This is a genomic window from Pseudomonas putida group bacterium ESBL64 (assembly GCF_045277175.1).
Lineage (GTDB): Bacteria > Pseudomonadota > Gammaproteobacteria > Pseudomonadales > Pseudomonadaceae > Aquipseudomonas > Aquipseudomonas alloputida.
In genome coordinates this window covers 4,344,856-4,459,023 of record NZ_CP145799.1, presented here as the reverse complement: position 1 = coordinate 4,459,023, position 114,168 = coordinate 4,344,856, and the positions used below count along the sequence as shown (strand labels likewise).

Annotated in this window: 97 protein-coding genes, 4 pseudogenes and 1 riboswitch (1 of these 102 only partly in view); of the genes and pseudogenes, 58 read left to right on the top strand and 43 right to left on the bottom strand. The window is 62.8% G+C overall.

Annotated features, from left to right (window positions below; genetic code table 11):
• The 3 genes in view from V6093_RS20250 to V6093_RS20240 are tightly spaced (at most 58 nt apart) and all read left to right on the top strand, a layout consistent with a single transcriptional unit that may run on beyond the window.
• On the top strand, positions 1–544 hold the final stretch of the coding sequence (locus tag V6093_RS20250; protein ID WP_003249456.1) for an FAD-binding oxidoreductase. Its footprint begins 632 nt before the window's first position; 544 of the gene's 1,176 nt are visible here — the last part of the coding sequence; the start codon falls outside the window, past its left edge; the stop codon is at positions 542–544.
• Positions 541–1,353 (top strand): aldo/keto reductase, encoded by an 813-nt coding sequence (locus V6093_RS20245; RefSeq protein ID WP_003249454.1) that lies wholly within the window; start codon positions 541–543, stop codon positions 1,351–1,353. The genes V6093_RS20250 and V6093_RS20245 overlap by 4 nt, the downstream gene beginning before the upstream one ends.
• Before the next feature lie 58 nt (positions 1,354–1,411).
• Positions 1,412–2,380: a hypothetical protein gene (locus V6093_RS20240; protein ID WP_003249451.1), complete on the top strand. Its 969-nt coding sequence runs from the start codon at positions 1,412–1,414 to the stop codon at positions 2,378–2,380.
• A gap of 81 nt (positions 2,381–2,461) precedes the next feature.
• Here V6093_RS20240 and hldE read toward each other — a convergent pair whose 3' ends face one another.
• From hldE to V6093_RS20225, 3 genes are all read right to left on the bottom strand, one after another.
• Positions 2,462–3,883, bottom strand: coding sequence for a bifunctional D-glycero-beta-D-manno-heptose-7-phosphate kinase/D-glycero-beta-D-manno-heptose 1-phosphate adenylyltransferase HldE (gene hldE / locus V6093_RS20235; RefSeq protein ID WP_003249449.1), 1,422 nt, complete (start codon positions 3,881–3,883; stop codon positions 2,462–2,464).
• Between the two features lie 130 nt (positions 3,884–4,013).
• Positions 4,014–5,822, bottom strand: a complete 1,809-nt coding sequence (gene msbA, locus V6093_RS20230; RefSeq protein ID WP_003249447.1) for a lipid A export permease/ATP-binding protein MsbA — start codon at positions 5,820–5,822, stop codon at positions 4,014–4,016.
• Positions 5,823–5,837: 15 nt separating this feature from the next.
• On the bottom strand, positions 5,838–7,013 hold the full coding sequence (locus tag V6093_RS20225) for an O-antigen ligase (protein WP_004576601.1): 1,176 nt from the start codon (positions 7,011–7,013) through the stop codon (positions 5,838–5,840).
• Between the two features lie 100 nt (positions 7,014–7,113).
• Between V6093_RS20225 and V6093_RS20220 the strand changes: the two genes are divergently transcribed.
• A complete protein-coding gene (locus tag V6093_RS20220; RefSeq protein ID WP_003249444.1) occupies positions 7,114–7,719 on the top strand; it encodes a hypothetical protein in 606 nt (201 codons plus the stop codon).
• 3 nt (positions 7,720–7,722) lie between these two features.
• On the opposite strand, the gene V6093_RS20215 is transcribed toward V6093_RS20220, so the two are convergent.
• From V6093_RS20215 to putP, 9 genes are all read right to left on the bottom strand, one after another.
• Complete coding sequence (locus V6093_RS20215; RefSeq protein WP_265979343.1) at positions 7,723–8,814, bottom strand: glycosyltransferase; 1,092 nt, start codon at positions 8,812–8,814, stop codon at positions 7,723–7,725.
• 37 nt (positions 8,815–8,851) lie between these two features.
• Positions 8,852–9,625 carry a glycosyltransferase family 2 protein gene (locus V6093_RS20210; RefSeq protein ID WP_047604649.1) on the bottom strand — a complete coding sequence of 258 codons (774 nt, stop codon included), beginning with the start codon at positions 9,623–9,625 and terminating at the stop codon, positions 8,852–8,854.
• A gap of 65 nt (positions 9,626–9,690) precedes the next feature.
• Complete coding sequence (locus V6093_RS20205) at positions 9,691–10,647, bottom strand: glycosyltransferase (RefSeq protein WP_003249439.1); 957 nt, start codon at positions 10,645–10,647, stop codon at positions 9,691–9,693.
• Positions 10,648–10,695: 48 nt separating this feature from the next.
• Positions 10,696–12,099, bottom strand: coding sequence for a PIG-L deacetylase family protein (locus V6093_RS20200; RefSeq protein WP_179053244.1), 1,404 nt, complete (start codon positions 12,097–12,099; stop codon positions 10,696–10,698).
• Positions 12,096–12,992 carry an antimicrobial resistance protein Mig-14 gene (locus V6093_RS20195; protein WP_179053243.1) on the bottom strand — a complete coding sequence of 299 codons (897 nt, stop codon included), beginning with the start codon at positions 12,990–12,992 and terminating at the stop codon, positions 12,096–12,098. The genes V6093_RS20200 and V6093_RS20195 overlap by 4 nt, the downstream gene beginning before the upstream one ends.
• Positions 12,992–14,122: a glycosyltransferase gene (locus V6093_RS20190; RefSeq protein WP_047604647.1), complete on the bottom strand. Its 1,131-nt coding sequence runs from the start codon at positions 14,120–14,122 to the stop codon at positions 12,992–12,994. Before V6093_RS20190 ends, V6093_RS20195 begins: the two co-directional genes overlap by 1 nt.
• A complete protein-coding gene (locus V6093_RS20185; protein WP_003249431.1) occupies positions 14,106–15,863 on the bottom strand; it encodes a carbamoyltransferase in 1,758 nt (585 codons plus the stop codon). The genes V6093_RS20190 and V6093_RS20185 overlap by 17 nt, the downstream gene beginning before the upstream one ends.
• 192 nt (positions 15,864–16,055) lie before the next feature.
• Positions 16,056–16,892: a 23S rRNA (adenine(2030)-N(6))-methyltransferase RlmJ gene (locus tag V6093_RS20180; RefSeq protein ID WP_003249430.1), complete on the bottom strand. Its 837-nt coding sequence runs from the start codon at positions 16,890–16,892 to the stop codon at positions 16,056–16,058.
• A 106-nt stretch (positions 16,893–16,998) separates the two neighbouring features.
• The gene (gene putP / locus V6093_RS20175; RefSeq protein WP_003249420.1) at positions 16,999–18,477 is read right to left on the bottom strand and encodes a sodium/proline symporter PutP; all 1,479 of its coding nucleotides are present in this window, start codon (positions 18,475–18,477) and stop codon (positions 16,999–17,001) included.
• Positions 18,478–18,832: 355 nt separating this feature from the next.
• Between putP and putA the strand changes: the two genes are divergently transcribed.
• Positions 18,833–22,786, top strand: a complete 3,954-nt coding sequence (putA, locus tag V6093_RS20170; RefSeq protein ID WP_276216421.1) for a trifunctional transcriptional regulator/proline dehydrogenase/L-glutamate gamma-semialdehyde dehydrogenase — start codon at positions 18,833–18,835, stop codon at positions 22,784–22,786.
• A gap of 536 nt (positions 22,787–23,322) precedes the next feature.
• Here putA and V6093_RS20165 read toward each other — a convergent pair.
• On the bottom strand, positions 23,323–24,006 hold the full coding sequence (locus tag V6093_RS20165; RefSeq protein ID WP_406669593.1) for a hypothetical protein: 684 nt from the start codon (positions 24,004–24,006) through the stop codon (positions 23,323–23,325).
• A 142-nt stretch (positions 24,007–24,148) separates the two neighbouring features.
• On the opposite strand from V6093_RS20165, the gene V6093_RS20160 reads away from it, so the two are divergent.
• The gene (locus tag V6093_RS20160) at positions 24,149–25,951 is read left to right on the top strand and encodes an acyl-CoA dehydrogenase (RefSeq protein WP_108078316.1); all 1,803 of its coding nucleotides are present in this window, start codon (positions 24,149–24,151) and stop codon (positions 25,949–25,951) included.
• Here V6093_RS20160 and V6093_RS20155 read toward each other — a convergent pair.
• From V6093_RS20155 to V6093_RS20145, 3 genes are read right to left on the bottom strand one after another with little or no spacing between them, the layout of a single operon-like run.
• Positions 25,948–26,880 (bottom strand): DMT family transporter, encoded by a 933-nt coding sequence (locus V6093_RS20155; RefSeq protein WP_406669592.1) that lies wholly within the window; start codon positions 26,878–26,880, stop codon positions 25,948–25,950. The genes V6093_RS20160 and V6093_RS20155 overlap by 4 nt on opposite strands.
• Before the next feature lie 2 nt (positions 26,881–26,882).
• Positions 26,883–27,839 carry a 2OG-Fe(II) oxygenase gene (locus V6093_RS20150; protein ID WP_406669591.1) on the bottom strand — a complete coding sequence of 319 codons (957 nt, stop codon included), beginning with the start codon at positions 27,837–27,839 and terminating at the stop codon, positions 26,883–26,885.
• 24 nt (positions 27,840–27,863) lie between these two features.
• Positions 27,864–28,844, bottom strand: coding sequence for a hypothetical protein (locus V6093_RS20145; RefSeq protein WP_047604642.1), 981 nt, complete (start codon positions 28,842–28,844; stop codon positions 27,864–27,866).
• 125 nt (positions 28,845–28,969) lie between these two features.
• On the opposite strand from V6093_RS20145, the gene V6093_RS20140 reads away from it, so the two are divergent.
• From V6093_RS20140 to yccS, 8 genes and pseudogenes are all read left to right on the top strand, one after another.
• On the top strand, positions 28,970–29,827 hold the full coding sequence (locus V6093_RS20140) for a LysR family transcriptional regulator (protein ID WP_047604641.1): 858 nt from the start codon (positions 28,970–28,972) through the stop codon (positions 29,825–29,827).
• Positions 29,828–29,835: 8 nt separating this feature from the next.
• Positions 29,836–29,937: pseudogene (locus tag V6093_RS20135) on the top strand (hypothetical protein); the annotation flags it as partial.
• Positions 29,938–29,968: 31 nt separating this feature from the next.
• The gene (locus V6093_RS20130) at positions 29,969–31,411 is read left to right on the top strand and encodes a TldD/PmbA family protein (RefSeq protein ID WP_004576608.1); all 1,443 of its coding nucleotides are present in this window, start codon (positions 29,969–29,971) and stop codon (positions 31,409–31,411) included.
• Complete coding sequence (locus V6093_RS20125) at positions 31,411–32,730, top strand: TldD/PmbA family protein (RefSeq protein WP_265979347.1); 1,320 nt, start codon at positions 31,411–31,413, stop codon at positions 32,728–32,730. The genes V6093_RS20130 and V6093_RS20125 overlap by 1 nt, the downstream gene beginning before the upstream one ends.
• Before the next feature lie 109 nt (positions 32,731–32,839).
• Complete coding sequence (mdtD, locus tag V6093_RS20120; protein ID WP_003249408.1) at positions 32,840–34,267, top strand: multidrug transporter subunit MdtD; 1,428 nt, start codon at positions 32,840–32,842, stop codon at positions 34,265–34,267.
• Between the two features lie 112 nt (positions 34,268–34,379).
• Entirely contained in the window at positions 34,380–35,717 is a 1,338-nt protein-coding gene (gene dbpA / locus V6093_RS20115; RefSeq protein ID WP_230623076.1) for an ATP-dependent RNA helicase DbpA, read from the top strand.
• 121 nt (positions 35,718–35,838) lie between these two features.
• Positions 35,839–37,020: an NAD(P)/FAD-dependent oxidoreductase gene (locus tag V6093_RS20110; protein ID WP_014859625.1), complete on the top strand. Its 1,182-nt coding sequence runs from the start codon at positions 35,839–35,841 to the stop codon at positions 37,018–37,020.
• 211 nt (positions 37,021–37,231) lie between these two features.
• Positions 37,232–39,415: a YccS family putative transporter gene (yccS, locus tag V6093_RS20105; protein ID WP_047604700.1), complete on the top strand. Its 2,184-nt coding sequence runs from the start codon at positions 37,232–37,234 to the stop codon at positions 39,413–39,415.
• An 18-nt stretch (positions 39,416–39,433) separates the two neighbouring features.
• Here the strand turns inward: yccS and V6093_RS20100 are convergent, their stop codons facing one another.
• On the bottom strand, positions 39,434–40,171 hold the full coding sequence (locus V6093_RS20100) for an ABC transporter substrate-binding protein (protein ID WP_179053240.1): 738 nt from the start codon (positions 40,169–40,171) through the stop codon (positions 39,434–39,436).
• A gap of 153 nt (positions 40,172–40,324) precedes the next feature.
• Here V6093_RS20100 and V6093_RS20095 point away from each other — a divergent pair, with 153 nt between their 5' ends.
• Positions 40,325–40,777, top strand: a complete 453-nt coding sequence (locus V6093_RS20095) for a GNAT family N-acetyltransferase (RefSeq protein WP_017147991.1) — start codon at positions 40,325–40,327, stop codon at positions 40,775–40,777.
• 25 nt (positions 40,778–40,802) lie between these two features.
• Here the strand turns inward: V6093_RS20095 and V6093_RS20090 are convergent, their stop codons facing one another.
• From V6093_RS20090 to tkt, 9 genes are all read right to left on the bottom strand, one after another.
• Complete coding sequence (locus tag V6093_RS20090; RefSeq protein WP_003249396.1) at positions 40,803–41,099, bottom strand: helix-turn-helix domain-containing protein; 297 nt, start codon at positions 41,097–41,099, stop codon at positions 40,803–40,805.
• Between the two features lie 12 nt (positions 41,100–41,111).
• Positions 41,112–41,612, bottom strand: coding sequence for a M48 family metallopeptidase (locus tag V6093_RS20085; RefSeq protein ID WP_004576612.1), 501 nt, complete (start codon positions 41,610–41,612; stop codon positions 41,112–41,114).
• A 39-nt stretch (positions 41,613–41,651) separates the two neighbouring features.
• Positions 41,652–43,781 (bottom strand): bifunctional diguanylate cyclase/phosphodiesterase, encoded by a 2,130-nt coding sequence (locus V6093_RS20080; RefSeq protein WP_265980108.1) that lies wholly within the window; start codon positions 43,779–43,781, stop codon positions 41,652–41,654.
• A 212-nt stretch (positions 43,782–43,993) separates the two neighbouring features.
• A complete protein-coding gene (gene fba / locus V6093_RS20075; protein ID WP_406669590.1) occupies positions 43,994–45,058 on the bottom strand; it encodes a class II fructose-bisphosphate aldolase in 1,065 nt (354 codons plus the stop codon).
• Positions 45,059–45,158: 100 nt separating this feature from the next.
• On the bottom strand, positions 45,159–45,488 hold the full coding sequence (locus V6093_RS20070; protein ID WP_004576614.1) for an MliC family protein: 330 nt from the start codon (positions 45,486–45,488) through the stop codon (positions 45,159–45,161).
• A 78-nt stretch (positions 45,489–45,566) separates the two neighbouring features.
• Complete coding sequence (locus tag V6093_RS20065; RefSeq protein ID WP_003249384.1) at positions 45,567–45,818, bottom strand: hypothetical protein; 252 nt, start codon at positions 45,816–45,818, stop codon at positions 45,567–45,569.
• The gene (locus V6093_RS20060; protein WP_010955537.1) at positions 45,818–46,981 is read right to left on the bottom strand and encodes a phosphoglycerate kinase; all 1,164 of its coding nucleotides are present in this window, start codon (positions 46,979–46,981) and stop codon (positions 45,818–45,820) included. Before V6093_RS20060 ends, V6093_RS20065 begins: the two co-directional genes overlap by 1 nt.
• 12 nt (positions 46,982–46,993) lie before the next feature.
• Positions 46,994–48,055: an erythrose-4-phosphate dehydrogenase gene (gene epd, locus V6093_RS20055; RefSeq protein WP_003249381.1), complete on the bottom strand. Its 1,062-nt coding sequence runs from the start codon at positions 48,053–48,055 to the stop codon at positions 46,994–46,996.
• Positions 48,056–48,245: 190 nt separating this feature from the next.
• The gene (gene tkt / locus V6093_RS20050; RefSeq protein ID WP_047604637.1) at positions 48,246–50,243 is read right to left on the bottom strand and encodes a transketolase; all 1,998 of its coding nucleotides are present in this window, start codon (positions 50,241–50,243) and stop codon (positions 48,246–48,248) included.
• Positions 50,244–50,494: 251 nt separating this feature from the next.
• Between tkt and V6093_RS20045 the strand changes: the two genes are divergently transcribed.
• From V6093_RS20045 to V6093_RS20025, 5 genes are all read left to right on the top strand, one after another.
• Positions 50,495–51,487 (top strand): metalloregulator ArsR/SmtB family transcription factor, encoded by a 993-nt coding sequence (locus V6093_RS20045; RefSeq protein WP_047604636.1) that lies wholly within the window; start codon positions 50,495–50,497, stop codon positions 51,485–51,487.
• 18 nt (positions 51,488–51,505) lie between these two features.
• Positions 51,506–52,696: a methionine adenosyltransferase gene (metK, locus tag V6093_RS20040; protein WP_003249375.1), complete on the top strand. Its 1,191-nt coding sequence runs from the start codon at positions 51,506–51,508 to the stop codon at positions 52,694–52,696.
• Positions 52,697–53,004: 308 nt separating this feature from the next.
• Positions 53,005–53,280 (top strand): hypothetical protein, encoded by a 276-nt coding sequence (locus tag V6093_RS20035; protein WP_047604635.1) that lies wholly within the window; start codon positions 53,005–53,007, stop codon positions 53,278–53,280.
• A gap of 467 nt (positions 53,281–53,747) precedes the next feature.
• Positions 53,748–55,448 (top strand): NAD-dependent DNA ligase LigB, encoded by a 1,701-nt coding sequence (ligB, locus tag V6093_RS20030; RefSeq protein WP_047604634.1) that lies wholly within the window; start codon positions 53,748–53,750, stop codon positions 55,446–55,448.
• Between the two features lie 132 nt (positions 55,449–55,580).
• A complete protein-coding gene (locus V6093_RS20025; RefSeq protein ID WP_003249372.1) occupies positions 55,581–55,973 on the top strand; it encodes a DUF1090 domain-containing protein in 393 nt (130 codons plus the stop codon).
• 185 nt (positions 55,974–56,158) lie between these two features.
• Here the strand turns inward: V6093_RS20025 and V6093_RS20020 are convergent, their stop codons facing one another.
• A complete protein-coding gene (locus V6093_RS20020; protein WP_003249371.1) occupies positions 56,159–56,617 on the bottom strand; it encodes a cytochrome c in 459 nt (152 codons plus the stop codon).
• Between the two features lie 119 nt (positions 56,618–56,736).
• Between V6093_RS20020 and V6093_RS20015 the strand changes: the two genes are divergently transcribed.
• Positions 56,737–57,888 carry a murein transglycosylase A gene (locus V6093_RS20015; protein WP_004576621.1) on the top strand — a complete coding sequence of 384 codons (1,152 nt, stop codon included), beginning with the start codon at positions 56,737–56,739 and terminating at the stop codon, positions 57,886–57,888.
• 50 nt (positions 57,889–57,938) lie between these two features.
• On the opposite strand, the gene V6093_RS20010 is transcribed toward V6093_RS20015, so the two are convergent.
• The gene (locus V6093_RS20010; protein WP_003249368.1) at positions 57,939–58,325 is read right to left on the bottom strand and encodes an MAPEG family protein; all 387 of its coding nucleotides are present in this window, start codon (positions 58,323–58,325) and stop codon (positions 57,939–57,941) included.
• Between the two features lie 28 nt (positions 58,326–58,353).
• Entirely contained in the window at positions 58,354–59,187 is an 834-nt protein-coding gene (locus tag V6093_RS20005; protein ID WP_003249366.1) for an EamA family transporter, read from the bottom strand.
• Positions 59,188–59,469: 282 nt separating this feature from the next.
• Here V6093_RS20005 and V6093_RS20000 point away from each other — a divergent pair, with 282 nt between their 5' ends.
• Entirely contained in the window at positions 59,470–60,705 is a 1,236-nt protein-coding gene (locus V6093_RS20000; RefSeq protein WP_012053901.1) for a sodium:proton antiporter, read from the top strand.
• Positions 60,706–60,817: 112 nt separating this feature from the next.
• On the opposite strand, the gene V6093_RS19995 is transcribed toward V6093_RS20000, so the two are convergent.
• Positions 60,818–61,219, bottom strand: coding sequence for an acyl-CoA thioesterase (locus V6093_RS19995; RefSeq protein ID WP_003249362.1), 402 nt, complete (start codon positions 61,217–61,219; stop codon positions 60,818–60,820).
• A 178-nt stretch (positions 61,220–61,397) separates the two neighbouring features.
• Positions 61,398–61,494, top strand: a riboswitch (S-adenosyl-L-homocysteine riboswitch).
• Between the two features lie 20 nt (positions 61,495–61,514).
• Between V6093_RS19995 and ahcY the strand changes: the two genes are divergently transcribed.
• The 5 genes from ahcY (at position 61,515) to V6093_RS19970 (ending at position 68,172) form a co-directional block, all read left to right on the top strand.
• Positions 61,515–62,924 carry an adenosylhomocysteinase gene (gene ahcY, locus V6093_RS19990; RefSeq protein ID WP_003249358.1) on the top strand — a complete coding sequence of 470 codons (1,410 nt, stop codon included), beginning with the start codon at positions 61,515–61,517 and terminating at the stop codon, positions 62,922–62,924.
• 166 nt (positions 62,925–63,090) lie between these two features.
• Positions 63,091–63,936, top strand: coding sequence for a methylenetetrahydrofolate reductase [NAD(P)H] (gene metF / locus V6093_RS19985; RefSeq protein ID WP_003249357.1), 846 nt, complete (start codon positions 63,091–63,093; stop codon positions 63,934–63,936).
• Between the two features lie 93 nt (positions 63,937–64,029).
• On the top strand, positions 64,030–65,106 hold the full coding sequence (locus tag V6093_RS19980) for a hypothetical protein (RefSeq protein ID WP_004576716.1): 1,077 nt from the start codon (positions 64,030–64,032) through the stop codon (positions 65,104–65,106).
• A gap of 169 nt (positions 65,107–65,275) precedes the next feature.
• Positions 65,276–66,064 carry an ABC transporter substrate-binding protein gene (locus V6093_RS19975; protein ID WP_012053904.1) on the top strand — a complete coding sequence of 263 codons (789 nt, stop codon included), beginning with the start codon at positions 65,276–65,278 and terminating at the stop codon, positions 66,062–66,064.
• 218 nt (positions 66,065–66,282) lie between these two features.
• A complete protein-coding gene (locus V6093_RS19970; RefSeq protein ID WP_265980097.1) occupies positions 66,283–68,172 on the top strand; it encodes a DEAD/DEAH box helicase in 1,890 nt (629 codons plus the stop codon).
• Between the two features lie 140 nt (positions 68,173–68,312).
• On the opposite strand, the gene V6093_RS19965 is transcribed toward V6093_RS19970, so the two are convergent.
• From V6093_RS19965 to V6093_RS19955, 3 genes are all read right to left on the bottom strand, one after another.
• Entirely contained in the window at positions 68,313–68,891 is a 579-nt protein-coding gene (locus tag V6093_RS19965; protein WP_003249350.1) for a YceI family protein, read from the bottom strand.
• A 32-nt stretch (positions 68,892–68,923) separates the two neighbouring features.
• Complete coding sequence (locus tag V6093_RS19960; RefSeq protein ID WP_003249347.1) at positions 68,924–69,475, bottom strand: cytochrome b; 552 nt, start codon at positions 69,473–69,475, stop codon at positions 68,924–68,926.
• A 199-nt stretch (positions 69,476–69,674) separates the two neighbouring features.
• Positions 69,675–71,534, bottom strand: coding sequence for a flavin monoamine oxidase family protein (locus V6093_RS19955; protein ID WP_265980095.1), 1,860 nt, complete (start codon positions 71,532–71,534; stop codon positions 69,675–69,677).
• 209 nt (positions 71,535–71,743) lie between these two features.
• On the opposite strand from V6093_RS19955, the gene V6093_RS19950 reads away from it, so the two are divergent.
• The 3 genes from V6093_RS19950 (at position 71,744) to V6093_RS19940 (ending at position 74,589) form a co-directional block, all read left to right on the top strand.
• The gene (locus V6093_RS19950) at positions 71,744–72,235 is read left to right on the top strand and encodes a hypothetical protein (RefSeq protein ID WP_003249344.1); all 492 of its coding nucleotides are present in this window, start codon (positions 71,744–71,746) and stop codon (positions 72,233–72,235) included.
• Positions 72,236–72,314: 79 nt separating this feature from the next.
• On the top strand, positions 72,315–73,721 hold the full coding sequence (locus V6093_RS19945; RefSeq protein WP_003249342.1) for an adenosylmethionine--8-amino-7-oxononanoate transaminase: 1,407 nt from the start codon (positions 72,315–72,317) through the stop codon (positions 73,719–73,721).
• A gap of 148 nt (positions 73,722–73,869) precedes the next feature.
• Complete coding sequence (locus V6093_RS19940; RefSeq protein ID WP_108078307.1) at positions 73,870–74,589, top strand: 16S rRNA (uracil(1498)-N(3))-methyltransferase; 720 nt, start codon at positions 73,870–73,872, stop codon at positions 74,587–74,589.
• On the opposite strand, the gene V6093_RS19935 is transcribed toward V6093_RS19940, so the two are convergent.
• From V6093_RS19935 to V6093_RS19905, 7 genes are all read right to left on the bottom strand, one after another.
• On the bottom strand, positions 74,590–75,207 hold the full coding sequence (locus tag V6093_RS19935; RefSeq protein WP_003249338.1) for a hemolysin III family protein: 618 nt from the start codon (positions 75,205–75,207) through the stop codon (positions 74,590–74,592).
• Positions 75,208–75,347: 140 nt separating this feature from the next.
• On the bottom strand, positions 75,348–75,821 hold the full coding sequence (locus V6093_RS19930) for a chemotaxis protein CheW (RefSeq protein WP_003249336.1): 474 nt from the start codon (positions 75,819–75,821) through the stop codon (positions 75,348–75,350).
• Complete coding sequence (locus tag V6093_RS19925; protein WP_144000487.1) at positions 75,814–80,754, bottom strand: Hpt domain-containing protein; 4,941 nt, start codon at positions 80,752–80,754, stop codon at positions 75,814–75,816. The genes V6093_RS19930 and V6093_RS19925 overlap by 8 nt, the downstream gene beginning before the upstream one ends.
• Positions 80,755–80,766: 12 nt before the next feature.
• On the bottom strand, positions 80,767–82,791 hold the full coding sequence (locus V6093_RS19920; RefSeq protein WP_223817433.1) for a methyl-accepting chemotaxis protein: 2,025 nt from the start codon (positions 82,789–82,791) through the stop codon (positions 80,767–80,769).
• 47 nt (positions 82,792–82,838) lie between these two features.
• Positions 82,839–83,393: a chemotaxis protein CheW gene (locus V6093_RS19915; protein ID WP_003249330.1), complete on the bottom strand. Its 555-nt coding sequence runs from the start codon at positions 83,391–83,393 to the stop codon at positions 82,839–82,841.
• The gene (gene pilH / locus V6093_RS19910) at positions 83,390–83,755 is read right to left on the bottom strand and encodes a twitching motility response regulator PilH (RefSeq protein WP_003249327.1); all 366 of its coding nucleotides are present in this window, start codon (positions 83,753–83,755) and stop codon (positions 83,390–83,392) included. Before pilH ends, V6093_RS19915 begins: the two co-directional genes overlap by 4 nt.
• 47 nt (positions 83,756–83,802) lie before the next feature.
• Positions 83,803–84,204 (bottom strand): PleD family two-component system response regulator, encoded by a 402-nt coding sequence (locus V6093_RS19905; RefSeq protein WP_010955560.1) that lies wholly within the window; start codon positions 84,202–84,204, stop codon positions 83,803–83,805.
• Positions 84,205–84,442: 238 nt separating this feature from the next.
• Between V6093_RS19905 and gshB the strand changes: the two genes are divergently transcribed.
• The 16 genes and pseudogenes from gshB to V6093_RS19825 all read left to right on the top strand — a co-directional run bounded on the left by gshB (position 84,443) and on the right by V6093_RS19825 (position 98,825).
• Positions 84,443–85,396 (top strand): glutathione synthase, encoded by a 954-nt coding sequence (gene gshB, locus V6093_RS19900; RefSeq protein WP_003249322.1) that lies wholly within the window; start codon positions 84,443–84,445, stop codon positions 85,394–85,396.
• Positions 85,397–85,487: 91 nt separating this feature from the next.
• The gene (locus tag V6093_RS19895; RefSeq protein WP_108190285.1) at positions 85,488–86,393 is read left to right on the top strand and encodes an energy transducer TonB; all 906 of its coding nucleotides are present in this window, start codon (positions 85,488–85,490) and stop codon (positions 86,391–86,393) included.
• 164 nt (positions 86,394–86,557) lie between these two features.
• Entirely contained in the window at positions 86,558–87,127 is a 570-nt protein-coding gene (locus V6093_RS19890; RefSeq protein WP_003249318.1) for a YqgE/AlgH family protein, read from the top strand.
• Positions 87,127–87,552 (top strand): Holliday junction resolvase RuvX, encoded by a 426-nt coding sequence (ruvX, locus tag V6093_RS19885; RefSeq protein WP_265980091.1) that lies wholly within the window; start codon positions 87,127–87,129, stop codon positions 87,550–87,552. Before V6093_RS19890 ends, ruvX begins: the two co-directional genes overlap by 1 nt.
• Before the next feature lie 49 nt (positions 87,553–87,601).
• Positions 87,602–88,120, top strand: a complete 519-nt coding sequence (gene pyrR, locus V6093_RS19880) for a bifunctional pyr operon transcriptional regulator/uracil phosphoribosyltransferase PyrR (protein WP_003249313.1) — start codon at positions 87,602–87,604, stop codon at positions 88,118–88,120.
• A gap of 12 nt (positions 88,121–88,132) precedes the next feature.
• A complete protein-coding gene (locus V6093_RS19875; RefSeq protein WP_003249311.1) occupies positions 88,133–89,137 on the top strand; it encodes an aspartate carbamoyltransferase catalytic subunit in 1,005 nt (334 codons plus the stop codon).
• Positions 89,134–90,405, top strand: coding sequence for a dihydroorotase (locus V6093_RS19870; protein ID WP_012053915.1), 1,272 nt, complete (start codon positions 89,134–89,136; stop codon positions 90,403–90,405). The genes V6093_RS19875 and V6093_RS19870 overlap by 4 nt, the downstream gene beginning before the upstream one ends.
• Before the next feature lie 155 nt (positions 90,406–90,560).
• Positions 90,561–90,635 (top strand): annotated as a pseudogene (locus V6093_RS19865) (dihydroorotase); the annotation flags it as partial.
• A gap of 155 nt (positions 90,636–90,790) precedes the next feature.
• Positions 90,791–90,865: pseudogene (locus tag V6093_RS19860) on the top strand (dihydroorotase); the annotation flags it as partial.
• Between the two features lie 244 nt (positions 90,866–91,109).
• Positions 91,110–91,640 (top strand): ATP-dependent protease subunit HslV, encoded by a 531-nt coding sequence (hslV, locus tag V6093_RS19855; protein WP_003249309.1) that lies wholly within the window; start codon positions 91,110–91,112, stop codon positions 91,638–91,640.
• Positions 91,641–91,716: 76 nt separating this feature from the next.
• Entirely contained in the window at positions 91,717–93,060 is a 1,344-nt protein-coding gene (gene hslU / locus V6093_RS19850; protein WP_003249308.1) for an ATP-dependent protease ATPase subunit HslU, read from the top strand.
• 166 nt (positions 93,061–93,226) lie between these two features.
• Positions 93,227–93,604, top strand: coding sequence for a gamma-butyrobetaine hydroxylase-like domain-containing protein (locus V6093_RS19845; RefSeq protein ID WP_003249306.1), 378 nt, complete (start codon positions 93,227–93,229; stop codon positions 93,602–93,604).
• 268 nt (positions 93,605–93,872) lie between these two features.
• Positions 93,873–95,552, top strand: a complete 1,680-nt coding sequence (gene phaC / locus V6093_RS19840) for a class II poly(R)-hydroxyalkanoic acid synthase (RefSeq protein WP_004576724.1) — start codon at positions 93,873–93,875, stop codon at positions 95,550–95,552.
• Between the two features lie 62 nt (positions 95,553–95,614).
• Complete coding sequence (gene phaZ, locus V6093_RS19835; RefSeq protein WP_003249302.1) at positions 95,615–96,466, top strand: poly(3-hydroxyalkanoate) depolymerase; 852 nt, start codon at positions 95,615–95,617, stop codon at positions 96,464–96,466.
• 49 nt (positions 96,467–96,515) lie between these two features.
• Complete coding sequence (gene phaC / locus V6093_RS19830) at positions 96,516–98,198, top strand: class II poly(R)-hydroxyalkanoic acid synthase (protein ID WP_004576726.1); 1,683 nt, start codon at positions 96,516–96,518, stop codon at positions 98,196–98,198.
• Between the two features lie 12 nt (positions 98,199–98,210).
• Positions 98,211–98,825 carry a TetR/AcrR family transcriptional regulator gene (locus V6093_RS19825; RefSeq protein WP_003249297.1) on the top strand — a complete coding sequence of 205 codons (615 nt, stop codon included), beginning with the start codon at positions 98,211–98,213 and terminating at the stop codon, positions 98,823–98,825.
• 111 nt (positions 98,826–98,936) lie between these two features.
• Here the strand turns inward: V6093_RS19825 and V6093_RS19820 are convergent, their stop codons facing one another.
• Positions 98,937–99,725 carry a phasin family protein gene (locus tag V6093_RS19820; RefSeq protein WP_004576727.1) on the bottom strand — a complete coding sequence of 263 codons (789 nt, stop codon included), beginning with the start codon at positions 99,723–99,725 and terminating at the stop codon, positions 98,937–98,939.
• 10 nt (positions 99,726–99,735) lie between these two features.
• Positions 99,736–100,155 (bottom strand): phasin family protein, encoded by a 420-nt coding sequence (locus V6093_RS19815; RefSeq protein ID WP_003249293.1) that lies wholly within the window; start codon positions 100,153–100,155, stop codon positions 99,736–99,738.
• Positions 100,156–100,334: 179 nt separating this feature from the next.
• On the opposite strand from V6093_RS19815, the gene V6093_RS19810 reads away from it, so the two are divergent.
• Entirely contained in the window at positions 100,335–105,095 is a 4,761-nt protein-coding gene (locus tag V6093_RS19810) for a hypothetical protein (protein WP_406669589.1), read from the top strand.
• 18 nt (positions 105,096–105,113) lie between these two features.
• Here the strand turns inward: V6093_RS19810 and V6093_RS19805 are convergent, their stop codons facing one another.
• Positions 105,114–105,389 carry a polyhydroxyalkanoic acid system family protein gene (locus V6093_RS19805; RefSeq protein ID WP_003249289.1) on the bottom strand — a complete coding sequence of 92 codons (276 nt, stop codon included), beginning with the start codon at positions 105,387–105,389 and terminating at the stop codon, positions 105,114–105,116.
• 124 nt (positions 105,390–105,513) lie between these two features.
• Between V6093_RS19805 and ubiE the strand changes: the two genes are divergently transcribed.
• The 11 genes and pseudogenes from ubiE (at position 105,514) to V6093_RS19750 (ending at position 113,573) form a co-directional block, all read left to right on the top strand.
• Positions 105,514–106,284, top strand: coding sequence for a bifunctional demethylmenaquinone methyltransferase/2-methoxy-6-polyprenyl-1,4-benzoquinol methylase UbiE (ubiE, locus tag V6093_RS19800; RefSeq protein WP_004576729.1), 771 nt, complete (start codon positions 105,514–105,516; stop codon positions 106,282–106,284).
• The gene (locus V6093_RS19795; RefSeq protein WP_265980084.1) at positions 106,284–106,907 is read left to right on the top strand and encodes an SCP2 domain-containing protein; all 624 of its coding nucleotides are present in this window, start codon (positions 106,284–106,286) and stop codon (positions 106,905–106,907) included. Before ubiE ends, V6093_RS19795 begins: the two co-directional genes overlap by 1 nt.
• The gene (ubiB, locus tag V6093_RS19790; protein WP_004576731.1) at positions 106,904–108,526 is read left to right on the top strand and encodes a ubiquinone biosynthesis regulatory protein kinase UbiB; all 1,623 of its coding nucleotides are present in this window, start codon (positions 106,904–106,906) and stop codon (positions 108,524–108,526) included. The genes V6093_RS19795 and ubiB overlap by 4 nt, the downstream gene beginning before the upstream one ends.
• A 72-nt stretch (positions 108,527–108,598) precedes the next feature.
• Positions 108,599–108,991, top strand: coding sequence for a phosphoribosyl-AMP cyclohydrolase (hisI, locus tag V6093_RS19785; protein ID WP_003249284.1), 393 nt, complete (start codon positions 108,599–108,601; stop codon positions 108,989–108,991).
• 1 nt (position 108,992) lies between these two features.
• Complete coding sequence (locus tag V6093_RS19780) at positions 108,993–109,328, top strand: phosphoribosyl-ATP diphosphatase (protein ID WP_003249283.1); 336 nt, start codon at positions 108,993–108,995, stop codon at positions 109,326–109,328.
• Between the two features lie 81 nt (positions 109,329–109,409).
• Positions 109,410–109,682, top strand: coding sequence for a twin-arginine translocase TatA/TatE family subunit (locus tag V6093_RS19775; RefSeq protein ID WP_088512556.1), 273 nt, complete (start codon positions 109,410–109,412; stop codon positions 109,680–109,682).
• Positions 109,683–109,685: 3 nt separating this feature from the next.
• A complete protein-coding gene (tatB, locus tag V6093_RS19770; RefSeq protein ID WP_110745100.1) occupies positions 109,686–110,066 on the top strand; it encodes a Sec-independent protein translocase protein TatB in 381 nt (126 codons plus the stop codon).
• Entirely contained in the window at positions 110,063–110,851 is a 789-nt protein-coding gene (tatC, locus tag V6093_RS19765) for a twin-arginine translocase subunit TatC (protein WP_010955577.1), read from the top strand. Before tatB ends, tatC begins: the two co-directional genes overlap by 4 nt.
• A complete protein-coding gene (locus tag V6093_RS19760) occupies positions 110,848–111,555 on the top strand; it encodes a 16S rRNA (uracil(1498)-N(3))-methyltransferase (protein WP_014860360.1) in 708 nt (235 codons plus the stop codon). Before tatC ends, V6093_RS19760 begins: the two co-directional genes overlap by 4 nt.
• A 101-nt stretch (positions 111,556–111,656) precedes the next feature.
• A pseudogene (locus tag V6093_RS19755) lies at positions 111,657–112,718 on the top strand (methyl-accepting chemotaxis protein); the annotation flags it as partial.
• A complete protein-coding gene (locus V6093_RS19750; RefSeq protein ID WP_371920361.1) occupies positions 112,701–113,573 on the top strand; it encodes a methyl-accepting chemotaxis protein in 873 nt (290 codons plus the stop codon). The pseudogene V6093_RS19755 and the gene V6093_RS19750, both read left to right, overlap by 18 nt.
• Positions 113,574–114,168 lie beyond the last annotated feature (595 nt).

Below are 114,168 nucleotides of genomic sequence, written 5' to 3'. Positions count from 1 at the left end.
CTTGCTGCAGGCGCTGGGCCTGGATCAGCCGGCCATGCAAACCCGCCCGCTGCACATGGTCATGGCCAAGGGCCCGAACCTGAAACCTTTGTACGCCCACTGCCTCGGCGGCGGGCCCAAGCCGCGGGTAACGGTGACCACCCATCCGGCAGCCGATGGCCAGTGGGTCTGGTACCTCGGTGGGGACCTGGCCGAAGCCGATGGCGTGGCGCGCGAGCCTGCAGCGCAGATTGCCGCAGCGCAGAAGGAAATCGCCAACCTGCTGCCCTGGGTCGATCAGAGCCTGGTGCGCTGGGCCACACTGCGCGTCGACCGCGCTGAGCCTGCACAATCCGGCCTGGCACGCCCGGACAACGCCTTCCTTGCCGACCAGCAGCGCCTGCTGGTGGGCTGGCCAACCAAACTGGCACTGGCACCGGACTTCAGCGACCGGGTAATCAGCCACCTGGAGCGCGACGGCATTCGTCCACAAGCACAGGCCGACCTGGCCGACCTCCCACGCCCTCCACTGAGCGTACCGGCCTGGGAGCAGTTGCTGCCATGAGCCTGCCAACCCTGCACGCATTCCATCGCCCGCTGGGCAGCACCGGCCTCACGGTCTCTCCACTGGGCCTCGGCACGGTCAAGCTGGGCCGCGATCAGGGCGTGAAGTACCCCACTGGCTTCACGATCCCCGGCGATGAGGAAGCCCGCCTGTTACTGGCCCAGGCCCGCGAGCTTGGCATCAACCTGATCGACACCGCCCCGGCCTACGGCCGTAGCGAAGAACGCCTGGGCCCGCTGCTGCGCGGCCAACGTGATGAATGGGTAATCGTCAGCAAGGTTGGTGAAGAGTTCGAGGAAGGCCTGTCGCATTTCGACTTCAGCGCTGCCCACACCCGCCGCTCGGTGGAGCGCAGCCTGCGCCGGCTCGAAACCGACCGCATCGAACTGGTGCTGGTGCATTCCGACGGCAACGACCTGGCCATCCTCGAACAGCAGGAGGTCTACCAGACCCTGGCCGAACTCAAGCAGGAGGGCAAGATCCTCGGTTTCGGGCTGTCCGGCAAGACCGTCGCCGGCGGCCTGAAGGCACTGGAGCAAGGCGACTGCGCCATGGTCACCTACAACCTCAACGAACAGGCAGAACGCCCGGTGCTGGACTACGCTGCCGAACACGGCAAGGCCATCCTGGTAAAGAAGGCCTTGGCGAGCGGGCATATCTGCCTGGCCCCGGGCGTCGACCCGGTGCAGGCCAGCTTCGAGCTGCTGTTCGCCCACCCGGGCGTCAGCAGTGCTATTGTCGGCACCATCAACCCGTTGCACCTGGCCCACAACGTGGCCACCGTCGCCCGTATCCTGGGCCAGCATTGAGTTACCTCAGGCTCCCGATTCAGGGACTGGAGACTGACCCGACGCAAGGAGGAGCCTCGTGGCGCGAACGCTGATCCGCAAGAACCCGAGCAACTTCAAGACACTGCCACTGCATGTCGAGGCCACGCCCGAAGGCTTGATTTACCAAAGCATCGGCATGCCGCTGAACTTTGCCCAGACCCAGCAACGGCGCAAGGCCATCCAGTTACCCGATACACAACACTTCGTGGTCGAACTGGCCAACCTGGGCGTGTCAGTGCGCCTCACGCTGCATTGGCAGAACCGCGATTACTGGGTACTGGTGCGTCAGCGCCGACAAGACCGTGGCGATGTGGTACTGAAACTGATTTCCGGTTATGTACCGGCGCAGGAGCTGAACCTGCCGCTGCACACGGCCGTACAGGAAGTGGCCGAGGAGTGCCTGCTGGAAACCCCGGAAGGTTGGCTGGGCGGGCGCTTCAACGACACCTGGCTGCCCATCCCCTACGCCGCCGCCCTGCACTACCGCGAAACACCCCACTTCGTGCTGGCTCCGGAGTCCGGTGCCGCACGCCCGGTGCATTGCGGCAAGCTGATGCTCCTGGAGCGCCCACGGGCCTATGTGCACCTGCCCACCGCTTCGCTACAGCTGATCTATGACATGCGCCTGCAAGTGCCCCGGGACGCCAAGAAACTCAGCTTGTTCCACGTTGACGAGCGGCTGGAGGGCGACCAGCTGGTGGCGCGGCTCAACCGCAAACGCCCCGACCTGTACCTGATGCCATTGAAGGACGGCCAGCCACTGGCAGAGCTGTACACGCTGAAAAAGGATGAGCTGGTGCCGGCGAGTACGCGTGGGCTGTACCTGGCAGAAAGTTTTGCCCGGCAGGAAGGCTGGGTGGTGGCAGATGAACGGGTACGCTGGAAGGATTGGGTGAAGCAGCAGGGGTTGGTGGAAAGCAAGCCCGCAAGGGCGTCGCACTTGCAAAGGTTTGGCGACAAGGCGCGAGCGCTGCTGGAGCGGGCGCGGACCTCGCTGAACAAGTGACATCCCGGGAGCTTTCGCCTGCTTGCTGGGGCGGGTAAACCCGCCCCAGCCGAGGGCCGCCACAACGGCCCCAAGGTCAGATCAGTTCTTGCGAATTTTCTCGACAATCGCCGTGGTCGAGCTGTTCTCGACCAGCCCCAGCACCTTCACGGTGCCGCCATAGCCCTTGACGATATCAGCGCCAACCACCTGGTCGATGCCATAGTCTCCACCCTTGACCAACACATCCGGCTTGACCTGGCTCAGCAGGTTTTCCGGGGTGCCTTCCGGGAAACTGATCACCCAGTCCACCGCGCCCAAACCGGCCAGCACGGCCATACGCCGGTCAACGCTGTTGATCGGCCGGCCCGGCCCTTTCAGGCGGCTGACCGAGGCATCGTCGTTTACCGCAACGATCAGGCGATCACCCTGGGCCCGCGCCTGTTCCAGGTAGGTGACATGCCCGGCATGCAGGATGTCGAAGCAGCCATTGGTAAAGACAATCTTCTCGTTGTGCGCCCGCGCGTCATCAATGGCCAGCAGCAGTTGCTCAAGGCCCAGCACGCCGCGTTCGGAGCCTTCCTCACGCTGGATGGCCCGACGCAGCTCAGGGGCGCTGATGGCAGCCGTACCCAGCTTGCCGACCACAATGCCCGCCGCCAGATTGGCCAGGGCCACCGCATGGGGCAGGTCCTCACCCGCGGCAATGGCTGCGGCAAGGGTGGAGATGACAGTATCGCCGGCACCGGTCACATCGAACACCTCGCGTGCCCGTGCAGGCAGGTGCAACGCAGGCTGACCAACGCGCAGCAGGGTCATGCCATGCTCGCCGCGGGTGACCAGCAGGGCGCCCAGGTCCAGGTCCTGCAGCAACTGCAAGCCCTTGGCGACCAGTTCGGCCTCATCGACGCAACGGCCAACGATGGTCTCGAACTCGCTGAGGTTCGGGGTAATCAGGCTGGCGCCACGGTAGATGGAAAAGTCCTTGCCCTTGGGGTCGGCCAGCACCGGAATGCCCTTGGCCCGCGCCGCCTGGATCAGGTTTTGGTGGTTCTTCAATGCACCTTTGCCGTAGTCGGACAGGACCAGCACCTTGACGCCTTCGAGCAGGCTGTCGACCTCCGCGCCCAGCGACAGTGGGTCGGTGGCGAACGGCTCTTCGAAATCGATACGCAGCAGCTGCTGGTGACGGCTCATGACCCGCAGCTTGACGATAGTCGGCTGGTGCGCGATGCGCTGGAATACCGAACGGACACCGGCAGCCTGCAGGCTGTTGGCCAGGCTGTCAGCAGCCTCATCCTGGCCGGTGACGCCGATCAGCGAAGCCGGCGCGCCCAGCGCAGCAATGTTCAAGGCAACGTTGGCCGCGCCGCCGGGGCGATCCTCGATTTGATCGACCTTGACCACCGGGACTGGCGCTTCAGGCGAAATACGCGAAGTACCGCCATGCCAGTAGCGGTCGAGCATGACATCGCCGACCACCAGTACCGGGGCTTGATCGAAACGCGGCATGGACAACTTCATGGGCAACCCATATGGAAATAATGAACAGGGGCAGGATATTAGCACAGGGTAGTCAATGGCTTTATGGCCAGATCATCCCTGGAAAATTCCCGTGACAATCGGGGCCATAACGGCCCCGATCAAGGAGGGTTCAGGTGATATCGGCCTTGGCCGGCTCATCCAGCCCCATGGCATGCAGACGGGCATAATGGCCATTAGCCGCAAGTAACTCGGTGTGAGTACCGCGCTCGACCAGGCGGCCCTGGTCCATCACCAGGATCTGGTCGGCCTTCTCGATGGTCGACAGGCGATGGGCAATCACCAGCGTGGTACGGCCTTGCATCACGTGGTCCAGGGCGGCCTGGATATGCCGCTCGGACTCTGTATCCAACGCCGACGTCGCTTCGTCGAGGATCAGCAACGGCGCGTTTTTAAGCAGCGCACGGGCAATTGCCAGGCGCTGGCGCTGGCCCCCGGAAAGCAGTACACCGTTCTCACCCACTTCGGTATCGAAGCCCTTTGGCAGCCGGTCGACGAATTCCTTGGCATAGGCATCGGCCGCGGCGGCTTCGATGTCTGCGCGCGGCGCGCCGGCCAGATCGCCATACGCGATGTTGTTGGCCACGGTGTCGTTGAACAAGGTGACATGCTGGGTGACTTGCGAAACATGGCGACGCAGGTTGCGCAGGCGATAGTGCTCGATCTCCACGCCATCGAGCAGGATCTGCCCCTTGTCGTGGTGATAGAAGCGTGGAATCAGGGCCGCCAGGGTAGACTTGCCACTGCCGGAGCGGCCGACCAGGGCAATCATCTGCCCGGGCTCGGCGACAAAACTGATGTCGCTCAACACTTCACGCTCGGTACCCGGGTAAGTGAAGCTCAGGTTGCGCACTTCCAGGCGCCCTTCCACGCGCTCCTTCTCGACCGTACCAGTGTCCACTTCAGGCGCTTCGTCCAGCTGCTCGAAGATGCTTTCGGCACCTGCCAGGCCCTTCTGGATGGTCGAGCTGACTTCCGACAACTGACGAATCGGCTTGGGCAGCAGGCCGGCAGCGGTGATATAAGCCACCAGGTCACCGGCAGTGGACTCACCGCGCAGGAACAGTACCAGGAACATCAGCGCAGCCATGGCGCTGTAGATCACCAGCTGAAGCATCGGCGTGTACAGCGAGCCGGTCTTGGTCATGCGCAGTTGCTTGTCGGTGTTGCTCTGGCTGGCCTGGCCGAATCGCTGCTGTTCGTAGGCCTCGCCACCGAAGCTACGGACCACGCGGTAACCCTGGATGGTTTCCGAGGCAACGTGGGTGACGTCGCCCATGGCTACCTGGATCTTCTTGCTCTGCTTGCGGAATTTCTTGCTGGCGATGCTGACCATAACCGCGATCACCGGCAAGATGGCAACCATCACCAGGGTCAGGTGCCAGTTCATCCAAAGCAGGTAGGCAAACAGGAACACCACGGTCAGGCCTTCGCGGATTACCACCTTGATGGCGTCGGTAGCGGCGCCAGTGACCATGGTCACATTGAAGGTAATGCGCGAAATCAGGTGCCCGGAGTTGTGGTTGTCGAAGTAGCGGTTGGGCAACACCAACAGCTTGTTGAACAACGCCACCCGCAGGTCATGCACCAGGCTCAGAGAGACCTTGGCCAGGAAGTAGTTGCCGAGGAACGAGCCCAGGCCCTGCCACGCAGCGATCAGGATGATCAGCAGCGGCACCGCCTGCAGCAATTGCAGGTCACGCAGGTAGGGGACGTTGGGGAACAATACCGCTTCGGGGTTGCTCAGCCCATCGACGAAGTACTTGAGAATGCCGGCCAGCATTGGCTGGGTCGAGGCAAAGATCACGAAACCGACAATGCTCAGCAGGAAAATGCCGACATAGGGTTTCACATAGCTCAACAGCCGGAAGTAGATCTTCAGGCTGGAGGTGTGCTCCGCTGGTCGCGGTGTTTCGGCCATTATCGAGCTCGCTGTTCAGGTTGAACCGGCAATTTTACCACAGGCGTCATTTTCGGCACGCCCCCATGGCAGCAACATGGCAAGGCCCACCGGCAGCCAGCTGATGAACCATTCGGCACGTGGCGTACCGGTGAGGCTGGCGGCATCGAACTGCATGGCCAGGGTCGAATAGACCCAGAAGCCCAGCAGGACCTTGCCGAGCAGGGTGCCACGGGCGCGCACGATTTCGCCCAGCGTGAACAGCCACACCATTACCCACAGCAACATGCCGGGCAAGCCCATCTCAACGGCAACATGGGTGAACATGTTGTGGGTGTGATCGAAGTGCATGCCGACGGCGCTCACTTCGTAAGCAGCCCCCAGACCAAGACCAGTCCAAGGGTGCGCAGCTATCATCTGGACCACGGCATGGAAAATTTCCGGCCGGTAGGACGAGCCCCGTTGGGCGATAACGTCGTACACGGCCAAAAAGGCCAGGCCGGTGGCAAGCAGTGCCAGAACAGAGAACACCCGGCTGTGGCGGTCACGGAACCACAACGGCGCCATCACCACGGTAATCACCAGTGCCAGAACCGCACCACGGCTCTGGCTGAGCATGGCGAAGGCCCCCAGGCAAGCCAGTGCCGCCAGCCACAACACCTGCAAGCCACGCCGCCGAGGTGGCTCGTAGAGCATCAAGAGCACAGCCGAACCAATGACATAGGCCCCCAGGATGGGGTGGGATATTTCGCCGATACCCGCCAGCCTGAACAGCAGAGGCGCACGCTGCACCCCATAGAACTTGATGATGGAGACTAACGCAGCGATGGCCAGCAGCGCGCTGCCAAGCAGCAATAACTGACGAATGCGGGCTTGGCCAAGCTGGGCCAACAGCGGAAACGCCAGCAGGAACACCAGGATGTAGAGCAAGCGCTTGAGCTCGCGCATGGGCTCCTCGGCGGGCGACCATGCCAGGCTCAGGCCGCTCCAGGCCAACAGCAGCAGCACACTCCCCCACAGCGCCGGTTGCCGCCTCCAGGCTTGCACCAGCACACCTCGGGCCGACCAAGCCAATACCAGCGTTGGCAGCCACAAGAACAACACCAGACCTTGCTGATAAACCTTGTTGCTGGGTGCCAGGGCAATCGCCGCCAGGAACCAGACCAGGCCCAAACCTAACCACGCTTGTGCCCAGTTTTTTTGATACAACATCCTTTCCCCCGATGAATCAGAAACACCATCCATGGTGCTACAGCATTATTTTCGGCATTATTGCCGGTCATTTTGATCGCCAGACGACAAGGCTCTATTCATGCAATGCTCCCGGCTCACCCAGGTCGACTTCGATCAGCTGACACTCGGCGCACAGGTGCTTGAGGCAGACAGCCATGGCGCCAAAGTCTACCTGCTCACAGATGGAAATTTCCTCAAGGTTTTTCGTAGGAAGCGGCTGATTTCATCTGCACTGCTACGTCCTTACTCGCAGCGTTTCGTCGATAACGCCGCACGCCTGGCGCAACTGGGCATCCCTACCCTCGAAGTGATCAGCCAGCACAAGCTCGACCTGCCGGGCCGCACTGCGGTGCTGTATCGCCCGCTACCTGGGCGGACGCTGCTGCAGATGTCGCGCGATGACGGCTTCAGCTGGGACACTTACCTGCCACGCCTGATCGAACTGATCCGCCAGTTGCACCGCAGCGGCGTTTATTTCCGCTCGCTGCACTTGGGCAACGTGGTGGTCACCCCCGACCAGCGTCTGGGCTTGATCGACGTGGCCGACATGCGCTTTCTGCGCCCGCCACTGTCAGCCCGCATGATTCGACGCAATGTGCAGCACATGGTGCGCTATATCGAGCGGGAGAACCTGGGCGACCGGTTCCCCCTTGCCGCCTTCGAGGCAGCCTTGCTGACACGCTGAAGGTCAGCTGCGCAACAGGCTCTGCGAGCCGCTGCAGAACGCCTGCCAGGCCTGCTCCGGTGCCAGTGCCTGGCGCTGCTTCGCGGCGATCGTCGATGCACTGAGCGCCGCACAGCGCTCAATCGCCTCAGCCCAGGCGCTTTCGTCGGCAACCGGCAGGTAGCCACCCGTGTCGCGCAACTGCTCGCGAAACACTTCCAGGTCGCTGCACACCACCGGTACATCGGCCATCACCGCCTCTTGCACCACCAACCCCAGGCCTTCGGAACGCGAAGGTACCAATAGCCAGTCGAATGCCCGATACAGCTGCTGCAGGTCTTCGCGGTGACCGCGCAGATGAACGCGCTCGGCCAGGCCCAACGCGTCGATACGCTGCTGCAGCACGGCATGCTGCGGCCCCTCGCCAATGATCGCCAGCTGCAAGCCCGGTTGCCGTGCACTGGCCCTGGCGAATGCCTCGATCAGCATTTCGAAGCCTTTGCTCTCTACCAATCGCCCTACCGCACCCAGCATCACCTCGGCGCCCTGAGGCAACTTCAGCGCCTGCCTGGCCTGGTCCCGGTTCAGCAAAGGCTCGACGAATGCAAGCGGGTCGAGCGCCATGCGCAGCGTCTGCACCGGCCTGCCCAAGTCACGCTCCAGCGACTCGGCCAACGTCTGTGATACCGCCGCGATACTCAGACGCTCGGACGGAAACATCTGCAACAAGCGGATATCGCTGGCATGCAGACGCGTCTTGCCATGGAACAGTACCTTGGCACGCACGTGCGTGATGCGCTGCAACAACGGCAGCACCAACCGGGCGACACCAATACCGTCGAGCAGCACCACTTCTGCCCCGGCCTCGGCCAATGCCTTGCGCAAGCGCATGCGCAGCCACGGACGCAGCAAGCGCCACAAGTGCCGCCCTTTGAGCGCACGTGAGGGCATATGCCATTCCCGGGTCGAACCGAGCCCACAGCAGAGCCCGCTCCCCAGCAACAGCCAGTTACTGATCCGGGCATCGGCACCCGCATTCGACAAGACCTGCCGATGCACCTTGTGGATGGACATGTAAGGCGTTCCACCCGCCCACATCATATTGACGATGTTCATGGGCCCTCTCCCGCTCAAGTCAGGTGGGACAGCGACTTCATTGAACAAAAATGGTGATTCCCATGCCGATCAAGGCACCCGCAACCAGCGTCAATGCCAGCTTCATCCGATCACGTTGACGGCGCTTGGCCTTACGCTCCACCTCGATAGGCAAGGTCACGTGATTGCCAAAACCAGTGTGCAATACTGCATCACCCTCCAAGGTGACCGCTGTCAGATTTAACTCAGCGTAGCGGCGGGAAAGCGCCTTTTCTCCAGCATAGGCGGCAAATGGCGCACAGCGCTGGTAATCGCTCAATCGGCGCAGCCCAGGGTTGAGCGAGAACGCCTGCCACTCGGCCTTGTCGGACAGCAGCGGATAGCACGGCACCCCGGCGATCACCTGGCGATCGCCCAAGTGGATGTACGGGCTGTGGATGGCCAGGTCGTGGGCATGGCTGCGCAACCAGACCTGCAAGATGTTGGGACTGACATCCAGGATGGCCTGCGAGTCTTCGACAAAGCCTTGGCGATAGAATTGCCAGTCGTCTTCGCAGTGAAAAATGTACGGCGTCTTGACCTGGCTGTAGGCCAGGTCGATAGACGGCAACTGGCCAAGTTTGGGCCGGTTGACGAACACCTTGCAGTGCGGCTTCCAGTGCGCCGGCACAGCGGCATGCACAGCATCGTCGCCAGAGTCTTCGGTGATGAATACCTCGCGAATGGGCGCGGTGTTGTAGCGATCGAAACTCTCAAGGGTGTCTTTGAGCAGATCGAACCGCCCACAACTGGTCACGACAAGCGTGACGTCACTCTCATTTGAAAAGCGCACCGGATTCCCTCCGCATTACGACTATCGGCCTTCAACAACCCGCTCCTGGGCGTGAAAGCTCTTATTTAGATGCCCAGCTTCAGACGCAGCCGCTGCCATGCAGACAGTGGCGGATGGGGCCTGAGCGCAGGGCGCATGTGGTCGACGATGCTACGTCCAACTGCGCCGAAACTAAAACGGGAAACCGCCAGATGGCGGCCATTTTCTGCAATCTGCCGTGCTAGCTCGGGGTTGGCGCGCAAGCGACGGAGTTTTTCCTGAAGGGTCGGGATGTTGTCATAGAACACCACGTTGTGCATGTCTTGCAGGCCCAGCGCACGGTTCTCTTCCTCGCCCTGGTCGTATGCCAGCAACACACAGCCACAGGCCATGGCTTCGAAGTTCTTGATCATGTACTCGCCCATGCCGACATCGGCACTGACGAAGAAACGAATACGGTTGAGCGTGTTGCAGTAGTCCTCGCCCGACTTGGTACGGGTTACCAACAGGTTCTCGACCTGCCCCAACTCGTCCAGCAGTGCCTTGCGGCCGCTGTAGGCCACGCTGTTGACGCTGCCGACAAAGGCCAATTCGATATCACGCTCACGCCCTTGGTCAGCCAGCAACTGCTCGTCATAGCCCTTGGGCACGAACACCGCGTCGAAACCTTCCTGGCGCAAGCGCTCGCTGACCATGTAGCCGGAGCTGATCACCCGCGCCCATGGCAACTGGCGGTAATGAGCGCTGAACTTGCCGGTGTACTTGCACGGGATGTAGTTCTGGTAGGCGTCGTGCTCGAGAATCACCAGGTTCGGCACAGTGCGGATGAAGGCCACCTGACGGATCTCTTGCTTGAAACGCAGGAAGAACACGATGCGGTCATAACGCTCGACCTGCACTTCACGCTTGAAGTAACGGCGCAGGTTGCGCTGATCCTGGCTGGTCAGCCAGCGCAGGTCGCACTCGCAGTTGGCCGCGACGCCATCGTACAGGCGGTCAAGAATCGCCCGCTGTTCCTTCTGCACCAGAAATAGGACTTTCATTGCTTTCCTTGGGCGCTCTGCGCCTTCGCGGTCAACCATGGGGCGTGCTTACAGCTCACGCCGCCAGAACAGTTCGTGTCGGCGCACGGCCTTGCGGAAGAATTCGTTCTCCCCATAAGGCGATGGCTGTCGCCCGGCAAGCCAGCGTTGCAGCAGGCGGCGCAGGCGGCGCTTGAACGGTGCCGGCGGCTGCAGGTCGTGCATCATGCCCAGGGCCATGGCCTTGTCGCGCTGGGTCGCGCAGTCCAGCACCAGGCTGCAGGGTGCCCAGGCCTGGGCAGCGCTCAATTGCGGCGGCAAAGCCACGCCATCGCCACTGTCGCCCATCGGCCAGCGGTCGTTATCGTGCAGGTGGTTGGCGTAGCACAGCAAGGTTTGTGGCTGCCAGGCCATGCCTTGCAAGGCTTCCAGCACCGCCGCCTGAGCGCAGATATGGTCCGGATGGGGGTCTAGCTGCGGGTGCGGCATCACCAGCACCTCTGGCTTGGCCCGTTCCAGCAAGGCTCGCAGGTCGGCCAGCAGGTTGTGCCAGGTGGGTGCGCCATCGCGGTCGCCCGGTAACGGGAACGGGTTGAACTGGCGGAACACGCGGATATCGGCCAGGTCGGCTTCACGTGAGGCGGCCGGCTGGTCGGGGGCGGCCTGCATGGCAGGAAGCTGCAGGCAAAAGTAGCCCAGCTGTATGCAATGCGACTCCGGCACCCCGGCCCAACGCGGCACGGCGATGCTGTCCCAGGCACGCAGGCGCCCCTTCAGGCGCGCGGCCTCGGCCTTTGCCAGGCCCATCTGCTGGTAGTGCTCGGCCTCTATCTCACCGGCGGTCAGGGTCACCACCCAGCTTTCGTCGGCCTGGCTGTACAAACCATACGCGGCCAACTCGGCGTCGTCGGCATGTGGCGCGATCACCATCACTCGGCGCCGCTGCAGCTCGACCGAGGGGGTTATCCACAGACGCAGCTGACCCTGCAGCCGGCAATGCCGGCCGCGCAGTCGCAACGTTCCGGCCTGCAGTGGCGCAGCAAGGCCGGTCAGGTTAAGGAAGCGCACCCCATCGACGCCACGCTCGAACGTTTGCCGATCGGCCTGTTCGCCAGCCAGCAGCTCGACCCGAGGGTCGAGAAAGCGCCCCAACCAGCTGCTCTTTAGCCGCAGCTCAAGCACCAGGGTTTCGTCGCCCTGCAACGTGCAATCAGCCTTGAGCCAGCCATCGTGCAGGCTGGCAGGAACCTGCCGCACCTGATCGCCGAAGTCGTAGGCATAGTCCTCACCCGGTGCATAGAACAGGTGGTCGGCAAACCAGGCCTCATGGGCAGCCCAGAGCAGCGGCAACAACAGCAGTGGCAACCACCACCAACTGAATACACCGAGGGCGACCAGCGCAACCAGGCCCGCCAGCAGCCCCAGGCGTTTGTTGCGCCGGTGGCGCTTGAGCAACTGCTGCTTGCGGCTCACGCTTGATACACCGGCACAGGGTTGCACCAGCGGTCCTTGTACTCACGGTCAGCACGGCCGAATGAGAACCGCAGCGGCTTGTTGCGCGCCCGGGCGTCTTCCCAGGCGGCCTGGGTATTGAGGAAGCTCAGCACGCTGCCTGGGCTGAAGGCCTTGGTTTCAGGGTCGACACCGCCATTGATGTACTCGACGCTAATCCATTCCGGCGCTTCGACGCGGTACACCAGCTGGATGGCAATCGGTTTACCGTCCAGCAGCAGCACCGAGCCGATCAGCAGCTCGCGCAAGCGGCCCAGCACATCGGCCATACGCTCGGCACCGGTGGCAGGGAACCCCCAGCGGCGCAGGAACAGGTCGCAGTACATGCTGGCGATTTCCTGAGCACTGAAGTCGCTGATCGGGCGTACCACACCACCCGCTTCTTCCAGCAGGCGAAGTTCACGGCGCTGGTTGTAGCGGAACTTCTTCGACAGGTCTTCAGGCGCCCGGGCCATGGCCAACTGCTCCTTCTGCGCCTTCAGGCCGCTGAAGCGGCCCTGGTTCAGTTCGGACAGGTAACGCATTGTATGGCGCAACGGCGCAGCGGCATCAGACGCCGCCGGCAGAATGATCTCGGCATTACCGAGGTCGAACAGGGCCTTCTTGCCAGCACGCTTCAGCACGTCCTTGGACAGCGCCAGGTGACGCCCCCAGACCGGGATGGCGGCTTTCAGCTCGCCAGCCTGGTGCCAGCCCAGGTAACGCACCGGGATCTGTGCCAGGTCCGCCAGTTGCTCGACCACCAGCGGATGGGTGGCAACACTGCCGCCAAAGCGCGCCCATGCCTGGGCATAAGCCTTGGCATCGATAGCTTGCCAACCGTGTTCGCGGAAGGCCTGGATACGATTGAGCATCAGGCCTGCCCCACCAACGCGCGCACCTGCGGGAGTTGCCAGAAGGCCTCGCGCACCGCCTGGTCAGAGAAACGCTCGCGCAGGCGCTGCAGCATGTGCCTGGCACAGGCCTGGCGCTGCTCAGCGTCCAGTACGGCCATGTGCTTCAGGCCCTGAGCCAGCTGCGCGGCGTCGCCCAGCGGGAACAGCACGCCAACGCCCTCGACCACTTCGCGGGCACCGCCACAGGCCGTGGCCAACACCGGTACACCGGCAACCATCGCTTCGAGCAGGACCATGCCGAACGGCTCGTGATCGGAACTCAACGCGAACACGTCGAACGCCTGGAAATAACGGCGCGCATCCGGTACCTGGCCAAGAAAGTCGACTTGCCCGGCAATACCAAGTTCGGCGGCCAACGCCTTGAGCTTGGCCTCCAGGCGCCCCTTGCCGAGGATTGCCAGGCGGGCGCCAGCCGGCAGCCCCGGCAATGCCTGGGCAAAACCGCGCAACAGGGTGGCCTGGTCCTTGTCCGGGTGCAGGCGCCCGACATTGCCGACGATCCACGCCTGAGCATCCAGGCCCAAGGCCTGGCGTGCGTCAGCGCGCGGCACCAGGGCTGCTTGCAGGGCGTCGATGTCGATGCGGTTGTACAGGGTCTGGATGCGTTCGGCCGGCCACTGCGGCAAGCAACGGCGCATATCGTCACGTACCGCGTCCGAAACACCCAACAGGCTCAGACGCTTGCCGAACAGGTTCGCGAACAGGCGGCGGCCTTTGCGCTGGTAGTCGCCAAAGGCATGGTGCACACCAATCACCGGCAGGCCGGTCCCCAGCAGGGCAACGTAGATCGGCTTGAAGCGATGGGCGATGCAGAAAGCGAAATTGCGCTCGGCCGCAATGCGCCGCAATGCGCGGATGGCGCCGAGTTTCAGGCCACGCACGGCCTTGGAGCTGAACTCAAGGAACAGCACCTCGTCCGACGCACAGCCAGCCGCCACCTGCGCATCGGCGGCGCCAGTGAGGAACACCGTGGTCACCTGGTACCCACGCCCCTGAAACAGGCTGGCGTACTGACGGGCGCAGTCCAGGAACGGCCCGTCATAGCCATGGCAGAACTGCAGGATGCGCGGTTCAGAGCGGCTGGTCATACGGGGCCGCGCCGTCCTTCACAACCAGGATGTCTTCCATGATCAGGTACTGCAGGTCCGAGCCGAAGAACATGTTCAGGGCATCGGTCGGCGAGCAGATCATCGGTTCACCACGACGGTTCAGCGAGGTGTTCAGCGACACGCCGTTGCCCGTCAGGTCTTCCAGTGCCTTCATCATGTCGTAGTAGCGCGGGTTGTACTCGCGCTTGAGCACCTGGGCACGCGAAGTGCCGTCCTCGTGCACCACTTCCGGCACGCGGGTTTTCCACTCTTCAGCAACTTCGAAGGTGAAGGTCATGAACGGCGCGGGATGGTCGACCTTGATCATCTGCGGGGCGACAGTGTCGAGCATCGACGGGCAGAAAGGTCTCCAGCGTTCGCGGAACTTGATCTGGTGGTTGATGCGGTCAGCCACGCCTTCCACGCTTGGGCAGCCGATGATCGATCGGCCACCCAGGGCACGCGGCCCGAACTCCATGCGGCCCTGGAACCAGGCAACCGGGTTGCCATCGACCATGATCTGGGCGATCTGCTGCGGCATGTTCTCGAGTTTGCGCCACTTTGGCTGGTTCGGGTGACGGGCGCAGGCGGCGATCACGTCTTCGTTGGAGTACGACGGGCCGAGGTAGACGTGCTCCATCTTCTCGACCGGAACGCCACGGGCGTGGGACACATAGGCAGCGGCGCCAACGGCAGTCCCGGCGTCGCCGGAGGCCGGCTGAACGAACAGCTCTTTCACGTCCGGACGGGCGATGATCTTCTGGTTGAGCTTGACGTTCAGCGCACAGCCGCCGGCGAAGGCCAGCTTGCCGGTTTCACGCAGGGTGTCGCCCAGGTAATGGTCGATCATCTGCAGCGCCAGTTTCTCGAACAGCGCCTGCATGCTGGCGGCGTAATGGATGTACGGTTCGTCGGCGATGTCGCCTTCGCGCTTGGGGCCCAGCCATTCGATCAGCTTTGGCGAGAAGTAAAAGCCCTTGCCCTTCTCTTTGTAACGGCGCAGGCCGATAACGTTGGCGTACTCGGTGTTGATGACCAACTCGCCGTTTTCGAAGCTGGCCAGACGCGAGAAATCATACTTGCTGGCGTCGCCATACGGCGCCATGCCCATGACCTTGAACTCGCCATCGAGCATTTCGAAGCCCAGGAACTCGGTGATGGCACCGTAAAGGCCACCCAGCGAGTCCGGGTCGAAGAATTCCTTGATCTTGTGGATCTTGCCGTTTTCGCCGTAGCCAAAGAAGGTGGTGGCGTACTCGCCCTTGCCGTCAATGCCGAGGATTGCGGTTTTTTCCTTGAAGCCCGAGCAATGATAAGCACTGGAAGCGTGGGCCAGGTGGTGCTCGACCGGCTCGATCTTGACCTTTTTCGGGTCGAAGCCCAGTTGCTCCAGGCACCAGACGATCTTCTTGCGATAGCGCTTGTAGCGACGGTTGCCCATCAGGATGGCATCGAGTGCACGATCCGGGGCGTACCAATAGCGCTTGGCATAGTGCCACCGCGCCTTGCCGAACAGGCTGATCGGGGCGAACGGGATGGCTACCACGTCGACGTCGGACGGCTTGATGCCTGCCTGTTCCAGGCAGAACTTCGCCGACTCGTAGGGCATGCGGTTCTTCGCATGCTTGTCACGCACGAAGCGCTCTTCTTCGGCGGCGGCAATCAGCTTGCCGTCAATGTACAGGGCCGCGGAAGGGTCATGGCTAAGGGCGCCGGACAGGCCAAGAATCGTCAATGCCAAGGGATTAGCCTCTTCATTCGGTAAAAATGCGCCAGCGGCCTCTTGGGCGGATGGCGGCTAAAGGGCGGGATTATAACGCAAACATTGGAGGCACACCGCCCCCTTGTAGGAGCGGGTTCACCCGCGAAGCAGGCAACGCGGTGGATGGCACCGGCGTCGCCGGTGTTCGCGGGTAAACCCGCGCCTACAGGTTTACTCGGCGATCAGCCAGTCCATGCGATAACTGCCGGCGGTCTGTGCCAGCTCTTTGGCCAGCCATGGCAGCAGCTCCTTAAGTTCATCCTCCAGCCCCCACGGCGGGTTGGCGATGGCCAGGCCAGAGCCGTTCAGCCCCTGAGGGCTGTCCTGGTGATGCACATACAGCTCAACCCGCAACAGTTTCGGCGCGCCAGTGCTGGTCAGGTCCTGGTAATAGCGGGTCAGCGAACGCTGGTCTTTGATCGGGTACCAGATGGCCACAACCGTCTGGCGCATGCGGCCGATCGCCTCTTTCATGGCAGTGGTGCAGCGCTTGAGCTCATCGGCCTGCTCGAACGGCGGGTCAATCAGCATGATCGCGCGCTTTTCCTGCACCGGCAGCAAGGCCCGCGGCACATGCCAGCCTTCACCCAGGTGCACGGTCACGCGCGGGTCTTTTTTCATGTTTTCTTTAAGGAGCGGCCCGTCTTCGGGGTGCTTCTCGTTGAGCAGGGCGCGGTCCTGCTGGCGCATCAGGCGACGGGCCAGTTCGGGCGACCCCGGGTAGTAGCGCAGCTCGCCATCGGCATTCAGGCGCTTGATGATGCGCAGGTAGTCGTCGGCCATGGCCGGCAGGTCATCGCGATTCCACAGGCGGGCTACGCCTTCCAGGTACTCGCCGGTACGGCTTGCCTGATCGCCCTGCAGGTCGTACAGGCCGAGCCCTGCGTGGGTATCGATATAGGCGAACGGCTGCTCCTTGCGCGACATCAGGGCGATGAGGCGGGTCAGCACGATGTGTTTGAGGACGTCGGCGTGGTTGCCGGCGTGGAAGGCGTGACGATAGTTCATGGCAACTCCTGCGAAGGCGGCAAGTTTACCTTGCCTTGCAGGCGGAGTCAGGCCTGGCTGCTGATTGGCGGCACCCGCAAAGCAGGCACCGCCAATTCAACGGGTGTTACTTGTCGGCGTGATACGCCGCATCAGCTGCTTCGAAGCGCTTGACCATCGCCTGCGAAGGGCTGCCCAGCTTGCTCACCAGAACAATGGCGATGCTGGCGAACAGGAAGCCCGGGATGATTTCGTACAACCCGAGGGTGTCGAAGTTCTTCCACAGGATCACCGTCAGCGCACCCACCACGATACCGGCCAGCGCACCGTTACGGGTCATGCCTTTCCACAGCACCGAAATCAGCACCACCGGGCCGAAGGCGGCACCGAAGCCGGCCCAGGCATAGGCCACCAGGCCCAGCACGCGGTTTTCCGGGTTGGAGGCCATGGCGATGGCGATCAGGGCCACGGCCAGCACCATCAGACGGCCGACCCACACCAGTTCGACCTGCGAAGCATTCTTGCGCAGGAAGGCTTTGTAGAAGTCTTCGGTCAGGGCGCTGGAGCACACCAGCAGCTGGCAGCTCAGGGTACTCATGACTGCGGCCAGGATGGCCGACAGCAGGACACCCGCAATCCATGGGTTGAACAGGATCTTGGCCAGCTCGATGAACACACGTTCGTGGTTCTCGCTAACCGGGCCTGCCAGTTCAGGATGAGCCGAGAAGTAGGCGATGCCGAAGAAGCCAACGGCGCAGGTACCCGCCAGGCACAGGATCATCCAGGTCATGGAAATGCGGCGCGCCTTGGCGATGGACTTCACCGAATCAGCGGCCATGAAGCGCGCCAGGATATGCGGCTGGCCGAAGTAACCCAGGCCCCAGCCCATCAGCGAGATGATGCCGATGAAGGTGGCACCCTTGAGCATGTCGAAGTTCGCCGGGTTCACCGCCTCGATAGCGGCGAAGGTCTGGTCGAAGCCACCGGTGGAGATCAGCACGATTACCGGGGTCAGGATCAGCGCGAAGATCATCAGCGAAGCCTGTACGGTATCGGTCCAGCTCACCGCCAGGAAGCCACCAACGAAGGTGTAGGCGATGGTCGCCGCTGCACCAGCCCACAAAGCGGTTTCGTACGACATGCCGAAGGTGCTCTCGAACAGACGGGCACCGGCCACGATGCCGGAGGCACAGTAGATGGTGAAGAACACCAGGATGACGATGGCGGAAATGATACGCAACAGCCCGGTATTGTCTTCGAAACGGCTGGAGAAGTAGTCCGGCAGGGTCAGCGCGTCACCATTGTGCTCGGTCTGCACGCGCAGCCGGCCGGCCACGAACAGCCAGTTCAGGTAGGCACCCACCGTCAGACCGATGGCGATCCAGGCCTCGGACAGGCCCGCGAAGTAGATGGCACCGGGCAGGCCCATCAGCAGCCAGCCACTCATGTCGGAGGCACCGGCAGACAGCGCGGTAACCACGCTACCGAGGCTGCGACCGCCCAGAATGTAATCGGAAAGGTTGTTGGTAGCGCGATAGGCGGCGAAGCCGATCAGCACCATTGCTGCGATGTAGATCACGAAGGTGATCGTTAGTGGATTGCCCATGCGTGTGCCCTGGCGTTTGTTTTTATCATGCGCAACCACAGCGATGGCGGTTGCACCCAGGCGGCGAATGCTATGCAACAACGCAAAGAAGGTGCAACCATTTTTCTTTTGCAAGTTGCACCTGCCCGTGCATTTTCCGACAAAGCCCACTTCTTGCTCCTTTCGGGAGCAAAAAACCGCTTTTTCAGAATAAATCGCACCGAAAGCGCCCCTTTTCAGGGTATGGGAATAGCTGTCGGACGAGTTGCACCTTTCACACGAAAAAATCGGGTTGCACCTGGTTGCACCCGAATTGTCCTACAGATACTCTTGACGCCAGCTTAGGCCACAACCGTGGCAATAACGAGGATAAGAAATGGCGACTACCACCCTTGGGGTCAAACTCGACGACCCGACCCGTGAGCGACTCAAAGCAGCTGCGCAGTCCATTGACCGCACGCCGCACTGGTTGATCAAGCAAGCGATCTTCAACTACCTGGAGAAGCTCGAGGGTGGCGCCACCCTGACCGAACTCAACGGTCATGTCAGCAACCTGGCCGACGATGCCGGTGAAGTCCAGGCCGACCACAGCCACCAGTGCTTCCTCGAATTTGCCGAAAGCATCTTGCCGCAGTCGGTACTGCGCTCGGCGATCACCGCTGCCTACCGCCGACCGGAGCAGGAAGTGGTGCCGATGCTGCTGGAGCAGGCGCGCCTGAGCGCGCCACTGGCCGAGGCCACCAACAAGCTGGCCGCGGGCATTGCAGAAAAGCTGCGCAATCAGAAAAGCGCCGGCGGCCGTGCCGGTATCGTCCAGGGCCTGCTGCAGGAGTTCTCGCTGTCGTCTCAGGAAGGCGTGGCGCTGATGTGCCTGGCCGAAGCCCTGCTGCGTATCCCCGACAAAGGTACCCGTGATGCGCTGATCCGCGACAAGATCAGTACCGGCAACTGGCAGCCGCACCTGGGCAACAGCCCGTCACTGTTCGTCAACGCCGCCACCTGGGGGCTGCTGCTGACCGGCAAGCTGGTCAGCACCCATAACGAAACCGGCCTCACCTCCTCGCTCACCCGCATCATCGGCAAGAGCGGCGAACCGATGATCCGCAAGGGCGTCGACATGGCCATGCGCCTGATGGGTGAGCAGTTCGTCACCGGCGAGACCATTGCCGAAGCCCTGGCCAACGCCAGCCGTTTCGAGGCCAAAGGCTTCCGTTACTCCTACGACATGCTCGGCGAAGCCGCACTGACCGAGCACGACGCGCAGAAGTACCTGGCGTCCTACGAGCAAGCCATCCACTCGATCGGCAAGGCCTCGCATGGCCGTGGCATCTATGAAGGCCCAGGTATCTCGATCAAGCTGTCGGCACTGCACCCGCGCTACAGCCGCGCCCAGTACGAGCGCGTGATGGAAGAGCTGTACCCGCGCCTGCTGTCGCTGACCCTGCTGGCCAAGCAGTACGACATCGGCCTTAACATCGACGCCGAAGAAGCCGACCGCCTGGAGCTTTCGCTGGACCTGCTCGAACGCCTGTGCTTCGAGCCATCCCTGGCTGGCTGGAACGGCATCGGCTTCGTTATCCAGGCCTACCAGAAGCGCTGCCCGTACGTGATCGACTACGTCATCGATCTGGCCAAGCGCAGCCGCCACCGCCTGATGATCCGCCTGGTAAAAGGCGCCTACTGGGACAGCGAGATCAAGCGTGCCCAGGTCGAAGGCCTGGAAGGCTACCCGGTCTATACCCGCAAGGTGTACACCGACGTGTCCTACGTCGCCTGCGCCCGCAAGCTGCTGGCCGTGCCAGAAGCCATCTACCCGCAGTTCGCCACCCACAACGCCCACACCCTGTCGGCCATCTACCACATTGCCGGGCAGAACTATTACCCGGGCCAGTACGAGTTCCAGTGCCTGCACGGCATGGGCGAACCGCTGTACGAGCAAGTGGTCGGCAAGATTGCCGATGGCAAGCTGAACCGCCCGTGCCGCGTGTATGCACCGGTCGGCACCCATGAAACGCTGCTGGCCTACCTGGTGCGCCGCCTGCTGGAAAACGGCGCGAACACCTCGTTCGTCAACCGCATTGCCGACCACTCGATTTCCATCCAGGAACTGGTCGCCGACCCGGTGGCCAGCATCGAGCGCATGGGTACCCAGGAAGGCAGTATCGGCCTGCCGCACCCACGCATTCCCCTGCCGCGCGACCTGTATGGCACCGAACGGGCCAACTCGGCCGGTATCGACATGGCCAACGAACACCGCCTGGCATCGCTGTCCTGCGCCATGCTGGCCACCGCTCACAATGACTGGAAGGCTGTCCCGCTACTGGCCTGCGCCGCCAGCGAGAGCGCTGCCGCACCGGTGCTGAACCCGGCAGACCACCGCGACGTCGTCGGCCATGTGCAGGAGGCCACCGTTGCCGACGTGGACAACGCCATCCAGTGCGCACTGAACGCCGCGCCGATCTGGCAGGCCACCCCGCCAGCCGAGCGTGCTGCCATTCTGGAGCGCACCGCCGACCTGATGGAGGCCGAGATCCAGCCGCTGATGGGCCTGCTCATCCGCGAGGCCGGCAAGACCTTCGCCAACGCCATTGCCGAAGTGCGTGAAGCCGTGGACTTCCTGCGCTACTACGCGGTGCAGGCACGTAACGACTTCAGCAACGACGCCCACCGCCCACTGGGCCCTGTGGTGTGCATCAGCCCATGGAACTTCCCGCTGGCGATCTTCACCGGCCAGGTGGCCGCAGCCCTGGCTGCCGGCAACCCGGTACTGGCCAAGCCTGCCGAGCAAACCCCACTGATCGCCGCCCAGGCCGTGCGCCTGCTGCTGGAAGCTGGCATCCCAGAAGGCGTGCTGCAGCTGCTGCCTGGCCGCGGTGAAACCGTCGGAGCCGGCCTGGTCGGGGACGAACGCGTCAAAGGTGTGATGTTCACCGGCTCCACTGAAGTGGCCCGCCTGCTGCAGCGCAACGTCGCTGGCCGTCTGGACAACCAGGGCCGCCCGATCCCGCTGATCGCCGAAACCGGCGGCCAGAACGCGATGATCGTCGACTCCTCGGCACTGACCGAACAGGTCGTGATCGACGTGGTGTCCTCGGCCTTCGACAGTGCCGGCCAGCGTTGCTCGGCCCTGCGCGTACTGTGCTTGCAGGAAGACTCCGCCGACCGCGTAATCGAGATGCTCAAGGGCGCCATGGCTGAAAGCCGCCTGGGCTGCCCGGACCGCCTGGCCGTGGACATCGGCCCGGTGATCGATGCCGAAGCCAAGGCTGGCATCGAGAAGCACATCCAGGGCATGCGCGAGAAAGGCCGCCCGGTCTACCAAGTCGCTATTGCCGATGCTGCCGAGATCAAGCGTGGCACCTTCGTCATGCCAACCCTGATCGAGCTGGACAGCTTCGACGAGCTGAAGCGCGAAATCTTCGGCCCCGTGCTGCACGTGGTGCGCTACAACCGCCGCAATCTGGACCAGCTGATCGAGCAGATCAACAACTCCGGCTACGGCCTGACCCTCGGCGTGCACACCCGTATCGACGAGACCATCGCCAAGGTGGTGGAAACCGCCAACGCCGGCAACATGTACGTCAACCGCAACATTGTGGGTGCAGTGGTGGGCGTGCAGCCGTTCGGTGGTGAAGGCCTGTCGGGTACCGGCCCGAAAGCCGGCGGCCCGCTGTACCTCTACCGCCTGCTGTCGACCCGCCCGGCCGACGCCATCGGCCGCCACTTCCAGCAGCAGGACGGCGAAGGCAAGCCGGATCGCACCCTGCACGAACAGCTGGTCAAGCCACTGCACGGCCTGAAGGCCTGGGCCGAGAACAACCAGCTGGCCGACCTGGCCGCGCTGTGCAGCCAGTTCGCCAGCCAGTCGCAGAGCGGCATCGCCCGCCTGCTGCCTGGCCCGACCGGCGAGCGCAACAGCTACACCATTCTGCCGCGTGAGCACGTGCTGTGCCTGGCCGACAACGAAACCGACCTGCTGGCGCAGTTCGCCGCAGTACTGGCCGTTGGTAGCTCGGCGGTGTGGGTTGACGGTGAACCGGGCAAGGCCCTGCGCGCCCGCCTGCCACGTGAGCTGCAGGCCAAGGTGAAGCTGGTCGCGGACTGGAACAAGGATGAAGTGGCATTCGACGCCGTGATCCACCATGGCGACTCGGACCAGCTGCGCGGCGTATGCCAGCAGGTGGCCAAGCGTGCCGGGGCGATCGTTGGGGTGCACGGGCTGTCCAGCGGTGATCACCAGATTGCGCTGGAGCGCCTGGTCATCGAGCGCGCGGTGAGCGTGAACACTGCAGCGGCAGGCGGTAACGCCAGCCTGATGACCATTGGCTAATGGCTGAGGGTTGTTGAAGAAGAAGGAGAGCCTCGGCTCTCCTTTTTTATGCGTGCATGTCCTGAAGCAGGGGCTGGACTAACAGGCGCTCACCAGAACGTGGTCATGCCAACGGTGACTTGGGTGTCTTCTGTTGTTACCGTTTATCCCCTGGAAATTCTCGGCTGCCTGGGCCGGTCCTTTCGCGGGTAAACCCGCTCCTATACACATGCACAGGCCGTCGTGTAGGAGCGGGTTCACCCGCGAAGAGGCCGGACCTGCCGGCCAGTTTCTACCCGTCGTTCACCGTTGCCGCCACCACCGTATTCGCGGGTAAACCCGCGAATACACCGGATCAGTGCCGGACACAGGTCGGGGGTTGGACACAGGCCGCTGTAGGGTTTACCCGCGAAAGGACCCGTCCAGACAGACATATAAAATAGCCTTGCAGGAGGCTTCTACCCCAGCATCGTATTGTCTTCAAGGAAAGCGGAAGCGCGGTGTGGATCGGGGACTATCCGGAGCTCCCCTCCGACAGAGCTTCGGCCAAAAATTGCTCAAACCATTGGTGAAAGCGCAATCAAAGCAAACAGCTGTGCTGCCATAAGCGCAATACCCAGCAGCATCCAAAGCCAATTGGCCAGCGCGAACCGGCTGTTGGCCTTCCCTTCTTTGTCACCCGCACAGAAATTGATGCCCTTCTGCATGAACACCAGAATGATCAGCCAAGCTGCCTGAATGGCTAAGCCCGCAAAATAGGCCGGCCACAGCTGGCCTTCCAACACGACGCTGGCAACCACCCAGACAACGCAAAAACCGTAATAGCCCAGCGTGAGCCCCAGGATGGACCACGGATAGGTTTTACCTGAGTCGCGAATATGGTCATTTACCCTTCTCAATAATGGATAGATGAAGAACACTGCAAAAGCGCTTCGCCAGAACGGACTTACGCGCTCTCCCGTTTTCTCTCTATGCAGACTCCAACTTTGATAGAAGCAGTAAACCCAGTAGAAGCCCAAGGTAAAGAAATTCATTACACCAAATTTCATGGGTGAGACTACGAAGAAGGGAACCTGGTTGCCGTTGGCCTCAGCCAAGTCAGCGTGGTGGGCATCACTCATCTGAAACGTTTCCTTGTGAACACCAAAACGCACATTCAAGGCCAACTGATATTCGATCCGCAGCAGTCCATTTCCGATCTGGATTGTGGGAAACGTCTCCATATTCTCCCGAGCAGGCATTACACGACCTGACCTTGCGTTGGTTTCACCAATAACCGGCAGGCTTCCCGGCGTTCTCAACCCATATCACGCAAACCTATTAACCTGTCCCCAGTCTCACCACGCTCCTACACTCGCAGCATCCCGCCTCAGGACCGCCACCATGCCCGAGACCTTGCTCAGCCCCCGCAACCTCGCCTTCGAGCTCTACGAAGTCCTCGACGCCGAAGCCCTGACCCAGCGCCCGCGCTTCGCCGAGCACAGCCGTGAAACCTTCGATGCGGCACTGACCACCGCCCGCACCATCGCCGAAAAGTATTTCGCCCCGCACAACCGCAAGGCCGACGAAAACGAACCACGCTACGTGGACGGCCGCGCCGAGCTGATTCCCGAGGTGAAGCCCGCCGTCGATGCCTTCCTCGAAGCCGGCTTCCTCAACGCCAACCGGGACTTCGAGGTCGGCGGCATGCAGCTGCCCAGCCTGGTCTCGCAAGCCTGCTTCGCCCACTTCCAGGCCGCCAACGCCGGCACCACGGCCTACCCGTTTCTGACCATGGGCGCGGCCAACCTGATCGAGAGCTTCGGCTCCGATGAACAGAAGCGCCTGTTCCTGCAACCGATGATCGAGGGCCGCTACTTCGGCACCATGGCGCTGACCGAACCCCACGCCGGCTCGTCGCTGGCCGACATACGCACCCGCGCCGAACCAGCAGGCGACGGCAGCTACCGGCTCAAAGGCAACAAGATCTTCATTTCCGGCGGCGACCACGAACTGTCGGAAAACATCGTGCACATGGTGCTGGCCAAGCTTCCGGACGCCCCGCCCGGGGTCAAAGGCATCTCGCTGTTCATCGTGCCCAAGTACCACGTAAACCCGGACGGCAGCCGTGGCCCGCGCAACGATGTGCTGCTGGCCGGGCTGTTCCACAAGATGGGCTGGCGCGGCACCACCTCGACCGCGCTGAACTTCGGCGACAATGGCCAGTGCGTCGGCTATCTGGTCGGCCAGCCGCACCAAGGCCTGGCCTGCATGTTCCAGATGATGAACGAGGCGCGGATAGGCGTAGGCATGGGCGCGGTGATGCTGGGTTACGCCGGCTACCTTTACTCCCTGGAATACGCTCGCCAGCGGCCGCAGGGCCGGCTGCCAGACAACAAGGACCCACACAGCCCGGCGGTGCCGATCATCGAGCACACGGATGTGAAGCGCATGCTTCTGGCGCAGAAGGCCTACGTAGAAGGCGCCTTTGACCTGGGCCTGTACGCCGCGCGCCTGTTCGACGACACCCATACGGCCGCTGACGAAAACACCCGCAAACTGGCGCAGGACCTGCTCGACCTACTGACCCCGATCGTCAAATCCTGGCCCTCGGCGTTCTGCCTCAAGGCCAACGAATTGGCGATCCAGATTCTTGGCGGCCACGGCTACACCCGCGAATACCCGGTGGAGCAGTACTACCGTGACAACCGCTTGAACCCGATCCACGAAGGTACCGAGGGTATCCAGTCGCTCGATCTGCTCGGTCGCAAGCTGGCACAGCACAATGGTGCCGGCCTCAAGCAGCTGATCCGCCTGATCGCCACCACCTGCGAACGTGCCAGCCATCACCCGAACCTTGACCCACTGCGTCAGCCGCTGGAGCAACTGGCCAACCGCCTGCAGGGGGTCACCCTGGTCCTGCTCGGTGACCTCGCCCACGGCAAAGTCGCTGGTGCCTTGGCCAACTCTGCCTTGTACCTCAAGGCCTTCGGCCACTGCGTGATCGGCTGGCGCTGGTTGGAGCAGGCGGTTCACGCCGAACTTGGTCTGCTCAAGGGAACCGCTGCTGATCGCGACTTCTACCTCGGCAAGCTGCAAGCTGCGCGTTTTTTCCTGACCTGGGAAGTACCGGGCTGCCACCACGAACTGGCTCTGCTCGAGGCGCGCGACAACGCCTGCCTGATCATGCAAGAAGCGTGGTTCTAAGGGGTGTCTCCATGTTCGACGCCCGCTTCCTGCCCCGACCTGCGTGGGTTACGCGTAATAGCGAGGCCTGTCGCGACCACTGCGATGCCCACATAGGTCGTCCAGTGGATTGCGTCGCCGAACATCAGCGCGGCCCACAGCAGCGTGACCGGAGGCTCCAGATAAACCAGCGCCGACACGCGGGTCGCCGACAGTTTTGTCAGCAATATCCAAAGGCTCAAGTAGGCGATGAAAGTCGAGAACAACGTCAGCCAGGCAACTGCCGCCCACACCTGCGTACTGGCAGGCACTTCGATCAAGCCCAGCGGCAAGCCTGTGGCAGTGAGCAATACCAGCGTCGCAGTGGACTGCAGAAACAGCGGCATCAGCAAGCCATCCTTGCTGTGTTCTGTTGCCATGACCGATTGCCGCCGCTGATAGAGAGTGGCGATGGACAGCGTGATCGCGGCGACCAGCGGCAGCGCGTACTGCCAGAGGTCCAGCCGGGTGGTGGAGAGGTTGTACTCACCGAAAATGACCACGCTCACGCCAGCAAAGCCAACCCCAAGCCCCACCCACTCCTGGCGGCCGCTGCGTTCTTGCTGGCCCCTGTTGCTCATGGATGCCGTGATCAATGGCTGGAGCGCGCAGATGATGGCGGCTATTCCTGCCGGCAGCCCGCTCCGGATGGCGATATATACGCTGACCAGATAAGCGAACTGGGCTAAAAAGCCTATCACCGTGTTGTAGCGCACCTGCGCCCACGACAGCGTACGCAAGCGATGCACCACGAAAGGCAGCAGGCAGATGCTGACCAGCAGAAACCGCCAGAACAGCAGGTTTATTGCGCCAGCCTCCTCCGTGCCCAGGCGGGCACCAATGAAGCCTGAACTCCACGAAAGAACAAAGATGACTTGCAGCAGAATCAGGTATGGCGCACTGCTTGGCATGATCACGCCCCTGTGTTGTGCAGTTCCTCGAACGTGATCGGCTCGATACCGATACGTGCATATTGTCGGGCGGCCGACCGCCGCAAGGCCCAGTGCAACCCCAGCCAGTTGGGGATGGTCGTCGCAATGCCATCGTCGGAGGCCAGGTGCCAGAAGCGGTTGGAATCGTCACTGAAGCAGGGGCAGTGGAAGGACAGCACCAGCGACATGCGTCGGCCACTGAGGACAGGGCGAACACCGTGGAACAATCGACTGCCGTAGATGAACAAGGCATCACCCGGCTGGTCCAGCCGGGCGGTTTCAAAAGTTCGGTAATCCAGGGCGTCAAAGGTATCGACGGTACCGTTATGGAACAGAAACTCTCCCCCGCTGTAGTCGGAGCGATCCGATAGCACGATGTTCAATACATAGTTGGTGCCGTCTGTGTGCCACATACCCAGTTGCTGCTGTTGCTCGGCTGGCTTTGGATAGAAGTAGTTGATCTGCGAGCGGGCATTAAGCATGGGGTAAGGTACAAGCGGCACGCCCGCAATACGCGAGACCGCCAGCAGGAATGCGCGGCTGCACATCATGTCGTTGAGAAACGGCGACAGTGCGGTCACCCCTCGCGTACGCCGGGATATGATCCAGTCACTGTCCCCGGCCCCCTGCTCCAGACGAGAACAGATGTCTTGCAACACCGCGACACCCTCGGCAGTGAACAAGCGTTGGACCACTGCCACCCCGGTGATGGTATCCACCGCAATTTTTTTGTGCGGGCTGTGGGCATAGCCCAGCTGATCAAGTGTCCTGGTGCCGCTGACGTTGCAGCCTTGACTTAGCAGGTCGTCACGCCAGGCTGGCTGCTCGCCCAACCAGGTCAGTGAAGACCTTGGTGCGCGTTTCAACGTCGACTTGAGTGCCAGCTTCACGCGGCCAAAGCCGCGTTCGAACAGGGGTAAGCTGTCTGAGTGATTCATGATCTGTGTGTCCCCGTGAAGTTGCTACTGGAGGTACTTCGCGATCTGGTAGCGCACCGAGCCATCACCACTGGCGAACTCGTCCACCACACGGCAGTTGCAGTGCCGGGCTCGAATGCGACGAAACTGTTCGGGCGTGTATTTGAGGCAGATGTTGGTCAGCAGGTAACCCTGCTCCTGCAGGCGCTGCACAGGCTGGAGGGTCACGGCCACGTGAACCGACTCATCCAGAATGCGAAGGGGGACGAGGATCGCCTCGTGATCGCCCGAAGGTACGAACCCTTGTTGAAGCGCGACCATCCTGGAGAACTGGAGCATATTGCGGTTGGCATAGAACGCGAGAATGGCACCTTCCAGGCCTTGTTCGTATACCTGCATTTCCGAAAGGATGTAGGTCGAGTCACCCGCCAGGCTGCGTATCAGCCTGCCCGTGCTCACTGGCAGCTCGTTGCCTTCCTGGAAACCCAGCAGTGTGATCAGGGTGACCTCCTGATCGTGCCGCAAAGCCTCGTGAGTCACTGTGCGATAGTCGGCGGCGATGTAGTTGAAGCTGCCATCTGCTTGCACGATGGGCCGCAAGGCATCTCTCATGGCAGCTTCGGAAGTCTGGTTGATATCGATCGCGGTGTAGCGAATGGAGCTGGAGGTCTCTGCCATGCGCTTGAGCAAGCAGGTGCTTTTGATCGGCTCGGGGCCCAGCTCGACATAATGCACGCGGCGCCCGCTAGCTAGCGCCGCCAACCGCTCGGCAACGTTGGCGATGACGCTTTTGAGCGCTCCGTGCCCTCGCGTGTCGGCACATAACCCCTCCTCACCAATACCTTGCTCATTCAAGGCTCGCATGAGCAGAAATATCTCGTGATTGAAATGATGCTCACCGTCTGGCCCAGAGTCAGGCTGAAGCAGGGTCGAGTACTTCTCATGGTTCTCGACAGTCCAAAGCCGTGCGTTCTGGTAGCTGGGGGTGTGTACAAGTGCATCTACAACGAAGTCGTTCAGGCTCATCCGTATCATTCCATTGCATTTTCGAAGGGCAACCGTGCTGTAGCCACACAGTAGGAGGGGGTATAAAGCCTGTACAGTTGATTAAATCGAAGTGCTGGTTCGATCCGACCAAATCAGGTGGTTACATGGGTAAAGCCCTCGACATAGACGTATTGAGAACCTTCCAGGCAGTCGCCCGGCTTGGTCGCTTCAAGGATGCAGCCGACTACGTACACCGCAGCCCATCGGCAGTGACGACGCAGATCCAGAAGCTGGAGGAGAAGGTCGGCCAACAATTGTTTGCCCGCAGCAACCAGTCGGTGGAGCTGACCCCGGCAGGCCGGCACTTGCTGGGTGAGGCAACCCGCTTCTTGATGGCCCATGACCGGCTGCTGGCTACGCTGTCGTCGCAGCAGATCACTGGCAAGGTCCGCCTGGGTGTACCGGACGGTTATGCCGCCAACCTCATGAGCGATTTCTTACCGGTGTTCGTCGCCAGCAACCCGAAACTGGAACTGGAAGCGGTGGCATGCTCCAGCGCAGAACTCATCGACCTGTTTGCGCGACAACGACTGGACCTGGCAGTGGCGGTCAGCAGCGAACACTGGCAGCAAGGTGAATGGCTTCGCACCACCCAGCCGCGCTGGGCCGCTGCGCCTGGGTTCGAGTACGATGCCAGTCGCCCCTTGCCGCTGGCACTGCAGCTGAAGGGCTGCCCATATCGAGAAGCGGCCCTGCAGGCGTTGAAGGCTCACGGCATTGCCTACCGTATCCTGCTTGAAAGTGCCAACTGGCATGCGGTGCTGGCATGCATGCGCAGTGGCCTGGCCGTCGGCATTGTCGAAGGGCTGGAAAGCGGCGATACATCGCTCGCGTTCATGGAAGGGAGTGACCTGCCCGCCCTCCCCGAGCATCACCTTTACCTGCTGACGGATACCTCCCACCATGTCGCGTTGCAACTGAACGAAATGTTGAAAGCCGCCATTCAGAAAGATGGGCTGTGAGCAACCGGCGTTATTTCCTGACCTGGGAAGTACCGGGCTGCCATAATGAGCTGGCATTGCTCGAGGCACACGACGATACCTGCCTCGGCATGCAAGACGGGTGGTTCTAGGGGGAGCCACCGTGTACACGGAGGCATCCGCATGTTCGATTCCAGCGCCCTGCTGCGCCAGCGCTTTGCTGCGCTGCGCAGTACGGCCGAGTTGTTTTCCCTGCGCCATGTGAAACAGTCGCACCAGGCGCTTTCGGTTCGCCGCAACGTCGCCGAACCACCCTTCTTCAGCCAGGATGAGGGCGCCATGCTCACCGTGCGGGTCAATGGCGTGGAGGCCTACGCTGCCACCGCCGACCTGTCCCAGGCTGGCCTGCAGCGCGCCCTTGAGCAAGCCGAGGCGCTGGCGCGGCAGATCGCCCGGCACAGCCTGCTGGACCTGCGCGAACAAGCCGTGACCAGCGCACGCCACGACCATGTTTCGCCCAACTTCGACCAACCCGTGCCCAGCCTCGCCGACTGCCTTGGCCTGCTCGCCGCCGAATCGGCCAGCGTGCCCAAGGACAGCCGTTTGGTGGACTGGCAGGCCAGCCTGGGGCTGAGCCTGGTCGAGCAAACCTACCTGAACTCGGCCGGCGCCGAACTGCGCCATGCCCAGCGCTTCCTGTTCCCGGGCCTGGGGGTGACCGCCAGCGACGGCCAGGACAGCCAAAGCCGCAGCCTGGGCCGCGACAACTTCGGCCAACAGGGTGGTTTCGAGATCATCGAGCGCTGCGGCCTGGTCGGCGCGGCCAGCCGGGTGGCCGACGAAGCACTGCAACTGCTGCTGGCACCGAACACCCCCAGTGGCCCGCGTGACCTGCTGTTGATGCCGGACCAGATGATGCTGCAGATTCACGAATCCATCGGCCACCCGCTGGAGATGGACCGCATTCTCGGCGACGAGCGCAACTACGCCGGCACCAGCTTCGTCAAAACCAGCGACTTCGGCCACCTGCAGTACGGCTCCAGCCTGCTGAACGTGACCTTCGACCCGACCATTGGCGAAGAGCTGGCCAGCTACAGTCATGACGACGACGGCACCCCGGCCAGCAAAGCGTTCCTGATACGCGACGGCCTGCTGCTGCGCCCGCTGGGTGGCGCGCTGTCGCAGTTCCGCTCTGGCCTGGACGGCGTGGCCAACAGCCGTGCCTGCGGCTGGAACCGCGCGCCGATCGACCGCATGGCCAACCTCAACATCGAGCCGGGCGACCAGTCTTTCGAGCAACTGATCGGAGGCATCGAGCACGGCATCCTGATGCGTACCAACCGTTCCTGGTCCATCGACGATGCACGCAACAAGTTCCAGTTCGGCTGCGAATGGGGCCAGTTGATTGAAAATGGCGAGCTCAAGGGCATCGTCAAGAACCCCAACTACCGCGGCATCTCCGCGCAGTTCTGGCGCAACCTGTCGGCGGTTGGCGACCACAGTACCTTCCAGGTGCTGGGCACGCCCAACTGTGGCAAGGGCGAACCCAATCAGGTGGTGCGGGTCGGCCACGCCTCGCCGGCCTGTGTGTTCCGCCAGATCGATGTATTCGGAGGAGACGCCTGATGAAGCACGCGTTCGAAACCCTGGTCGGGGAGGTGCACGCCGCCCTTCAGGCGGGCGAGCAGTTCACCCTCGGTTACAGTGCCGAGCAATCGCAGTTCGTGCGTTTCAACCATGCCAAGGTGCGACAGGCCGGCGAAGTCAGCCAGGCCAGCGCGCAACTGCGGCTGGTGCGCGATGGGCGCCAGGCGGAGCAGCAGGTAACCTTGAGTGGCGACCTGCAACTGGATCGCCAGCGCCTGAACGTTGCGCTCGAGCAGCTGCGCCAGACCTTGCCGCTGCTGGCACTCGACCCTTACCTGCGCCTGGACGAAAATGCCTGGCACAGCCATAGCCTGCAGAAACACCCCCTGCCCGCACTGAACGAAGTACTGGCCCTGCTCGAGCGTGAAGCAGGCGACCTGGACCTGGTCGGCATCTACGCCGCCGGCCCGGTCTGCCGTGGTTTCGCCAGCTCGTTCGGCGCCTTCGGCTGGCACCAGGCCAACAGTTTCAACGTCGACTGGAGCCTATTCCACGATAATGGCCAGGCAGTGAAGGCCAACTATGCCGGCCAGGTCTGGAGTGCCGACGACTTCGCCGCACGCCTGCGCCAAGCACGAGAGCAGTTGGGTTTCCTCGGCCGCCCGGCAGTTACCCTCAAGCCCGGCACCTACCGCGCCTACCTTGCACCTGCGGCCATGGACGAAGTCGCCGGCATGTTGTGCTGGGGCGGCTTTTCCGCGCAGGCCCTGGCCACTGGCAACAGCGCTCTGCAGCGCCTGTACAACGGCGATGCACGGCTCAGCCCGCTGGTCAGTTTTACCGAGCAGGTCAGCGGCTCGCTTAGCCCGGCGTTTTCCGATGAAGGTGCGCCGCGCCTGGATGTGCCGCTGATCCAGCAAGGCGAGGCCCGGCAGCGGTTGATCAGTGCGCGCAGTGCGGCCGAGTTCGAGCTGCAGGCCAATGGCGCCGACGGCTACGAATCGCCCTGTGCGCTCAGCCTGGCGCCGGGCAGTCTGGCCAGTGCGCAGATCCTTGAGCGTCTAGGCACCGGGCTGTACATCAGCAACCTGTGGTACCTGAACTACTCAGACCTGCCAGCGGCGCGCATGACCGGGCTGACCCGCTTCGCCACTTTCTGGGTAGAAGACGGGCAGATCCAGGGGCCGGTGAGTACCATGCGCTTCGATGACAGCCTGTACAGCTTGCTGGGCAGCCAGCTGGAGGACCTGACCCAGGAGCGCGAGATGATTCTGTCGACCAGTACTTATGGACAGCGCAGTACCGGGTCGAGTCATTTGCCCGGAGCACTGGTCAAAGGCCTGACCCTGACATTGTGACTGGACTTGCCGGCCCTTTCGCGGCTAAAGCCGCACCTACAAGGAACGCGTAACCCTTGTAGGAGCGGCTTTAGCCGCGAAAGGGCCGGCACTGACAAACGAGGACGTCATGCCCGAACGCACCCCGCTGGACCCCGTCACCGCCCGCTGGATCCCTTGGGTGGTGGCCATCGCCTTCTTCATGCAGTCCCTGGACGGCACCATCCTCAACACGGCGCTGCCGGCCATGGCCCGCTCGTTGGCCGAAGACCCCTTGCGCATGCAAGGTGTGATCATTGCCTACATGCTCACCGTGGCCCTGCTGATCCCTGCCTCAGGCTGGATCGCCGACCGTTTCGGCACCAAGCGCATCTTCTTCAGCGCTATCTTGCTGTTCAGCTTTGGCTCGCTGCTGTGCGCCGCAGCCAACAGCCTTGGCTTCCTGATCTTCGCCCGCGTGGTGCAGGGGCTGGGCGGTGCGCTGATGCTGCCGGTCGGGCGGCTGGTGGTGCTGCGCGCCTACCCACGCAGCGAGCTGGTGCGGATCATGAGTTTCATCACCATCCCCGGCCTGCTCGGGCCATTGCTGGGCCCAACGGTCGGTGGCTGGCTGGTGGAAATCCTCAGCTGGCACTGGATCTTCCTGCTCAACCTGCCTGTCGGCCTGCTTGGCTGCATTGCCGTGTGGAAGTTCATCCCGGACTTGCGCGGCGCCGAGCGCACCACCTTCGACGGCCCTGGTTTCCTGCTGTTCGGCGCAGCGATGGTACTGATCACCATTGCCATGGAAGGCCTGGGCGAGCTGCACCTGCCGCACTTGCGGGTAATGTTGCTGCTGTTCGCTGGCATGGCCTGCCTGGCCGCGTACTGGCTGCGCGCCGGGCGCGACCCGGAGCCGCTGTTCTCGCCAAGCCTGTTCCGCGTGCGCACCTTCGCCATCGGCATCCTCGGCAACCTGTTCGCCCGCCTGGGCAGCGGCGCGCTGCCGTTCCTGGTGCCGTTGCTGCTGCAGGTTGCGCTGGGCTACTCACCCGCCCAGGCAGGCATGAGCATGATCCCGCTGGCGGCGGCGGCCATGCTGGCCAAATCCATTGCCCGACCGCTGATCGAACGGTTCGGCTATCGCATCATCCTCACCGGTAATACCTTGCTGCTGGGCATCCTGCTGGCAAGCCTGGGCCTGGTGGACGAGCAGACCCCTTATTGGCTGCTGTTGGTGCAACTTGGCCTTCTGGGGGCAGTGAACTCCATGCAGTTCACTGCGATGAACACAGTGACGCTCATCGATCTCGACGACGCCAGCGCCAGTAGCGGTAACAGCCTGCTGTCGGTGGTCGCGCAACTGTCGCTGAGCCTGGGTGTGGCCTGCGCCGGCGCACTGTTGGGCGGCTTTACTGCGGCAGGCAGCGCCGAGGGCGTGGAAACCACCCTGGGCGCGTTCCAGCTGACCTTCGTCACCATCGGCGTAATGGCCATGCTGGCAGCGGCGATCTTCCTGCAGCTGGCGCCGACGGACGGAAGGCGTGCCCGTCGTCCGGAACAACACATGGAGTCGTAGGGCGAATGGCCGCGAGGCTGGTAGACTATGCGGCATTTTTCGCTTCGCACCGCAGGCCCGCCTCGTGACCACCGAATCCACCGCCTTTGCCACCTTGCCGCTGTCCACTGCCATGCTGGCCAACCTGGAGGCCCTTGGCTATGCCTCGATGACGCCGATCCAGGCCCAGAGCCTGCCTGTCATCCTCAAAGGCCAGGACCTGATCGCCCAGGCCAAGACCGGTAGCGGCAAGACTGCCGCCTTCGGCATCGGCCTGCTCAACCCGATCAACCCGCGCTATTTCGGCTGCCAGGCGTTGGTGCTCTGCCCTACCCGCGAACTCGCCGACCAGGTGGCCAAGGAGCTGCGCCGCCTGGCCCGTGCCGAGGACAACATCAAGATCCTGACCCTGTGCGGCGGCGTTTCGCTGGGCCCACAGATCGCTTCGCTGGAGCACGGTGCGCACATCATCGTCGGCACCCCAGGGCGCATCCAGCAGCATCTGGACAAAGGCACCCTGGTCCTGGACGGGTTGAACACCCTGGTGCTGGACGAAGCCGACCGCATGCTCGACATGGGCTTCTTCGACGCCATCGCCAGCATCATCGGCAAGACCCCGTCGCGCCGCCAGACCCTGCTGTTCTCGGCCACCTACCCGGCCGGCATCAAGCAACTGGCCGCCGACTTCATGCGCAACCCGCAGCAGGTCAAGGTCGAAAGCCTGCACACCGACAACCAGATCGAGCAGCGTTTCATCGAGATTGACCCGCAGCAACGCCTGGAAGCCGTCACCCGCGTGCTCGGCCACTACCGCCCGCAGTCGTGCGTAGCGTTCTGCTTCACCAAGCAGCAATGCGAGGACGTGGTCGCCCACCTGACCGCAAAGGGCATCGTCGCCCAGGCCCTGCACGGCGACCTGGAGCAGCGCGACCGTGACCAGGTGCTGACCATGTTCGCCAACCGCAGCAGCTCGGTGCTGGTGGCTACCGACGTGGCCGCGCGCGGCCTGGACATCGATGGCCTGGACATGGTCATCAACGTGGAGCTGGCGCGTGATGCCGAAATCCACGTGCACCGCGTGGGCCGTACCGGCCGCGCCGGCGAGAAAGGCGTTGCGGTCAGCCTGGTGGCACCGGCCGAAGGCCACCGCGCCCAGGCCATCGAAGCGCTGCAGAAGAGCCCGCTGCGCTGGGACCAGCTGGACAGCCTGAAAAACAAGGGCGGCGAGCCCCTGCTGCCGGTGATGACCACACTGTGCATTGCCGCTGGCCGCAAGGACAAGCTGCGCCCTGGCGACATCCTGGGGGCCCTGACCGGTGATGCCGGCATCCCGGGCAAGCAAGTGGGCAAGATCGCCATCTTCGACTTCCAGGCGTTTGTGGCCGTGGAGCGGGCGTTGGCCAAGCAAGCCATGCAGCGACTGAACAGCGGCAAGATCAAGGGTCGCGCCCTGAAAGTCCGCATTCTCTAAAGCCAGGCAAAGCCCCCTGTAGGAGCGGGTTTACCCGCGAACGCGGCAGTAAATGCATCGTCGCATTCGCGGGTGATCCCACTCCCACAGGGTTCAGCATTTCAATCTGAAGGTTCATACCGTGCACTCCACCGACGTGATCATCCTTGGCGCCGGCGCCGCCGGCCTGATGTGCGCCCAGCTCAGTGCCCGTCGCGGCCGCCGGGTGCTGCTGCTCGACCACGCCAACAAGCCAGGCAAGAAAATCCTCATGTCCGGCGGCGGGCGCTGCAACTTCACCAACCTGTACACCGAGCCGGCCAACTTCCTTTCGCACAACGCGCACTTCTGCAAGTCGGCCCTGGCCCGCTACACCCAGTGGGACTTCATCGAGCTGGTGTGCAAGCACGGCGTGGCGTACCACGAGAAGAAGCTCGGCCAGCTGTTCTGTGACAACAAGGCCAGCGACATCCTCGACATGCTGCTGGCCGAGTGCGACGAGGCCGGTGCCGAGATCCGCATGCACACCAGCATCGAACAGATCGAGAAGACCGAAAGCGGCTACCTGCTGCAGACCAGCGGCGGCCAGTTCGCCTGCCAGTCGCTGGTCATCGCCACCGGCGGCCTGTCGATCCCGACCCTGGGCGCCACCGGTTTCGGCTACCAGGTGGCCCGCCAGTTCGGCCACACCCTGCTGCCAACCCGCGCCGGGCTGGTGCCATTCACCATCACCGAGCCCCAACTCAAGGCGATGTGCACCGAATTGTCCGGCACCTCACTGGACTGCACCGCCAGCTGCAATGGCACCAGCTTCCGCGAAAACCTGCTGTTCACGCACCGCGGCCTGAGCGGCCCGGCGATCTTGCAGATCTCGTCGTTCTGGGAAGCCGGTGACACGGTCGAGATCAACCTGCTGCCCGACCGGGATGCGCTGACCTGGCTGCAACAGATGCAGGCCGAGCGCGCCAATGCCGAACTGAAGACCGTGCTGGGCGAGGTGTTCACTCGCAAGCTGGCTAACTTGCTGGCCGAGCAGTGGTTCGAATCGAAGCCGATGAAGCAGTACACACCGGCGGAACTGGCGCACATCGCCGAAAAGCTGGCGAACTGGCAAGTGGTGCCAGCCGGCACCGAAGGCTACCGCACCGCCGAAGTGACCCTGGGCGGCGTGGATACCCGCGAGGTGTCGTCCAAGACCATGGAATCGCTGAAAAGCCCCGGCTTGTACTTCATCGGCGAAGTGCTGGATGTCACCGGCCACCTGGGTGGTTTCAACTTCCAGTGGGCTTGGGCATCGGCGAACGCCGCCGCGCAGTTCGTGTAGAGTAGAATCCTTTCAGCAGCACGGAACGCTTCTTGCTGGCCCGTGCTTGGCGCCGTTATTGGGGCCGCTGCGCGCCCCTTCGCGGGCGCGCCCGCTCCCACAGGGGCCTGTGTCGTACGTGTGGGAGCGGGCGTGCCCGCGAAGGGGCGCGCAGCGGCCCCAATAACCGGCCCTGAAAGGTATTCTTCTGATCACCGCCTGGCAGGCCATCATGTCATCGAGCTCGTTCCGTCAGTCACTGCGTCGCCTGTGGGGCCAAGACAAGTTCAGCTACAGCATCCGGGTCACCATTGCCCTCACCGGCAGCCTGGCCCTGTGCTGGTACCAGAACGAGATGGCCCTGCTGATTCCGCTGTTCCTCGGCATCATCGCCAGTGCCCTGGCCGAAACCGACGACAGCTGGCAGGGCCGCCTCAGCGCCCTGGCCGTTACCCTGGTGTGCTTCGCCATCGCTGCACTGGCAGTCGAGTTGCTGTTCCCCTACCCCTGGATCTTCGTCATTGCCCTGGCCCTGGCGGCCTTTGGCCTGACCATGCTCGGGGCGCTGGGCGAGCGCTACGGCGCCATCGCTTCGGCCACCTTGATCACTGCGGTCTACACCATGATCGGCGTGGACCAGCGCGGCGGCCAGGTCACCGACTTCTGGCACGAACCGCTGCTGCTGGTGGCAGGTGCGGCCTGGTACGGGCTGTTGTCGGTGCTGTGGCAGGCGCTGTTTTCCAACCAGCCGGTACAGCAGAGCCTGGCCAGACTGTTCTTCGAGCTGGGCAGCTACCTGAAGCTCAAGGCCAGCCTGTTTGAACCGGTCCGCACGCTCGACGTCGAGGCACGGCGCCTGGAACTGGCCCAGCAGAACGGCAAGGTGGTAGCCGCGCTGAACGCAGCCAAGGAGATCATCCTGCACCGGGTGGGCAACAGCCAACCAAACTCGAAGGTAAGCCGCTACCTCAAGCTGTACTTCCTGGCCCAGGACATCCACGAGCGTGTCAGTGCCTCGCACTACCCCTACAACGCACTGACCGAGGCGTTTTTCCACAGCGACGTCATGTTCCGCTGCCAGCGCCTGTTGCGTAAGCAGGGTTCATCCTGCCAGGAACTGGCCCGCTCGATCCGCCTGCGCCAACCGTTCGTGCTGGCCAGCGGTTATCCAGAAGCCCTCGAAGACCTCAACGCCTCGCTGGAGCACCTGCGCATCCAGAGCAACCCGGCCTGGCGCGGCCTGCTGCGCTCACTGCGGGCACTCGCCGCCAACCTGGCAACGCTGGACCGCCTGCTCAGTGCCGCCAGCAACCCGGATAGCCTGGCCGACGCCAGCGACAGCAGCCTGCTCGACCGCTCGCCACACTCGCTGAAGGACGTGTGGACGCGCCTGCGCACTCAGCTCACACCGACTTCGCTGTTGTTCCGCCATGCCTTGCGCCTGCCGCTGGCGCTGTCGATCGGCTATGGCATGGTGCACCTGATTCACCCGACCCAGGGCTACTGGATCATCCTCACCACGCTGTTCGTGTGCCAGCCCAACTATGGGGCCACGCGGCGCAAGCTGGTGCAGCGAATCTTCGGCACTGCCGTTGGCCTGACCGTGGGCTGGGCCTTGTTCGACCTGTTCCCCAACCCGGTCATCCAGTCGTTGTTCGCCGTGGTTGCCGGGGTGGTGTTCTTCGTCAACCGCACCACCCGCTACACCCTGGCCACTGCCGCGATCACCCTGATGGTGCTGTTCTGCTTCAACCAGATCGGCGATGGCTACGGCCTGTTCCTGCCACGCCTGTTCGATACGCTGGTGGGCAGTCTGATTGCCATTCTTGCAGTGTTCCTGTTCCTGCCTGACTGGCAGGGCCGACGGCTGAACAAGGCGCTGGCCAATACCCTGGCCTGCGCCAGCGTGTACCTGCGCCAGATCATGCAGCAGTACGCCCACGGCAAGCGCGACGACCTGGCCTACCGCCTGGCCCGGCGCAATGCCCACAACGCTGACGCGGCGCTGTCCACCACCTTGGCCAACATGCTGATGGAGCCGGGACATTTCCGTAAGGAGGCCGACGTTGGCTTTCGCTTCCTGGTGCTGTCGCACACGTTGCTCAGCTACCTCTCGGGGTTAGGCGCGCACCGCGACACGGCGTTGCCAGCGGAGGTGCAGGAGCAGTTGATCGAAGGCGCCGGGCAAAGCCTGGCCAGCAGCCTGGACGAGATTGCCAACGGCCTGGCCGCACGGCTGCCGGTGGCGATTCACAGTGATGCCGAAGAGGCGCTGGCCAATGCCCTGGAGCAGATGCCGGAAGATCTGGATGAGCATCAGCGGCTGGTGCAGACGCAGTTGGCGTTGATATGCCGGCAGCTGGGGCCATTGCGGACCCTGGCGGCACACCTGATCAAGGAAAATGCCCCGGCCTGATCGTTTTATTGCCTGTGCTCAAAAGCCATACTGACGCAGCAGCCGGGCATAGCTGCCATCGGCCTTCATCGCCGCTATCGCCTGCTCGAAGCGCTCGACGATCCGCTTGTGCTCCGGGTGCTTCAGGCTGACCAGGACATGCAGGGTGTTCTCCCCCAGCGGCGGATCCACCAGCATCACCCTGTCACGCACTTCCTGCGGTTCGCGCTGCAGGTTGTAGCGGGCCACGTACTCGTCTTCCACCGCCAGGCTTACCCGCCCTGCCGCCAACATGCGTACCGCAGAAGAAAAGTTGCGCACCGGCACTTTGTTCAGACGCGGATCCCCGTCGAATTCCGGTGAATAGGCGTAATCACGCACTACCGCAATGCTGTAGGCATAAAGGTCAGACAGACGCGTGTAGCTGAACGCCTCGCCCTTACGTTGCAGCAGGCGAATACGATTACTCAGGTAGGCGCTGGAGAATTGCCCGATATTGGCGCGCGAGTCGTTGTACCAGGCATTGATCAGCACGTCGTAGCGCCCTTCACCTACCCCCAGCAACGCCCGCGCCCACGGCACCTCTTCATAGCCGCTGGCGTAGCCGGCACGCGCCAGTGCCGTGGTAACGATGCTGGTCGCAAGGCCGCCGCCCGGCATCTTGGCATCGGTGAACGGTGGCCAGTTGTCGGCCACCAGGCGCAGCTTGGCGTGACCCGGGGAAGGTGTTGCCAGCATCGTTGCCAGTAAACCCAGAACACAAAGCAGTGGCCGCATGCTCACGTCCTTTCGCAATGGAGGGCAACACTGCCAGTGAGATTACACAAAGCGCTTGCCGAGGGCAGCGGCCAATAGTGTCATTTAGCCTCTATTTTGGCCGAAGCACGTGCAGCATGCGATGATCGAGCCTCATCCAAGGAGTTCGTGCCCATGTCAATCGACTGGCTCTGCAAGCACCACACCGACCTCGGCAAGGAGCAGCTCTATGCCATTTTGCAGCTACGCACTGAAGTACTCGTGGTGGAGCAGCGCCACACCTACCAGGAAGTCGATGGTCAGGACCTGACAGGTGATACCTTGCACCTCATGGCCTGGCAGGAAGACAAGCTGGTGGCCTACCTGCGCCTGCTGGATCCGCAGTCACAAGGTGGGGATGTGGTGATCGGACGAGTGGTGACATCACCGCAGGCGCGAGGTTTGCAGCTCGACGAAAGCTTGCTGCTCAAGGGGCTGGAAGCGGCGGAGCATTGTTGGCCGGGGGTGCCGGTTTATCTGTCGGCTCCGGCGCATTTACAGGCGTTTTATGCCCGCCATGGGTTTGCGGTGGTGGGCGAGGAGTCTTTGGAGAACGGCATCGCGTCCATTGGAATGCGCAAGGGATGAGCCCACCCTGTGCGGGCTTTGCACATCAGGGGTAACCCAGCACTTCGCGGATCTGCCGCAAGTGACGGATGATCCACTGCTTGTCGATCGCCCCCCAGTCATGAATGCGATAATGCCCGGCGTGGTTGCGTGCGCCTTCCTGCTGCTCGAACTCGCAGACGATGTCCAGGTCGGCCAGCGCGGCGATAGTGTCCTGAGCTGTGCGACGGGGCATGCCGGTGGCCTCCATCAGGGCGGGCACGCTGGTCGCGGTCTGGCTATCGATCAGCCAGGCCACGTACAGGCGGCGGTAGAAGCTGCTCTTGGTCTTGCTCACTTCCATGCTGCATGTTCCTTAGAGGTTGCCCGGCAGCTCCCGGTAGGTCAGGTAGACGCGCAGGTCGAATTCCAGTTGGTGATAGTCCGGCTCCATGTGCTGGCAGAGCTGGTAGAACGCTTTGTTGTGATCTCGCTCGCGCAGGTGCGCCAACTCGTGCACAACAATCATGCGCAAGAACTGTGGCGCGGCCTCCTTGAACAGCGAGGCAATGCGGATTTCCTTCTTCGCCTTGAGCTTGCCACCCTGCACCCGCGACACCGCCGTGTTCAAACCCAGGGCCCGATGCGTCAGATCGAGGCGGCTGTCGAACAATACCTTGTCCAGGTTTGGCGCACTTCGCAGGTACTGTTGGCGCAGATCCTGGGCATAGCCATACAGCGCCTTGTCGTTTTGCACGTCATGGCGGTCAGGGTAACGGCGCTGCAGGTATTCACCCAGGCGGTCGCTGTCGATCATCTGCCGCACCTGCGCCTGCAGGTGCGGGGGGTAGGCTTGCAAGTAACGTAGTACGGTCATGGCGCTGTATTCGGCGTAACGAATGCCGATTCTAGCCAATCACGGCCCTGGCCAGGAGAAAATTGCCGGGAAGCCGCTAGCGTCAGCAGCGGTCATCGGATAAGCCACCAGGAAACCCTGAACGTATTCGCAACCATTGGCCTTGAGCCAGGCTGCCTGCGCCGGGGTCTCCACCCCCTCGGCGATCACCGTGATACGGTAGTCGGCGCACAAGCCGATCACGCTGCGAACCAACGCAGCATCTACCGCCGAATCGGGCAGACGTGCCACCAGATGACGGTCGAGCTTGAGGGTGTCGATAGGCAGGTCGCGCAGCATGCGCAACGAACAGTCACCCGCACCAAAGTCATCCAGGGCCACCCTCACACCCAGCTCACGCAAGCGGTGTATCTGTTTGACGGCCGCGTCGATGTTATACATCAGCGACGTTTCCGCCACTTCCACCTCCAACTGCGTCGGGACAAGCTGGTAAAGCTGGATGACCCGTTGCAGTTCTTCGACCAGGCCAGGCATGACGAACTGCGCGCGGCTCAGGCTGATGCCGAGCACAAGGTCAGCCGGAAACCTGTCGTACCAGGCCTGCCGCTGGGCGGCCCCCTGGCGGTAGATCCAGCTGGCCAGGCGGTTGATCAGACGCGCTTCTTCCAGCAACGGGATGAACAGCCCCGGCGGCACATCGCCAACGCTGGGGTGCTGCCAGCGCAGCAAGGCCTCGAAACCACGCAGGCGGCCATCGTGGAAGGCGACCTGTGGCTGGTACACCAAGGTAAAGTCCTGCTGCTCGATGGCCATGCGCACGCTATCCTCGAGCATCAATCGCGAGCGCGCCCGTCCGTTGAGTTCCTGGTCGTAGAAGCGGTATTGCTGACGCCCCGCTTGCTTGGCTGCGTACATCGCTGCATCGGCCGAACGCAGCAGGCCTTCAACATTGGCGCCGCAGTCCGGGTAGGTGGCAATGCCGATGCTGACCCCAAGGCATACATCGAGCCCGTCGACCTCATGGCTGATGGAAACACGCTCGAGCAACCGTTCGGCATAACGCCCGGCCTGCTCCGGGTAGGGCAAGCTGTCGAACAGTGCAGTGAACTCATCCCCGCCCATACGCGCCAGCAAGGCCTCACTGCCCAGGCAGTCCTTGAGCTGCTCGGCCACCCAGCGCAACACCCGGTCGCCCGCGTCGTGGCCGAGCGAGTCGTTGATGCGCTTGAAGCCATCCAGGTCCATGTACATCAGCGCCTGCGCCTTGTCCGAGCGCTCGTTGCGCAACAGAGCACCTTCAGCAGCCTGGTAAAAACCACGGCGGTTGAGCAGGCCGGTGAGCGGGTCGGTAATGGCCTGGTATTCCAGCTGCTGGTGCAAGTTACGCACCACCGACATGTCCAGCACGGTCACCACCATGGCGTGTTGGTCGGCCGGCAACGGCGCACAGGACAGCGCCACCGGCACAAGCTCCCCCCCTTGGGTCCGCAGTTGGGCATCATGTACGCGGAAGATCTGCCGCCCCTGGTAGGCCTTGTAGAAGTCCGACTCGCGCCACAGGCTGGTACTGGTCAGTTGCACAACGTCGAGCAATTGGGTGCCCTGCAATTGTTGCACCGGTGCCGCCAGCAAACGGGAAATGGCCGGATTGGCAAAACTGATGATGCCATGGGCATCAACCACCAGAATGCCTTCGGCGGCATTTTCCAGGATGGACGCATTGAATGCCCTGGCCGTCTCCAGCTCGCGACTCAGCTGCTGCAGCATGCGCCGGTTGCGCTGCTGGTCGAGCAGCGCCTGGACCTTGGGCTTGAGTATTTGCGGGTCGAACGGTTTGAACATGTAGTCCACGGCGCCGCTGGCGTAGCCTTTGAGCACGGCCGCGTCGGACTGTTCGTTGGCGGTGAGGAAAATGATCGGGGTCAGTCGGGTACGCTGATTGCCGCGCATCAGCCGGGCGACTTCAAAGCCGTCCATTTCCGGCATCTGTACATCCATCAACACCAGGTCGACTTCGTACTCAAGCAACGCGCTCAAGGCTTCTATCCCAGAGCTTGCCGTCAATACTTGCCAATCCTGCCGGGCTAGCAAGGCCCGCATGCTGATGAGGTTCTCGGGGTAGTCGTCTACCACCAGAAGAACTGAGCTGCCATCCAGTGGCTGCTGCTGTTGAGGGTGAGCGCCATCCATGCTGCTTCTCTGTTATGTGACCGACTTCAAAATACGGTTGGATCCATTAGTACTCTAGACCTGAGGCTGCAACACGCAATGCAATCAGAACGCTATCAATGGTCAAACTGTACGGTAGCCGACTAACGGTCGGTCTGCCGGAATTATGTACAGGTTTCCATCGCCCATAAAAAAACCCGCATCGCTGCGGGTTTTTCAGGGTTACCTGTCGATCAGTTGACCTTGGCGGCCAGATCACCTTTCAGGTAGCGCTGGTACATACCGTCCAAAGAGATCGGCTTGATCTTCGAAGCATTGCCCGCGGTGCCGAAGGCTTCATAACGTGCGATGCACACGTCGCGCATGGCCTTGATGGTTTCACCGAAGAACTTGCGTGGGTCGAACTCGCTCGGGTTCTGCGCCATCAGACGGCGCATGGCACCGGTAGAGGCCAGACGCAGGTCGGTATCGATGTTGACCTTGCGCACGCCGTGCTTGATGCCCTCAACGATTTCTTCGACCGGTACACCGTAGGTTTCTTTGATGTCGCCGCCGTACTGGTTGATGATCGCCAGCCACTCTTGCGGTACCGAGGACGAACCGTGCATCACCAGGTGGGTGTTGGGGATGCGCTTGTGGATTTCCTTGATGCGATCGATGGCCAGCACGTCACCGGTTGGTGGCTTGGTGAACTTGTAGGCACCGTGGCTGGTACCGATGGCGATCGCCAGGGCGTCGACCTGGGTCTTCTTGACGAAGTCGGCGGCTTCTTCCGGGTCGGTCAGCATCTGGCTGTGATCCAGCACGCCTTCGGCGCCGATCCCGTCTTCTTCACCGGCCATGCCGGTTTCCAGCGAACCCAGGCAGCCCAGTTCGCCTTCAACCGAAACGCCGCAGGCGTGAGCCATGGCAACGGTCTGCTGGGTAACGCGGACGTTGTACTCGTAGTCGGTCGGGGTCTTGCCGTCTTCACCCAGCGAACCGTCCATCATGACCGAGCTGAAGCCCAGCTGGATCGAGCGCTGGCAGACGTCAGGGCTGGTACCGTGGTCCTGGTGCATGCACACCGGGATGTGCGGGAACTCTTCGATGGCAGCCAGGATCAGGTGGCGCAGGAATGGCGCACCCGCGTATTTGCGGGCACCGGCCGAAGCCTGAACGATCACCGGGGAGTCGGTCTTGTCGGCCGCTTCCATGATGGCGCGCATCTGCTCGAGGTTGTTGACGTTGAAAGCTGGTACGCCGTAGCCGAACTCGGCGGCGTGGTCCAGCATCTGGCGCATGCTAATGAGTGCCATTGTGTATCTCTCTCCCGACAAGCGTCGTTTGTTTCGTGCAAGCCTGCCGCAGGGGCGGTTGCTGTTCAAGTAGTGTGGGCCACCCTCGCGGCCCGGCCAGTCACGGTGCCTTGCAGCCCCGCCCAATCAGATCGTTGGTTGCCACCCAGTACACCAGGCCTTCTTCGCCCTTGGTGTGGAAGGCCAGCATGCCATCGCTGTACAGCGCACCCGAGGCACCCGGTTCAGCCTTGAGCCGGTACACCTGGTCGCCGCCGCCAAGGCGCACGTCAACCTGGTCACGTTGCGCATCGGCGAAGCGCCAAAGCACCTCAGCCTGGGTGTCGCAGACCCAACGGGTCCAGTTGTCTGCCGGGGCCGGTTGCGCCGGCTGCAGCAGTGAGCATCCTGCCAGTGTCGCCAGGGCCGTCACGGCCAAAAGCGCTTTCATTCAGTTTCCTCGATTTGGGGCTGCTGTGCAGCCCTTCCTCAAGACCACAAATCAACGTTCAGGTTGCCTATTACCCGATCAAGGGCAACCCGGCGCCTTGCGCTGGTGGTCTTCGTCGTACTTTTCCAGGCCTTCCGGGCCCACGCGCTTGCCGATGACCGGCACAGTCTCGGCCTGCCAGTCGGACTGATAGCAACCGCCCTTGTGCGACTGCGCCGGGTCGGCATCCGAGGCCGGGCTGCCCGCGCAAGCGCTCAGCAGACCGGCCAGCATCATCACAGGCAATTGTTTGACCACCAGGCCACTCCCTTTGCCAAGCGCCGACGTCATCAGGCCTTGGCCCGCTCTTCCAGGATTGCCACAGCTGGCAGGACCTTGCCCTCGACGAACTCGAGGAAGGCGCCACCACCGGTAGAAATGTAGGAGATTTCCTTGCTGACGCCATATTTGTCGATGGCGGCCAGGGTGTCACCGCCACCGGCGATGGAGAATGCGGCGCTGTCGGCGATGGCCTTGGCCAGTACCTTGGTGCCGTTGCCGAACTGATCGAATTCGAATACGCCCACCGGGCCGTTCCACAGAATGGTTTTCGACGATTTCAGCAGCTCGGCGAAGTTGGCCGCGGTTTGCGGGCCGATGTCCAGGATCATGTCGTCGGCAGCTACGTCGGCAATGGCTTTGACGGTAGCTTCGGCGCTCTCGGCAAACTCCTTGGCAACCACCACATCGACTGGCAGCGGCACGCTGACCTTGGCGGCAATGGCCTTGGCGGTGTCGACCAGGTCAGGCTCGTACAGCGACTTGCCCACCGGGTGGCCAGCAGCGGCCAGGAAGGTGTTGGCAATACCGCCGCCGACGATCAGCTGGTCGCAAACACTGCTCAGGCTGTTCAGCACGTCCAGTTTGGTGGAAACCTTGGAGCCGGCAACGATGGCCGCCATTGGTTTGGCCGGGGCCTTCAGGGCCTTGCCCAGGGCGTCCAGTTCGGCAGCCAGCAGCGGGCCTGCAGCAGCGACTTTGGCAAACTTGGCTACACCGTGAGTGGAACCCTCGGCGCGGTGGGCGGTGCCGAAGGCGTCCATGACGAACACGTCACACAGGGCAGCGTACTTCTGCGCCAGCTCGTCGGCGTTCTTTTTCTCGCCCTTGTTGAAGCGCACGTTCTCGAACAGCACCAGTTCACCGGCCTGTACCGCGACACCGTCCAGATAGTCGGCAACCAGCGGCACGTCACGGCCCAGGGCCTTGCTCAGGTAATCGGCGACCGGCTTGAGGCTGTTCTCGGCAGAGAATTCGCCTTCGGTCGGGCGGCCCAGGTGCGAGCAGACCATTACCGCTGCGCCCTTCTCCAGGGCCAGCTTGATGGTCGGCAGCGCTGCCAGGATACGCGCGTCGCTGGCTACCACACCGTCCTTCACAGGCACGTTGAGGTCTTCGCGGATCAGTACGCGTTTACCTTGCAGGTCGAGGTCGGTCATCTTCAACACGGTCATGAATGCAGTCCTTCAGGGCTGTTTGTTGCGGGTTGGGTGAACGACGTGCAGAAAGTGTTCGGCAACGTCGAGCATACGGTTGGCAAAACCCCATTCGTTGTCGAACCAGGCCAGCAGGTTTACCAGGCGGGGCCCGGAAACACGCGTCTGGCTGGCATCGACGATCGCCGAATGTGGGTCATGGTTGAAATCACAGCTGGCGTGCGGCAGCTCGGTGTAAGCCAGCAAGCCTTTAAGCGGACCTTCCAGCGCAGCCTCGCGCAGCACTCGGTTGACTTCGGCCGCACTGGTGTCGCGGGCAGTCTGCAGGGTGATGTCCAGGCACGAGACGTTGACGGTCGGTACACGTACCGCTTTGGCCTGGATTCGCCCGGCAAGTTCCGGAAGCAGGCGCTCGATGCCACGCGCCAGGCCAGTGGACACGGGAATCACCGACTGGAAGGCCGAACGCGTGCGGCGCAGGTCTTCGTGGTGATAGGCATCGATCACCGGCTGGTCGTTCATCGCCGAGTGGATGGTGGTGATCTGTACATATTCGATGCCGAACGCCTGGTCCAGCACACGCAGCAGCGGCACGCCGCAGTTGGTGGTGCAAGAGGCGTTGGACACCAGGCGCTCGCTGCCGGTAAGGCAGGCCTGGTTGATGCCGTAGACCACCGTGGCGTCAACGTCGGCCTCGCTGGCCATGGGCTGCGAGAACAGCACCCTTGGCGCACCGGCGTCGAGGAAACGCTGGCCATCGGCACGGGTGTTATAGGCACCGGAACACTCCAGCACCAGGTCGATGCCCAGCGCAGCCCAGTCGATGCCTTCGGGGGTGGCACTGCGCATTACCTTCACGCAATCGCCATTGATGTGCAGACAGTCGCCGTCGACCTTGACCTCGCCGGGAAAACGCCCGTGGGTGGAGTCGAAGCGTGTCAGGTATTCCAGGCTGGCCTGATCGGCCAGATCGTTCAGGGCGACGATCTCGAAACCGGCCTTTGCCCCCCGCTCGAACAGCGCGCGCAGGACACAGCGGCCGATACGGCCATAACCGTTGAGTGCAACTTTGTAGGGACGCGGGTGGGGCATTGGTTGGCTCGCTAACGCATGATGGCTTTGGGGCCGCGTTGCGGCCCATCGCGACGCAAGGCCGCTCCCACAGGGACCGCGCCATCCGGAGGACAGCACCGTTTCTGTGGGAGCGGCCTTGCGTCGCGATGGAGGGCAAAGCCCTCCCCTTGCACGACCTGGAGGGCGTCACTGCCCTCCATTTGTTACATCAGTCTTCCAGCAGCTCTTCGGCAGTACCGAGGATGTTCTCCAGGGTGAAGCCGAACGCTTCGAACAATGCCGAAGCCGGCGCCGACTCACCGTAGGTGGTCATGCCGATGATACGACCTTCCAGGCCGACGTACTTGTACCAGAAGTCAGCGTGGGCAGCTTCGATGGCGATGCGTGCACCGACTTCCAGCGGCAGCACGGACTGCTTGTAGGCAGCGTCCTGGGCATCGAACACGCTGGTGCACGGCATGGAAACCACGCGCACCTTGCGGCCTTGCTCGGTCAGCTTGTCGAAGGCCTGAACAGCCAGGCCCACTTCGGAACCGGTGGCGATCAGAATCAGTTCAGGCTCGCCAGCGCAATCCTTGAGCACATAGCCGCCGCGGCTGATGTCGGCGATCTGCTGGGCATCGCGCGCCTGGTGCTGCAGGTTCTGACGCGAGAAGATCAGTGCCGAAGGGCCGTCCTTGCGCTCCAGGGCGTTTTTCCAGGACACGGCGGATTCCACCGCGTCGGCCGGGCGCCAGGTGTCCAGGTTCGGGGTGCTGCGCAGGCTGGTCAGCTGCTCGATCGGCTGGTGCGTCGGGCCGTCTTCGCCCAGACCGATGGAGTCGTGGGTGTACACGTGGATCACGCGCTGCTTCATCAGGGCCGACATGCGCACGGCGTTGCGGGCGTATTCCATGAACATCAGGAAGGTCGCGCCGTAAGGCACCAGGCCACCGTGCAAGGCAACGCCGTTCATGATGGCGGTCATGCCGAACTCGCGCACGCCGTAGAACACGTAGTTGCCGCTGGCGTCACCGGCTTCGACGCCCTTGCAACCTTTCCACAGGGTCAGGTTGGAGCCGGCCAGGTCAGCCGAACCGCCGAGGAACTCGGGCAGCAGCGGGCCGAAGGCGTTCAGGGCGTTCTGGCTGGCCTTGCGGCTGGCGATGGTTTCGCCTTTGGCAGCCACTTCGTTGATGTAGGCCTGGGCCTTTTCGCTGAAGTCGGCCGGCAGCTCGCCGCTGGCACGGCGCTTGAACTCGGCAGCCAGCTCCGGGTAGGCCTTGGCGTAGGCGTCGAAGCGCTGATTCCACTCGGCTTCAGCCTTGGCACCGGCGGCCTTGGCATCCCACTCGGCGTAGATGTCGGCCGGGATTTCGAACGGGCCGTGGTTCCAGTTCAGGGCCTGGCGGGTCAGGGCGATTTCGTCGTTGCCCAGCGGGGCACCGTGGCAGTCTTCCTTGCCCTGCTTGTTCGGCGAACCGAAACCGATGGTGGTCTTGCAGCAGATCAGGGTCGGGCGATCGCTCTTGCGGGCGGTCTCGATGGCCATCTTGATTTCTTCGGCATCGTGGCCGTCGACGTTGCGGATCACCTGCCAGTTGTAGGCCTCGAAGCGCGCGGGGGTGTTGTCGGTGAACCAGCCGTGCACTTCGCCATCGATGGAGATGCCGTTGTCGTCATAGAAGGCGATCAGCTTGTTCAGGCCCAGGGTGCCGGCCAGCGAGGCGACTTCATGGGAGATACCTTCCATCATGCAGCCGTCGCCGAGGAACACGTAGGTGTTGTGGTCGACGATGGTGTGGCCGTCACGGTTGAACTGGGCAGCCAGTACTTTTTCGGCCAGGGCGAAGCCCACGGCGTTGGCGATACCCTGGCCGAGCGGGCCGGTGGTGGTTTCAACGCCTGGGGTGTAGCCGTACTCCGGGTGGCCCGGGGTGCGGCTGTGCAGCTGGCGGAAGCCTTTGATGTCATCGATGGTGACGTCGTAGCCGGTCAGGTGCAGCAGCGAGTAGATCAGCATCGAACCGTGGCCGTTGGACAGCACGAAGCGGTCACGGTCGGCGAACTTCGGGTTGCTCGGGTTGTGCTTCAGGTAGTCGCGCCAAAGCACTTCGGCGATATCCGCCATGCCCATGGGGGCACCTGGGTGGCCGCTGTTGGCCTTTTGCACGGCATCCATGCTGAGGGCACGAATGGCGTTGGCACGTTCACGACGGCTGGGCATCGCTGATCTCCTAGGGGGCTTGAATAGGTGGTGTCACGAAAAAGGCGGCCATTTTCGCCCACTGGGGGCGCTTGGGGCAAACATTTAAGCGCCAAGCGCCAGCTTTAAGCCGCAACTGAAGAAGCAGAGCGCGACTCGGGGCGCCCCAAAGCGTGTCACTTGAGGCTTTCGGCTTGCAGCTCATCGCCAATATCAAAACTTTTTGATATTGGCCTTGCTAGGGCATCGATGCCTGTCTAGACTGCCGCCCCATGAACCTGCGTGCGCAATCGATCCCCGAGCAACGCGAAACATTGGCCGCCCTGTGCAAAGCCAGTGGCGATGCGTTGCGCCTGAACGTATTGCGCGCCCTGGCCAACGACTCGTTCGGCGTGCTGGAGCTGGCGCAGATCTTCGACATCGGCCAGTCGGGCATGAGCCATCATCTCAAGGTGCTGGCTCAGGCCGACCTCGTGGCAACCCGCCGCGAAGGCAACGCCATCTTCTACCGTCGTGCCCTGCCCGATGGCCTGCGCCTGGGGGGGCGGCTGCACGCGGCGCTGCTCGAAGAAGTCGACGAGCTGGCCCTGCCGCCCGATGTGCAGGCGCGCATAGCCCATGTCCAGCAGCGCCGGGCCGCCACCAGCCAGGACTTCTTCCTGCGCGTGGAAGAGAAGTTCCGTGCCCAGCAGGACCTGATCGCCGGCCTTCCGCAGTACCGCGACAGCCTGCTGGCGCTGCTCGACAAACTGCATTTCGACCCGGCCGCCAGCGCGCTGGAAGTCGGCCCCGGCGACGGTGGCTTCCTGCCCGACCTGGCCCGGCGCTTCGCCCAGGTCACCGCCCTGGACAACAGCCCTACCATGCTCGAGCTTGCGCGCCAGGTGTGCCAGCGCGAAGGGCTCGACAACGTGAACCTGCAGTTGGCCGATGCACTGGGTGCAACGGATGTGGCCGCCGACTGCGTTGTGCTGAACATGGTGCTGCACCATTTCAGCGACCCGGCCTTGGCCTTGCGCCAGCTGGCCAAACGGGTGAAGGCAGGCGGCAGCCTGCTGGTCACCGAACTGTGCAGCCATGACCAGGGGTGGGCGCGCGAAGCCTGCGGCGACCTCTGGCTGGGCTTCGAACAGGACGACCTGGCGCGCTGGGCCAACGCTGCCGGGCTGGCCCATGCGGACAGCCTGTACGTGGGCTTGCGTAACGGTTTCCAGATCCAGGTCCGCCATTTTCAGCGGACGGCTGGCGACATACACCATCGGTAAATTTCAGGAACCTTCGAGATGAGCGAATACTCCCTTTTCACCTCCGAGTCCGTGTCCGAAGGGCATCCGGACAAGATCGCCGACCAGATTTCGGACGCTGTCCTTGATGCCATCATCGCCCAGGACAAATACGCCCGCGTAGCCTGCGAAACCTTGGTCAAGACCGGTGTCGCCATCATCGCCGGCGAAGTCACCACTTCGGCCTGGGTCGACCTGGAAGACCTGGTGCGCAAAGTCATCATCGACATCGGCTACAACAGTTCCGACGTCGGCTTCGACGGCGCCACCTGCGCCGTGATGAACATCATCGGCAAACAGTCGGTAGACATCGCCCAGGGCGTGGACCGCTCCAAGCCGGAAGACCAGGGTGCCGGTGACCAGGGCCTGATGTTCGGCTACGCCAGCAACGAAACCGAAGTCCTGATGCCTGCACCGATCTGCTTCTCGCACCGTCTGGTAGAACGCCAGGCCGAGGCGCGCAAGTCCGGCCTGCTGCCATGGCTGCGCCCGGATGCCAAGTCGCAGGTCACCTGCCGCTACGAGAACGGCAAAGTGGTCGGTATCGACGCCGTGGTGCTGTCGACCCAGCACAACCCGGAGGTTTCGCAGAAAGACCTGCAAGAAGCCGTGATGGAGCTGATCGTCAAGCACACCCTGCCGGCCGAACTGCTGCACAAGGGCACCCAGTACCACATCAACCCGACCGGCAACTTCATCATCGGTGGCCCGGTGGGTGACTGTGGCCTGACCGGCCGCAAGATCATCGTCGACTCCTACGGCGGCATGGCCCGCCACGGTGGTGGTGCGTTCTCCGGCAAGGACCCGTCCAAGGTCGACCGCTCCGCCGCCTACGCCGGCCGCTACGTGGCCAAGAACATCGTCGCCGCCGGCCTGGCCGAGCGTTGCGAGATCCAGGTGTCGTACGCCATCGGCGTGGCCCAGCCGACCTCCATCTCGATCAACACCTTCGGCACCGGCAAGGTCTCCGACGACAAGATCATCCAGCTGGTGCGTGAGTGCTTCGACCTGCGTCCATACGCCATCACCACCATGCTCGACCTGCTGCACCCGATGTATCAGGAAACCGCTGCCTACGGCCACTTCGGCCGCACCCCGCAGCAGAAGACTGTCGGCGACGACACCTTCACCACCTTCACCTGGGAGCGCACCGACCGCGCCCAGTCGCTGCGTGACGCTGCCGGCCTGTAAGTCTCCTACAGCGCCAGACGAAAGCCCCTGCCGAGCAATCGGCAGGGGCTTTTTTATATTGCGCGCAGCAATCTGACCCCAAATGCTGGATTAAATCCTGAATGGGGTCGAGCGCTGCTTTTCAACGCTGAGCGAGAAATACGACAAGCGACAGGCACATGCAAGTATCAAAGATCAGGGAGACGTGTTGGCGAGACGAGCCTTATAAGTGTGCGTAGCGGCACCTGATAAAAATGCTAGTTGTGGTGAATTTTTTCGGTGTGTAGAGTCAAAAAGCTTCTGCAGTTCTTCTACTTCTGGAGGTTACCATGAACAAACACGAGCTGATTTTGCCTAATGAATGGCTGGTACATGCTGTCGAAATTAACCTTTTAGCTTACAACTCCTCCCGGGAGGGCTATCAAGATCTTCTGTTCCTTTTCGCAACCGACAAAGATGGCACAGCACATGAATTCACCGTGACGGCGCCAGCGATGCGGTACGTGGCAATGGAGGCATACAATGCTCTTAAAACCGGCTCGGTAGATGAAGTCGTGTTACGCATTACGGATATCGATAACCATCTGTACGCGCTATATATTTGATAGTTAAAGTTTTGCAGATCGCGCCCTAGAATGTGGCGTAACAGAACCAGCCAAATGTACCCTGCGGACGAAAGACGATGGTCATCGTGGTCCTTGGCTAATATTGAGTTTGCGGCCTTAAACTTAACGGAGAAAACCACGATGACCAGGCCCACTATCGCATTGAATGAGTGGGTTTTATAAAGCGGCAGACGCTGGCCTTTCTCACGCATTGACGTGGTCGTCGAAAACAACTTCCATCACTTCACCTGTATCACTCAGTCACGCCCAAATAAAAAATGGGCGTATGTTTTGAAAATTGGGTGGCTGCCAGGAGTTCGCCACAGCAGTCCCAGCGCCTGTGAGATCGAGCGCCACCTCAATCCTCAAGACAGCCCCTCGGACATATCACCTGACAACCTCGCACTTCACCCACCGCACTACCTGCCTACGCTGAGGACTCACCCCGCCAAGCAAGGATGCTGGCCATGCCGCTGATGCTGTTACTAACTCTGATGCTGTTGCTAAACGCCCCCCAGGCCTGGGCCACCTCATGCCCCGACTGGACCCCGCAACAGGCCAAGGCCGAAGTTGCGCAACTGCGCGCCACGCTTGCCCGATGGGACGAGCACTACCATCGCCAGGGTGTTGCCCTGGTCGCCGATGAACTGTACGACCAAAGCCGCGAGCGCCTGAACCACCTGCAGCAGTGCTTCGCGGTTGGCACCAGCCCCTCCCCCCTGGCCAGCGCTCGCGGCCCGGTCCCCCACCCCGTGCCGCATACCGGCGTTGACAAGCTGGCAGACCGCCAGGCCGTGGCGCGATGGATGGCTGGCAAGAGCGGCGTGTGGGTACAGCCCAAGGTCGACGGCGTAGCCGTTTCCCTCACCTACCAACAGGGCCGATTGGTGCAGCTGACCAGCCGGGGGGACGGTGTACACGGCCATGACTGGAGCCGACACATCCCACAGCTCGGCGCTGTCACCCGGCAGTTGCCCGAGGCGGTCGACCTGCACTTGCAAGGTGAGCTGTATCTGCGCCTGGACGACCATGTGCAAGCCAAGGCAGGCAGCGCCAACGCCCGGGGTACCGTGGCAGGGCTGCTCGCACGCAAGCAACTGACCGGCGCACAAGGCAACGCTATCGGCCTGTTCGTGTGGGGCTGGCCGCACGGCCCCGAGCAACAGGCCGAACGCCTCGCCCAGCTGGCACGGCTGGGGTTTCCGGACAGCCAGCTTTACAGCATCGCCATCGACACGCTGGAGGATGCAGCACACTGGCGCGAGCACTGGTATCGCTCTGCTCTGCCCTTCGCCACCGACGGTGTAATCCTGCGCCAGGGCAGCCGACCACCTGCCGAGCGCTGGCAGGCCAAGGCGCCCTACTGGATCGCGGCCTGGAAGTATCCCTATGCACAAGCCTTGGCCGAAGTACGCGACGTGCGCTTTCGGGTTGGCCGCACCGGCAGGGTCACGCCCGTGTTGCACTTGCTGCCGGTAACCCTGGACGACCGACGGATTACCCAGGTAAGCCTGGGTTCGCTGGCGCGCTGGCACACCCTCGACATCCGCCCCGGCGACCAGGTGGCCATCACCCTGGCCGGGCTGACCATTCCACGCCTGGAGCAAGTGGTGCATCGCACGGTCGAACGCCAGGCGATCATCGCGCCTGCGCCCGACCGCTATCATGCCCACAGCTGCTGGCAAGCCAGCGAGGGCTGTGATGAGCAGTTCATTGCCCGCCTCACCTGGCTTGGCGGTAAACAGGGCCTGGCTTTGCCCCGCACCGGGCCCGGCACATGGCGTCGGCTGGTCGAAGCTGGCTTGGTAACGTCCATGACCGATTGGCTGCAGCTCGATGCCGAGCGCCTGCAGCAGGCCCCCGGCATCAGCAGACTCACCGCGGCACACCTGCTGGGCAGTTTCGACGAAGCCCGCTCACGCCCCTTCGATCAATGGCTGCGCGCCCTTGGCGTGCCCATTGGCAAGCATTTGCCACTGGCTGGCGACTGGCAGGCGCTGGCTTCACGCAGCGCCGGGCAATGGCAAACCGTGCCCGGCATCGGCGCAAAACGCTCGCGCCAACTTGTGGAATTTTTCGCAGCCTCCGAGGTGCAAGCCATTGCCGCACAGTTGGCCGAAGCCGGCATAGAAGGTTTCCGGACCCCACCCCAGCGCATTGAGCAATGATTTTTTACCAAATAGTGCGTAGGAAAAACCCGAGACTCCGGCAGAAAACCTCATCAAGGGTTTCTAAATGGGCAAAACCAAGGCAGGATTTCCCCCAACTTTTGCTGCCCCGCCCCGTTAGGGAGGCTTTTCATGAAACGTATTTCGACTCTTTTCCTGCTCGCAACACTGGGCCTGGCCGCGGGTACTGCTCAGGCTGCCCAGCCGGATGCCGGCCTGACCGGTTGTGCCGCCAAGCGCAGCGCCATCGAAAACCAGCTGAAAATTGCCCGTGACCACGGTAACAGCGACCAGGTTGCAGGGCTGGAGGAAGCCCTGCGCGGTGTGGACAACTGCACCGACGCCAGCCTGCGCAAGGAACGTGAGCAGAAGGTGCTCGATGCGCGTCACGAAGTGGCGCAGCGGGAAAAGGACTTGAAGAAGGCAGAGAAGAAAGGCGACGCCGAGAAGATCAACAAGCGCAAGGACAAGCTGGCCGAGTCGCGTAAAGAGCTGCAGGAAGCGGTCGACGATCTCGACCGCTAAGGCATCTGGCCGGCAAGCCTGGTCTTTGTGGGAGCGGCCTTGTGTCGCGATAGGGCCGCGCGACGCCTCCAGCTATGCATGCATTCTTGCTGAAATCCTGGGGCCGCTGAGCGGCCCTATCGCGACACAAGGCCGCTCCCACAGGAATTTGTACAAGCCCCGAAGGTTTGCGCAAGCACAGCCATTCAATGATTACGAAATTCGCTATGACAGGCCTTGCACGCAGCCTCGACCTTGTCCATCGGTGCCTTCAGTTGCGCAGCATCCAGTGGCTGATTGCGGGTGGCATCAACCAGTTCGCCGGTGACGCCTTCAAGCTGCCGAGCCAGGTCATGAAACCGCGCCTGGCGCTCCCACACGTCGGCGCGGGCGGCGCTGTCACCACCATCGCGCGCCTGTGGAAAATGCTGCCACGGCTGATGCGACAGGCTGTCCAGCTTCAGCGCACCGTCGGCAAACTTTACCCCGTCGAACGGCAACCGGCCACGCAGCATGCCCCCCAGGTCTTCGCTTGTCTTGAGCATGTCCTTGAAGATCACCTTGCGTTTACCCAGCGGCGAGTTCGGGTCAACCCGGTCACACCCCGTCAAAGCCCCTACCAGGGCAAGTGCAGCCAGCAGAACAACGGTCAATCGCTTCAACATCACGCTCACTTCGGCCTACGCAAATGGGCGGCCAGTATCGCTGCCACTGGGCCAAACACCAATAGCCACATAAAAGACAGGGGCGAACCTTCATGTTCGCTCATGACAGGAATGCACACATGAAATCTGCCCTGCGCCACCTGGCCTGGACACTGCCGGTGCTGGCTTTGCTGGCCGGCTGCAACGGCGGCGAGAGCGCCAAGCCCGAGCCCCACGCTGTCGCCACCTATGCCCCGGCCACTTGGAAAGACTTGCCGGCGGTCAGCGATGAAGACCTGCTGGCCGGCTTTTATGCATGGCGCAACGGCTGCGAAAAACTCAAGCGCGACCCGGTGTGGGCCGCCACCTGCGAAGCGGCCGGCAGCGCCACAGCCAGCGCCGCCCAAGTGCGTACCTTCCTTGAACAGAACCTGCAGGTGTACGGCCTGCGCTCTGCAGAGAACAATGCCAACGGCCTGATTACCGGCTACTACGAGCCGGTCTACCCAGGCAGCCTGAGCCAATCGGCAACCAACCATGTGGCGGTCTACGGCATCCCTGATGACATGATCGTGGTCGACCTGGCCAGCGTGTACCCCGAACTGAAGGGCAAACGCCTGCGCGGCCGTCTGGAGGGTCGGGTGCTCAAGCCCTATGACACGGCCGAGGTCATCAACCGTAACGGCGTCCAGGCACCGGTGCTGGCCTGGCTGACCGACCCGATGGATCTGCAGTTCCTGCAGATCCAGGGTTCTGGCCGGGTGCAACTGGAAGACGGTCGTCAACTGCGCCTGGGCTACGCCGACCAGAACGGCCACCCCTATCGGCCGATCGGCCGCTGGCTGGTGGAGCAGGGTCAGCTGAAAAAAGAAGACGTGAGCATGGGCGCCATTCATGCCTGGGCCCAGGCCAACCCGCAGCGCGTACCAGAGCTGCTGGCCAGCAACCCCAGCTACGTATTCTTCAGCACCCGCCCGGACAGCAACGAAGGCCCGCGCGGCTCGCTGAACGTACCGCTTACCGCCGGCTACAGCGTGGCCATCGACCGCAAGGTGATTCCCCTGGGCAGCTTGTTGTGGCTGTCTACCACACGCCCGGACGGCTCGCCGGTGGTACGACCGGTTGGCGCGCAAGACACCGGCGGGGCGATTACCGGCGAAGTGCGTGCCGACCTGTTCTGGGGCACTGGGCCGGAAGCCGGCGAGCTGGCCGGGAACATGAAGCAGCAAGGGCAGATCTGGATGCTGTGGCCCAAGGGCCAGCCACTGCCTGAGGTGCCCAAGGTACCTTGATCGTTGTGGCCATCTTCGCGGGGGCTGCCCGCGAAGATGGCCAGCCGGTTTCAGATGGAAACCACGAAGAACGACACGATCAGTGCCAAGCCGGCAAGCCACACCAGCGACCGCAAGGCAGCCCAGTCGGCCAGGTAGCAGATGATGTAAAGCAAGCGGCTGGTGATATACATCACCCCCAGTACATCCTGGGTCACCTGCTCGGCATTGCCGACGATATCCGCCACAAGCACCGCCGCAGCAAATGCCGGAAACGCTTCGTAGCCATTCTGCTGCGCAGCATGGGCACGCCGTGGCAGGCCCGACAAGGTATCGAGGAAGGCTCGCGGATCGTGATTGTCCTTGAGGCCGAAGCGGCCGCTGCTCGCCTTGGCGATCAAGGCACAAAGCGGGTTCAACAGCAGGGCAATCAGGATGCACCACAGGGCAACAGTCATGGACAGGACTCCTTGTTCAGTCTTCAGGTCAAAGCTTCATTACCAGCATGCCGGCCAATACCAGCCCGCAAGCTAGGAGTCTCGGCCCGCCAAAAGGTTCTTTGAGGTAGCGCATACCCAGCAGCACCACCAGGATCACGCTCAATTCCCGCAGTGCCGCCGCTTCGGCCACAGACCCCAGGTGCATGGCCCACAGCACCAGGGCATAGCTGAACAATACGCAGAACCCTACCGCCAACCCAAGGCGCCATTGGGTTCGCCAGAACAGTACGAATGGCGCCCGCCGCGCTACGCTCGCCAACAACGGGAATTGCCAGGCGCTGAGCAGGGTCAGCCAGACCAGGTAATCCCACGGTTTGCCCCACAGGCGCACGGCCTGGCCGTCGAACCAGGTGTAGCAACCAATGCACAGGCCAATCAAGGCAACCACCGGCAGCATCGACCATGGTAGCCGGTCACCGCCGCCGCCCTGCCACAACAGACAGGCCATGCCACAGGGGATCAACAGGATACCGATGATCTGCTGCTGGCTCAGCGATTCCCCGGCAAAGGCCAGGGTCAGCCCCAGCACCACCAACGGCGACAGCCCGCGCATCAGAGGATAGACCAGCCCCAGGTCGCCCACGCGGTAGGCCTGGATCAGCAAATAACGGTACAACTGCTCAGCCAGTGCCGAAGCAACCAACCAAGGCCAGATTTCAGCAGGCGGAACATCCACGAAGGGCACCGCCAGCACCGCGAAGGCCAGCGCTACCGTGTCCATGCTGGCAATGACCAGCAAGCGCTCGCCGCTGAATTTGATCAGGGTATTCCAGGTTGCATGCAGCAGGGCGGCAACCAGCACCAGAGATGTTGCCAACACGCCTTCTTGTCCTTATGGCTTTTCATGGCTGTGAATATATAGCGTTCAGGGGGGCTTTGTGGGAGCGGGCATGCCCGCGAAGAATGCAACTCGGTGTATGGCACCGGCTTTGCCGGTGTTCGCGGGCACGCCCGCTCCCACAGGGTAACCAGTGCAGACTGTCACGGGAACGATTTGGACTAATTCGGTCAAACCCTGTGCCCCGAACCCCGTGCCAGGTCATCAAAGAACTGCCCGAGTCACTCGGGTAACGACTTGGAAGCCACTGTTACAGGATTCGGGATGCTTGAATTAGTTGCCGCGTTTATCTGCCTCACCACACTTCTGACCTATGTGAACTACCGTTTCATCGGCCTGCCCCCCGCCATCGGCGTGATGGTTACGGCGCTGCTGTTTTCCCTGATGTTGCAGGGCCTGAGCCTTATCGGCTTCCCTGGCCTGGAAGAACGCGTCGAAGGGCTGATGAACCAGATCGACTTCAACGACCTGCTCATGCACTGGATGCTGGCGTTCCTGCTGTTTGCCGGCGCCCTGCACGTCAACCTCAGCGACCTGCGCAGCTACCGCTGGCCGATCGGCCTGCTGGCCACCTTGGGCGTGCTGATCGCCACCGTGGTCATCGGCTACCTGGCGCATTGGGTGTTTGCCCTGTTCGGCTGGCAGGTCCCCCTGATCTACTGCCTGCTGTTCGGTGCACTGATCTCACCAACCGACCCGATTGCCGTGCTTGGCGCGCTGCGTACTGCCAATGCGCCCAAACCGCTTAAAACCACCATCGTCGGCGAGTCACTGTTCAACGACGGCACGGCAGTCGTGGTATTCACCGTGTTGCTGGGCATCATCCAGCTGGGTGAAACACCGAGCATGACCGACACGGCGATCCTGTTCGCCCGCGAGGCCATTGGCGGCGTGGTGTTCGGTGGCCTGATCGGCTACGCCACCTACCGGATGATCAAGAGTGTCGAGCAGTACCAGGTGGAAGTCATGCTGACCCTGGCGTTGGTAATCGGTGGTTCGGCGATGTGCTACGAACTGCATGTGTCGGCACCGATCGCCATGGTGGTGGCTGGCCTGATCATCGGCAACCTGGGGCGCAACCTGGCGATGAATGACATGACCCGCCGTTACATGGACGGTTTCTGGGAACTGATCGACGACATGCTCAATGCGCTGCTGTTCGCATTGATCGGCCTGGAGCTGTTGCTGCTGCCGTTCAACTGGATGCACCTGGCGGCCGGCGGCGTGCTGGCGCTGGCAGTGCTGCTGTCGCGCCTGCTGACGGTGGCCCCGGCGATCGTGCTGCTGCGGCGCTGGCGCCCGGTGCCCAAAGGCACGGTGCGGGTGCTGACCTGGGGTGGCCTGCGCGGTGGCGTGTCGGTGGCACTTGCACTGTCGCTACCGCTGGGCGAGGAACGGGACCTGCTGCTGTCGATCACCTACATCGTGGTGTTGTCGTCGATTCTGGTGCAGGGGTTGAGCATTGGGCGCGTGGTGCGCAAGGTCAGCGCCCAGCCTTGAGAATGCCGGGGCCGCTTTGCGGCCCATTCGCGGGTAAACCCGCTCCTACAGGTTTGCGTAACCCTGGAGGAGCGGGTTCACCCGCGAAGAGGCCGGCACAGGCAACCAGAATCTATTCGACTGCCGAATCCGGGAACTGGTCCTGCACATACTTGATCTCGGTGCGCCCATGGGCTGCCGGCAAGCCATCCTCACCCAGGTTGACGAACACCATCTTGTCGACAGTCAGAATGCTCTTGCGGGTGATCTTGTTACGCACTTCGCACTTGAGGGTGATCGAGGTGCGGCCGAACGCGGTAGCGGTGATGCCCAGCTCGATGATGTCACCCTGACGCGAAGCACTGACGAAGTTGATTTCCGACATGTACTTGGTCACCACACGCTGGTTGCCCAGCTGGACGATGGCGTAGATCGCAGCCTCTTCATCGATCCAGCGCAACAGGCTGCCACCGAACAGGGTGCCATTGGGGTTGAGGTCTTCGGGTTTAACCCACTTGCGGGTGTGAAAGTTCATCTGTACTCCTGACCTGCTTGGCTAACGTGTAGCAATGATGGCAGAGCGGCTGCCTTCGCTCCATTGAACATCGACTATCGTCGCGATTAATCGACGGAAAACCTTGGGCAAGCCGGCGGGGGCAGCTATAATCTGCGCCGTTTTACATGGTTGCCCACAGCGGTGCCATGCCCGCCACCTGTCCGAGGGGCGCTGCAGCAGGCTAGGCCTGTCAGGCTCGGATGGGGCGTTGCTCGCTCCCGCGAGCGCTTAACGCACAACGGCGCCCATTCGCACATTACGAATGGAGGCTCTCATGAGCGCTGCAAACATGCCTGCTGGTTTTACCGATTACAAAGTCGCTGACATCTCCCTGGCCGCCTGGGGCCGTCGCGAAACCATCATTGCCGAATCGGAAATGCCTGCGCTGATGGGCCTGCGTCGCAAGTACCTGGCCGAGCAACCGCTCAAGGGTGCGAAGATCCTGGGCTGCATCCACATGACCATCCAGACTGCCGTGCTGATCGAAACCCTGGTTGCCCTGGGTGCCGAAGTGCGCTGGTCGTCCTGCAACATCTTCTCGACTCAAGACCAGGCCGCCGCCTCGATCGCCGCCGCCGGTATCCCGGTGTTCGCCTGGAAAGGTGAAACCGAAGAAGAGTACGAGTGGTGCCTGGAGCAGACCATCCTGAAAGATGGCCAGCCATGGGACGCCAACATGATCCTCGACGACGGTGGTGACCTGACCGAACTGCTGCACAAGAAGTACCCGCAGGTACTGGACCGCGTGCACGGCGTGACCGAAGAGACCACCACCGGTGTACACCGCCTGCTGGACATGCTGGCCAAGGGCGAGCTGAAAGTCCCGGCGATCAACGTCAACGACTCGGTCACCAAGAGCAAGAACGACAACAAGTACGGCTGCCGTCACAGCCTGAACGATGCCATCAAGCGTGGTACCGACCACCTGCTGTCGGGCAAGCAGGCCCTGGTGATCGGCTACGGTGACGTGGGCAAGGGCTCGGCCCAGTCCCTGCGTCAGGAAGGCATGATCGTCAAGGTCTCCGAAGTTGACCCAATCTGCGCCATGCAGGCCTGCATGGACGGCTTCGAGCTGGTCTCGCCGTTCATCGACGGTATCAACGACGGCACCGAAGCCAGCATCGACAAGGCTCTGCTGGGCAAGATCGACCTGATCGTGACCACCACCGGTAACGTCAACGTCTGCGACGCCAACATGCTCAAGGCCCTGAAAAAGCGTGCCGTAGTCTGCAACATCGGCCACTTCGACAACGAGATCGACACCGCCTTCATGCGCAAGAACTGGGCCTGGGAAGAGGTCAAGCCGCAGGTTCACAAGATCCACCGTACCGGCGCTGGCAGCTTCGACCCGCAGAACGACGACTACCTGATCCTGCTGGCCGAAGGCCGCCTGGTCAACCTGGGCAACGCCACTGGCCACCCAAGCCGCATCATGGACGGCTCGTTCGCCAACCAGGTTCTGGCACAGATCTTCTTGTTCGAGCAGAAGTTCGCTGACCTGTCGGCCGAAAAGAAAGCCGAGCGCCTGACCGTGGAAGTGCTGCCGAAGAAACTCGACGAAGAAGTGGCCCTGGAAATGGTCCGCGGCTTCGGCGGCGTGGTCACCCAGCTGACCAAGCAGCAAGCCGACTACATCGGCGTGACCGTCGAAGGCCCGTTCAAGCCGCACGCCTACCGCTACTAAGCGGCAAGCTTGAAGCTGCAAGTGGCAAGCAAAGGCATACCGTGCCATTGCCACTTGCAGCTCCAGAAACACAGATCTTGAACGACGCCCAAGCCAGACCGGCCATCACCGATCTGGCTTTTACTTGCAGCTTGCCGCTAGACGCTTGTTGCCAGAGGAACGCCTGATGTCACAAGAACGCCGCTACAGTTTCGAGTTCTTCCCGACCAAGACCGACGCCGGTCACGAAAAGCTGATGGGCGTCGCCCGCCAGCTGGCCACCTATAACCCGGACTTCTTCTCCTGCACCTACGGTGCCGGTGGCTCGACCCGCGACCGCACGCTCAATACCGTGCTGCAGCTGGAAAGCGAAGTGAAGATACCTGCCGCGCCGCACCTGTCGTGCGTGGGCGACACCAAGGCCGAATTGCGCGCCCTGCTGGCCGAGTACAAGGCCGCCGGCATCAAACGCATCGTCGCCCTGCGCGGCGACCTGCCGTCGGGCATGGGCATGGCCAGTGGTGAACTGCGCTATGCCAGTGACCTGGTCGAGTTCATTCGCCAGGAAACCGCTGATCACTTCCACCTGGAAGTGGCTGCCTACCCGGAAATGCACCCGCAGGCGCGCAACTTCGAGGCGGACCTGGCCAACTTTGTGCACAAGGTCAAGGCCGGTGCCGACAGCGCCATCACCCAGTACTTCTTCAACGCCGACAGCTACTTCTACTTCGTCGAGCGTGCACAGAAGCTGGGCGTGGACATTCCGGTGGTGCCGGGCATCATGCCGATCACCAACTACAGCAAGCTGGCCCGCTTCTCCGATGCCTGTGGTGCCGAGATCCCGCGCTGGATCCGCAAGCAGCTGGAAGCCTATGCCGACGACACTGCCAGCATCCAGGCGTTCGGCGAAGAAGTGATTACCCGCATGTGCGAACAGCTGTTGCAAGGCGGCGCGCCGGGCCTGCACTTCTATACCTTGAACCAGGCTGAACCGAGCCTGGCGATCTGGAACAACCTGAAGCTGCCGCGCTGAAATCTTTTGGCAAAGTCTGTTTAAGAAATGATTAAGGCTTTGGTCATAGACTAAAGCCTTATTCAATTTCGGGTTAAACAGGTCTCGCCTGCCATGCAGCACCCCCAACCTTCGCGCCCACAGCTTGTTTACCTGGCTTTTGGCTCGGCAACCTACCATCAGGAAGCCTGCTTCAGCATCGTCAGCGCCCTCGCCCAGTTGGGCAGCGCAGCCGGCGAGGCCATGGACATCCAGGTTTACACCGACAATGCGCAGCCCTACGCCAAGCTGCCCGTCACCGTCCACCTGCTGGACGAGGCCACGCGCCAGGCATGGAATGCCCCGCACGGTTATCACTTTCGCAGCAAGCATGTGCTGTTGCGCCAGGTACTGCAGCAACACCCGCTGGCAGTACTGATCGATACAGACACCTTCTTCCGCACTTCACCGTTGCACCTGTTCGCCCGTGTGGCGCCCAACCGCCTGCTGTGCAACGCCATCGGCACACGCTACGGCGCTGACCAGAAGTGCCTGTTGTACAAAAACCTGCTGACCCTTCTCGAGTCCCGGGGACTGGCCGACTGCCAGATGCCGCTCGTCAATTCCGGCGTTATCGGCCTCACTGCCGAGGACTGCGGCACCCTGGACCGCTCCATCGCCATGATGGACGAATTCTACCCCTTGGCTCGCGAGGCCTATACCCTTGAGGAGTTCTGCCTGGCAGTGGCGGCCTACCGCAACCTGGAGCTGGCCGAGTGTACCGATGTCATCCATCACTACTGGAGCCGGAAGGCGCAGTTCCGCGCCAAGATTCAGGCCTGGCTGCGCAAGCACGACCACGACCCACTCAGCCCCTCGGCCCTGGCCGACGTTGCGCGGGTCAACGACCAACTGCCGCGACCACCCACCCTGCACCGTCTGGGTTACAAAGCGCTGAGCCTGACCCTGCCCAGCCACGAGCGCCAGTTCGCCCGCGAATTGCTCTATGGCTGCTACCCCTACCCCAATGAGTTCGACCGCGCCTGCGCGTCCGCCTGGTGGGACAAGGCCCTGGAAAACCTCAATGACCGCTACGGCTACATGGAGCCCGAGCGGCTGCGTCAGTGCCTGCGCCATCCGGGGCTACGGCTATCGCTGGGCGAGCGGCGCAAGGATATCGAGGCGCATCTGCTGCGAACCACTCAAGCCTGATGTGCCCGCAAAATTCATTGTCTTGCGCGGCTTTGTGGGAGCGGGCGTGCCCGCGAAGAGAGTAACCCGATCGTTGGCACCGGCTTCGCCGGTGTTCGCGGGCACGCCCGCTCCCACATCGATCGTGCATGCCTTTACCGTACACCGGCCGAGCGCGTAATCTCCGGCCATGCCACATATCGCCCGTCTGTTCTGGATCCTCCTGCTCGTTTGCCTGAGCCCGTTGGCTCTGGGCGAACGCTTGCGCCTGGTAACCGACGACTGGGCACCTTATGTGTTTCAGCACAACGGCCAACCGCGCGGCATCGACTACGAAGTCGCCAGCCAGGTCTTCGCACGCCTCGGCGTCGAAGTGGAGTGGCAATTCCTGCCTTGGAAGCGCTGCTTGGCGATGGCTGAGCAGGGCCTGGCCGATGGCATTCTCGACATCTTCCAGACGGACGCGCGCCAACCCTACATGGTGTATGGCTCCGAACCTATGTCGGAGGTCGAATTCGTCCTGTTCCAAAGCCGCTCGCGCCGCCATGCCGTCACCCACCTGGACGACCTCGCCGGCCTCACCGTCGGCACCTCGCCCGGCTACGCCTACGGTAAAGCGTTCACCGAGGCCCCGCACTTCAAGCGCGAAGCCGCACCCACCCACGAAGCCAACTTCGGCAAGCTGGTGCTGGGCCGTATCGACCTGGCGATCACCGACCGCAGGGTCGGGCATTACCTGCTCCGCCAGCTCGGCCTGCAACAGCAAGTCGAAGAACTGCCGCTGGTAGTCAGCCGCCAGGCGCAGTATTTGGGCCTGGTGCGCAAGCCTGGGCGCGAGGCACTGGCCGTGGCCTTTGCCGAAGAGCTGCAGCGGTTCAAGCAGGAACCGGCCTATGCAGCGATCAGCAACCGCTATACAAGCGACACTGGAAACATTCTCAACGCCGTTGAGCAGCAGGAAAGCAGCACAGCGCGATAGCTCTGTTATACTCGGGCCTTCCCGCCCGGCTCACGCCCGGACGCTCGGCCTCGCAACAGGCATCCCGATCGGCACCGACGCCCCTTCGCGTCCAGCCTCCGTTTCCCGGATGTGCAGTGAAAGCCCAGCTGGACCGGACGCGATCGCATTTCACCGATGCCCGTCGCGCCAGGCAGAACATCCCAACGGGCCCAGCCCACACGAGAACAGGATCGCCCATGTCCTTTGCTTCCCTCGGTCTCTCCGAGGCTCTTGTCCGCGCTATCGAGGCTGCGGGCTACACCCAGCCGACCCCCGTGCAACAGCGGGCCATTCCCGCCGTGTTGCAAGGCCGCGACCTGATGGTTGCCGCACAGACAGGTACGGGTAAAACCGGCGGCTTCGCCCTGCCGATTCTCGAGCGCCTGTTCCCGGCCGGCCATCCCGACAAATCGCAGCGCCACGGCCCACGCCAGCCTCGCGTACTGGTCCTGACACCGACCCGCGAACTGGCAGCCCAGGTGCATGACAGTTTCAAGGTCTATGCCCGTGACCTGCCACTGGTCAGCGCCTGCATCTTCGGCGGCGTTGGCATGAACCCGCAGATCCAGGCCATTGCCAAAGGCGTTGATGTGCTGGTCGCCTGCCCAGGCCGCCTGCTGGATCTGGCCGGCCAAGGCAAGGTCGACCTGGCCCACGTGGAAATCCTGGTACTTGATGAAGCCGATCGCATGCTCGACATGGGCTTCATCCACGACGTCAAGAAGGTGCTCGCCCGCCTGCCGGCCAAGCGGCAGAACCTGCTGTTCTCGGCCACCTTCTCCAAGGACATCACCGACCTCGCCGACAAGCTCCTGCACAACCCGGAGCGTATCGAGGTCACCCCACCGAACACCACCGTCGAGCGTATCGAGCAGCGGGTGTACCGGCTGCCTGCCAGCCACAAGCGTGCCCTGCTGGCGCACCTGATCACCCTGGGCGCCTGGGAACAGGTGTTGGTGTTCACCCGAACCAAGCACGGTGCCAACCGCCTGGCCGAGTACCTGGAAAAGCAAGGCCTGACCGCTGCCGCGATCCACGGCAACAAGAGCCAGAACGCTCGCACCAAGGCTTTGGCCGACTTCAAGGCCAACAGCGTGCGCGTACTGGTCGCCACCGACATCGCTGCCCGCGGCCTGGACATCGACCAGTTGCCCCACGTTGTCAACTTCGAGCTGCCGAATGTCGAGGAGGACTACGTCCACCGCATTGGCCGTACCGGCCGTGCCGGTCGTTCGGGCGAAGCTATTTCCCTGGTCGCGCCAGATGAAGAAAAGCTGCTCAAGAGCATCGAGCGGGTGACCAAGCAACGCATCGCGGATGGCGACCTGATGGGCTTCGACGCCAGCCAGGTCGAAGCCGAGAAGCCTGAAGCACGCGAGCGCCCGCAAAACAACGGCCGCGGTGGCCGCAACCAGCAAGCCCGTGGCGAAGGTGCTAAAGACAGCAACGGCGGCCGCAAGGACAAAGGCAAGGACAAAGGCAAAGCCAGGCAGCCAGCTGCGGCCAAGCCGGACGAAAAGGAAAAGAGTGGCGACAAGCAGCAGCCGCGCAAGCCGCGCGACAAGAAGCCACGCCCACAGCAGGCCAGCAATAACGGCGTGCCGAAACCGCCAGCAGACCGCGACCCGGAAGAGTTCCTGGACGACGAGGTCGATAACTTCGGTAACCGCGCCGACTATGTCAGTCCGTACCAGGGCAAGAACCAGGGCCGCAACCGTCGCCCAGGTGGAGCTGGCCAAGGTCAGGGGCAAGGCAATGGTCAACGCAGCAACGCTGGCGGCCAAGGCCAAGCCCGCAATGGCGGCCAGCCACGCAGTGGTGGCAGTGCCGGCGGAGAGAAACGCCCGCCCCGCGCCAACAACGGTGGCGGTGCCCGTCGTGATGGCGGCGGTGGCCGTGGTCGCCCTGCGCGTGACGATGCTGCCCGGCAAGAGCCGGCCGTGCGCAACCCGCGTCAGCCGGAAAAACAGCCAGTGATCATTCGCAAGGAGTCCAAACTGGACCGCTTCCCGACGCCTGAGCAACTGGATGACCTGCCAAGCCGCCCACGCGGTGAGCGCCCGGCGCTGCTGACCCGCAAGGGCTGATAGAAGTACCGAGGGGGCTGCTTGGCAGCCCTATCACGACACAAGGCCGCTCCTGCAGAGAATTTCTTGATCTCTGCAGGAGCGGCCTTGTGTCGTGATAGGGCCGCAAAGCGGCCCCCTCGGTCTTCAGCCAGCAGAAATTACTTCTGCTTCACACCTTCGACACTGATATCCAGGTCCAGGGTCTGCGAAGTAGCGCCTGGGCCTTTGATGCCGAAGTCGTTCAGGTTCAGCGTGGTGGTGGCGTTGAAGCCAGCGCGCTCGCCACCCCATGGGTCCTTGCCTTCACCGTTGAAGGTAGCCTTGAACGTCACCGGTTTGGTGACACCGTGCATGGTCAGGTCGCCGGTCACGTCAGCCGTCTTGTCGCCAGTCGACTTGACGCTGGTGGAGACGAATTTGGCGTCCGGGTACTTCTTCACGTCGAGGAAGTCGGCGCTGGCGATGTGCTTGTCACGCTCGGCGTGGTTCGACCACAGGCTGGCAGTTTTCAAGTCGACGCTAATCTTGCTGGCTTCAGGCTTGGCACTGTCCCAGCTGAAGTTGCCGTCGAAATCCTTGAAAGTACCGTGGATGAAGCTGTAGCCCAGGTGGCTGATTTTCCAGTCAACGAACGCGTGCTGGCCTTCCTTGTCGATCTTGTACTCGGCAGCCATGGCCTGGCCAGCAGAGAGCAGAGCGGTACCGAGCGCCAGAGCGGCAAAAGTCTTTTTCAACATCCTGTTCCTTCCTGTGTAATTGAGGTTGAGAGTCAAGCTTTGCGGCCCAGCATGCGAGTCAGGGTCGCGTCACGGTCGATGAAATGATGCTTGAGCGCGGCAAGGGCATGCAGCACGGCAAAAATCACCAGCCCCCAAGCCAGCCACAAATGAACCACACCCGCCACATCTGCCTGGTCAGGCAGGTCGCTGATCAGTGCCGGCACTTCGAACAGGCCGAACACCGGAATGCCGACGCCGTCGGCGGTGGAAATCAGGTAACCGGCAGCCATCACCGCAAACAGACCAAGGTACAGGGCCAGGTGGCCCAGCTTGGCCGCCAGGCGTGTGATTGCGCCGTGGTTGGTGGGTGCCGGTGGTGGCGGGCTGATGAAACGCCAGACTACCCGCAGCAGCATCACCGCCAGCAGCACCAGGCCGATGCTCTTGTGCAGGTCCGGGCCAGCTTTGCGCCATGGGCTGTAGTAGTCGAGGCCGACCATCCACAGGCCCAGGCCGAACAGGCCGAAGACTGCGAGTGCTACGCCCCAGTGCAGGATGATGCTGACCACGCCGTAGCGAGAAGGTGAATTGCGCAGTTGCATGTTGCGTGTTTCCCCGTGAAAGCTATGCACAGACTAACGCGTAACGTATCGAAGAAAAGCGGAAAAAATTGCTTTGGATTATCGAGGAATCCGATATTTATTCTGTTAGCTGACCATTAAGAAAACATTAACGATAGTCGGAGAGTTGGGGTTGCAGTGCCGGCCCTCAGGCTGCGAACAGGCCGGCACTGTCGATCGATCAGCCCGCCTTGGCCTGGGTATTGGTTACAGCCTTCTTCGCAGGCTCCGACTTGGCTGTCGCCTTCTTCGTCTCGGCAGCCTTGTGGGCTGGCTTGTGCGCGGGCGCATGCTTGGCGGGAGCGGCTTTGGTTGCCGCAGGCTTGGCAGCCGTTTCCTTGGCCAAAGGCGCAGGCGCTGTAGGAGCCGGAGCTGCCTGTGGAGCGGGCGCAGGTGCAGGCGCCACTTCCTCAGCCTTGGCAATTGGCTCAGCCTTCGCCTCTGGCGTTTGCGCCCCGCCAAACAGGCGCTTGAAGAAGCCTGGCTTGTCCTGCTTGGCCTCTTCGGCCTGCTTAGGCTCAGCTTTGGCCGGCGCCTTGTCAGCCTTGTCGCCCTTGTCGGACGAACCGCCGAACATATTGGAGAAGAATCCGCCCTTGCTCTCCTTGGCGGCCACCGCACCTGCCGCCGCCGCAACCGGCAGCGCCTTGGCCGGGTCGAACGACTTGCCGGCCAACAGGTCCTGTGCCTGGCTAGCCGCACGCTGGCCACTGCGCAGGGCGCCTTCCAGAGTGCCCGGATACAGGGCATCCGTGTGCTCACCGGCAAAGGTCATGCGCTGCACCGGACGTTCCCACAGGCGCCAGTATTTGCTGATCTGCCCCGGACCGTAGGCCAGGTAGGCACCACCCGTGCCAGCGTCCGCGCTGTATCGCTTGACCTCGTAACCGGTGAAAGCACCACGGGCCTGTGGGTAGAACGCATGCAGACGGATCAACACCTGGTCGACCATCTGCTTTTCACCAAACGCCTGCAGCAGGCGAGCGTTATCGCCGGACAGGTTGATCACCACATTGGCACCACCCTTGAGCGCCGGTTCGACCCACAGCATGCCGAGGCCGGCGTTACTGAAGATTTCGCCCGACATGCGTGCGCGGCTTTCCCATACGGGTTTCTTGAACTTGAGCATGATCTGGTCGCGCCAACCATAGTTGGTGCCCTTGAGCGCCGCCAGGTGTTGGCTGTCCAGGCCAGGGGTCATCTGAATCTTGGCCAGCGCGCGCAGGGGCACAGCCATGACCAGATAATCCGCCTTATAGCCGACGCTGCCGACTTTTACCGTGACACCATCCTTGTCCTGGACAATGGCGGTAACCGGCGAGCTGGTCTTGATGGTTTTCAACTGCTTGACGAAAGCCTGGGCCAGCACCGGGCTGCCACCGGGCAGGCGCGCGGCGCGCAGGTCGCGGTCGCTGACGCCGCGGTACACGCGGTTCTGCTGGGCGAAGTACAGCAGCGACAGGCGCGACGGTTCATCGTAGCGGGTGCGGATCTGCTGATTGATCAACTGACGGGCGGTGGCCGGCAGTTGCAGTTTGTCCAGCCAGGTGGAGACGTTGATCTGGTCAAGGGCGAACAGCGTGCTGGTTGCCTGCGGGTTCAGCGGATCATCGATCGAACGGGCCAGGTCATCAAGGGTTTTCTCGTAACGCTTGAGCGCCTCAGCAGTGGCCGGTTGCTTGGTGGCCAGGTCGCTGGCGCTGAAGTATTCGCCGTCAATCAAGTAACCCGGGGTACGCACGAACTCGGGCGCCGGCAGTGTTTCAAGCTTGAAACGGTCGAGGTACTGGTTGAGCACCGGCTGTGCCTTGGCGTTGCCGATCCACTCGCTGGTGGCCAGGCCCGAACGCCCGCCCATGCCCGCCTTGGCCTCCAGCAGGGTCACCTGCCAGCCTTTGTTCTGCAGCTCGTAGGCTGCCGTCAGGCCTGCCAGGCCACCCCCCACGACAATCGCCGTGGGCGTCTTGTCTTTTGCCAGCGCAGCGCCGCTGGACACACCAATCAATACCAACGCGCACAGGCGCACCCAAGCAGCAGCCATGTCGGCGAACTCCGAGTCAGAGGTTACAGAAACGGGGAGAGGCAGGAATGCCCCGGGAAGATGCGTTAAGAATACGTCAGGTCCGGTCACCCTGCCAGCGCAGTGACATCAAGTCCTTTTGGCAACTGACATTTTTGCCAGTAGCCACGTCACAGGGTGGTAGGCGAAGCTGGCGAAGATGGCCAAAAGCCCGCCAGGGGGTGCTGCGCATGATCTTCGAGGAGCGTTTCAACCAAGTGGAGCGGCAGCTTCTGTTACACAGGCAGACACTTCGCACAGCCTCAGGCCTGAGCTTCCACGCCAGCAGCACGTCCTGGATCGGCTTTCACGAAGCCTTCAAGGGCGAGGACGGTACCGAGCTGGTCATTGGTGAACACAGCGAAATTTCGATTGCGTTCGCTCAAGAGGTCGAGTCCCTGCGGCTGGAATACTACGTAGTCAGCGACTTTCTGAGCGAAGACCTGCACATGTTGTTCGATGCCGAGAACATCGACTATGACCTGGTTGCGCCATCCCCTCGCATTTTTTACTGGCTCACCCTCGAAGGTAGCGGCTTCCGGGACGCTCGCCCGGGCCCGATCGCTACACACCCCTACTACCAGGTGATTGACGGCCCCTTTCGGCGCCTGACCATCTCCACCTCGCACGCCGGCACCGTGCATATCCGCAAGCTCGAATGGACCGGCACCCACCGCCATTGAACGGCAGCGGTTGTCCTGCCCTGCGGCATTGCTTAGGCTTACGCGGTCGAACCACGCCGCAAAGCCAGGAGAAGTGCCCATGGGCCTCAATGATCAGTGGATGCAACGCGACCTCAAGGTCCTGTGGCACCCCTGTACCCAGATGAAAGACCACGAGCAGCTGCCGCTGATCCCGATCAAGCGCGGCGAAGGCGTGTGGCTGGAAGACTTCGAGGGCAAACGCTATCTGGATGCGGTGAGCAGTTGGTGGGTCAACGTCTTCGGCCATGCCAACCCGCGCATCAACCAGCGCATCAAGGACCAGGTCGACCAGCTCGAGCACGTGATCCTGGCCGGTTTCAGTCATCAGCCAGTGATCGAGCTGTCCGAGCGCCTGGTCGCCATGACCCCGGCCGGTCTCGACCGGGTGTTCTATGCCGACAATGGCTCGTCGTGCATCGAGGTGGCGCTGAAGATGAGCTTCCACTACTGGCAGAACATCGGCAAACCGGACAAGAAGCGCTTCGTCACCCTGACCAACAGCTATCACGGCGAAACCATTGCCGCCATGTCGGTGGGTGATGTGCCGCTGTTCACCGAAACCTACAAGGCGCTGCTGCTCGACACCCTCAAGGTGCCAAGCCCTGACTGCTACCTGCGCCCCGAGGGCATGAGCTGGGAAGAGCACTCGCGCAACATGTTCCAGGCCATGGAGCAGACCCTGGCCGAACACCACGCCTCGATCAGCGCCGTGATCGTCGAGCCGCTGATACAGGGTGCCGGTGGCATGCGCATGTACCACCCGGTGTACCTCAAGTTGTTGCGCGAGGCCTGTGACCGCTACGACGTGCATCTGATCCATGACGAGATCGCCGTGGGCTTCGGCCGCACCGGCACGATGTTCGCCTGCGAGCAAGCCGGCATCCGCCCGGATTTCCTGTGCCTGTCCAAGGCCCTGACCGGCGGCTACCTGCCGCTGGCCGCCTGCCTGACCACCGACAAGGTGTACCAGGCGTTCTACGACGACTACCCGACACTGCGCGCGTTCCTGCACTCGCACAGCTACACCGGCAACCCGCTGGCGTGCGCTGCAGCGCTGGCGACCCTGGATATCTTCGAGCAGGACAACGTGATCGAGGCCAACAAGGCCCTGGCCACGCGCATGGCCACAGCCACTGCACATTTGGCCGATCATGCTCATGTTGCCGAAATACGCCAGACTGGCATGGCCCTGGCCATCGAAATGGTTCAAGACAAGGCAGGCAAGGTTGCCTACCCCTGGCAGGAGCGCCGTGGCCTGAAGGTGTTCGAGCACGCCCTGACCCGCGGCGCCCTGCTGCGACCGCTGGGCAGCGTGGTGTATTTCCTGCCGCCGTACGTGATCACCCCCGAGCAGATCGACTTCCTTGCCGAAGTGGCCAGCGAAGGCATCGATATCGCCACCCGCGACAGCGTCAGTGTCGCAGTACCGGCCAACTTCCATCCCGACTTCCGCGACCCGGGCTAGGCCCGGCAATTCGCCACACCACTTTTCCTGTGGGAGCGGGCGAGCCCGCGAACAAGGGCGAAGCCCTTGCCAGGCACCGCGGCGCCTGATTCGCGGGCACGCCCGCTCCCACAGGGGATCTGCGTCTCTCTATTTACCGAGCAAACCCATGAGACTGTCCCGCTTCTTCATCGACGCCCCCCTGAGCCTTGGCGAGCACGACCTGCCCGAGGCCCAGGCCCATTACATTGGCCGCGTGCTGCGCATGGCACCCGGCGACGCCGTGCAGCTGTTCGATGGCAGCGGCCAGGAATTCCGTGGTCAGTTGCTCGAGGTGGGCAAGAAAACTGTCCGCGTCAGCCTTGACCAGGCCTTTGCCGGCCAGGCCGATTCACCGCTGCATGTGCACCTGGGCCAGGGCCTCTCCCGTGGCGAGCGCATGGACTGGGCGATCCAGAAGGCCACCGAACTTGGCGCCAACGAAATCACCCCGATCGTCAGCGAACGCTGCGAAGTGCGCCTGAAAGACGAACGCGCCGACAAGCGCCTGGTCCACTGGCGCCAAGTGGCGATCAGCGCCTGTGAACAATGCGGGCGTTCTACCTTGCCAGTCATTCACCCACCCGTGCCTCTGGCGGAATGGTTGAGCAGCACCAAGGCTGACCTGAAGCTGGTCCTGCACCCGGTGGCCGAGCCGCTCACCAGCCATGCAAAGCCCGCAACCCTGGCCTTCGTGATCGGCCCCGAAGGCGGCCTGAGCGAAGCCGAAGTCGAGCAGGCCAAAGCCGCCGGCTTCCACGCAGCACGCCTTGGCCCGCGCGTGCTGCGCACCGAGACCGCGCCGGTGGTGGCGCTGTCGGTGGCACAGCAGTTGTGGGGCGATTTTTAACTAGCGCACGTAGAACGACACCGCCACGAAGTGCATCAGGCTGCCAGCGATCACGAACAGGTGCCAGATGCCATGCCAGTGGCGGAAACGGCTGTCGAAGGCGAAGAAAATGATGCCGACGGTGTAGAACACGCCGCCGGCAGCCAGCCAGGCGAAGCCGGCAGTGCCCAGCGAGTTCAGCAGTGGTTTGACTGCAACCAGCACGATCCAGCCCATCACTGCGTAGATGATGATCGACAGGATACGCGCCTCGGAGCGCGGCTTGATCTCTTGCAACATGCCGATGATCGCCAGCCCCCAGACCACGCCGAACAGGCTCCATCCCCAAGGGCCGCGCAGGCTGACCAGGCAAAACGGCGTGTAGCTGCCGGCAATCAGCAGATAGATCGACAGGTGGTCGAGCTTGCGCATGATCACTTTCGCCCGCCCACGGGTGCTGTGGTACAGGGTGGAGATGCTGTACAGCAACAGCAGCGTGCCGCCGTAGATGGAGAAGCTGACGATCTTCCACGGGTCGCCTTGCAGGCCCGCGACCACGATCAGCCAGATGGCACCAATAGCAGCGAGGACGGCACCGACCAGGTGGGTCCAGGCGTTGAAGCGTTCACCGTAATACATGCAAACACAGACCTCCTGAGGTGGGCTGGGTTCCTGTTGTGATGATGATGACCCCTTCGCGGGTAAACCCGCTCCTACAACTGAGCGCGCAGCCATTGTAGGAGCGGGTTTACCCGCGAAGAGGCCCTGCGCCTCACATCCTAACCAAGGTCAGGTTGCAGATCCGCGTCACGCACCAGCCTTTCCAAGGCGACCAGGTCCGGTACCCGCGCCACCTGCTCACCCACCTGCACCGCCGCCAGCTCCAACCTGCCCAGCGCCACATCCACGTAGTTCAGCTGGCTGTCGAGCTTGCACGAGCGCGGAATGTCCTGCAGCAACAGCGCCAGGTACCGCAAGCCGGTATCGCCCAAAGCATTGAGCACCACCACGCGAGCCCGCTCCCCGCACGGCGTCTCACCACCGCACGCGGCCTCGAAACCGATCAACGGCAGGCGTTGCTGACGCCAGTCAATCCACCCCAGGTGCCAGGCGGGGTCGCCATGCTGGCACACCAGGTTACGCTGCCCGCTCAACTCGGCCACCGCCACGTTGGGCAACACCAGCGTGCGGTCCCCCAACGGTAGCAACAGCCCGGTCAGGCTGCTGCGCTGGCCGGAAATCAGTTCAAGCATGGGCCTGGCTCCAATGGGCGATGCTCTGCAACAGCAGCGACTCCTGGTACGGCTTGCCCAGGTATTCGTTGACGCCGATGGCCATGGCGCGGTCCCGGTGCTTCTGCCCAGTACGCGAGGTGATCATGATGATCGGCAAGTCTTTCAACCGTGCGTCACGGCGGATGCGTGTGGCCACCTCGAAGCCGTCCATGCGCGGCATTTCGATGTCCAGCAACAACACGTCGGGCCGGTGCTCTTCCAGCAGGGCCATGGCATCGACGCCATCCTTGGCCGTGAGCACGCTCATGCCGTGGCGCTCCAGCAGGCGGCTGGTAACCTTGCGTACGGTTACCGAATCGTCCACCACCATCACCAGCAAGGCACGGCGCGGTGCCGGGCCAAGCAACTGGCGTTGGCTACCGCCTCCGGGCAGGCGGGCCAGCCGTCGCTGCTGGCCGCGCAGCTGGCCCAGCAGGTCAAGAATCAGTACCACCCGGCCATCGCCCAGCAGTGTCGCCCCCGATAACCCGGCAACCGCGGCAAACTGCGGCCCCAGGCTTTTCACCACGATCTCACGGCTGGGCGACAGGTTGTCGGCCTGGATGGCGAACGACTGCTCCTTGGAATGCACCAGCAGCACCGGCAACGGCACACTTTGCCCCAGCAGCGCCGGGCGCGGCAGGCCTTGCAGCAACTCGCCCAGGTAGCGCAGCTCGTATTCGTGGCCGGCATAGACATAGCGCGGCGAGTCCAGCTGGTAGCACGCCGCAAGCTCGGCAGGTGGCACGCGGACGATGCCCTCGATGGTATTGAGCGGAATGGCGTATTGCTCTTCGCCCAGGTGCACCATCAGCGCACGGTTGATCGACACGGTGAACGGCAGGCGGATCAGGAAACGCGCCCCCTTGCCCTGCGCCGACTCGATACTCATCGAGCCACCCAGTTGCTTGACCTCCTCGTGCACCACATCCATGCCCAGCCCACGCCCGGAAATCTGTGTAATCTTTTCGGCGGTGGAAAAGCCTGGCCGCAGGATGAACTGCAGGATCTCGTGGTCACTCAACTGCGCCTGCGGGTCCAGCAGGCCGCGCTTGATGGCCTTGCGCCGCACCGCTTCCAGTGGCACGCCAGCACCATCATCCGTCATTTCGATGACGATATCGGCGCCCTCATGCAGCAAATTCAAGTGAATGGTACCCTGCTCCGGCTTGCCGGCGGCCAGGCGCATTGCGCGGCTTTCCAGGCCGTGGTCAACGGCGTTGCGCAGCATATGCTCCAGCGGCGCCACCATACGTTCCAGCACGCTGCGGTCCAGTTCGCCCTCGGCATTGCCAACCACCAGTTCCACCTGCTTGCCCAGCTCGCTGGCCACCTGCCGCACCACGCGCTGCAAGCGCGGCACCAGGCGCTCGAACGGCACCATCAGGGTGGCAGTCAGGCCCTCCTGCAACTGGCTGTTCACCCGCGCCTGCTGTTGCAGCAGGCTGTAGGCCTCCTGAGCACGCTGAGCCAGGGTTTCCTTCAGGTCCAGCAGGTCCGAGGCAGACTCGAAGAGGGCCCGTGACAGCTGCTGCAGCTGGGAGTGGCGGTCCATTTCCAGCGGGTCAAAGTCGTCATAGGCATCGCCTTCGAACTGCTGCCGGCTGGAGATTCGCCCCTGGGTCTCGACATCCAGACGCAGCAACTGATCACGCATGCGCTCGAGTGTGGTTTCCATCTCGTTGAGGGCGAACTGCGCGTCGTTGACCTGCTGCTCGATGCGCCCCCGGATGATCGAGTGCTCGCCGGCCAGGTTACCCAGGTCGTCGAGCAGCTCGGCGTCGACCTTGACCATGTCACCCGGTGCCCGCTCTGGTGCTGCTGCCGGAACTTCGGCGGTTGCAGCTTCTGGCGGCCCCTGGCCTGCGGCAGTGTCTGTCAGTGCGGCGCTGCTGAAGTTGCGAATGTAGTCGATCAGCGCCGTGGCGGCATGCAGCGGCTGCCCCAGGCGCACAGCGTCAAGCATATGCGCCAGCCGGTCGTGGCAGTTCTGCAGCAGTGCGAACAGTGGCGCGCTTGGCGGCAATCTACCCGCAGCCAACAGCTCGTAGAGGAACTCCAGTTCGTGGGCCAGGTCGCCGATCGGGGTGATTTCGACCATGCGCGCCACGCCTTTGAGGGTGTGCAGGTCGCGCATCAGGTTGTCCACCTCGACGCTGCTGCGCGGGTCGGCCTGCCAGCGCGCCAGGGCCGCTGCGGCGCTCTCGACGATGTCCGAGCTTTCTTCCAGGAACACTTCCAGCAGCTCTTCGCCGGGGCTTTCCGGCGCCTCGGCAAGCGGCTCTGCCACCTGCGGCTGCAACGGCGGGTGTGGCAGCCCCAAGGTATCGGCCAGGTCCATGTCCGGGTGCAGCGGTGTGACCGTGTCGATGCCCACCAGGCCGGTGGCATCCGGCGCCAGGGCCTGGTCCAGCAGGTTGCGCAGGCTGTCGACCAGCTCCGGGCGCGGTGGAATATCCTGCCCGGCCGCCACTTCGTCCAGCATGTCCAGCAAGGCCTCATGGGCCCGCTGGGCCTGGCTGAAGAAGCGGGAATCGGCAGGCAGGCTGCCCTCCTCCACCGCGCCATACAGGTCCAGCAACGCCTCGCACACCTCATCCATCTGCCACAGGTCGGCCAGGTGCGCAGCGTGCCCCAGGGTGGTCATCTGGTCGAGCAGGTTATCCAGTGCGTCACGCTGGCCGGGCTGTTGCTGCCAGCGCGACAACAACGTCTCTGCATCGAGCAGAATGTCCATGGCCTGCGCCAGGAAGCTGGCGACCAACTGCGGATCACGCTTGCTGCGGCCGGCAGGGTGCGAGTCTTCATGCAGACTGGCCAGGCGGCCGTCCACGGCCTGGCCCACCTGCTCGATCAGTTCCGCGGCGCCGGGAATGGCGGCCAGCGGTGTGCTATCGAGTTGCGCCAAGCCCAGATGGAACAACGACCGCGCAGCTTCCAGCCACTCCATCTCGGCCATTTGCAGTGGCAGTTGATGACCCTTGTATTCACGGGCCAGGCGGTCGAAGGCGGTGGCCAGTTCGGCGACCGGCATCACCCCGGCCATGGCGGCACTGCCTTTGAGCGTGTGCAAGGCACGCTGCAAGTCATCGCTGACCGGCGTGTCGTGGCCACCGGCGCTTTGCAGATAAACCTCAAGGCTGGCCAGATGGCCCTGCGCCTCGGTACGAAAAATGCCCAGCAACTGCGGATCGAGGCCATCGACACCGGCAGCCGCCGGGGCATCGTTTTCGGCCAGGCTGTGCAGGTGCCCGGCCAATTGCTCGATTTCAGTCAGTTGCGGCAACTGGCCGGCGGCAAAGTCGGCCAGCAAGTCAGGCAGGTGAACGAACACCTGCTGCAGCGCTACAACCCCTTCCGGGGTGAGCACGCTGCGGCCCTCGAGCACCCGGTTCAGCAGGTGCTCGGCGCCCCAGGCCAGTTCAGCCACCGCCTCGGCATGCACCATGCGGCCACTGCCTTTGAGTGTATGCAGCGCGCGACGCACTTCGCCCAGCGCCTCGCGCTGTTGGTTGTCGGCACGCCAGCGCAGCCAGTGGCGCTCGATTTCCGGCAGCAGCTCGCCCGCTTCATCAAGGAACACCTCGCGAAGCTCGTCATCGATGCCGTCGCCACTGCCGTCCAGGTCTGCGCTGACCCCAACCACCGCGCACTGCACACCCAGCGCCGCCAAGCTGGCCCGCGCCATCTCGATAAAGGGTTGGCCATCGGCCAGCGGGTCGGCCGCCCGCCATTGCAGGTAGCATTCGGCAGCGCTCAGCGCCTCAGCCAAGTGCGTCAGCTCATCAACCGGCGGCTCTTCCTCCAGGTGCTGCAACCAACGCTGCACATAGCTTGCGCAGCCGACAAACAGCTCGGCCACGGCGGGCAGCATCAACATGGCCAGTGCCCCGCGGATCTGCTGCAACAGCCCCGGCAAGGGTTGCAGGCGTTGCCGGGGCCAGTCGGACTCCAGGTAATCGCCGATCAGATCCTTGGCCTGCTGCAACACGTTCAGCGCTTCATGCAGCACCAGCTGGCGTATCTCCGCCAGGTCCGAGCCTGGCAGGCTGCCTTGGCCGCTTTCCTCCAAAGGGCCGACCATGCCGTTCAAGGAGGCCTCCACGTACAGCAGGGCCCCCGCCACGTCCATCAACACCGCGTCGTCCACCGCCCGCTCGCCCTGAGCCAATGCCTGCAACGCCAACACCTGGTCGATGATCACCCGCCGCGGTTGCTGAAAGCCCAGTACCGCCAGGGTGTCAGCCACGTGGCGCAACGGTGCCAGCAGCGCATCGAGCTGCTCGCTGTGCTGACGGTCGCCGCGGCCGTACTGGTCCAGGCGCTCCTTGATGCGCATCAAGTCGTCGCACAGTGCAGTCACCACCGAACGCAGCGCATCGCGCCCTGACCCGGCCTGCAACTGGTCACGCCAGTTGCCCAGCGACAGGTCGAGGTTGGCAAGGTCATCGTCACCCGCAAAGCGTTGGGCGGCACCGGTCATCAGGCTGGCCTGGGCCAGCGGTTCCTCCCCACGGCAGGCACGCAGCTGGTTGAGCAACGGCAGCATGACCAGTGGCAGGTCGTGGCGGGCACCGCGCAACCGCTCCAGGTACGAGGGCAACTGCTCCAGGCCGCGGAACAATGCGCCCAGGCAATCACCCCGGGGGCTGACCTGGCCGTCGGCCAATGCCTTGGCGAACAGCTCCAGCTCCTCGGCCAGGCGCGTGGCGCCGCGCAGTTCGAGCATGCGCAGGCAGCCGTGCACCTGGTGCAGGTTGTCGACCACAAAAGCCATCATCGACAGGTCACCCGTCTCGCCGGCAAAGCGCTCCAGCGCCTGCCGTGCCTGGCCCAGGCAATCGAGGATGGCGGCCTTGGTCCAGGCCAGCGCCACTGTTTCGTGACGCTCGGGGCTTACTGCAGAAGCCATGGTCACTATTCCTTAACGCGGCTCGGTCGGTGGTGGCAGGGTGAAACCGGACACCGAACGGCGCATCTCGCTGGCCATGCGGGCCAAGTGGCGGATGCTGTCGGCGGTGGCACCGGAGCCGGCAGAGGTTTGCGCGGTAATCTGCTGGATCACCGCCATGGTGTGGGAGATCTGCCCGGCCGACGAGGTCTGCAACTGGGCAGCGTCGGAGATGCTGTGGATAAGGTCGGCGAGGTTCTGCGATACCCCTTCGATCTCGGCCAGCGCCACCCCGGCATCCTGGGCCAGGCGTGCGCCACGCACCACTTCGGCGGTGGTCTGCTCCATGGAGATCACCGCTTCGTTGGTATCGGCCTGGATGGTACGCACCAGCGCCTCGATCTGGCGGGTGGCAGACGATGAGCGCTCGGCCAGGCGCTGCACCTCGTCGGCAACCACGGCAAATCCGCGGCCGGCCTCACCGGCCAGCGAGGCCTGGATAGCGGCGTTCAGGGCAAGAATGTTGGTCTGGTCGGCAATGTCGTCGATCAGGCTGACGATATCGCCGATTTCCTGTGAGGACTCGCCCAGGCGCTTGATCCGCTTGGCGGTGTCCTGGATCTGCTCGCGAATGTTGTCCATGCCGTTGATGGTGTTGTGCACCACCTCGTTGCCCTTGTTGGCGATGGCCACCGAACGCTCGGCCACCTTGGCCGATTCGTAAGCATGCGCCGAAACCCGATCGATCGACTCGACCATGTCACCCACCGCCTCGGACGCCTCGCTGATCTGTGCAGCCTGGTGCTCGGAGGCCTTGGCCAGCTGCCGCGCAGTGTTCTGCGTGTCCTGCACGGCGGCAGCGACCTGCATTGCACTGTGGTTGATGGTGGCGACCAGGTCGCGCAACTGGTCCACGGAATAGTTGATCGAGTCGGCAATGGCGCCGGTAAAGTCTTCAGTCACCGATACGGTCACCGTCAGGTCGCCATCTGCCAGCTCTTCGATTTCGTCGAGCAGGCGCATGATGGCCTGCTGGTTGCGTTCGTTCTTTTCTGCGGTCTCGCGCAGTTGGCGGTTGGTGGTGCGCACCATGACCAGGCCGATGAGGATGATCGAGGCCAGCGCCAGCAGCCCCAGGGCATAGCCGCCAACGGTGTCGAGGGTGCGCCCGCCAGCCAGGTTCTCGAAACCGTTCGCCAGGTGCGACGCTTCGTCGAGCAGGGTTTGCGAAAGGCTGAAGATGTTGCCCGCAGCCTCCCGCACACGGAACAGTTCGGGCGAGGTTTCGAGGATTTCATCCACCGAACCGGCAACGAACTGGAACAACTCGGCGATTTCGGCCAGCCGCGCACGCGCGTCGGCGTCCTCGACGCGGGTTATCTGGATTGTCGCATTGCCATTGAGCATGCCCTCCAGCACCTGGCCAAAGCGCCCGGCGTCACGACCGAAGGCATCGGCCGCCTGGGCGGCGCTGTCGTCACCGGCCAGCACGGTGTTGACCGAGCCAAGGATACGTTCGGCCAGCAACAGCTGGCGCTGGGCCACCGCAACCTGATTGGCCGGGGCACCGCTCTGCAGCAGGATCTCGACCACTTTTTCGTATTCCACCTGCAACTGCGGCACGGTCTCGGCCAGGGTCGCTGCCACCTGGTGCAGCGACAGCACGGTCTGCTCGCTGGCCAGGATGATGTCGGTGTTCTTGCGCAGGTTTTCCCAGTCGCGGCGTACCGATTCCATCTCGTCACGCACCGAAGGTGGCGCAGGCGGCAGGCCAGTGGACTTGTCACCCTGGCGCAGGTAGCCCCAGCGTCGTTCGAAATCATTGCGTGCATCCGACAGCAGCTTGAAAGCCAGGGCCTTGCCGGTGGCCGCCTCGGTGGCGTTCTTGGCGATACGCTGCGACAGCACGCGCAGCTCGCCGGCATGGCCGATGTACTGCTTGTCGTAGTTGGATTGGGTATTCAGGTAAGCAAAGTTGGCGAACAGCAAGATGATCGAAAGGATCAGGATCAGGAACAGCACGGTGATCTGCGCGATGCTGCGGGTACGTGGGCTCACGGTGGTGGCAGTGACGGGGGTGGCAGGCTTGTTCACGTTCGCAGGTCCTATAACGCCACATCGAGAAAGCCTGGCGCCTGGGCCAAGGCAAAGGGGCTGAAGATCGCCCAGTTACGTTCACGCGGAAAATACCCCTGCACAAAGCGCGCAGCGGCAAGGATCAGAGGCTGCGGCGGCGACAGCTGCAGGCTGTCGAGGGCAAAGTGCTGAAGGCCCAGCACCTCGTCGACCAGCAAGCCGACGAACAGGTCGTCGTGATCCAGCACCAGCACTCGCCGCTGCTTGCCCGGTGCGGCGTGGCCCAGGCCGAAGAAGCAGCTCAGGTCCATCACCGGCAACAGCCGGCCACGCAGGTTGGCCACCCCGCACACCCACGGCTGCACGCCGGGGACGCGGCTACTGCGCGGTTCGCGCAGCACCTCGGCCACTTCGCCCATGGGCGCGACGAACCACTGCCCGGCAATGCGAAAGCCAATGCCGCTCCACTGCTGCACGCGGTTGTCCTGCGGCGGCTGGTCGGCAACCAGCAGGCGACAGCGCCGGTCGATGTCCAGCAACAACTCAAAGGCGGTCAGCGACGCGCCTTGCGGGCGGGTGGTCAAGCCCCCAGCACTTCTTTGAGCTTGGCGATCAGCGCCTCCTCTTCCACCGGTTTGGTCAGGAAGTCACGGGCACCCTGGCGCGTGGCCCAGATACGGTCGGTTTCCTGGTCCTTGGTGGTTACCACGATCACTGGAATAGCGCTGGTGTCCGGGTCCTTGCTGAGCTGGCGGGTGGCCTGGAAACCGTTCATGCCAGGCATGACGATGTCCATCAGCACCGCGTCAGGCTTGTCCTGCCGGGCCAGGGCCACGCCGTCGGCACCGTTGCTGGCCTTGAGCACCTGGTAGCCGTGCTTTTCCAGCCATTCGGTCAATCTGTACATCTCTGTCGGCGAGTCGTCGACAATCAGAACTCGGGCCATGCTGTTTCCCCATCAGGAAAGTAGGACCGCGCCATGGCGGGGCTCGGTCAGGGTGCGTGTTGTTGAGGTGCGGCAAACCCGGGCACATGGGCGCGGATCGCGTCGAGCAGTTCTTCCTTGCTGAACGGTTTGGTCAGGAACTGATCGGAACCGACCACCCGGCCGCGGGCCTTGTCGAACAGGCCATCGCGGGACGACAGCAGGATAACCGGGGTGTCCTTGAAGGCACTGTTGTGCTTGATTACCGCGCAGGTCTGGTAGCCGTCCAGGCGTGGCATCAGCACATCGACGAAAATGATACTGGGCTGATGGTCGACGATCTTGGCCAGGGCATCGAAGCCATCGCTGGCGGTGATCACCTCGCAGCCCGCTTCACCGAGCAACATCTGCGCGGTGCGGCGGATCGTGCGGGAATCGTCGATCACCATCACCTTCAGGGGTTGTTCCATAGACGCCTACCAGTAGGATTGAAGCCGCAAGTTGCAAGCGGCAAGCTGCAAGAAAGCAGCTCGGCGCATGGATGCTCTTTTCTTGAGGCTTGTAGCTCAAGGCTTGCAGCTGCATTTTTAGCATACTCCGGATGGCCATTCCATCTGCCGCGCCCCTTGACCGTCGGCGTTCGCGGCGCCACCCTGAGCCACTTTTCTTTCGATCCACCGCGGCCACCTGCCGCCAAGAGGACCCCCCATGAGCGTTCGCCTCGGCATTGTGATGGACCCCATCGCGTCCATCTCCTACAAGAAGGACAGCTCGCTGGCCATGCTGCTGGCCGCCCAGGCACGCGGCTGGAGCCTGTTCTACATGGAACAGCAAGACCTGTATCAGGGCGAAGGCAAGGCCCGCGCCCGCATGCGCCCGCTGACGGTGTTTGCCGACCCTGCACGCTGGTTCGAACTGGGCGAGGAGCAGGACAGCCCGCTGGCCGAGCTGGACGTGATCCTGATGCGCAAGGACCCGCCCTTCGACATGGAGTTCGTCTACAGCACTTACCTGCTGGAACAAGCCGAGAACGACGGCGTACTGGTGGTAAACCGCCCGCAAAGCCTGCGCGACTGCAACGAGAAGATGTTCGCCACGCTGTTCCCGCAATGCACCACCCCGACCCTGGTCAGCCGCCGCCCGGACATCCTTCGCGAATTCACCGCCAAGCATGCCGACGTGATCCTCAAGCCACTGGATGGCATGGGCGGTACGTCGATCTTCCGTCACCGGGCGGGCGACCCCAACCTGTCGGTGATCCTGGAAACCCTGACCGCACTGGGCACCCAGCAGATCATGGCCCAAGCCTACCTGCCGGCAATCAAGGACGGCGACAAGCGCATCCTGATGATCGATGGCGAGCCAGTGGACTATTGCCTGGCACGCATTCCGGCCAGCGGCGAAACCCGTGGCAACCTGGCCGCGGGCGGGCGTGGCGAAGCCCGCCCACTGACCGAGCGCGACCGCTGGATCGCCGCCCAGGTCGGCCCGACGCTGCGCGAGAAGGGCCTGCTGTTCGTTGGCCTGGACGTGATCGGCGACTACCTCACCGAAATCAACGTCACCAGCCCCACCTGTATCCGCGAGATCGATGCCGCCTACAACACCGATATCGGTGGCAAGCTGATGGATGCCATTGATCGCAAGCTCAAAGCACGCTGACAGCCAACGCGAAGTAAAGCCGTAGAGTGGGGTATGATGCCGGTCCTATTCGACTGAGCTGCTGCCCCGCCCTGCGGTTGCTGGATACCTGATGACGCTGCCCGCTGACGTCCCTGCCGACCTGCTGCCTCCCCGTGTTCGCCCTGCGGACCGGCTTGGCTTCACCCTGTTCCTGGCTGCGCTGGTGCACCTGGCGCTGATCCTTGGCGTCGGCTTCACCGTGGTCAAGCCTGCCGAAATCCGCCACACCATGGACATCACCCTGGCCACCTTCAAGAGCGAGAAACCGCCCGAGAAGGCTGACTTCCAGGCCCAGGACAACCAGCAAGGCAGCGGCACCCTGGACAAGAAAGCGGTGCCCAAGACCACCGAGCTGGCGCCGTTCCAGGACAGCAAGATCAACAAAATCACCCCACCGCCTGCGGCCAGGCCCGAGGTGGTCCCACCCCCTCCCCCGAAAAAGTCGGCGGTGGTGACTACTGCGCCCAAGCCGCACAAGGTCGAACCCAAACCCAAGGAAAGCAAAGCACAGCCCAAGCCAGCCACACCGGCGCCGGACTTCGACAGTTCGCAATTGTCCAGCCAGATCGCCAGCCTGGAGGCGGAGCTGTCCAACGAGCAGCAGATGTACGCCAAGCGCCCGCGCATCCATCGCCTGAACGCCGCGTCGACCATGCGCGACAAGGGTGCCTGGTACAAGGAAGAGTGGCGCAAGAAGGTCGAGCGCGTGGGTAACCTCAACTACCCCGATGAAGCACGCCGACAGCAAATCTACGGCAACTTGCGCATGATGGTGTCGATCAACCGCGATGGCTCGCTGTACGAGGTGCTGGTGCTGGAATCGTCCGGGCAGCCCGTGCTGGATCAGGCGGCGCAGCGCATCGTGCGGCTGGCCGCGCCTTTTGCACCGTTTACCGGTGATCTGGCCGAGTTCGACCGGCTGGAGATCATCCGCACCTGGCGCTTTGCCCGTGGGGACCGTTTGTCCAGTAATTGAGTTCAGCCTTGGTGTAGGGCTTTCGGTGCGTGCTAGCGCGGATATCGAGCGCCGCGCGGGCGGCGCTCGATCTCAAAAGCGCCAAAAACCTCAAGCCAAGCGCCAACCTGACGACACAAATCCGCACCTTGTCAGTCTCGCCACCTGGCGCCACACTATCCCCCATGAAAACCCTCGCACCCAGCTACCTCAAGCACCAGTTCCTGATCGCCATGCCGCACATGGCCGATCCGAACTTCGCCCAGACCCTCACGTATATCGTCGAGCACAATGAGCATGGCGCCATGGGCCTGGTGGTCAACCGACCACAGGAACTGAGCCTGGCCGACATCCTCGAGCAGCTGCGCCCGGACGAAACGCCGCCGGCCAGCACCTTGCAGGTGCCGATCTACCAGGGTGGCCCGGTACAAACCGACCGCGGCTTCGTGCTGCACAGCAGCGAGTGCAGTTTCCAGGCCAGCGTAGCGCTGGAAGGGCTGTCGCTGACCACGTCACAGGACATATTGCTGGCGATCGCCGCCGGTGTGGGGCCGAAACAGAGCCTGATCACCTTGGGCTATGCCGGTTGGGAAGCGGGCCAACTGGAAGCGGAACTGGCCGACAACGCCTGGCTGAACTGCCCGTTCGACCCGGAAATCGTCTTCGGCATGGCCAGCGACCTGCGCCTTGAGGCTGCGGCCGCCAGCCTGGGGATCAACCTGCACCTGCTGACCAGCCAGGCGGGCCACGCCTGATGGCTGAACTACGCCTGCTGCTGGGCTTCGACTATGGCAGCAAACAGATCGGCGTGGCCGTCGGCCAGGTGATTACCGGCCAGGCCCGCGAACTGTGCACCCTGAAGGCGCAGAACGGCGTACCGGACTGGGCCCAGGTGGAAAAGCTGATTGCCGAATGGAAGCCAGATGCCATTGTCGTCGGCCTGCCGCTGAACATGGACGGTACGCCCAGCGAGATGAGCGCCCGCGCCGAAAAGTTCGCCCGCCGCCTGAACGGCCGCTTCAACCTGCCCGTGCACACGCACGACGAGCGCCTGACCACCTTCGAGGCCAAAGGCGAGCGCATGGCCCGTGGCGGCCAGCGTGACAGCTACCGCGACAATCCGGTCGATGCCATTGCCGCTGCCTTGCTGCTGCAAGGCTGGCTGGAGGCCAATACCTGATCATCTTTGCCGCCGGGTCCACCCGGCGCACCCTTCCAAGGAGCCCGCAATGAGCCTACCCAATCCCGCCGAGCTGATCCGGCAGATGGCTGTCGACCTTCGTGCCCACCTGGCGCGCCGGGCAATCACCGAGCCCCGTTATATCGGTATCCGCACCGGCGGCGTCTGGGTTGCCCAGGCCCTGCAGGATGCCATGGGCGACACCAGCCCAATGGGCACCCTGGACGTGTCGTTCTACCGCGACGACTTCAGCCAGAACGGCCTGCACCCACAAGTGCGCCCGTCCGAGTTGCCGTTCGAAGTCGAAGGCCAGCACCTGGTGCTGGTGGATGACGTGCTGATGAGCGGTCGTACCATCCGCGCGGCGCTCAACGAACTGTTCGATTACGGCCGCCCGGCCAGCGTCACCCTGGTCTGCCTGCTGGATCTGGATGCCGGCGAACTGCCGATTCGCCCGAACGTGCTCGGCGCCACCCTGTCGCTGGGCGCCCATGAACGGGTAAAATTGACCGGACCCGCACCGCTCGCCCTCGAGCGCCAGGACCTCGCCTCCGCTTCCGCCCTTTAAGAGTCCCCCGCGATGACGCCAATCGACGCCAAGCGCCCGCTGCAGCTCAATGATCAGGGCCAGCTGCGCCACTTCCTCTCGCTTGACGGTTTGCCTCGCGAACTGCTCACCGAGATCCTCGACACCGCCGACTCCTTCCTGGAAGTCGGTGCCCGGGCTGTGAAAAAAGTCCCGTTGCTGCGCGGCAAGACTGTGTGCAACGTGTTCTTCGAGAACTCGACCCGTACCCGTACCACCTTCGAACTGGCAGCCCAGCGCCTGTCGGCCGACGTGATCAGCCTGAACGTGTCGACCTCCTCGACCAGCAAGGGCGAAACCCTGTTCGACACCCTGCGCAACCTCGAAGCCATGGCCGCCGACATGTTCGTCGTACGCCACTCCGACTCCGGCGCCGCGCACTTCATCGCCGAGCACGTGTGCCCGGAAGTGGCCGTGATCAACGGCGGTGACGGCCGCCACGCGCACCCTACCCAGGGCATGCTCGACATGCTCACCATCCGCCGTCACAAAGGCAGCTTCGAAAACCTGTCCGTGGCGATCGTCGGCGACATCCTGCACTCGCGTGTGGCCCGTTCCGACATGCTCGCGCTCAAAGCGCTGGGTTGCCCGGACATCCGTGTGATCGGGCCGAAAACCCTGATCCCGATCGGTATCGAGCAGTACGGCGTAAAGGTCTACACCGACCTCGCCGAAGGCCTGAAAGACGTCGACGTGGTGATCATGCTGCGCCTGCAGCGTGAGCGCATGGCCGGTGGCCTGCTGCCCAGTGAAGGCGAGTTCTACCGCCTGTTCGGCCTGACGACCGCACGCCTGGCCGGGGCCAAGCCTGACGCCATCGTCATGCACCCGGGCCCGATCAACCGTGGCGTAGAAATCGAGTCGGCGGTTGCCGATGGCAAGCACTCGGTGATCCTCAACCAGGTCACCTACGGTATCGCCGTGCGCATGGCCGTGCTGTCCATGGCCATGAGCGGGCAGAACGCGCAACGTCAATTGGACCAGGAGAACGCCCAGTGACCATCAGTATTCTTGGCGCCCGGGTGATCGACCCCAACAGCGGCCTGGACCAGGTCACCGACCTGCACCTGGACGGCGGCCGCATTGTCGCCATCGGCGCCGCACCGGCCGGTTTCAGCGCCAGTCGCACGATCCAGGCTGATGGCCTGGTCGCTGCGCCCGGCCTGGTCGACCTGGGCGTGTCCCTGCGCGAGCCGGGTTACAGCCGCAAAGGCAACATCGCCAGTGAAACCCGCGCTGCCGTTGCCGGCGGTGTCACCAGCCTGTGCTGCCCTCCACAGACCAAGCCGGTGCTGGACACCTCGGCGGTAGCCGAACTTATCCTTGACCGCGCCCGCGAAGCCGCCAACAGCAAGGTCTACCCGGTCGGCGCCCTGACCAAGGGCCTGGAGGGCGAGCAACTGGCCGAACTGGTGGCCCTGCGTGACACCGGTTGCGTAGCGTTTGGCAACGGCCTGAAGGAAATCCCCAACAACCGTACCCTGGCCCGCGCCCTGGAGTATGCCGCCACCTTCGACCTGACGGTGGTGTTCCACTCCCAGGACCGCGACCTGGCCCAGGGCGGCCTGGCCCACGAAGGTGCCATGGCCAGCTTCCTCGGCCTGCCGGGCATCCCGGAAAGCGCCGAAACCGTGGCCCTGGCGCGCAACCTGCTGCTGGTGGAACAGAGCGGCGTGCGTGCGCACTTCAGCCAGATCACCAGCGCCCGTGGCGCGCGGCTGATCGCCCAGGCCCAGGCCTTGGGCCTGCCTGTGACCGCCGATGTAGCGCTGTACCAGCTGATCCTCACGGACGAGTCGCTGCGCGAGTTCTCCAGCCTGTATCACGTGCAGCCGCCGCTGCGCACCGCTGCCGACCGTGACGGATTGCGTGAGGCGGTGAAGTCGGGGGTGATCCAGGCCATCTCCAGCCACCACCAGCCGCACGAGCGCGACGCCAAGCTGGCCCCGTTCGGCGCCACCGAGCCGGGTATCAGCAGCGTCGAGTTGCTGCTGCCACTGGCCATGACCCTGGTGCAAGACGGCCTGCTCGACCTGCCAACCTTGCTGGCCCGCCTGAGCAGCGGCCCGGCTGCCGCCCTGCGCCTGCCGGCTGGGGAACTGAAAGTGGGTGGCGCGGCCGACCTGGTGCTGTTCGACCCGCAAGCGTCCACCGTTGCTGGCGAACAATGGTTCTCCCGTGGCGAGAACTGCCCGTTCATCGGCCACTGCCTGCCAGGTGCAGTGCGTTATACCTTGGTCGATGGCCACGTCTGCCACGAGGCGTGAGTAACGTCTGTGGGAGCGGCCTTGTGTCGCGATAGGGCCGCATAGCGGCCCCAGCAATCTATGCATGATGCCGAGATCCTGGGGCCGCTGCGCGGCCCTTTCGCGACGCAAGGCCGCTCCCACATTGACCGCGTACAACCTTGAGCCTGTACCAACCATTTATCGGCCGCTGCCTGCCGGGTGCAGTGCGTTATACCTTGGTCGATGGACACATCTGCCACGAGGCCTGAGTAACGCCTGTGGGAGCGGCCTTGTGTCGCGATAGGGCCGCATAGCGGCCCCAGCAATCTATGCATGATGCCGAGATCCTGGGGCCGCTGCGCGGCCCTTTCGCGACGCAAGGCCGCTCCCACATTGACCGCGTACAACTTTGAGCCTGTACCAACCATTTATCGGCCGCTGCCTGCCGGGTGCAGTGCGTTATACCTTGGTCGATGGGCACATCTGCCACGAGGCGTGAGTAACGTCTGTGGGAGCGGCCTTGTGTCGCGATAGGGCCGCAAAGCGGCCCCAGCAATCTATGCATGATGCCGAGATCCTGGGGCCGCTGCGCGGCCCTTTCGCGACGCAAGGCCGCCACACATTGACCGCCTGCAACCTTTAGCCTGCACCAACCATTCATCCCCCCCGGTTGAAATCCTTCCCCCCACCCCCATATGAGTCTGCATCAGGCACTTTCGCCCCGCTGCGTGGAGACTCTCCCCTTGACCACAATCGTTTCTGTCCGCCGTAACGGCAAAGTCGTCATGGGCGGCGACGGCCAGGTATCCCTTGGCAACACCGTGATGAAAGGCAACGCCAAGAAGGTGCGCCGCCTGTACCACGGCCAGGTCATCGCGGGCTTCGCCGGCGCCACTGCCGACGCCTTCACCCTGTTCGAGCGCTTTGAAGGTCAGCTGGAAAAACACCAGGGTCACCTGGTACGCGCCGCCGTCGAGCTGGCCAAGGAATGGCGTACCGACCGCTCCCTGAGCCGCCTGGAAGCCATGCTGGCCGTGGCCAACAAGGATGCATCCCTGATCATCACCGGCAACGGTGACGTGGTCGAACCCGAAGATGGCCTGATCGCCATGGGTTCCGGCGGCGCCTATGCCCAGGCCGCAGCCCGTGCCCTGCTGAACAAGACCGACCTCTCGGCCCGCGAAATCGCCGAGACCGCCCTGAACATCGCCGGCGACATCTGCGTGTTCACCAACCACAACCTGACCATCGAGGAGCAGGACCTGGCCGACTGATTCAGCTGTTCTGGCGCCCCTTCCCGGTGAAGGGGCTTTTCCACGCTGACTCACCTGCCCAAGGACCGTATTGATCATGTCCATGACCCCCCGCGAGATCGTCCACGAACTCAACCGCCACATCATCGGCCAGGACGACGCCAAGCGCGCCGTGGCCATTGCCCTGCGCAACCGCTGGCGGCGCATGCAGCTCCCAGCCGAGCTGCGTGCCGAAGTTACCCCCAAGAACATCCTGATGATCGGCCCTACCGGCGTCGGCAAGACCGAAATCGCCCGCCGGCTGGCCAAACTGGCCAACGCGCCGTTCCTCAAGGTCGAAGCCACCAAGTTCACCGAAGTGGGCTACGTGGGCCGCGACGTCGAGTCGATCATCCGTGACCTGGCCGATGCCGCGTTGAAGATGCTGCGCGAGCAGGAAATCATCCGCGTGCGCCACCGCGCTGAAGACGCCGCCGAAGACCGCATCCTCGACGCCCTGCTGCCCCAGGCACGCGTCACCAGCTTCAGCGAAGAAGCCGCGCAGACCAGCAGCGACTCCAACACCCGCCAGCTGTTCCGCAAGCGCCTGCGCGAAGGCCAGCTGGACGACAAGGAAATCGAGATTGAAGTGGCCGATGCCGTCGGTGTCGAAATTGCTGCGCCGCCCGGCATGGAAGAAATGACCAACCAGCTGCAGAGCCTGTTTGCCAACATGGGCAAGGGCAAGCGCAAAGCGCGCAAGCTGAAGGTGAAAGAAGCGCTGAAGATGGTTCGCGATGAAGAAGCGAGCCGCCTGGTCAACGAGGAAGAACTCAAGGCGAAGGCCCTGGAAGCGGTCGAACAGCACGGCATCGTGTTCATCGACGAAATCGACAAGGTTGCCAAGCGCGGCAACGTTGGCGGCGCCGATGTGTCCCGTGAAGGCGTGCAGCGCGACCTGCTGCCGCTGATCGAAGGCTGCACCGTCAACACCAAGCTGGGCATGGTCAAGACCGATCACATTCTGTTCATTGCCTCGGGTGCATTCCACCTGAGCAAGCCGAGCGACCTGGTGCCCGAGCTGCAAGGCCGCCTGCCGATTCGTGTCGAGCTGAAGGCACTGACCCCGGAAGACTTCGAGCGTATCCTGCAGGAGCCGCACGCGTCGCTGACCGAGCAGTACCAGGCATTGCTGAAGACCGAAGGCCTGAACATCGAGTTCCTCGCCGACGGCATCAAGCGCCTGGCCGAGATTGCCTACCAGGTCAACGAGAAGACCGAAAACATCGGTGCCCGCCGCCTGCACACCCTGCTCGAGCGTTTGCTCGAAGAGGTGTCGTTCAGTGCGGGCGACCTGGCCAGCACCCATGACGAAGCGCCGATCCAGATTGACGCGGCGTATGTGAACAGCCACCTGGGTGAGCTGGCACAGAACGAAGACCTGTCGCGTTACATCCTGTAAGACCGTTTTCGACAGTTTCGCGGGCAAGCCCGCTCCTGCACATGTCACCCCATCCCTTGGGCCTGTGGTGATCCGTGCAGGGGCGGGCTTGCCCGCGAAGAGGCCCTTGAATCCCTCCCCCATAAGCTGGAAGCTGTGCTTCATCAGCTCCCGAGAGATTCTGCCCATGGCCCGCCTGCCTACCGCCATCAACCTGCACAAAGCCTCCAAAACCCTCAGCCTCACCTACGCGCCCGGCGAGGTCTACCACCTGCCCGCCGAGTTCCTGCGCGTGCACTCACCCTCCGCCGAGGTCCAGGGCCACGGCAACCCCATCCTGCAGTTCGGCAAGATCAACGTTGGCCTCAGTGGCCTGGAACCTGCCGGCCAATATGCACTGAAACTGACCTTCGACGACGGCCATGACAGCGGCTTGTTCACCTGGGAATACCTTGAGCAACTGTGCCTGCGCCAGGAACAACTGTGGGCGGAATACCTCGACGAGTTGCACAAGGCCGGCAAATCTCGCGACCCAGCCGAATCTGTGGTCAAGCTCATGCTCTAGCGCAAGGCCTGAGGGGTTTAGAGCGCATTTTCTAAATTCATCTGTTTGAATGACTTGCAGACAGCCCAGTGAAGGGCTGTCTTGCGCATTACACGAAAGTCGGGTAACCAATGGGTGTGGCAAGTTCCCTGCATCACTTTGCAGGTCGTCAGCACCCACGCAGCACCGCTGTTCCTTATCACTGGTCACCCGAGTAGCAGTACCGGGCTCAGGGCTGTGCACCCACCACAGCAACCGGTACTCGTCTCAGGACAACGGAGCGTCGTAGATGAGTAACAAGAACAACGATGAGCTGCAGCGGCAGGCCTCGGAAAACACCCTGGGGCTGAACCCGGTCATCGGCATCCGCCGCAAGGACCTGTTGAGCTCGGCACGCACCGTGCTGCGCCAGGCCGTGCGCCAACCGCTGCACAGCGCCAAGCATGTGGCTCACTTTGGCCTGGAGCTGAAGAACGTGTTGCTGGGCAAATCCAGCCTGGCCCCGGACAGCGACGACCGTCGCTTCAATGACCCGGCCTGGAGCAACAACCCGCTGTACCGTCGCTACCTGCAAACCTACCTGGCCTGGCGCAAGGAGCTGCAGGACTGGGTGAGCAGCAGCGACCTGTCCCCCCAGGACATCAGCCGCGGCCAGTTCGTCATCAACCTGATGACCGAGGCCATGGCGCCGACCAATACCCTGTCCAACCCGGCTGCGGTCAAACGCTTCTTCGAAACCGGCGGCAAGAGCCTGCTCGATGGCCTGTCCAACCTGGCCAAGGACATGGTCAATAACGGCGGCATGCCCAGCCAGGTGAACATGGATGCCTTCGAAGTGGGCAAGAACCTGGGCACCAGTGAAGGCGCGGTGGTGTACCGCAACGATGTGCTGGAACTGATCCAGTACAGCCCCATCACCGAACAGGTGCATGCCCGCCCGCTGCTGGTGGTGCCGCCGCAGATCAACAAGTTCTACGTGTTCGACCTCAGCCCGGAAAAGAGCCTGGCGCGCTTCTGCCTGCGCTCGCAGCAGCAGACCTTCATCATCAGCTGGCGCAACCCGACCAAGGCCCAGCGCGAGTGGGGCCTGTCCACCTACATCGATGCGCTGAAAGAAGCCGTCGACGCGGTACTGGCGATTACCGGCAGCAAGGACTTGAACATGCTCGGCGCCTGCTCCGGCGGCATCACCTGTACCGCTCTGGTCGGCCACTATGCCGCCATTGGCGAGAACAAGGTCAACGCCCTGACCCTGCTGGTCAGCGTGCTGGACACCACCATGGACAACCAGGTTGCATTGTTTGTCGACGAGCAGACCTTGGAGGCCGCCAAGCGCCACTCTTATCAGGCGGGCGTGCTGGAAGGCAGCGAAATGGCCAAGGTGTTCGCCTGGATGCGCCCCAACGACCTGATCTGGAATTACTGGGTTAACAACTACCTGCTCGGCAATGAGCCCCCCGTGTTCGACATCCTGTTCTGGAACAACGACACCACGCGCCTGCCGGCCGCCTTCCACGGCGACCTGATCGAAATGTTCAAAAGCAACCCGCTGACCCGCCCCGATGCCCTGGAAGTGTGCGGCACCGCGATCGACCTGAAACAGGTCAAATGCGACATCTACAGCCTCGCCGGCACCAACGACCACATCACCCCATGGCCGTCATGCTACCGCTCGGCACATCTGTTCGGTGGCAAGATCGAATTCGTACTGTCCAACAGCGGGCATATCCAGAGCATCCTCAACCCGCCGGGCAACCCGAAGGCACGTTTCATGACCGGTGCCGACCGCCCGGGGGACCCGGTGGCCTGGCAGGAAAACGCCACCAAGCATGCAGACTCCTGGTGGTTGCACTGGCAAAGTTGGCTGGGCGAGCGTGCCGGCGCGCTGAAAAAGGCACCGACCCGCCTGGGCAACCGTGCCTACGCGGCCGGCGAAGCCTCCCCAGGCACCTACGTTCACGAGCGTTGAGTTACAGCGCCGTGGCGGCCTGCGGGGCGCCACGGTGTTTACTTCACCCAAGAGTCACGTGCATGCCGCAACCCTATATTTTCAGGACCGTCGAGCTGGACCACCAGTCCATCCGCACCGCTGTTCGCCCCGGCAAACCGCACCTGACGCCGTTGCTGATCTTCAACGGCATCGGCGCCAACCTCGAGCTGGTGTTCCCGTTCATCGATGCACTTGACCCGGACCTGGAAGTCATCGCCTTCGATGTGCCTGGGGTCGGCGGCTCGTCCACACCACGCCACCCGTATCGCTTCCCTGGGCTGGCCAAGCTGACCGCACGCATGCTCGACTACCTCGACTACGGCCAGGTCAACGTCATCGGCGTGTCCTGGGGCGGCGCCCTGGCCCAGCAGTTTGCTCACGATTACCCCGAGCGCTGCAAGAAACTGGTGCTGGCCGCCACCGCTGCCGGTGCGGTAATGGTGCCAGGCAAGCCCAAGGTGCTGTGGATGATGGCCAGCCCCCGGCGTTACGTGCAGCCGTCGCATGTCATCCGCATTGCACCGATGATCTATGGCGGCGGCTTCCGACGTGACCCCGACCTGGCCATGCACCATGCTGCCAAAGTGCGCTCCGGCGGCAAGCTGGGCTACTACTGGCAGCTGTTCGCCGGGCTGGGCTGGACCAGCATCCACTGGCTGCACAAGATCCAGCAGCCCACCCTGGTACTGGCCGGTGACGACGACCCGCTGATCCCGCTGATCAACATGCGCCTGCTGGCCTGGCGGATTCCCAATGCCCAGCTACACATTATCGACGACGGCCATCTGTTCCTGATCACCCGTGCCGAAGCCGTCGCCCCGATCATCATGAAGTTCCTGCAGGAAGAACGTCAGCGTGCGGTCATGCATCCCCGTCCGGCCTCGGGGGGGTGAAACAGCTGCGGCCTGACAGGGGAAATGGATCAGACGAGGGAGTGTTGCCATGAAAGACAAACCGGCCAAAGGATCGACAACGCTCCCCGCCACCCGCATGAACGTGCAGAACGCCATCCTCGGCCTGCGCGGCCGCGACCTGCTTTCCACGCTGCGCAACGTCGGCCGCCACGGCCTGCGCCACCCGCTGCATACCGCGCATCATCTGCTGGCGCTTGGCGGGCAGTTGGGGCGGGTGATGCTGGGGGACACGCCCTACCAGCCGAACCCGCGTGACGCACGCTTCAGTGACCCGACCTGGAGCCAGAACCCGTTCTATCGCCGCGGCCTGCAGGCCTATCTGGCCTGGCAGAAGCAGACACGCCAGTGGATCGATGAAAGCCATTTGAACGACGATGATCGAGCCCGCGCCCACTTCCTGTTCAACCTGATCAACGATGCGCTGGCGCCCAGCAACTCACTGCTCAATCCGCTGGCGGTCAAGGAGCTGTTCAACACCGGCGGCCAGAGCCTGGTACGCGGCGTGGCCCACCTGCTCGACGACCTGCGTCACAACGATGGGCTGCCGCGTCAGGTGGACGAGCGCGCCTTCGAAGTAGGCGCCAACCTGGCTGCGACCCCTGGCGCAGTGGTATTTCGCAACGAGCTGCTGGAGCTGATCCAGTACTCGCCGATGAGCGAAAAGCAGCACGCACGCCCACTGCTGGTCGTGCCGCCTCAGATCAACAAGTTCTACATCTTCGACCTCAGCGCTACCAACAGCTTTGTCCAGTACATGCTCAAAAGCGGCTTGCAGGTGTTCATGGTCAGCTGGCGCAACCCCGACCCACGCCACCGTGAATGGGGCCTTTCCAGCTACGTGCAAGCCCTGGAGGAAGCGCTCAATGCCTGCCGCAGTATCAGCGGCAACCGCGACCCCAACCTGATGGGCGCCTGTGCCGGCGGCCTGACCATGGCCGCACTGCAAGGCCACCTGCAAGCCAAGCAGCAATTGCGCCGGGTACGCAGTGCCACCTATCTGGTCAGCTTGCTGGACAGCAAGTTCGAAAGCCCGGCCAGCCTGTTCGCCGATGAGCAGACCATCGAAGCGGCCAAGCGCCGCTCTTATCAGCGCGGCGTGCTGGACGGTGGCGAAGTGGCGCGGATCTTCGCCTGGATGCGGCCCAACGACCTGATCTGGAACTACTGGGTCAACAACTACCTGCTCGGCAAGACGCCGCCGGCGTTCGACATCCTGTACTGGAATGCCGACAGCACGCGCCTGCCCGCCGCGCTGCATGGCGACCTGCTGGAGTTTTTCAAGCTCAACCCCTTGACCTACGCGTCCGGGCTGGAGGTGTGCGGTACACCGATTGACCTGCAGCAGGTCAATATCGACAGCTTTACCGTGGCCGGCAGCAACGACCACATCACGCCATGGGACGCGGTGTACCGCTCGGCCTTGCTACTGGGTGGCGAGCGGCGCTTCGTGCTGGCCAACAGCGGGCATATCCAGAGCATCATCAACCCGCCAGGCAACCCCAAGGCCTACTACCTGGCCAACCCCAAGCTGAGCAGCGACCCACGCGCCTGGTTCCACGACGCCAAGCGCAGTGAAGGCAGCTGGTGGCCGTTGTGGCTGGAGTGGATCACCGCACGCTCCGGCCTGCTCAAGGCGCCGCGCACTGAACTGGGCAACGCCACTTACCCACCGCTAGGCCCCGCGCCAGGCACCTACGTGCTGACCCGATGAGCTGCTGACTGGATGAAAACCCGCGACCGTATCCTTGAATGCGCCCTGCAGTTGTTCAACCAGCAGGGCGAACCCAACGTATCCACCCTGGAAATTGCCAACGAACTCGGCATCAGCCCAGGCAACCTGTACTACCACTTCCATGGCAAGGAGCCCTTGGTACTGGGCTTGTTCGAGCGTTTTGAAGAAGCGTTGATGCCGTTGCTGGACCCGCCGCTGGAGGTGCGCCTGGACGCAGAGGACTACTGGCTGTTTCTGCACTTGATCGTCGAGCGCATGGCTCAGTACCGCTTCCTGTTCCAGGACCTGTCCAACCTGACCGGGCGCCTGCCCAAGCTCGCCCGAGGCATGCGCAGCCTGATCACTGCAGTCAAACGCACGCTGGCGGCGCTGTTGGCCAGCCTGAAGAGCCAAGGGCTGGTAGAGAGCGATACCCAGGCGCTGGGGCAACTGGTTGAGCAGATCACACTGACGCTGATGTTCTCGCTGGATTACCAGCGCGTGCTGGGGCGCGAGGGGGATGTGGGGATCGTGGTGTACCAGGTGATGATGCTGGTGGCGCCGCATCTGCAGGCCCAGGCCCGGGCGGCGGCGGAGCAGCTGGCAGTGAAGTACCTGGAGGGGTAGGCCTGCTGGAGATGTTGTGTTTCAGCCGACGCAATCGCGGGTAAACCCGCTCCTACAAGGTTTGGCGCATCTTGTGGGAGTGGGTTTACCCGCGAAGAAGGCGACGCGGTATCAGATCAGGGTACCGGTGCCGGTAGGTGCCGATGGCGTGCTGCTGGCCGGGGTAGCGGCAGGTGCCGGTGCAGTGGTCGCAGCAGGCGCAGCGCTGGCCGCTGGGGCCGCCGGCTTGGCGGCTGCCGGTTTGGCCGGCGCCTTCTTCACCGCAGGTTTCTTGGCCGCTGCCGGCTTCGCCGCAGGCTTGGCTGCTGCAGGCTTGGCTGCAGGTTTTTCCGCTGCGGTTTTGGCTGCGGGTTTTGCCGCTGCGGTTTTAGCAGCAGGTTTGGCCGCCGCCGTTTTCGCCGCAGGTTTGGCTGCCGCTGCCTTGGCCAGTGGCTTGGCCGCAGCCTTGCTCGCAGCCGGCTTGGTTGCTGCAGTGCGCGACGAAATCGGCGTAACCGAAGCACCGGTCAGCTTCTCGATCTGCTTGGTCAGGCTGTCCACCTGCTGGTGCAGTGCCTTGATCTCGTTGCGGCTCGGTACACCAAGGCGCGAGATGGCACTGTTAAGGCGCTTGTCGAAGGCTTCTTCAAGTTCGCTCCACTTGCCCAGCGCACGGTCCTTCACGCCCGACACCCGCGAAGTGGTCGAGGACTTGGCAGTCTCGGCAACATCTTCAGCCGTCTTTTTCGCCTGCTTCTCGGCCTTCTCGCCATCCTTCACCAGCGAGTCGAACAGCTTCGGGCCGTCCTGGTCGATCTTCGAATAGATACCCAGCCCCGCCAGCCAGATCTTGCGGGAGTATTTCTCGATCCCGCCGACCCAGGAGCTGCTTTCTTTTTCGGTGTTCTTCTTGCCAGCCATCCTGCTCTCCTTATGGTTTGTGCGCGACGCGCTCAAGCAGCTCATGCAACTGTTCAAGCTTGATCGACAACGCCTCAACGTCATGTTTAGACGGAATACCCAGGCGATTCAAGGCGCGACCGACCCGTGCGTCGAAAGCTTTTTCGATCTTGTCGAGTTGAATTTCTACCTTGCCGCGTACGCGGTTCACTTCTTCACCGACTTCGTCAAGCTGGTGGTTGGCGGCATCGAGCTCTTTGTCGATGCGCTTCTTGCCGCGCGTCTCGACACCTTCACCCGCCCTGACCAGCTCTTTGAAGTAGTCAGAGCCTTCCTGACCGACGCGGGCGTAGGCGCCGATACCGGCCAGCCAGATCTTGCGCGCATAGCCGCGCACCTCGCCAAGCGTGCCCAGGGCTTCGTCTTTTTTCTTCACAATCACTTTGGCCATGCTGTGTACCTCATGCTCATGAGTGGTGGAAAACCGCCCATGGAGGCTGGGCTTGAGCATAAGGTAGGGAAGAAAATTAGAAACCTCACCCTAAGGTCTTCGTTGTCACATCTATATACCGCAAGCCCCTTTGACCATAGCGCTAGCGTCGCAGGCTTCACCTCACGGACATCGACGCTATGACTGCTGCAGCAATCCCACCCAGGCTGACGTTCAAGCAACGCGTGGCAGCCTGTTTCTCCAAACGACCCAGCCTGCGGGACGTTTTATCAAAAGAAGCATTCCAGATTTTCAGCGACCGGTATCCATGGGTGCACCGTAACCACCCTCACATCACATCGCTCGATCCTTTCGTCATCCTGCATGCACCGGCCAGCACCGATGACCTCTCACGTCAGAGCGGGCTGGTGGACGAGCTTCTGAGGCATTTTCTGGCCAAGGAACGTGTGCAACTGGGCGCCGCAGACAGGCTGAGCATCAGCCCTCCCCATGTGTTTCAAATTCAGGAGCAAGACCAGGACAACCTTCGCCAGCCCGAAATCATGCCGGACCTGACAAAGCTCAACGAAGACTTCGATACAGTGCTTGGCGCGTTGATACCCGCCTTCCAGCAAGCCCAGATCGGCTTCTGGAACGGGCTCGACGAAGACAGCCAAGTCTCGCGCATGCTCTGGCTGGAGCACACCATCAAGGCTGCCTTGCTCGAGAACCTCCCTCGTCAAGGCCTTGAAGATGATGCAAAAGCTGCAATGTACGCACTGCTCGACGGGGTACACGACAGCCTGACTGTCGAGGCGATACAAGTCACGCTCGGAACGGATGGCGGGACACACACCGTTACCCTACCGGATCTGTTGCTCATCACCACAAGCGGCACCCGCAGCCTGGTTCTGCAATGCAAGCCCTGCGGTTCGGTTCATCGCCATGTCGACCTGCCCAGCTTTGCCACCGCGCTGCAACGGCAGCTAGCGCAACGTTATCGCTTCGAAACGTTGTCCTGGGCACACACGCCAGTAATCGGACGCCCTTTCGCCTTCCAGGCCAGGCAGCTACTGAACGATATCCTGGACGACATCGGCCGCCTGCGTATTGGCGGCCTGACAACCGTCGACGAAATGGAGCGACAACTGCGCCAGGTGAGCGACCCGTCAGCTTACTTCTTCGACCTGCCTTCGCAGGAACGAACTGCACCCGCCGTCAGTCCGCCGCGATGGCTGCTCAATGCCAGCGCTGAGGACCGCTATGCCTATCACACTGCACTGCTCGATCTGGCGGCGAACCAAGGTCGGTCGAAGGGTCGCACATCGCTGGGCGATGTCGAGGATATCCGTGATTACGCCGCTCGCCGCTTGCGTGAGACCCTGCAGACCAGCTACCCAGACAAGGCGGTGCACGACCCGAACGAGGTGCACATCCGCATTTCCCAAGCCATCATCGGCGCCGGCACACAAGGGCAGTCACTGTTCTTGCGCACGGTGCCCCTGACCGACTTGGCAGTTTCACGCCTGCGGCTGGAGGCTGGCGAGGTGATGAGCGGGATGAACTTCGAGGACGGCTCGCCTGTGACCGACTGGCTGAGCATCGACCAGATCAGGGGCCTGATTCATCAGGTCGACATCGGCGGTCACTACCCCTCCTACCTGAAGGACCAAGTCAACACCCAGCCGCGCAGGGCCGAGCGAATCCGCCAGCATGCCAGGGAATGGCGTTACGCCCTTCGGTTCAGCACGCTGAAGGCCAAGATCGAGCGACAGCTTGGCGAAGCGGCAAGCCAGGCAATGCTCAGGTTCTGCCAGGGCATGGACAATGGCGCGGACCTTCTGCGCATCGCCCCCCTGGCGTTCCTTTGCGCGCCTGGCGCTTCAGCAAGCGATGTGGCGCACGGGATGTTCATTATCGAAATACCGGCAAGCGGCACCTGGGTCTTGTACCGCCCCTTCTATGCCGACAGGGCGTTGCAGGAATTTCCGACCCTCGAGTTGCTGATGGACGCAATCCGCAGCAGGGGCGAACTGCAAGAGAGCGTATTGGCCTGGCTCGACGATGACGCGCGCCCGATTTACCAGAACGACGGGTTCAAGCACCCGCACTTGCACCCGAACATTAAAGCGCTGACGCACCTGCTCAATGTGCCGGTCGAGCTACTGGACGGCCTTTTGCAACGCCTCAGACGCCCGGTCCAGGTCTCGTTCGAGGCGTGGACGGAAGATCTGGACACCCACCTGTTCAACGCCCGCATCGAGACCATGTTATTGGCCTCGGCCAGCAACAGCGTTTCCAATGCCCAGGAAGTGCGGGCTTTGGTGAAGGAGGCTGCCTGGGCGATCTTCAATACCGTCACCCAGCTTTGGCATGGCCCGGTGACCACCCTGGTGTGGCTGGTCGTGGCGCTGTCGGCGGCCAAGGAAGACGTGGAAGCGCTGATCAAGCGCAGCGGTGACGATAAGATCGTCGCCGCCATAGACCTGCTCACCAACCTGGCCTTGCTCCTTGCCCACCGCCCCGCAACGCCACCTGCCAACAGCGAAGCGGCCGTTACGTTGCGTTTTTCAGGCCCTGCACCGAAGGAAGAATCCCCGCCCCCAGCGTTCGAGCAGCCACAGGAGAAACCGTGGCAGGCCCCCGTCGAGGCGCCGCAGCCCACGCGCGTGCGTGTAGAAAGCTGGCATGACGAACAGCGCCTGAGCAACCTGTCGGTACAGGAACGCCAGTCACTGGCCCAACTGCAAGCCTCGCAGCCACTCGAAGGGCACGCGCCACTGACAAGGGGCCGTTTGCGTGGGTTGTTCAATATCGCCGGCCGTTACTACGTCAAGCTGGGCGATGACGTCTATGAGGTCATCGAGACCTGGAACGGCATGCAGATCATCGGCCCAGAGCCGAGCAGCAGCGAATGGGTGTCCCATTGGGATGGTGCCCCGGACGGCTACCATATCGTTGGTCGTGAACGCCAAAAAGGCCCCTGGTTGACGCGCTGGCATGGCCAATGGACTTTGAATCTGACCCTCTTTGGCGGCATGCCAAGGAACAGGCAATCCATCAACGCGGAAAACCGCCAGCGGTTCGACACGTTGAGCGCAACCGCCACGGCTAACCAACACGCGCTGAATCAGATGGCACCACTGATGGAACGCAGCCAAGTACAACTGCAGGCTTATGACGACCTCGCGCTGGAATACAGCCTTGCTATCGATGCATTACCTGCACATGAGCGCGCTACACCGCCGCCAGCCTTGCAGCTTCAGATGCAGGCACTCAAAGCCCAGCGCCTACGCCACTTACCGGAAATCAGGGCATCCGCGCTGTACCTGGAACGGCAGAGCACGCTGCTGCACGGGAATATCGAAGTATTCAAGGAGATGGCCGAACCTCGGTTCAGCAAATTCGACACCCGAGCCCCGAACCGACGCCGATACGGCAATTGGTACGGTGCAGCCATCGAAAACGACATGCTGCTGTGCCGCCGCTTGCTGGAGCAGGTCGACCACCAGGCGCTGAGCGCACAGTCCATCGGGCTGCCCCGCGTTCCAGAGACTGCCGAGCAGATACAGCAATACCTCGATTATCGCGAACGGGTCCGCGATTCTAGCCAGGCCAGCCGCCGCCTGCTTGTCGTCAGCCAGCGACTGGACCGGACCCTGGCGGAAGCACTGCAGGACCCCAAGATCGATTTTGCCAATAAAGCCACGAAACTCGCCCAGACCATTCGACGCAGGACGTATTCGACACTGGTCATTCGGGCCCAGTTGCTCAGTGACCTGGCCTACCTCGCCGTGGACAAGACCCGGCTCTCTGCGGACACGGCCGAGCATTTGCTTGCGATGCGCGCGCCGCTCAGCGGCATCGAATTCAGCCGAACGGTTTGGAGCCACGACGGGCTGGCCGCGACCGAAGAGACGGCCCAGGTCAAAGCCGAACTGCTTGAGGATATCCTTCAGAAATACCGTACCGTGCTGGATCGCGCCCAATACATGAGGACACTGGACTCGCCTGCGCTGGTCGCTGACGTGCTGGACGAATACATACGCGAACTGTCCAGCATTACCCAGATCACGGAGCAGCAACTGAGCGCGACCCTGACCAACCTCGACAGCGGCATCAGTCCCCCCTCGCCAGCGCCCTACCATCGCCCCGCAACGATCAGGCGCCGGGTCATCCGTGTTGACCGAGGTCGACCGCTGCTGGTGGAAATCGACCAAATGGGCAATCGGGCCATCCAGCGCAGTGCATTCAACCAGGAGCCTGCAGGCAGTTTTGCGCAACGCGACGGGGTGTGGCATGCCGTGCCTGAGCAAGCGCGGCCGGCCCAGCACGACCGGGCACAGCTGCGCCAGCGAGCAAGCCGCCTGCTGGCAGAGGTGGATGGGAAAATTGCCTTCGCCGCGCACTATGCCGATGAGCCCAACAGCCTGGCCGACTTTCTGGAATGGCCAGCAGGTGACATGCGCGACGTGCAGCAGCAACTGACCGAGCTGAACAATCCACTGGATGCCAGCTTGGTCGATCTCCTTCGGGCAGCGGTAGACCGCGTCCATCACGAAAGGCTTCGGCTGCTCACCGACGCGTATCTGAACACCCGCCATCCCGACGGCAAGGCCCTTCGCTTCCTGGCTGAGCAGAAGCGGATTCGGATCAGGCAGACCGTGATTCGCCGGCAGCTACGTCACGCCAATGATTACCTCGACGTCTACGAGATTCGCGATGTGCAAGCGCCACAGCGGGTACTGTGGGAGGCACATTTTCACTATCCCAACCTCGAAGCGAGGGGGCATGACTTCGTCAAGGGCCACCTCAAATTCTGGGATGCAGGCGTAAGGGGCCGCAAGGCCCTGCTCGAGCACGCCGCAAGCGCACGGGAGCGCATCGCGATCTACCGCGGCGATCTGCGCCTGGAGCAGGTGATTGGCATCATTCCCTTCCCGGCGGACGCGCCGCAGTAGCCAGAGAGCGGCCCTGGCTCAGGCCAGGGCCTTGTCCAGCGCCCGCTCGATCTCACCCTTGATGGTGCCGCTCATCATCGACAGCATCATGCCCAGCTTCAATTCGACACGGATGCTGTCGTCGCCAATGTGCACACTGCCATTGGCGCCACTGCGCGCAACGTCCACGCGGTCACCGTTCCAGGTGGCCTTGAGGTCGTACTCGCGGCTGAGCTTGTCGACCAGCGCTTCGGCCTTGGCGCGGGCGGCATCACGGCCGAGGGAGTGTTTGCGTTCGACGCTGATCTGGGTCATGCGGGCGTTCCTGAAGATGTAGACATAATGAGCATTATGCCCGCCCCTGCCGACTGGCACACCCCGCCAAGACAAATCCGCCCGTTCGCCCTAGAATGGCGGTAATTTTTTCCGGTGAAGCGATATGAACGACCAGCGCAAAGGCGACCACGCCGAACCCACCACCCATTTCGGCTACCAGGACGTGCCTGAAAGCCAGAAGGCGAAAAAAGTCGCCGAAGTGTTCCACTCGGTAGCAGCCAAGTACGACCTGATGAACGACGTGCTTTCCGGCGGCATGCACCGCCTGTGGAAGCGGTTTACCATCGAGCTGTCGGGCGTGCGCAGCGGCAACCGCGTGCTGGACATCGCCGGCGGTACCGGTGACCTGGCGGCCAAGTTCTCGCGTCTTGTCGGGCCGACCGGGCAAGTGGTGCTGGCCGACATCAACGATTCGATGCTCAAGGTTGGCCGTGACCGCCTGCTTGACCGTGGCGTGGCCGGCAACATCGAGTTCGTCCAGGCCGACGCTGAAAAGCTGCCGTTCCCGGACAACCACTTCGACTGCGTGACCATCGCTTTCGGCCTGCGCAACGTTACCCACAAGGACGCCGCCATCCGTTCGATGCTGCGCGTGCTCAAGCCCGGTGGCCGCCTGCTGATCCTGGAGTTCTCCAAGCCGACCAACAAGCTGATGTCCAAGGCCTACGACGCCTACTCGTTCGCCTTCATGCCGCTGGCTGGCAAGCTGATCACCAATGACGCCGAGAGCTACCGTTACCTCGCCGAGTCGATCCGCATGCACCCTGACCAGGAAACCCTGAAGAGCATGATGGTCGAGGCCGGTTTCGACCGCGTCACCTACCACAACATGACCAGCGGCATCGTTGCCGTGCACCGGGGAATCAAGCCCTGATGTTGCTGGCCGGGCTGCTCGCCAGCGTCGAACATGGCCTGAACCGCATCCTGCGCCTGGACAGCACGGCCCTGCCGCGGCTGGCCGCGCTGGAAGGCAAGGTCATCGAGATCGACTGCCGCCAACCGGCCCTGCAGGTGTTCATCCTGCCCGATGAAGAGGGCCTGATGCTCGCCGCCCATTGGCAGGGCGAGGTCGACTGCCGCCTGCGCGCCCCCGCCGGTAGCCTGGCGCAACTGGCCTTGGTCAAGGACAAGACCGCTGTGCTGCACAGCCCGCAGGTCGAGCTGCACGGCGACAGCGCCGTACTGCTCGACCTGTTCGGTGTGCTGCAGGACCTGGAGCTGGACTGGGAGCACGAGCTGCAACGCTGGCTTGGCCCGGTCGCCACGGCAATGCTGGCCGGCCATATCCGCCTGCGCGCTCGCTGGACTCGCCAAGGCCTGGCACGGTTCAGCCAGATCCTGTCCGAATACCTGGCCGAAGAATCCCGTACCCTGGTCGGCAAGCGCGAAGCCGAAGCCGCCTTCAGCGAGCTCGATGCCTTGAAGCTTGATACAGAACGCCTCGAAGCGCGCCTCAGGCGCCTCTCCCGATCCCTTGATACCAGCGATAACGCATGAAGCTGCTCGCCGTCCGACGTCTTTTTCGCATCCAGCGTGTGGTAATCCGCTACCGCCTCGATGACCTGCTGTTCGACCAGCCCTTGCTGCCCTGGTGGCTGGCCAGCCTGCGCCTGTTGATGCCGTGGCGCTGGCTGCCACGCAAGCCCACCGAACTCAGCCGTGGCGCGCGCCTGCGCCTGGCACTGCAGGACCTGGGGCCGATCTTCATCAAGTTTGGCCAGCTGCTGTCCACCCGCCGCGACCTGCTGCCCCCCGACATCGCCGACGAGCTGATGCTGTTGCAGGACCGTGTGCCACCGTTCGACCCGAAAAAAGCCGTGGCCTTGATCGAGGAACAGCTCGGTGCAAAGGTCGGCGAGGTGTTCAGCCGTTTCGACGTCGAGCCTCTGGCCTCGGCCTCGGTGGCCCAGGTGCACGCCGCACGCCTGAAAACCGGCGAAGAGGTGGTGGTCAAGGTGGTGCGCCCGGGCCTGAAGCCGGTCATCGCCCAGGACCTGGCCTGGCTGTTCCTGATCGCCAAGGCCGCCGAACGCGCCTCGGCGGATGCCCGTCGCCTGCACCCGGTGGAAATCGTCGGCGACTACGAAAAAACCATCTACGACGAGCTCGACCTGCTGCGCGAGGCTGCCAACGCCAGCCAGCTGCGGCGCAACTTCGAAGACTCCGAGCTGATGTACGTACCCCAGGTGTACTGGGACCTGTGCCGCCCCAAGGTGCTGGTGATGGAGCGCATCTACGGCGTACCGGTGACCGACATGGCCACCTTGGCCGACCAGCGCACCGACATGAAGCTGCTGGCCGAGCGCGGCGTGGAAGTGTTCTTCACCCAGGTGTTCCGCGACAGCTTCTTCCATGCCGACATGCACCCTGGCAACATCTTCGTCAGCACGGTCAAACCGTGGAGCCCACAGTACATTGCCATCGACTGCGGCATCGTCGGCAGCCTCACCGCCGAGGACCAGGACTATCTGGCGCGCAACCTGTTTGCCTTCTTCAAGCGTGACTACCGCCGCGTCGCCCAGTTGCACATCGACTCGGGCTGGGTGCCGGCAAACACCAAGGTCAACGAGTTCGAAGCAGCGATTCGCACCGTGTGCGAGCCGATCTTTGAAAAACCGTTAAAAGATATTTCCTTCGGCCAGGTGCTGATGCGCCTGTTCCAGACTGCACGGCGCTTCAACATGGAAGTGCAGCCACAACTGGTATTGCTGCAGAAAACCCTGCTCAACATCGAAGGCCTGGGCCGTCAGCTGTACCCCGACCTGGACCTGTGGAGCACCGCCAAGCCGTACCTCGAACGCTGGATGCGCGACCGCTATAGCCCCAAGGCGGTGTTCGGCAACCTGCACAGCCAGGTAGAGCAACTGCCGCACCTGGCCGGCATGACCCGCGACCTGCTCGAGCGCCTGTCGCAGCCTCACCTGCACGATCCACAACTGCCGGAACGGCGCCGCCAGGGCGACCGCTGGGCGCTGCGCCTGCTGGGCGCCGGCCTGCTTGGCGGTGGCGCAGTTTTGGCTGCAGGCGCTGCCGAAACCGCCAGCCTGGCCGCCCCGGCCGCCTGGCCAGCCTGGTTGATGCTGGCTGCGGGCCTTTACCTGATCGTGCGCCAATAGCCAGCCGCGCCTGTGGCTGGCACACTAGCGCAAAGGGCCCGGCACAGGAGCGGGCCCGCTTTGGAGTCGACGATGAAAGACTGGCTGGACGAGATCAAGTGGAACAGCGATGGCCTGGTACCGGCGATCGCCCAGGACCACAAGACCGGACGCGTGCTGATGATGGCCTGGATGAACCGTGAATCGCTGGCCCTGACGGCCGCCGAGCAGCGTGCCATCTACTGGTCGCGTTCGCGTGGCAAGCTATGGCGTAAAGGCGAGGAGTCCGGGCATGTGCAAAAACTGCATGAGTTGCGCCTGGACTGTGACGCCGACGTGATCATCCTGATGGTCGAGCAACTGGGCCATATCGCCTGCCATACCGGTCGTGAAAGCTGCTTCTACCGCGTCTATGAAGACGGCCAGTGGAAAATCGTCGACCCGGTCCTGAAGGACCCGGATGCCATCTACAGCGCAGGACATTGACATGAGCGACACCCTCAACCGCCTGGCCGAAGTGCTTGAAGAACGCAAGCAAGCGGCGCCTGACAGCTCCTACGTGGCCAGCCTGTACCACAAGGGCCTGAACAAGATCCTTGAAAAGCTCGGCGAAGAGTCGGTCGAAACGATCATTGCTGCCAAGGATGCCCAGATCAGCAAGGATTACAGCGATGTCATCTACGAAACCGCCGACCTGTGGTTTCATAGCCTGGTGATGCTCAGTGCGCTGGGCCAGCATCCGCAAGCCGTGCTGGATGAGCTGGAACGCCGCTTCGGGCTTTCCGGGCATGATGAAAAGGCCGCACGCCAGCCATCTGCCTGATGTTTTATCGAGGACGCCCGCTCCCACAGGCGCCGGGTTGCCGCATCGATATGCTGTACACACAATTTTCAGGAGTACGAAATGGGTATCTTTGACTGGAAACACTGGATCGTCCTGCTGGTCGTCGTGGTCCTGGTGTTCGGCACCAAGAAGCTGAAGAACTTCGGCAGCGACCTGGGCGAGTCGATCAAGGGCTTCCGCAAGGCCATGAACGAAGAAGAGAGCAAGCCGGCCGAGCAGACTCCGCCGCCTGCCCAACCTGTGCCACCGGTGCAAAGCACCGCGCAGCCGCAGCAAGGCCACACCATCGAAGGCCAGGCCCACCCGGTCCAAGAGCCGCAGCGGAAAGACTGACCCATGTTCGGCATCAGTTTCAGCGAGCTCCTGCTCGTCGGCCTGGTCGCCCTGCTGGTGCTCGGCCCCGAGCGCCTGCCGGGTGCCGCGCGCACGGCAGGCCTGTGGATCGGCCGGCTCAAGCGCAGCTTCAACAGCATCAAGATGGAAGTGGAGCGCGAAATAGGCGCCGACGACATCCGCCGCCAGCTGCACAATGAGCACATCCTGCAGATGGAAGAGGAAGCCAAGCGCATCCTCAACCCGCTAGCGCCACCCGCACAGCCGCCAGTGACCACGGCCAGTGTGCAGCCACCTGCCGGGCTCGAAACCAGGCCGGTTGTCGAGCCAGCTGCCACCCCGGCCGCTTCTTCTGAACCGCCTCAACCGCCGCGAGCCCCATGAGCGAGAATCCGGAACACGACCAGCCGATGCCGCTGGTTTCGCACCTGACCGAACTGCGCACCCGCCTGCTGCGCTGTGTTGCCGTCATTTTCCTGATCTTTGCCGGGCTGTTCTCCTTCGCCCAGCAGATCTACACACTGGTTTCCGCGCCGCTGCGCGAGCACTTGCCGGCCAACGCAACGATGATCGCCACCGATGTGGCCTCGCCGTTCCTCACGCCGTTCAAGCTGACCATGATCGTCTCGCTGTTCCTGGCCATCCCGTTCATCCTTCAGCAGATCTGGGGGTTTATCGCGCCAGGGCTGTACCGCCATGAAAAGCGCATCGCCATTCCACTGTTGGTGTCGAGCATCTTCCTGTTCTATGCCGGCATGGCATTCGCCTACTTCCTTGTATTCCCGCTGATCTTCGGTTTCTTCGCCAGCGCCACGCCAGAAGGCGTTTCGATGATGACCGACATCGCAAGCTACCTCGACTTCGTGATGACGCTGTTCTTCGCCTTTGGCGTGGCCTTCGAAATCCCGGTGGCGGTCGTACTGCTGGTGTGGATCGGCGTGGTCGACGTGAAGTACCTGAAGAAAGTCCGCCCGTATGTGATCATCGGCTGTTTCGTGGTCGGCATGGTTCTCACCCCACCGGACATCTTCTCCCAGACCCTGCTGGCCGTGCCCATGTGGCTGCTGTTCGAGATCGGCGTGCTGTGCGGCAGCCTGATCCGCAAGCGCAGCGCCCACGACGAAACCGCCGACGACCATAACGACCAGCCACCAGCGACCCAACCGTGAACCTGCTGCTTCTTGAAGAGGCCGACTTCGTCTCGGCCAACCGCGTCGTTCTTGCTGATCGGCGCTTCACCCATATGCAGGATATCCACCGCGTGGCAGTGGGCGACAACCTGCGCGTGGGCCGTATCAATGGCCTGATGGGCAAGGCCACGGTGCTGCGCCTGGAAAAGCACGAAGCCGAACTTGAAGTGGCCTTCGACCAGCAGCCACCGGCCAAGCTGCCGCTGACCCTGGTGCTGGCAGTGCCTCGACCAAAAATGCTGCGACGGCTGTTCCAGACCGTGGCCACATTGGGCGTGCCGCGGCTGATCCTGCTGAACAGCTACAAGGTCGAGAAAAGCTTCTGGCAAACACCTTTTCTACAGCCCGAGAGCATTCGCGAAAACCTGATCCTGGGCCTGGAACAGGCACGCGACACCGTGCTGCCCGAGGTGATCATCGAAAAGCGCTTCAAGCCTTTTGTCGAAGACCGCCTGCCCACCATCGCCGCCGGCACCCTGGGCCTGGTCGGCCATCCCGGCCCCTACCCAGCCTGTCCGCGCGCCGTAGAACAAACCGTTACCCTGGCCATTGGCCCCGAGGGTGGCTGGATCCCCTACGAGATCGACCTGCTGGGCAAGGCAGGCCTGGCGCCGGTACAGCTGGGTGATCGCATCTTGCGGGTGGAGACCGCCGTTACTGCGCTGCTTTCGCGTATTTTCTGACACAAACACCACTTTTTCGCCCATCAAGTTTCCCTCTCCCGGGCCGATGGCCTTGGCAACAATACAATTATTTGTGCTGCCAAGCCGCCGGGGAGTCGAACATGTATCAATGGTTAGCCCAATCGCTGGGCGATGTGAGCGTCAATCGCAAACTGGGGCTGGGTTTCGGCCTGGTGCTGCTGTTTACCCTGGCGATTACCCTGACCGGCTGGCACGGCATGGACAGCATCATCGACCGTGGCGACAAGCTGGGAAACATCTCTGTTATCCAGCAATACACCCAGGAATTGCGTATCGCCCGCCAGCATTACGATCGCCGCCGCGACGACGCTTCGCTGGCAGAACTGGAAAAAGCCCTGAGCAACCTCGACCGCCAGGTGCAGCGGATGCTTGGCCAGATCGAACAACCCGCCGACCGCCAACGCCTCGAACAGCAACGCGAGGCAGTGCGCACCTACCAGCAGGCATTCAACGAGCTTAAGCAAGCCGACCAACGTCGCGAAGCCAGCCGTGATGTACTGGGTAGCAGCGCCGATAAAGCCGTGGAGTTGATAGGCCGCGTACAGCGTAGCCTGCTGCAAGGCGCAAACATCAACCAGTACCAGCACGCGGTGGACGTCAGCGCCCTGCTGCAACAAGCGCGTTTCCAGGTGCGTGGCTACACCTACAGCGGCAATGCCGATTACCAGCAAACGGCACTGAAGGCCATCGACCAGGCCTTGGCCGAGCTGCGTGCACTGCCGGCCAAAGTGCCAGCCGAACATGCTGCCAGCCTGGATGATGCCGCCACGGCCATGGGCGGCTACCGCGATGCGGTGACCCAATTCGGCAATGCCCAGCTTGCCAGTGAGCAAGCGCTGCAACGCATGGTTGAACAAGGCACGGTACTGCTGCAGGCCAGCCAGATGATGACCACCTCGCAAACTGAGGTGCGCGATGCCGCGGCCGCGCAGGCCAAAACACTGCTGGCAGTTGCCACCGTGCTGGCACTGGCCCTTGGCCTGCTGGCCGCCTGGGCCATTACCCGGCAGATCATCATCCCTCTGCGCCAAACACTGCGCGCCGCAGAGCGTGTGGCCAGCGGAGACCTGACCCAGAGCCTGCAGGTGCAACGCCGCGACGAACTGGGCCAATTGCAGGCCAGCATGCATCGTATGACCCAAGGTTTGCGTGAACTGATCGGCGGTATTGGCGATGGCGTGACGCAGATCGCCAGCGCTGCCGAGGAGCTGTCGGCGGTCACAGAGCAGACCAGCGCCGGGGTCAACAACCAAAAGGTCGAAACCGACCAGGTGGCGACCGCGATGAACCAGATGACTGCCACCGTGCACGAAGTGGCACGCAATGCCGAGCAGGCTTCGGAAGCCGCCTTGATGGCCGACCAGCAGGCCCGCGAGGGCGATCGCGTGGTGGGCGAGGCAGTGGCACAGATCGAGCGCCTGGCAAGCGAAGTGATCAACTCCAGCGAAGCGATGAACCTGCTCAAGACCGAGAGCGACAAGATCGGCAGCGTACTCGACGTAATCAAATCGGTGGCCCAGCAAACCAACCTGCTGGCCCTCAACGCAGCAATCGAAGCCGCCCGCGCCGGAGAGGCCGGGCGTGGCTTTGCCGTGGTTGCCGACGAAGTACGCAGCTTGGCCCAGCGCACACAGCAGTCGACCGAAGAGATCGAAGAGTTGATTGCCGGCCTGCAAAGCGGCACCCAACGGGTGGCCAGCGTGATGGACAACAGCCGCCAACTGACCGACAGCAGCGTCGAGCTGACCCGCCGCGCCGGCAGCTCGCTGGAAACCATCACCCGCACGGTGTCGTCGATCCAGGCAATGAACCAGCAGATTGCCACAGCGGCCGAGGAGCAGACGGCGGTGGCCGAAGAAATCAACCGCAGCGTGATGAATGTGCGTGATATTTCCGACCAGACCTCGGCGGCGAGTGAGGAGACGGCCAGCTCCAGCGTGGAACTGGCGCGGTTGGGTACCCATTTGCAAGGGTTGGTTGGGCGGTTCCGGCTGTGATCTGAACCAGCGGTCGCCCGGTCGGGCCTCTTCGCGGGTAAACCCGCGCCTACACACATGCACAGGCCGTCGTAGGAGCGGGTTCACCCGCGAATGGGCCGGCCCTGCTGGCCAATTTCCACCCGCCGTTCACCGTTGCCGCCGCCACCGTATTCGCGGGTAAACCCGCGCCTACACACACGCACAGGCCGTCGTAGGAGCGGGTTCACCCGCGAATGGGCCGGCCCTGCTGGCCAATTTCCACCCGCCGTTTACCGTTGCCGGCACCACCGTATTCGCGGGTAAACCCGCTCCTACACGCATGCACAGGCCGTCGTAGGAGCGGGTTCACCCGCGAATGGGCCAGGCCGGCTGGCCAATTTCCACCCGCCGTTCACCGTTGCCGCCGCCACCGTATTCGCGGGTAAACCCGCTCCTACACGCATGCACAGGCCGTCGTAGGAGCGGGTTCACCCGCGAATGGGCCGGCCCGGCTGGCCAATTTCCACCCGCCGTTCACCGTTGCCGCCGCCACCGTATTCGCGGGTAAACCCGCTCCTACACGCATGCACAGGCCGTCGTAGGAGCGAGTTCACCCGCGAATGGGCCGGCCCTG

What these genes read in the sequence shown, in the direction of transcription:
- V6093_RS20035 (WP_047604635.1), top strand. Translation starts at nt 53,005, where the DNA reads ATGAACAAACACGAGCTGATTTTGCCTAATGAATGGCTGGTACATGCT.
- V6093_RS20100 (WP_179053240.1), bottom strand. Translation starts at nt 40,171, where the DNA reads ATGCGGCCACTGCTTTGTGTTCTGGGTTTACTGGCAACGATGCTGGCA.
- V6093_RS20190 (WP_047604647.1), bottom strand. Translation starts at nt 14,122, where the DNA reads ATGACCAGCCGCTCTGAACCGCGCATCCTGCAGTTCTGCCATGGCTAT.
- V6093_RS19905 (WP_010955560.1), bottom strand. Translation starts at nt 84,204, where the DNA reads ATGGAACAACCCCTGAAGGTGATGGTGATCGACGATTCCCGCACGATC.
- epd (WP_003249381.1), bottom strand. Translation starts at nt 48,055, where the DNA reads ATGCCCCACCCGCGTCCCTACAAAGTTGCACTCAACGGTTATGGCCGT.
- ahcY (WP_003249358.1), top strand. Translation starts at nt 61,515, where the DNA reads ATGAGCGCTGCAAACATGCCTGCTGGTTTTACCGATTACAAAGTCGCT.
- V6093_RS20150 (WP_406669591.1), bottom strand. Translation starts at nt 27,839, where the DNA reads ATGAATCACTCAGACAGCTTACCCCTGTTCGAACGCGGCTTTGGCCGC.
- dbpA (WP_230623076.1), top strand. Translation starts at nt 34,380, where the DNA reads ATGCTGGCCAACCTGGAGGCCCTTGGCTATGCCTCGATGACGCCGATC.
- V6093_RS19895 (WP_108190285.1), top strand. Translation starts at nt 85,488, where the DNA reads ATGACGCTGCCCGCTGACGTCCCTGCCGACCTGCTGCCTCCCCGTGTT.
- V6093_RS19875 (WP_003249311.1), top strand. Translation starts at nt 88,133, where the DNA reads ATGACGCCAATCGACGCCAAGCGCCCGCTGCAGCTCAATGATCAGGGC.
- V6093_RS19795 (WP_265980084.1), top strand. Translation starts at nt 106,284, where the DNA reads ATGTTGCTGGCCGGGCTGCTCGCCAGCGTCGAACATGGCCTGAACCGC.
- V6093_RS20015 (WP_004576621.1), top strand. Translation starts at nt 56,737, where the DNA reads ATGAAATCTGCCCTGCGCCACCTGGCCTGGACACTGCCGGTGCTGGCT.
- V6093_RS19890 (WP_003249318.1), top strand. Translation starts at nt 86,558, where the DNA reads ATGAAAACCCTCGCACCCAGCTACCTCAAGCACCAGTTCCTGATCGCC.
- yccS (WP_047604700.1), top strand. Translation starts at nt 37,232, where the DNA reads ATGTCATCGAGCTCGTTCCGTCAGTCACTGCGTCGCCTGTGGGGCCAA.
- V6093_RS20165 (WP_406669593.1), bottom strand. Translation starts at nt 24,006, where the DNA reads ATGCCTGCTCGGGAGAATATGGAGACGTTTCCCACAATCCAGATCGGA.
- fba (WP_406669590.1), bottom strand. Translation starts at nt 45,058, where the DNA reads ATGGCACTCATTAGCATGCGCCAGATGCTGGACCACGCCGCCGAGTTC.
- V6093_RS20140 (WP_047604641.1), top strand. Translation starts at nt 28,970, where the DNA reads ATGGGTAAAGCCCTCGACATAGACGTATTGAGAACCTTCCAGGCAGTC.
- V6093_RS20155 (WP_406669592.1), bottom strand. Translation starts at nt 26,880, where the DNA reads ATGCCAAGCAGTGCGCCATACCTGATTCTGCTGCAAGTCATCTTTGTT.
- hisI (WP_003249284.1), top strand. Translation starts at nt 108,599, where the DNA reads ATGAAAGACTGGCTGGACGAGATCAAGTGGAACAGCGATGGCCTGGTA.
- pilH (WP_003249327.1), bottom strand. Translation starts at nt 83,755, where the DNA reads ATGGCCCGAGTTCTGATTGTCGACGACTCGCCGACAGAGATGTACAGA.
- V6093_RS20130 (WP_004576608.1), top strand. Translation starts at nt 29,969, where the DNA reads ATGTTCGATTCCAGCGCCCTGCTGCGCCAGCGCTTTGCTGCGCTGCGC.
- V6093_RS19810 (WP_406669589.1), top strand. Translation starts at nt 100,335, where the DNA reads ATGACTGCTGCAGCAATCCCACCCAGGCTGACGTTCAAGCAACGCGTG.
- ubiE (WP_004576729.1), top strand. Translation starts at nt 105,514, where the DNA reads ATGAACGACCAGCGCAAAGGCGACCACGCCGAACCCACCACCCATTTC.
- V6093_RS20090 (WP_003249396.1), bottom strand. Translation starts at nt 41,099, where the DNA reads ATGGAAGTGAGCAAGACCAAGAGCAGCTTCTACCGCCGCCTGTACGTG.
- V6093_RS19995 (WP_003249362.1), bottom strand. Translation starts at nt 61,219, where the DNA reads ATGAACTTTCACACCCGCAAGTGGGTTAAACCCGAAGACCTCAACCCC.
- V6093_RS20020 (WP_003249371.1), bottom strand. Translation starts at nt 56,617, where the DNA reads ATGTTGAAGCGATTGACCGTTGTTCTGCTGGCTGCACTTGCCCTGGTA.
- tatC (WP_010955577.1), top strand. Translation starts at nt 110,063, where the DNA reads ATGAGCGAGAATCCGGAACACGACCAGCCGATGCCGCTGGTTTCGCAC.
- V6093_RS19950 (WP_003249344.1), top strand. Translation starts at nt 71,744, where the DNA reads ATGATCTTCGAGGAGCGTTTCAACCAAGTGGAGCGGCAGCTTCTGTTA.
- V6093_RS19845 (WP_003249306.1), top strand. Translation starts at nt 93,227, where the DNA reads ATGGCCCGCCTGCCTACCGCCATCAACCTGCACAAAGCCTCCAAAACC.
- V6093_RS20225 (WP_004576601.1), bottom strand. Translation starts at nt 7,013, where the DNA reads ATGTTGTATCAAAAAAACTGGGCACAAGCGTGGTTAGGTTTGGGCCTG.
- hldE (WP_003249449.1), bottom strand. Translation starts at nt 3,883, where the DNA reads ATGAAGTTGTCCATGCCGCGTTTCGATCAAGCCCCGGTACTGGTGGTC.
- phaC (WP_004576726.1), top strand. Translation starts at nt 96,516, where the DNA reads ATGAAAGACAAACCGGCCAAAGGATCGACAACGCTCCCCGCCACCCGC.
- V6093_RS20220 (WP_003249444.1), top strand. Translation starts at nt 7,114, where the DNA reads ATGCAATGCTCCCGGCTCACCCAGGTCGACTTCGATCAGCTGACACTC.
- V6093_RS19955 (WP_265980095.1), bottom strand. Translation starts at nt 71,534, where the DNA reads ATGGCTGCTGCTTGGGTGCGCCTGTGCGCGTTGGTATTGATTGGTGTG.
- V6093_RS20000 (WP_012053901.1), top strand. Translation starts at nt 59,470, where the DNA reads ATGCTTGAATTAGTTGCCGCGTTTATCTGCCTCACCACACTTCTGACC.
- V6093_RS19750 (WP_371920361.1), top strand. Translation starts at nt 112,701, where the DNA reads ATGCATCGTATGACCCAAGGTTTGCGTGAACTGATCGGCGGTATTGGC.
- mdtD (WP_003249408.1), top strand. Translation starts at nt 32,840, where the DNA reads ATGCCCGAACGCACCCCGCTGGACCCCGTCACCGCCCGCTGGATCCCT.
- putA (WP_276216421.1), top strand. Translation starts at nt 18,833, where the DNA reads ATGGCGACTACCACCCTTGGGGTCAAACTCGACGACCCGACCCGTGAG.
- V6093_RS20065 (WP_003249384.1), bottom strand. Translation starts at nt 45,818, where the DNA reads ATGACGTCGGCGCTTGGCAAAGGGAGTGGCCTGGTGGTCAAACAATTG.
- ligB (WP_047604634.1), top strand. Translation starts at nt 53,748, where the DNA reads ATGCCGCTGATGCTGTTACTAACTCTGATGCTGTTGCTAAACGCCCCC.
- V6093_RS19815 (WP_003249293.1), bottom strand. Translation starts at nt 100,155, where the DNA reads ATGGCCAAAGTGATTGTGAAGAAAAAAGACGAAGCCCTGGGCACGCTT.
- tatB (WP_110745100.1), top strand. Translation starts at nt 109,686, where the DNA reads ATGTTCGGCATCAGTTTCAGCGAGCTCCTGCTCGTCGGCCTGGTCGCC.
- metF (WP_003249357.1), top strand. Translation starts at nt 63,091, where the DNA reads ATGTCACAAGAACGCCGCTACAGTTTCGAGTTCTTCCCGACCAAGACC.
- hslU (WP_003249308.1), top strand. Translation starts at nt 91,717, where the DNA reads ATGTCCATGACCCCCCGCGAGATCGTCCACGAACTCAACCGCCACATC.
- phaZ (WP_003249302.1), top strand. Translation starts at nt 95,615, where the DNA reads ATGCCGCAACCCTATATTTTCAGGACCGTCGAGCTGGACCACCAGTCC.
- metK (WP_003249375.1), top strand. Translation starts at nt 51,506, where the DNA reads ATGAGCGAATACTCCCTTTTCACCTCCGAGTCCGTGTCCGAAGGGCAT.
- V6093_RS19975 (WP_012053904.1), top strand. Translation starts at nt 65,276, where the DNA reads ATGCCACATATCGCCCGTCTGTTCTGGATCCTCCTGCTCGTTTGCCTG.
- V6093_RS20085 (WP_004576612.1), bottom strand. Translation starts at nt 41,612, where the DNA reads ATGACCGTACTACGTTACTTGCAAGCCTACCCCCCGCACCTGCAGGCG.
- V6093_RS19825 (WP_003249297.1), top strand. Translation starts at nt 98,211, where the DNA reads ATGAAAACCCGCGACCGTATCCTTGAATGCGCCCTGCAGTTGTTCAAC.
- V6093_RS20195 (WP_179053243.1), bottom strand. Translation starts at nt 12,992, where the DNA reads ATGCTCAATCGTATCCAGGCCTTCCGCGAACACGGTTGGCAAGCTATC.
- V6093_RS19980 (WP_004576716.1), top strand. Translation starts at nt 64,030, where the DNA reads ATGCAGCACCCCCAACCTTCGCGCCCACAGCTTGTTTACCTGGCTTTT.
- V6093_RS20070 (WP_004576614.1), bottom strand. Translation starts at nt 45,488, where the DNA reads ATGAAAGCGCTTTTGGCCGTGACGGCCCTGGCGACACTGGCAGGATGC.
- V6093_RS20010 (WP_003249368.1), bottom strand. Translation starts at nt 58,325, where the DNA reads ATGACTGTTGCCCTGTGGTGCATCCTGATTGCCCTGCTGTTGAACCCG.
- V6093_RS20205 (WP_003249439.1), bottom strand. Translation starts at nt 10,647, where the DNA reads ATGAAAGTCCTATTTCTGGTGCAGAAGGAACAGCGGGCGATTCTTGAC.
- V6093_RS20125 (WP_265979347.1), top strand. Translation starts at nt 31,411, where the DNA reads ATGAAGCACGCGTTCGAAACCCTGGTCGGGGAGGTGCACGCCGCCCTT.
- V6093_RS20025 (WP_003249372.1), top strand. Translation starts at nt 55,581, where the DNA reads ATGAAACGTATTTCGACTCTTTTCCTGCTCGCAACACTGGGCCTGGCC.
- V6093_RS20080 (WP_265980108.1), bottom strand. Translation starts at nt 43,781, where the DNA reads ATGGATGGCGCTCACCCTCAACAGCAGCAGCCACTGGATGGCAGCTCA.
- V6093_RS19970 (WP_265980097.1), top strand. Translation starts at nt 66,283, where the DNA reads ATGTCCTTTGCTTCCCTCGGTCTCTCCGAGGCTCTTGTCCGCGCTATC.
- V6093_RS19935 (WP_003249338.1), bottom strand. Translation starts at nt 75,207, where the DNA reads ATGTATTACGGTGAACGCTTCAACGCCTGGACCCACCTGGTCGGTGCC.
- V6093_RS20160 (WP_108078316.1), top strand. Translation starts at nt 24,149, where the DNA reads ATGCCCGAGACCTTGCTCAGCCCCCGCAACCTCGCCTTCGAGCTCTAC.
- V6093_RS20245 (WP_003249454.1), top strand. Translation starts at nt 541, where the DNA reads ATGAGCCTGCCAACCCTGCACGCATTCCATCGCCCGCTGGGCAGCACC.
- ruvX (WP_265980091.1), top strand. Translation starts at nt 87,127, where the DNA reads ATGGCTGAACTACGCCTGCTGCTGGGCTTCGACTATGGCAGCAAACAG.
- V6093_RS20145 (WP_047604642.1), bottom strand. Translation starts at nt 28,844, where the DNA reads ATGAGCCTGAACGACTTCGTTGTAGATGCACTTGTACACACCCCCAGC.
- V6093_RS20045 (WP_047604636.1), top strand. Translation starts at nt 50,495, where the DNA reads ATGAACCTGCGTGCGCAATCGATCCCCGAGCAACGCGAAACATTGGCC.
- gshB (WP_003249322.1), top strand. Translation starts at nt 84,443, where the DNA reads ATGAGCGTTCGCCTCGGCATTGTGATGGACCCCATCGCGTCCATCTCC.
- tkt (WP_047604637.1), bottom strand. Translation starts at nt 50,243, where the DNA reads ATGCCCAGCCGTCGTGAACGTGCCAACGCCATTCGTGCCCTCAGCATG.
- V6093_RS19945 (WP_003249342.1), top strand. Translation starts at nt 72,315, where the DNA reads ATGGGCCTCAATGATCAGTGGATGCAACGCGACCTCAAGGTCCTGTGG.
- V6093_RS20180 (WP_003249430.1), bottom strand. Translation starts at nt 16,892, where the DNA reads ATGAACTATCGTCACGCCTTCCACGCCGGCAACCACGCCGACGTCCTC.
- V6093_RS20060 (WP_010955537.1), bottom strand. Translation starts at nt 46,981, where the DNA reads ATGACCGTGTTGAAGATGACCGACCTCGACCTGCAAGGTAAACGCGTA.
- V6093_RS20215 (WP_265979343.1), bottom strand. Translation starts at nt 8,814, where the DNA reads ATGAACATCGTCAATATGATGTGGGCGGGTGGAACGCCTTACATGTCC.
- V6093_RS20095 (WP_017147991.1), top strand. Translation starts at nt 40,325, where the DNA reads ATGTCAATCGACTGGCTCTGCAAGCACCACACCGACCTCGGCAAGGAG.
- pyrR (WP_003249313.1), top strand. Translation starts at nt 87,602, where the DNA reads ATGAGCCTACCCAATCCCGCCGAGCTGATCCGGCAGATGGCTGTCGAC.
- V6093_RS19775 (WP_088512556.1), top strand. Translation starts at nt 109,410, where the DNA reads ATGGGTATCTTTGACTGGAAACACTGGATCGTCCTGCTGGTCGTCGTG.
- V6093_RS19930 (WP_003249336.1), bottom strand. Translation starts at nt 75,821, where the DNA reads ATGCTTGAACTGATTTCCGGCCAGCGCAGCAGCCTGACCGGGCTGTTG.
- V6093_RS19965 (WP_003249350.1), bottom strand. Translation starts at nt 68,891, where the DNA reads ATGTTGAAAAAGACTTTTGCCGCTCTGGCGCTCGGTACCGCTCTGCTC.
- putP (WP_003249420.1), bottom strand. Translation starts at nt 18,477, where the DNA reads ATGGGCAATCCACTAACGATCACCTTCGTGATCTACATCGCAGCAATG.
- V6093_RS19940 (WP_108078307.1), top strand. Translation starts at nt 73,870, where the DNA reads ATGAGACTGTCCCGCTTCTTCATCGACGCCCCCCTGAGCCTTGGCGAG.
- V6093_RS19820 (WP_004576727.1), bottom strand. Translation starts at nt 99,725, where the DNA reads ATGGCTGGCAAGAAGAACACCGAAAAAGAAAGCAGCTCCTGGGTCGGC.
- V6093_RS19925 (WP_144000487.1), bottom strand. Translation starts at nt 80,754, where the DNA reads ATGGCTTCTGCAGTAAGCCCCGAGCGTCACGAAACAGTGGCGCTGGCC.
- phaC (WP_004576724.1), top strand. Translation starts at nt 93,873, where the DNA reads ATGAGTAACAAGAACAACGATGAGCTGCAGCGGCAGGCCTCGGAAAAC.
- V6093_RS19780 (WP_003249283.1), top strand. Translation starts at nt 108,993, where the DNA reads ATGAGCGACACCCTCAACCGCCTGGCCGAAGTGCTTGAAGAACGCAAG.
- V6093_RS19960 (WP_003249347.1), bottom strand. Translation starts at nt 69,475, where the DNA reads ATGCAACTGCGCAATTCACCTTCTCGCTACGGCGTGGTCAGCATCATC.
- V6093_RS19805 (WP_003249289.1), bottom strand. Translation starts at nt 105,389, where the DNA reads ATGACCCAGATCAGCGTCGAACGCAAACACTCCCTCGGCCGTGATGCC.
- ubiB (WP_004576731.1), top strand. Translation starts at nt 106,904, where the DNA reads ATGAAGCTGCTCGCCGTCCGACGTCTTTTTCGCATCCAGCGTGTGGTA.
- msbA (WP_003249447.1), bottom strand. Translation starts at nt 5,822, where the DNA reads ATGGCCGAAACACCGCGACCAGCGGAGCACACCTCCAGCCTGAAGATC.